77 protein-coding genes are annotated in these 115,343 nt (G+C 47.9%); 46 read left to right on the top strand and 31 right to left on the bottom strand.

The window, feature by feature from the left end; translation table 11 throughout:
* Positions 1-98: 98 nt before the first annotated feature.
* Positions 99-2,744, bottom strand: coding sequence for a protein kinase domain-containing protein (locus BUB18_RS10705; RefSeq protein WP_073080623.1), 2,646 nt, complete (start codon positions 2,742-2,744; stop codon positions 99-101).
* 53 nt (positions 2,745-2,797) lie between these two features.
* Positions 2,798-3,037, bottom strand: a complete 240-nt coding sequence (locus BUB18_RS10700; RefSeq protein ID WP_073080621.1) for a hypothetical protein — start codon at positions 3,035-3,037, stop codon at positions 2,798-2,800.
* Positions 3,038-3,304: 267 nt separating this feature from the next.
* Here BUB18_RS10700 and BUB18_RS10695 point away from each other — a divergent pair, with 267 nt between their 5' ends.
* The 5 genes from BUB18_RS10695 (at position 3,305) to BUB18_RS10675 (ending at position 13,731) form a co-directional block, all read left to right on the top strand.
* Positions 3,305-6,433 (top strand): SusC/RagA family TonB-linked outer membrane protein, encoded by a 3,129-nt coding sequence (locus BUB18_RS10695; protein WP_073080620.1) that lies wholly within the window; start codon positions 3,305-3,307, stop codon positions 6,431-6,433.
* A gap of 24 nt (positions 6,434-6,457) precedes the next feature.
* Positions 6,458-7,870 carry a RagB/SusD family nutrient uptake outer membrane protein gene (locus tag BUB18_RS10690; protein WP_073080618.1) on the top strand — a complete coding sequence of 471 codons (1,413 nt, stop codon included), beginning with the start codon at positions 6,458-6,460 and terminating at the stop codon, positions 7,868-7,870.
* A gap of 31 nt (positions 7,871-7,901) precedes the next feature.
* Entirely contained in the window at positions 7,902-10,571 is a 2,670-nt protein-coding gene (locus BUB18_RS10685) for a glycoside hydrolase family 2 protein (protein WP_073080616.1), read from the top strand.
* 747 nt (positions 10,572-11,318) lie between these two features.
* On the top strand, positions 11,319-11,606 hold the full coding sequence (locus BUB18_RS10680; RefSeq protein ID WP_073080614.1) for a hypothetical protein: 288 nt from the start codon (positions 11,319-11,321) through the stop codon (positions 11,604-11,606).
* 1,627 nt (positions 11,607-13,233) lie between these two features.
* A complete protein-coding gene (locus BUB18_RS10675; RefSeq protein ID WP_073080612.1) occupies positions 13,234-13,731 on the top strand; it encodes an anthrone oxygenase family protein in 498 nt (165 codons plus the stop codon).
* Positions 13,732-13,733: 2 nt separating this feature from the next.
* Here BUB18_RS10675 and BUB18_RS10670 read toward each other — a convergent pair whose 3' ends face one another.
* Positions 13,734-14,723, bottom strand: coding sequence for a GlxA family transcriptional regulator (locus tag BUB18_RS10670; RefSeq protein ID WP_073080610.1), 990 nt, complete (start codon positions 14,721-14,723; stop codon positions 13,734-13,736).
* Between the two features lie 111 nt (positions 14,724-14,834).
* Here BUB18_RS10670 and BUB18_RS10665 point away from each other — a divergent pair, with 111 nt between their 5' ends.
* The 9 genes from BUB18_RS10665 to BUB18_RS10625 all read left to right on the top strand — a co-directional run bounded on the left by BUB18_RS10665 (position 14,835) and on the right by BUB18_RS10625 (position 26,303).
* The gene (locus tag BUB18_RS10665) at positions 14,835-15,425 is read left to right on the top strand and encodes a dihydrofolate reductase family protein (protein ID WP_073080608.1); all 591 of its coding nucleotides are present in this window, start codon (positions 14,835-14,837) and stop codon (positions 15,423-15,425) included.
* An 86-nt stretch (positions 15,426-15,511) separates the two neighbouring features.
* Positions 15,512-16,579: a serine hydrolase domain-containing protein gene (locus BUB18_RS10660; protein WP_073080607.1), complete on the top strand. Its 1,068-nt coding sequence runs from the start codon at positions 15,512-15,514 to the stop codon at positions 16,577-16,579.
* 335 nt (positions 16,580-16,914) lie between these two features.
* Positions 16,915-17,916 (top strand): GlxA family transcriptional regulator, encoded by a 1,002-nt coding sequence (locus BUB18_RS10655; RefSeq protein WP_073081315.1) that lies wholly within the window; start codon positions 16,915-16,917, stop codon positions 17,914-17,916.
* A gap of 24 nt (positions 17,917-17,940) precedes the next feature.
* Positions 17,941-18,921, top strand: a complete 981-nt coding sequence (gene gap, locus BUB18_RS10650) for a type I glyceraldehyde-3-phosphate dehydrogenase (protein WP_073080605.1) — start codon at positions 17,941-17,943, stop codon at positions 18,919-18,921.
* A 209-nt stretch (positions 18,922-19,130) separates the two neighbouring features.
* Complete coding sequence (locus tag BUB18_RS10645; protein ID WP_073080603.1) at positions 19,131-20,036, top strand: hypothetical protein; 906 nt, start codon at positions 19,131-19,133, stop codon at positions 20,034-20,036.
* Positions 20,037-20,236: 200 nt separating this feature from the next.
* Complete coding sequence (locus BUB18_RS10640) at positions 20,237-21,112, top strand: LytTR family DNA-binding domain-containing protein (RefSeq protein ID WP_073080602.1); 876 nt, start codon at positions 20,237-20,239, stop codon at positions 21,110-21,112.
* Positions 21,113-21,221: 109 nt separating this feature from the next.
* Complete coding sequence (locus BUB18_RS10635) at positions 21,222-23,966, top strand: TonB-dependent receptor (RefSeq protein WP_083549749.1); 2,745 nt, start codon at positions 21,222-21,224, stop codon at positions 23,964-23,966.
* A gap of 12 nt (positions 23,967-23,978) precedes the next feature.
* On the top strand, positions 23,979-25,253 hold the full coding sequence (locus BUB18_RS10630) for a parallel beta-helix domain-containing protein (RefSeq protein ID WP_073080598.1): 1,275 nt from the start codon (positions 23,979-23,981) through the stop codon (positions 25,251-25,253).
* A gap of 12 nt (positions 25,254-25,265) precedes the next feature.
* Positions 25,266-26,303 (top strand): SO2930 family diheme c-type cytochrome, encoded by a 1,038-nt coding sequence (locus BUB18_RS10625; protein WP_083549743.1) that lies wholly within the window; start codon positions 25,266-25,268, stop codon positions 26,301-26,303.
* Positions 26,304-26,461: 158 nt separating this feature from the next.
* Here BUB18_RS10625 and BUB18_RS10620 read toward each other — a convergent pair whose 3' ends face one another.
* A complete protein-coding gene (locus tag BUB18_RS10620; RefSeq protein WP_143159902.1) occupies positions 26,462-27,058 on the bottom strand; it encodes a hypothetical protein in 597 nt (198 codons plus the stop codon).
* 19 nt (positions 27,059-27,077) lie between these two features.
* Here BUB18_RS10620 and BUB18_RS10615 point away from each other — a divergent pair, with 19 nt between their 5' ends.
* Entirely contained in the window at positions 27,078-28,475 is a 1,398-nt protein-coding gene (locus tag BUB18_RS10615) for a DEAD/DEAH box helicase (RefSeq protein ID WP_262487677.1), read from the top strand.
* A 91-nt stretch (positions 28,476-28,566) separates the two neighbouring features.
* Here BUB18_RS10615 and pepE read toward each other — a convergent pair whose 3' ends face one another.
* Positions 28,567-29,277 carry a dipeptidase PepE gene (gene pepE / locus BUB18_RS10610; protein WP_245805649.1) on the bottom strand — a complete coding sequence of 237 codons (711 nt, stop codon included), beginning with the start codon at positions 29,275-29,277 and terminating at the stop codon, positions 28,567-28,569.
* A gap of 826 nt (positions 29,278-30,103) precedes the next feature.
* Here pepE and BUB18_RS10605 point away from each other — a divergent pair.
* The 13 genes from BUB18_RS10605 to BUB18_RS10545 all read left to right on the top strand — a co-directional run bounded on the left by BUB18_RS10605 (position 30,104) and on the right by BUB18_RS10545 (position 51,665).
* A complete protein-coding gene (locus BUB18_RS10605) occupies positions 30,104-33,148 on the top strand; it encodes a SusC/RagA family TonB-linked outer membrane protein (RefSeq protein WP_083549739.1) in 3,045 nt (1,014 codons plus the stop codon).
* An 11-nt stretch (positions 33,149-33,159) separates the two neighbouring features.
* Positions 33,160-34,698, top strand: a complete 1,539-nt coding sequence (locus BUB18_RS10600) for a RagB/SusD family nutrient uptake outer membrane protein (protein ID WP_073080590.1) — start codon at positions 33,160-33,162, stop codon at positions 34,696-34,698.
* Between the two features lie 8 nt (positions 34,699-34,706).
* Positions 34,707-35,375: a hypothetical protein gene (locus BUB18_RS10595; RefSeq protein WP_073080589.1), complete on the top strand. Its 669-nt coding sequence runs from the start codon at positions 34,707-34,709 to the stop codon at positions 35,373-35,375.
* A gap of 34 nt (positions 35,376-35,409) precedes the next feature.
* Positions 35,410-36,444, top strand: a complete 1,035-nt coding sequence (locus BUB18_RS10590; RefSeq protein ID WP_083549737.1) for a DUF5007 domain-containing protein — start codon at positions 35,410-35,412, stop codon at positions 36,442-36,444.
* Positions 36,445-36,494: 50 nt separating this feature from the next.
* A complete protein-coding gene (locus BUB18_RS10585; protein WP_083549734.1) occupies positions 36,495-39,671 on the top strand; it encodes a SusC/RagA family TonB-linked outer membrane protein in 3,177 nt (1,058 codons plus the stop codon).
* A gap of 36 nt (positions 39,672-39,707) precedes the next feature.
* A complete protein-coding gene (locus BUB18_RS10580; RefSeq protein WP_073080586.1) occupies positions 39,708-41,219 on the top strand; it encodes a RagB/SusD family nutrient uptake outer membrane protein in 1,512 nt (503 codons plus the stop codon).
* An 18-nt stretch (positions 41,220-41,237) separates the two neighbouring features.
* Positions 41,238-41,945, top strand: coding sequence for a fasciclin domain-containing protein (locus BUB18_RS10575; RefSeq protein ID WP_178372118.1), 708 nt, complete (start codon positions 41,238-41,240; stop codon positions 41,943-41,945).
* Positions 41,946-41,965: 20 nt separating this feature from the next.
* Entirely contained in the window at positions 41,966-43,606 is a 1,641-nt protein-coding gene (locus BUB18_RS10570) for a DUF5008 domain-containing protein (RefSeq protein ID WP_073080582.1), read from the top strand.
* A 29-nt stretch (positions 43,607-43,635) separates the two neighbouring features.
* On the top strand, positions 43,636-45,384 hold the full coding sequence (locus BUB18_RS10565; RefSeq protein ID WP_073080580.1) for a LamG-like jellyroll fold domain-containing protein: 1,749 nt from the start codon (positions 43,636-43,638) through the stop codon (positions 45,382-45,384).
* 29 nt (positions 45,385-45,413) lie between these two features.
* Positions 45,414-46,883, top strand: a complete 1,470-nt coding sequence (locus tag BUB18_RS10560; protein WP_073080579.1) for a M60 family metallopeptidase — start codon at positions 45,414-45,416, stop codon at positions 46,881-46,883.
* A 35-nt stretch (positions 46,884-46,918) separates the two neighbouring features.
* Positions 46,919-48,595, top strand: a complete 1,677-nt coding sequence (locus tag BUB18_RS10555) for a LamG-like jellyroll fold domain-containing protein (RefSeq protein WP_073080577.1) — start codon at positions 46,919-46,921, stop codon at positions 48,593-48,595.
* A gap of 31 nt (positions 48,596-48,626) precedes the next feature.
* Positions 48,627-50,360, top strand: a complete 1,734-nt coding sequence (locus BUB18_RS10550; protein ID WP_178372117.1) for an alkaline phosphatase family protein — start codon at positions 48,627-48,629, stop codon at positions 50,358-50,360.
* 135 nt (positions 50,361-50,495) lie between these two features.
* Entirely contained in the window at positions 50,496-51,665 is a 1,170-nt protein-coding gene (locus BUB18_RS10545) for an acyltransferase family protein (RefSeq protein WP_073080573.1), read from the top strand.
* On the opposite strand, the gene BUB18_RS10540 is transcribed toward BUB18_RS10545, so the two are convergent.
* Together BUB18_RS10540 and rsgA are read right to left on the bottom strand one after the other, a co-directional pair.
* The gene (locus tag BUB18_RS10540) at positions 51,647-52,621 is read right to left on the bottom strand and encodes an alpha/beta hydrolase (protein WP_143159901.1); all 975 of its coding nucleotides are present in this window, start codon (positions 52,619-52,621) and stop codon (positions 51,647-51,649) included. The two genes, BUB18_RS10545 and BUB18_RS10540, sit on opposite strands and share 19 nt — an antisense overlap.
* A gap of 173 nt (positions 52,622-52,794) precedes the next feature.
* A complete protein-coding gene (gene rsgA / locus BUB18_RS10535; RefSeq protein WP_073080571.1) occupies positions 52,795-53,862 on the bottom strand; it encodes a ribosome small subunit-dependent GTPase A in 1,068 nt (355 codons plus the stop codon).
* 359 nt (positions 53,863-54,221) lie between these two features.
* Between rsgA and BUB18_RS10530 the strand changes: the two genes are divergently transcribed.
* Positions 54,222-55,373, top strand: coding sequence for an aldose epimerase family protein (locus BUB18_RS10530; RefSeq protein ID WP_073080570.1), 1,152 nt, complete (start codon positions 54,222-54,224; stop codon positions 55,371-55,373).
* 211 nt (positions 55,374-55,584) lie between these two features.
* On the opposite strand, the gene BUB18_RS10525 is transcribed toward BUB18_RS10530, so the two are convergent.
* A complete protein-coding gene (locus BUB18_RS10525) occupies positions 55,585-56,205 on the bottom strand; it encodes a DUF4159 domain-containing protein (RefSeq protein WP_073080568.1) in 621 nt (206 codons plus the stop codon).
* A gap of 160 nt (positions 56,206-56,365) precedes the next feature.
* Between BUB18_RS10525 and BUB18_RS10520 the strand changes: the two genes are divergently transcribed.
* The 9 genes from BUB18_RS10520 (at position 56,366) to BUB18_RS10480 (ending at position 69,174) form a co-directional block, all read left to right on the top strand.
* Positions 56,366-57,367 (top strand): AAA family ATPase, encoded by a 1,002-nt coding sequence (locus tag BUB18_RS10520; RefSeq protein WP_073080566.1) that lies wholly within the window; start codon positions 56,366-56,368, stop codon positions 57,365-57,367.
* A gap of 4 nt (positions 57,368-57,371) precedes the next feature.
* On the top strand, positions 57,372-58,259 hold the full coding sequence (locus BUB18_RS10515; RefSeq protein WP_073080564.1) for a DUF58 domain-containing protein: 888 nt from the start codon (positions 57,372-57,374) through the stop codon (positions 58,257-58,259).
* 2 nt (positions 58,260-58,261) lie between these two features.
* Complete coding sequence (locus tag BUB18_RS10510) at positions 58,262-59,593, top strand: BatA domain-containing protein (RefSeq protein WP_143159900.1); 1,332 nt, start codon at positions 58,262-58,264, stop codon at positions 59,591-59,593.
* The gene (locus BUB18_RS10505; protein WP_073080560.1) at positions 59,574-61,658 is read left to right on the top strand and encodes a hypothetical protein; all 2,085 of its coding nucleotides are present in this window, start codon (positions 59,574-59,576) and stop codon (positions 61,656-61,658) included. Before BUB18_RS10510 ends, BUB18_RS10505 begins: the two co-directional genes overlap by 20 nt.
* On the top strand, positions 61,655-63,028 hold the full coding sequence (locus BUB18_RS10500) for a hypothetical protein (protein WP_073080559.1): 1,374 nt from the start codon (positions 61,655-61,657) through the stop codon (positions 63,026-63,028). The genes BUB18_RS10505 and BUB18_RS10500 overlap by 4 nt, the downstream gene beginning before the upstream one ends.
* Before the next feature lie 163 nt (positions 63,029-63,191).
* Positions 63,192-64,826, top strand: a complete 1,635-nt coding sequence (locus BUB18_RS10495) for a TldD/PmbA family protein (protein ID WP_073080557.1) — start codon at positions 63,192-63,194, stop codon at positions 64,824-64,826.
* A gap of 9 nt (positions 64,827-64,835) precedes the next feature.
* A complete protein-coding gene (locus tag BUB18_RS10490) occupies positions 64,836-66,170 on the top strand; it encodes a TldD/PmbA family protein (RefSeq protein WP_073080555.1) in 1,335 nt (444 codons plus the stop codon).
* Between the two features lie 29 nt (positions 66,171-66,199).
* Positions 66,200-67,834 carry a TldD/PmbA family protein gene (locus BUB18_RS10485; RefSeq protein WP_073080553.1) on the top strand — a complete coding sequence of 545 codons (1,635 nt, stop codon included), beginning with the start codon at positions 66,200-66,202 and terminating at the stop codon, positions 67,832-67,834.
* Positions 67,835-67,836: 2 nt separating this feature from the next.
* Positions 67,837-69,174 carry a TldD/PmbA family protein gene (locus BUB18_RS10480; protein ID WP_073080552.1) on the top strand — a complete coding sequence of 446 codons (1,338 nt, stop codon included), beginning with the start codon at positions 67,837-67,839 and terminating at the stop codon, positions 69,172-69,174.
* A 40-nt stretch (positions 69,175-69,214) separates the two neighbouring features.
* Here the strand turns inward: BUB18_RS10480 and BUB18_RS10475 are convergent, their stop codons facing one another.
* The 5 genes from BUB18_RS10475 to BUB18_RS10455 form a co-directional block, all read right to left on the bottom strand.
* Positions 69,215-70,999: a RagB/SusD family nutrient uptake outer membrane protein gene (locus BUB18_RS10475; RefSeq protein ID WP_073080550.1), complete on the bottom strand. Its 1,785-nt coding sequence runs from the start codon at positions 70,997-70,999 to the stop codon at positions 69,215-69,217.
* An 18-nt stretch (positions 71,000-71,017) separates the two neighbouring features.
* Positions 71,018-74,470 (bottom strand): TonB-dependent receptor, encoded by a 3,453-nt coding sequence (locus BUB18_RS10470; protein ID WP_178372116.1) that lies wholly within the window; start codon positions 74,468-74,470, stop codon positions 71,018-71,020.
* A gap of 138 nt (positions 74,471-74,608) precedes the next feature.
* Positions 74,609-75,775, bottom strand: coding sequence for a FecR family protein (locus tag BUB18_RS10465; RefSeq protein ID WP_073080547.1), 1,167 nt, complete (start codon positions 75,773-75,775; stop codon positions 74,609-74,611).
* A gap of 75 nt (positions 75,776-75,850) precedes the next feature.
* Positions 75,851-76,429 carry an RNA polymerase sigma factor gene (locus tag BUB18_RS10460; RefSeq protein ID WP_178372115.1) on the bottom strand — a complete coding sequence of 193 codons (579 nt, stop codon included), beginning with the start codon at positions 76,427-76,429 and terminating at the stop codon, positions 75,851-75,853.
* Between the two features lie 110 nt (positions 76,430-76,539).
* Positions 76,540-76,959 (bottom strand): hypothetical protein, encoded by a 420-nt coding sequence (locus BUB18_RS10455; protein ID WP_245805648.1) that lies wholly within the window; start codon positions 76,957-76,959, stop codon positions 76,540-76,542.
* A gap of 91 nt (positions 76,960-77,050) precedes the next feature.
* On the opposite strand from BUB18_RS10455, the gene BUB18_RS10450 reads away from it, so the two are divergent.
* Positions 77,051-77,881 carry an alpha/beta hydrolase gene (locus tag BUB18_RS10450; protein ID WP_073080545.1) on the top strand — a complete coding sequence of 277 codons (831 nt, stop codon included), beginning with the start codon at positions 77,051-77,053 and terminating at the stop codon, positions 77,879-77,881.
* 165 nt (positions 77,882-78,046) lie between these two features.
* A complete protein-coding gene (locus BUB18_RS10445) occupies positions 78,047-79,471 on the top strand; it encodes an MFS transporter (protein ID WP_073080544.1) in 1,425 nt (474 codons plus the stop codon).
* 8 nt (positions 79,472-79,479) lie between these two features.
* Here BUB18_RS10445 and BUB18_RS10440 read toward each other — a convergent pair whose 3' ends face one another.
* Positions 79,480-80,196, bottom strand: a complete 717-nt coding sequence (locus BUB18_RS10440) for a 3-ketoacyl-ACP reductase (protein ID WP_073080543.1) — start codon at positions 80,194-80,196, stop codon at positions 79,480-79,482.
* Between the two features lie 96 nt (positions 80,197-80,292).
* Between BUB18_RS10440 and BUB18_RS10435 the strand changes: the two genes are divergently transcribed.
* The gene (locus BUB18_RS10435) at positions 80,293-81,162 is read left to right on the top strand and encodes an aldose 1-epimerase family protein (protein WP_073080542.1); all 870 of its coding nucleotides are present in this window, start codon (positions 80,293-80,295) and stop codon (positions 81,160-81,162) included.
* Positions 81,163-81,253: 91 nt separating this feature from the next.
* Here BUB18_RS10435 and BUB18_RS10430 read toward each other — a convergent pair whose 3' ends face one another.
* The 11 genes from BUB18_RS10430 to BUB18_RS10380 form a co-directional block, all read right to left on the bottom strand.
* Entirely contained in the window at positions 81,254-81,772 is a 519-nt protein-coding gene (locus BUB18_RS10430; RefSeq protein ID WP_073080541.1) for a hypothetical protein, read from the bottom strand.
* A 77-nt stretch (positions 81,773-81,849) separates the two neighbouring features.
* On the bottom strand, positions 81,850-84,948 hold the full coding sequence (locus tag BUB18_RS10425; protein ID WP_073080540.1) for an efflux RND transporter permease subunit: 3,099 nt from the start codon (positions 84,946-84,948) through the stop codon (positions 81,850-81,852).
* A 9-nt stretch (positions 84,949-84,957) separates the two neighbouring features.
* Positions 84,958-86,004 (bottom strand): efflux RND transporter periplasmic adaptor subunit, encoded by a 1,047-nt coding sequence (locus BUB18_RS10420; RefSeq protein ID WP_073080539.1) that lies wholly within the window; start codon positions 86,002-86,004, stop codon positions 84,958-84,960.
* A 14-nt stretch (positions 86,005-86,018) separates the two neighbouring features.
* Positions 86,019-87,383, bottom strand: coding sequence for a TolC family protein (locus BUB18_RS10415; protein ID WP_073080538.1), 1,365 nt, complete (start codon positions 87,381-87,383; stop codon positions 86,019-86,021).
* Positions 87,384-87,500: 117 nt separating this feature from the next.
* Positions 87,501-88,115 carry a TetR/AcrR family transcriptional regulator gene (locus BUB18_RS10410; RefSeq protein ID WP_073080537.1) on the bottom strand — a complete coding sequence of 205 codons (615 nt, stop codon included), beginning with the start codon at positions 88,113-88,115 and terminating at the stop codon, positions 87,501-87,503.
* A 490-nt stretch (positions 88,116-88,605) separates the two neighbouring features.
* Entirely contained in the window at positions 88,606-90,846 is a 2,241-nt protein-coding gene (locus BUB18_RS10405) for a DUF4838 domain-containing protein (protein WP_178372114.1), read from the bottom strand.
* Positions 90,847-90,858: 12 nt separating this feature from the next.
* Positions 90,859-93,747, bottom strand: coding sequence for a tetratricopeptide repeat protein (locus BUB18_RS10400; RefSeq protein WP_073080534.1), 2,889 nt, complete (start codon positions 93,745-93,747; stop codon positions 90,859-90,861).
* A 4-nt stretch (positions 93,748-93,751) separates the two neighbouring features.
* A complete protein-coding gene (locus BUB18_RS10395) occupies positions 93,752-95,236 on the bottom strand; it encodes a glycosyltransferase family 2 protein (RefSeq protein WP_073080533.1) in 1,485 nt (494 codons plus the stop codon).
* Between the two features lie 15 nt (positions 95,237-95,251).
* Positions 95,252-96,691 (bottom strand): glycosyltransferase family 2 protein, encoded by a 1,440-nt coding sequence (locus tag BUB18_RS10390; protein ID WP_073080531.1) that lies wholly within the window; start codon positions 96,689-96,691, stop codon positions 95,252-95,254.
* Positions 96,691-97,842 (bottom strand): HEAT repeat domain-containing protein, encoded by a 1,152-nt coding sequence (locus tag BUB18_RS10385; RefSeq protein ID WP_073080529.1) that lies wholly within the window; start codon positions 97,840-97,842, stop codon positions 96,691-96,693. Before BUB18_RS10385 ends, BUB18_RS10390 begins: the two co-directional genes overlap by 1 nt.
* Before the next feature lie 9 nt (positions 97,843-97,851).
* Entirely contained in the window at positions 97,852-98,226 is a 375-nt protein-coding gene (locus tag BUB18_RS10380; protein WP_073080528.1) for a response regulator, read from the bottom strand.
* 428 nt (positions 98,227-98,654) lie between these two features.
* On the opposite strand from BUB18_RS10380, the gene BUB18_RS10375 reads away from it, so the two are divergent.
* From BUB18_RS10375 to BUB18_RS10360, 4 genes are read left to right on the top strand one after another with little or no spacing between them, the layout of a single operon-like run.
* Positions 98,655-102,044 (top strand): response regulator, encoded by a 3,390-nt coding sequence (locus BUB18_RS10375; RefSeq protein ID WP_073080526.1) that lies wholly within the window; start codon positions 98,655-98,657, stop codon positions 102,042-102,044.
* 7 nt (positions 102,045-102,051) lie between these two features.
* Positions 102,052-102,873, top strand: a complete 822-nt coding sequence (locus tag BUB18_RS10370) for a CheR family methyltransferase (protein ID WP_073080524.1) — start codon at positions 102,052-102,054, stop codon at positions 102,871-102,873.
* A gap of 3 nt (positions 102,874-102,876) precedes the next feature.
* Positions 102,877-103,452, top strand: a complete 576-nt coding sequence (locus tag BUB18_RS10365; protein ID WP_245805647.1) for a chemotaxis protein CheB — start codon at positions 102,877-102,879, stop codon at positions 103,450-103,452.
* A gap of 12 nt (positions 103,453-103,464) precedes the next feature.
* Entirely contained in the window at positions 103,465-104,562 is a 1,098-nt protein-coding gene (locus BUB18_RS10360; protein WP_073080523.1) for a hybrid sensor histidine kinase/response regulator, read from the top strand.
* A 13-nt stretch (positions 104,563-104,575) separates the two neighbouring features.
* On the opposite strand, the gene BUB18_RS10355 is transcribed toward BUB18_RS10360, so the two are convergent.
* Together BUB18_RS10355 and BUB18_RS10350 are read right to left on the bottom strand one after the other, a co-directional pair.
* Complete coding sequence (locus tag BUB18_RS10355; RefSeq protein ID WP_073080521.1) at positions 104,576-105,424, bottom strand: hypothetical protein; 849 nt, start codon at positions 105,422-105,424, stop codon at positions 104,576-104,578.
* Positions 105,425-105,452: 28 nt separating this feature from the next.
* Entirely contained in the window at positions 105,453-106,253 is an 801-nt protein-coding gene (locus BUB18_RS10350) for an alpha/beta fold hydrolase (protein WP_073080520.1), read from the bottom strand.
* Positions 106,254-106,449: 196 nt separating this feature from the next.
* Between BUB18_RS10350 and BUB18_RS10345 the strand changes: the two genes are divergently transcribed.
* The gene (locus BUB18_RS10345) at positions 106,450-107,097 is read left to right on the top strand and encodes an HAD family hydrolase (protein WP_073080518.1); all 648 of its coding nucleotides are present in this window, start codon (positions 106,450-106,452) and stop codon (positions 107,095-107,097) included.
* Between the two features lie 133 nt (positions 107,098-107,230).
* Here the strand turns inward: BUB18_RS10345 and BUB18_RS10340 are convergent, their stop codons facing one another.
* The 4 genes from BUB18_RS10340 to BUB18_RS10325 all read right to left on the bottom strand — a co-directional run bounded on the left by BUB18_RS10340 (position 107,231) and on the right by BUB18_RS10325 (position 115,076).
* Entirely contained in the window at positions 107,231-109,069 is a 1,839-nt protein-coding gene (locus tag BUB18_RS10340; RefSeq protein WP_073080516.1) for an alkaline phosphatase, read from the bottom strand.
* A 113-nt stretch (positions 109,070-109,182) separates the two neighbouring features.
* A complete protein-coding gene (locus tag BUB18_RS10335) occupies positions 109,183-110,697 on the bottom strand; it encodes a RagB/SusD family nutrient uptake outer membrane protein (RefSeq protein ID WP_073080514.1) in 1,515 nt (504 codons plus the stop codon).
* A gap of 17 nt (positions 110,698-110,714) precedes the next feature.
* Positions 110,715-114,116, bottom strand: coding sequence for a SusC/RagA family TonB-linked outer membrane protein (locus tag BUB18_RS10330; protein ID WP_083549721.1), 3,402 nt, complete (start codon positions 114,114-114,116; stop codon positions 110,715-110,717).
* A gap of 33 nt (positions 114,117-114,149) precedes the next feature.
* Entirely contained in the window at positions 114,150-115,076 is a 927-nt protein-coding gene (locus BUB18_RS10325; protein WP_073080510.1) for a FecR family protein, read from the bottom strand.
* Between the last annotated feature and the right edge of the window lie 267 nt (positions 115,077-115,343).

The following is a 115,343-nucleotide window of genomic DNA, read 5'->3' as shown; positions in this document are numbered from 1 at the left end:
TAATTAGTATAGTTTAAATTCTAAATTTATTAAAGTTACAACCCGATTATGCGGTGGTCATGCAGTAAACAAACTAATTTCTTATTTATTTTTTTCTACTAAAATAGCGGGTCATTAATTTCCTTGTAAGTAAAACAACGATGTAAAAATAATAGTATACCACAGCTGCCATGGAATAATCCAGGAGACAATGATCTGCTTACATCACTATTCCAAGTTATAATCTGATGGTTTTTGAGAAGCTTATAGTTATTGAGATAGGATGCGATTATAAATGCTTTTTCTTTATAGTTGTCGTTATTCAGAACTTTTGCTGCCTCTAAAAGAACGTACCCTATACCTGGTAATCCTGTAGCAAAGGTGAAATTTTCTCGTATACGGTTAATATTAATCTTATTAATTAGTTTTTCCGCAAATATTTTGTATTTTTTCAATTGAAAAACTTCATAGGCTTTTATAAAAATATAAGCAACTCCAGCGGTTCCAAATAAGAATGAGTGATTATTATCATTATACATGTTCTGTATTATTCCATTGAGTGACTTATGTATACAGTCATCCATACTTGAGTCTTTGGTATCCACCTTATATAATAGAAGATACAATAGGATACCGGAATTCCCAGACGCTAAATTGATCGCTGAATAAGACTTGTTATTATGATTTTTTGTCCACAATCCGTTGGCTTGCTGAGATGTTAGCAAGATATCATTAACTTCACTCAACAGTTCCTTATAGTTGTGGATTTGAAGTTCATTATAGCTCTTAAGGATGAAGAGTCCTTTTCCGCTGATACCTTCCCATAAATTGAGGATTAGGGGTTTCGTATTTAATAACTTAATTGTGTTATTAATCATATTTTCGTTTACTGTTAGAATGCCTCTGTTAATGCATTTTGCAATTATCAGCCCAATGCCATACCTTCCTGTCATTAAACCGACTGGCCCGTTTACATTTGTATTGTAAAAGTTTATAATAAAACCGATGTTTTTATTTAGGATAGTATTTTCAAATTCACCATTCTTAATCTCTGGTCTTAATGAATTCATAGCTAGGAGAGTATGAATGGTGCCGCTTATCCCAGTGTAAAATCCTGGTTCTACACTTAATCGTTCATCGTGATGCCTCTCTCTCGAATCATCTGCAGTAGGATAGATCCAATAGTTGTTCGCGTCTGTGTATAACTTGCTACATATAGCCTTCGAACCAAAGGTTACTGAATCTTTAAACATATTTATTCCGGAAATTGTGAATGGTATGGTATCATTAAGTAACTTACCATATATATTCTTAATATATGAGAGTATTTCTTCCAGAATCGGTCTACGGGTTCTGTCTGAATTGAGACATTTACAAATTAATTCTGCTATCTCCTCACTTCCGATCAAAGATTTAAGTTGTATAAACAAGTTTTCACTATTTTCAAAGTCAAGAAACGCAGGATTTGATCCTGTAAAGATAAATGATAGAACAGCACCAATAGAAAATATATCCTCTTGAGTGTCTGGTATATAATTGTCGCTGTCTTTTCGATAAATATCAGAATAGCCAATTGTAAAGCCTTGAAATATTGGATTTTTGTTGTCACTTTGTATTTGGTAACTTAATCCAAAATCCAATATCTTTAGTTTCTTGTCTGGAGTATAGATTAAGTTTGAGGGATTTACATCTCGATGAATTATTCCCTTATCATGTATTTTCTTGATTAATTCCAAGAAATGGAGAGATATTTGAATAACTTTATTTTTTTGTTCGTCTTTCAATGCTCTCCACCCTCCTATACTGTATATGTTAAATAGTAGATTACCTAAGTTATTTCCTTTTATGTATTGCATTACTATGGCCATTTCATTTTCTTCTTTTACTAGGTCATATGGTAATGCTGTAACTTCAGAGTGTTTAAGTTCAGAGTGTATTTTGTATTGCCAAGTAATATTATCTGCCGCGTCAATTCCTCTTTCGTTTAATAACTCATTTTTTTTTCCGGTTTTAATTACGCACTTAAGTGGTTGATACCATTTTGGAAAGAAAATTCCTTTGTGAACTGTTCCTTTAGAATCAATTCTAATTAAGCTAGTTTTTACAGTCTTATTACCCACTACAGAGGATAACTTCGGGTTTTTAAGCGACCTAATATCTTCAAATATCCATTGTATATTTTTGGGGTGCTTGTATATTGGGTTCAATGGATTTGGGATATAACTTCCATTTGTGAGAATTGCAACTCTTTGTTTTTTACCTTCGACACTATTAATCGTAATGCAATTCGTGTAGTCGTACCTTACATGAATTCCTTGAAGTAAATGATAACTCCCTTGGATAATAGGATGAACGTTGTTAGATGTGTATTGAATAAGCTTTTTTACTATTATTTTTGCGTCAATTTCCGATTTGGGAAAAATAAGTATTAATCTGTTTTGTATATCCGGTCCGAAATGTCCGAATAATATTTTAACATAAAATTCCTTATTTATCGGGAGCTGAAAAGAAATATTGTTAATCGTTAGGTATTCTATAATCCTAGGAAGGATTTCATCGATTTTAAAAATAGTTGCGGACAATTCGATGATCCATCCTTTTTCATGTTTACGACTGCCAATAGTTAAATATGGGAATTCTATTTCAATGGGAATATTATTTGCCTTAATGAATTGTTTACATTCATTTGAAGGTAGAAGTTCAATTTTATCATATTTATTATCAATGTTCCCGCCCGATAGAATATAACTTTGTTGTTGGTTCATCCTTGTCCATTTTTATCGAAAACTTAATGTCTTAAATTTTATATATTTCCCCGTTACTCATACCCTACACAAAATTCAGCACATGAATCTATTGTTTCTTGCCTAGCAATTTCATAAGCGTCGCCAAGTGTATAGTCAGTAGTTGTGAGGAATAAATAGGTGGTAATATAGCACGGTCCTCCATGGATTGTGGGAGCATAGAAAGTGCTTATTCCTCTTGCCTTATTAGCGATAGCTACAGAGACAGTTACAAGTAGGCCAGTAATTAAAAGAATTATTTTAGCTTTTTTCATTATATGGCAGTTTTTATTTTGTTCGGGTTGCTGTTTTTTTAAGTTTGAATGAATACTATCCAAGCCATTAAAAGTGTTTATCTATCCTAAAATTAATCCATCACACTGCTATTAAATATACATTCAAACTCAGCCTTAAACTTTGTTATTCATTAGTTAATTTCTCAGTACTGTTTTGCAATTTCGACCTCTATCCTCCTTTAAGGATAGTTTTAATTGTATACCAATTGATTCAATTTATCTTATCCCCTAGCAAAGACTATATATATGAAAAATATTTACAGTGTTTTCCTTCTGTATACTTTTGTGACCTCCCTGGTATTGGGTGCTAGTGCTACTGCTACTGTTAGGACGCACACAAGTACATATAGAAATCAAACTACATATGATTCTTTGCCTGTTGACTTTTTAAAAGGAAGGGTACAGGACATAAACGGGAATTTATTAGCAGGAGTTAGTATAGGTATACGTGGTACCAAAGCAGGTACTGTAACAGATAATCAAGGGAATTTTTATTTTAAGCATATTAAATCTTCCGCAATATTGGTATTCAGTTATGTTGGATTTAAACAGCAAATTTTAAATGTACCAACAAGTCGTATGATGGTGGTTTTGATGGAGCAATCTGACAACCAACTTGATGAGGCAGTAGTTTTAGCGTATGGAGCTACTACTCGCCGTTTTAGTACCTCAAATATAGGGACAGTTAAGGCTGCGGATATTGCGGTGCAACCAGTAACAAATCCATTACTAGCCTTGCAAGGTAGGGTGCCAGGAGTAGTTATTTCACCCAGCACTGGAATGAATAATGCTGGTGTAAAAGTAACAATTCAAGGTAGTACAAGTCTCGCTCCAACAATTGGTAATGATCCATTATATGTAATTGATGGAGTTCCTTATACCTCTCAGCTAATGACTAATAACCAAGGTGGCTTTTTGGGAGCTTCTGGTACCTTAACTACACAAGGAACTAATGGAAGTCCAATGAGCTTTATTAATCCATCAGATATTGAAAGGATAGATATACTAAAAGACGCTGACGCAACCGCAATTTATGGTAGCAGGGCTGCTAATGGTGCTATTCTAATAACAACAAAGAAAGGGAGAGGCGGAAAAATGTCGATAGATATTAATGCCAATTCTGGTTTTTCTAAACTTATTAAATTTGCAGACCTCTTAAATACTCCAGAGTATATTACAATTAGGAAGGAAGCATTTGCAAATTTCGGTTTAACTCCAAGTGCACAGCCCAATTCACCAACATATGCAGCTGATCTGATGCTATGGGATACGGTACGGTACACGGATTGGCAAAAAGAATTATTAGGAAAAAGTATTCCATTTTCGAACATTGAGGCGGCTGTGACAGGTGGTGGAAATAATATTTATTATCGCATTTCTGGAACATATTCTTCCCGAGGAACTATGTTTCCATCTGCTTACGGATTTGATCATGATCGTAGAGGAGCCATGAATGCTAATTTAAGTGCGAACAGCCCCAATAATAGATTAAAAATGGAATTCATTGTTAGATATTTATATGACGTAAATAAAATGCCCAATCTAGACCCCACAACTATTGCTTATAGATTATCCCCTAATGCACCGGCTTTATATAATAGCGATGGTTCACTTAATTGGGCTCCCGACATTAATGGAAATAGTTCTTGGACTAATCCATTATCGTATGAATACTCAGGATATGCCAACCGAACCGGAAATCTTGGCACTTCATTGAACTTAAATTATAGTTTACTAAATGGGGTGCAGTTTAAAACTTTGCTAGGTTATAATAATATTCAAACTGATGATTATAGTTTCACAAGCAAGTCATCTTTTGCTCCAGAAAGAAGAGCCACTCAAAATTCTTCTGCAAATAAAGGCACTTTCAATATTAATAACTGGGTAATAGAGCCACAAGTCTCTTATGTAAAGGATTTAGGTCATGGAAAATTAGATTTCTTAGTTGGAATGAGTATTCAGCAAGAAAATAGAAAGGGCCTAGGTTTGAGTGCTAGTAACTTTGCATCGGATTTGAGCATTTTTGATATCAAGCAAGCGTCTAATCCGATTGTTGTAGGGATTAATGATATAATTGAATATAAGTACAATGCCTTGTTCTCGCGTTTAAACTATAATTTTTTAGAAAAGTATATTATCAATTTAGCTTTCCGAAGGGATGGTAGTTCCAGGTTTGGTGTTGAAAATAGATTCCATAATTTTTGGAGTATAGGTGGGGCGTGGATAATCTCGCAGGAGAATTGGTTTAAAAGCGCCGGTAATCTAATTAATTATCTTAAACTTCGATCTTCCTATGGACTTACAGGTAACGACCAAATTGGTGACTATACATTTTATAACCTTTACAATGTGCAATCTGCACCTAATCCCTATCAGGGTATAATATCAATATCAACAAGTGGGCTTCCTAATCCATACTTGCAATGGGAGGAAACTAAAAAATTTGATGTCGGACTGGAGGTTTCCATGTTAAAGAATAGAATTATGGCGAATTTGGGATACATAAAGAATAGGTCAGGAAATCAAATAGTACAATATGTTTTGCCTTCTACCACCGGAGCAACCTCTATTCTCAAGAACTTCCCTGGTTTGATACAGAATACAGCTTTTGAGGCGACCCTAAGTACGAATAATATTAGGAAGAAAGATTTTTCATGGGTATCGAGTATTAATATTACAATACCAAGAAATAAGCTCATTAAGTTTGATAATTTAAAATCCTCAAGTTACGCTAATAAGTATAAAATTGGTGAACCAATTACTGTGGCCAAGCTTTTTAGATACGCTGGTGTAAATACTGAAACAGGATTGTACGAATTTTATGCAGCTGATGGTACAAGAACTTCAGCTCCTAAAACAAATATAGATGATGAGATCTACCAGAATATTGCTCCAACTCTTATGGGGGGAATTCAAAATACTTTGAATCTAAAAGGTTTTCAATTGGACTTTTTCTTCCAGTACACCGAACAAGTAAAGATGGATCAGGCGAGAGTAGGTGGAGGGGCCTTACCTGGAAGTATGTCGAATGTTTTACAGATGATAATGGACCGTTGGCAGAAAAAAGGAGATATAACCGATGTGCAAAAAGTTGCCAGCTCTGGCCAATTATTAACGCAGATTTTAGCAGCAACAAACTCGGATTTAGTTTATACTGATGCGTCTTTTCTAAGGTTAAAAAATGTAAATATTTCTTATTCTCTGCCTACGGAATTAATAAATAGAATTAATATCAAGCAAGCCAGAGTATATGTACAGGCCCAGAATATATGGACTTGGAGTGGATTCAAAGGTTTAGATCCGGATCTAGGCAATGGTGGACTCTCGATGCCATCGTTGTTTACAATTGTAGGTGGTGTTAATCTTTCATTTTAACTCTATTAATAAATTTAATTGAAGATGAAGTATCTTATTCAATTGATTTTGATCAGCTTGGTTTGCTGTGCCTTGTCCTGTGAGAAATTGGTAAAAGTATCTCCTCCAGTAACAAGAACTAATGGTGATAACTTATTTTACTATGACCCTGTAGTTATTTCTGCTGTAACCGGAATTTATGTAAGTATGTCCACCGCTGGATTTGGTACTGCAGGTGATATTAGGGCTCTAAATGCATGTGCAAGTTTGTATTCGGATGAGTTGACTTTATTTTCAGGTCCAAATGTTTCGCGAGTATATCAGGATTATTATAATAATGCGTTGTCAGGACAAACTAATGGTACAGGTGGAAATTTTTGGAATACAATGTATACCACAATTTACAAATGTAATTCAATTATTCAAGGGTTAAGTAGTCCGAATAGTATATCAACTGCAGTATCTAAACAGTTGATGGGAGAGATGCTATTTACGAGGGCACTATGCTATTATTACTTAGTTAATTTATATGGTGATGTTGCCTGGATAGATGGAATTGACTATACTATAAATTCCGTGGCAAAGCGGACGTCAAGTGGTGAAGTTCTCAAATATCTCGTAGATGATTTAAAACTGGCAAAAGATTTATTGAGTATTAATTTTTTAGACGCCAGTCTAATAAAAGGATCTAATTTTAGATATAGGCCTACTACCTATGCGGCTTCCGCATTATTGACAAAAATTTTCTTATTACTGCAGGATTGGGGGCAGGCTGAAGATGAAGCCAGTCGTGTGATAGCTAATTCTCAGTTGTTTTCATTAGACTCGTTAAGTTCTGTGTTTCTAGTGACTAGTAAAGAAGCGATTTGGCAATTGCAGGTTGTGTCTTCAAATGCAGCTACTGAGGAAGGAAATAAGTTTATATTGCCATCCACTGGTGCTAGCGAATCATTTCCGTTTTTTCTTAGTGGCAGACAGATAGCGGCATTTGAGAAGAATGATAGGAGGAAGCAAATATGGGTAGGAACGTCACGAACCTACAATTATCCGTACAAATATAAAGTTGCGACTGCGACTGGTACTCCTACAGAAGCACTGACTATGCTCAGATTGGCAGATATCTATTTAAATAGGGCGGAGGCGAGAGCCCGTGCTAACAAACTTAGTCTCGCGACTGATGATATTAATCTAGTTAGGACACGTGCATGGTTACCCAAAATTGTAGGTGTAGACGCAAATAAGCTTTTGGATACTATCTTGCACGAACGACAAGTGGAGATGTTCACTGAATTTGGTAATCGGTTTATAGATTTGAAAAGATTCCAGAAAATTGATAAAGTTATGCCTGCTGTATGTGCAGAAAAGGGTACAACGTGGAAATCAAGCTATTCCTTATTTCCTTTTTCTGCTTCCGAGTTGCAAGCAAATCCAAACCTCCAACAAAATCCAGGCTACTAACTATTTAAACCAATTTTAATTTCATAAGCAAATGTTTAAGAAAACTCTTGTTCTCTTGTATGCTTGTCATTGCACCATTACAGTGTTTGGACAGGCCACAGATTTAGAACATCGAATCGCAAATGCAAGAATGATTACCACTCCATATGCAGTGGGTGTGATGGATGAGTGGGGAGAATACCCCAGGCCTAATTTGGTAAGAACTAACTGGATTAATCTGAATGGAGACTGGAAATATCAGATTACAGATATCAATAAATTTGAGTATTTAGGTTTCAAAGATGCAATTAAGGTTCCATATCCAATCGAGTCAAAATTATCAGGTGTTCAGAAACCATTGTTGCCAACTCAAACATTATGGTATTTTAAAGAGATTAAATCACCTTCTTTATCAAAGAATAGTAGGTTTATACTCAATTTTGGTGCAGTTGATTGGCAAACAGAAGTTTTCGTAAATGGTAAGTCGGTTGGAAAACATACAGGCGGATATGATGCATTTTCGTTTGATATAACCGATTATCTCCACGGTAAAGGAATTGATAGTGTAGTTGTAGCTGTGGTGGATCCTACCGATAAAGGTATAAATCCTCATGGGAAGCAGGTGTTAAATCCAGGTAACATTTATTATACACCGACATCTGGTATTTGGCAGACGGTGTGGTTAGAAAAAGTGCCTGTTACCAGAATTGAAAATATTAAGGTGACGCCAGATATTGATAATTCTTCTGTAATCTTTGTGTCCAGCACTGCGGGAAACAATTTACAAAAAGGAAAAGTTAAAGTGACGGTATTAGCAAATGGTCGTGCAATCGCTGATGGAACTGGCAATGTTAATTCAGGTATTAAGATACCCTTAATTAAACCAAGATTATGGTCCCCTGAAGATCCCTTTTTGTATGATGTTAAAGTACAGCTGATAGATGGAAGCAGGGTACTTGATGAGGTTGGCAGCTATTTTGGTATGCGTAAAATTAGTGTGGCAAAGGACCGTGAAGGGCATCAAAGAATTCAGTTAAATAATAAAACGATTTTTAACCTGGGAGTACTTGACCAGGGATTTTGGCCGGATGGTCTGTATGCGGCTCCTTCATCGCATGCCTTGGAATTTGATATTGCTACGATCAAGGCTATGGGATTCAATACGATAAGGAAGCATATTAAAGTGGAACCACAGTTGTGGTATTATTATGCAGATAAATTGGGTATGTTGGTATGGCAGGACTTTGTGAATCCGCCGCATGGCCTGCCTGAGGGTGCTAAAGCTGAGTTTGAAAAGGAGCTAAAAGTTACCTTACAGCAACTACAAAATCACCCATCTATTATATCCTGGGTGGTGTTTAACGAGGGTTGGGGAGCATTTGACCAGGAGCGAATGACGAAACTGGTTAAGGAGGAAGATCCTACCAGGTTGGTGAATGGCCACTCTGGTCAGTTACTCTATGTAAATAATCGTTTGAGAAATGATATTAAGACACCGTGGGTGGCTAGTGATATTGCTGATATTCATTCCTATCCATTTCCCCGCCCATTAAAGGACGATTTTGGAAAGGTGCAGGCGGTGGGTGAGTTTGGAGGGATTACGGTGTCTGTGCCATATCATACCTGGAATGATTTACAAACCTGGGGATATGATACTAAGAAGCCGGCCGAGTTCAGAGCTATATACCGACAAATGATAGACTCAATTGCTGTTTTAGAAAAACAGGGTTTAAGTGCCGCCATTTATACCCAACCATTCGATGTGGAAACGGAGGAGAATGGATTTATTTCTTATGACAGAATGGTGCTTAAAATTCCGTTTGACACTTTAAGAGCAATTAATACTGTTTTGTCAGGTGTAAATATTAATCAACCAGTTGAGAGGAGATTATTGACAGCTTTTAGATTAATAAACGAAGCTGATACTGACGATAAATACGCACAATATTTAAAATCAATTCGGGGAGGGACAGGCGATTCCGCGTTAATACGGAGGATGATCCTACTTTCGATGAAGAAAAAAGATACAAGTAATACCAGGTATCTAACCTCTGTTTTCCTTAAGAAGGTAAACAACCAGTTAAATTATGATAATGTGTCTTTACTGACATATGTGGCTGCTTCTCCTGATGATCCGGGTTACTCCGTATTGCTCCGTGATAGTACAGGCTCCGCTCAGGCAATAGGCGAACAGGCATATCAGAGATGGCGGAAGAAGGTCATCACCAATAGGTTCATTAAGCCTATGTTAGCTTCGAAAGGGGATGTAGACTGGGAAAAGATTGAATCAGAAGTTACACAAGTTTATGGTCCATCAGGTCAGGAATATATCTGGGGTGCGGCAATGATGCAGAACTTCAACAGTAAAGACTGGAACGACTTCGGTAAGTATTACCGTAAGTATTTTGAGGTAGCCAAGGAGCATAGTGAATATCATATTAATAATATGACTTGGAAAATTTTTGAAAATATTTCGGATACCTCTTTACTCCGGTTTGCTAAAGATGTAAGTGCGTATAACGTGAAAGAGAAAGATAACTCAGCAGAAGCAATCGATACTTACGCCAATCTCATGTACAAACTCGGCGAAAAAGATAAAGCCATCGAATGGGAGAAAAAAGCTGTCGCTGCGCGCCCTGACATCAAGGAGCTCGCCGACAACCTCGACAAAATGCTCCGTGGCGTCCCCACCTGGCCGGTCGACTCTACCAAACGTAATTAAACTCGGTTTTCCGTTGTAGGAAAGAATATGTAGATCGAATAACTTCCAAGTCGCATTGTAGTTTCTTTCTACATAATATGGTGTCCTTAACAAGAGAGGGGCACCTGGTGTCAAGGACCGGGATTCTTCCCGGTTCAATATTCTGAAATTTTGGTTGTTCAATATAGAAGTTAAACTATTGTGTTGTACATCTGTCTTTCTCTGATGTCAGATAAAGTACAGTAACTTAAGGTAAGGAGCCGGGACTCTTCCTGGCTCCCTTCTTAAAAAAGTGTACGATGATAATAGGATTATCTTTTGCGAGTGTAGAGGTGGGAGGGTAGTGAGTTTGATGATTATAATTAAAAAACATTACAAAAAAACACAAAAAATATTTGGATAGAATGAAAAGGTGTTATAATTTTAATCATCGATCAGTGAAAGAGAAAAGTGCAACAAATCCTTTGATAAATTATTCCTAACTAATAAACGAGCTCTTTATGCCTCGGTTGATCCCGCTGAATATGGATCTACATCAGGCAGATGACCCCAAAAGAGGAAAGTGAGAGTGAGCTTTCTTCGCGAGATCGACAGTTTATCTCGAATAACCATAAATCTTTGGATTCTTCCCGGGATAAATTTTTTTAGCATTTAGAAATCCAAACGGTCATTTTATTCGTTTATGTAGGAAACCTAACCAAATCAATCTTATAATTCCTTCTAGCATATTTTATTTTTTCAATAACTCCTAAAAATCAAGATGCCCGCATGAAAAAGATATTCATGAATGAGCGGAAACTAATCCAGATGTTTTTAGAGGTGGAAGCCGGCAGACCAGCAATTGAATTGATGCGTATCCTGGCGATTGATGAAGACAAGATCGAGGAAGTGAGAAACGCTCCCAAAGGTGTGTTAACTGCAGAAGACAAACATTTCAGCGAGTGGGTAGAAACCCAGTTCCATAAGCAGGAAATGTATAGCGAATCCGACATGGATTTCAATATTACCGAGAATATCTTCATCATCATGCGTCCTCCTTTTGAGAGTGATAATTGAGACTTTGCTCATAGTGTGACAAATAAACATTATCAAAATAAATATTTGAAAAAAGTGGGAAAAAACATAGTACCATTTCCATGTTTTAGATGTCATATAGATGAAAGCACACTAAACAGGTTTTTTTACAAAGGTAGATGATACTGTTTTCTGCTTATTAGACCTTGCTCTTTGATAGATTGGATGTTAGCAAACTTTAGTAGATGACTCATTAGTCATCGAAAAAAAATCAACTTTTTTCAAAAAAGTTGATTTTGGACAAGTACCTTTTTTTATTTTCTCTCGTTATATAAATATGAATAGCACGCGCCATCATCAACAGAAAGGATTTTTCAAAAAAAGTTGATTTTGACATAGTACCTTTTTTATTTTCTGACGTTATATAAATATGAATAGCACGCGCCAATATCAACCGAAAATATTTTCAAAAAAAAGTTGATTTTGACATAGTACCTTTTTCATTTTCTGACGTTATATAGTGATGAAGGAACTATTATTGAAATAGTGCAGAGAAAGCAGATGTCGCATCAGTAAGGATTGTATCGGGCATTATTGAGAATCCATGCACCTTACTCATTCACACATCGGTTTTGAAAATGTGGATAAATAAAGTTCGTTTTGACATAGTACCTTTTACTGGTTACTGATGTTATATAACTGAAAGAAAAAGCTCTTTGAATAATTTAATCCTTAAAACGGATCACAATACTTGTCTCAGCCAAATGCAGACGTGTTGCTGAAAATTGGTGGATATTACTCCTACTTTTATCCATCTATCTTTCTGAGAAGAAAGATACGGGTGATGTCTATCTCCCGTAGTTTTGTGTCGAGGTTTACCATAAAGTGTCGTGAGGGCCCCTTATAAGATATGGCTTAAGGTGTTCTGCACAGGCCCCGAAAGGGGCCTCCCTACCAAGGGACACTCAACGGTAATCAATTATATTGCAATTCTGAAAATGAGGGGATGCTGGGTACCCCACCAGCTCCCCAATTTCAGCTGCGCAACATCTTAGGTCAACTTGTAACGATGTACTTCCGAATCGGGAGCACCACTCTCCGAGCCTTCCTGGACGTCCTTCAGTAAGATTTGTACCGCGAAGTGATTGTGAAAAGGTAACTCCCGGTGAAGAAGTCCTTACAACGCGCCCGAAAATAGTTATCGTCCTCCCGTGTTGAGGGTATAGGAGGTACCTTAACGATCCAATAGCAGGTTTTAACAAAACCTGCTTTTAATAAAAAAAGTTCTTTTCTGCATAATAGTTTCCGTTTAAAACTTTAAGGCCACAACCCTTAAACTCTCTACCAACACAGGTGCGCCCCAACGCGTACTTTTGCCAAAAAGAAAATGGGAGGGAACTCTTTCCCACCTGCTATTTTATATGGTTGCTGAAAAATTATTTACATATCCGGCGAAAGCCGTTTTATGTATCCGTGATAGCTTCACGGAAAAGTTGGGTTAACAAACAAATTAAAAATGATAGAGCTGGATTCTTCCAGCTTTGGTTATTCCGACCCATAGTGTGTAACAGCACTATGGGTCATTTTTTAATAGTTTTATTTTTCTTTAATGTTCTTAGGAAATAATTACCAACTTTTCTTACCTTAACTACCTATCCAACACACTAACATGAAATCGAACCGCGCTATGATCACCCTCCTCTTATCACTGCTCTTCCTCGGCCTCATGGCCGGCCTGTTCTACTCCTGGTCAGTTTCAGTGATGCCTGGCATCACCAAACTAAACGACATCCAATTCCTCTCCGCCATGCAAGCCATGAACAGAGCCATCCTCAACCCACTCTTCCTCATCCCATTCATCGGCACCGTTTTTCTCCTCCCATTTGCTACCTGGCAACAAGCCAGTCAACCCGCCTTCTACTACCTGCTCGCCGCATCAGTACTCTATATCGCAGGGGTGTTCGGCGTTACCATCACCGGCAACGTACCTCTCAACGATTCTCTCGATAAATTCAACCTGGTAAACGCTACAGCCGAAGCATTGGCCGCGCAAAGAAGATTATTTGAAACACCCTGGGTTAACCTCCACACCATCCGCACCATCTGCGGCATACTGGCATTCGCCTGCGGCCTGATAGGGCTATACCAGGCCGCCGCAAATAAATAATATTATACCGCCGCTGCAGCCGCAGTCTTGTTGTACTTGTTACGATACTCAATAGGAGAGAGCCCCGTCACCTTACGGAATATAGTACGGAAAGCCTTGATGTCGGCATACCCCACGTCATACATCACCTCGCTGATGTTCTTCCGGCTGCTCTCAAAACTCTTCTTCGCTACCTCTATCTTCACCCGCTGAATATATTCAGTAACCGTATTGCTGGTAGCCTTCTTAAACCGGCGCTCCAAACTACGACGGCCCAATGCCAGCATGTTCGCCAGCTGATCCACCGTCACCCGATCAGAAAAGTTTTGCTCAATAAACTCCTGCGCCTTTTTTACCGGCTCGTCCTCATGGGCCTTCTGCCCCTGGAACATAATAAAGGGCGACTGACTATCCCTGTCAATATCAATCATGAAAGTTTTTGCCACCACAATCGCCACTTCCCTGCCTGCATATTTCTCTACCAGGTACAACAACAGATTTAAATAGGAATACGCACCGCCACTGGTATATATACCTTCTTCCTCCGTTAAAATACGCTCGTCCACCACATCCACATTCGGATACATCATCCTGAAATCCCCTACGGACGCCCAGTGCGTAGCACAACGCCTGCCATCCAGCAAACCCGTGCCGGCAAGGAAAAATGCACCAATGCAATAACTGATGATCTCCGCACCCTTCGCATATTGATCTTTAATCCATGGAATAAATTTCTGATTCAGCCGTAACGCCTCCTGCGGATCCTGATGCATCGCAGGTATAACAATCATATCGGTTTTCCTGACCTGATGTACCAATGAGTCAGGCTGAATGGTGAACACACCATTACGCTGCGTTGATAAATTCGATATCCCTACAAAGTGTACATCAAAAATAGGATCGCGATCCATGCGCTTTAAGATGGTGTTCACTTCTGTTAAAATATGCCAGGTGCCTTCGATATTCGATAAACTGCTGGCACCAAAAGGGATCAAGATGGATACGTGTTTCATACGCTAAAGTTAGGAAAATATTTTGTCGGGATCAACCCACAGGATTGTCGCAAATCCGCCCTAATTGTAAGTTATAACATCTTTAAATTTGCATTGACTAATACTTTATTCATGCGAAAAGTTGTAGCGCTGGCATTTGTGACCCTGGATGGTTTTACCACCGGCCCCAATGGTGAAACCGATTGGCAGCTGCATAACTTCAATGAAGAAATGGGAGAGTTTATCTTTGAATCTTATGAAGATGCGGATTTACTCTTACTCGGCAGATACACCTACCAACAGTTCGCCGCATACTGGCACCACCAGTACAATAAAAATCCGGAAGCAGCCCGCATGAATAACACACACAAAATTGTGTTTTCCACCACGCTAACGGAAGCTACCTGGCATAATACCCGCCTCATCGCCTCCAACATTACCCAGGAAGTAAATGCACTCAAACGCCAGCGTGGCAAAAACATCGCCATCGTAGGCAGCACCGGCCTGATCCAAAGTTTTACCAACCTCGGCCTCATCGATGAATACCGGCTGCTAATTTACCCGGTACTGCTGGGCAAAGGCCGCCGCCTGCTACATAACATCCAGGATACCCAACAACTTACGTTTATACGTTCCCGTATCTTCAGCAACGGTGTTATGCTGGCGGTATACCAGCCGGTAAAGCAGGCATGTATCTTTAACATCCTCTCCGCAGCCTTATAAAAGACCACCGCCTGTTTAGGCATGATCGGAAATCATCCTAAAAAAGTGAACAAAAGTTCTCACCTTGCAGCTGCTTTTATTTTTTTATGAAGATATTAATCCTGCTGCTTACCATAGCAACGTCCCTGCCGGCATTTGCACAACGCCATGCACACCTGGCCGACAGTATCCGTACCGCTGCCAACATCCCCGAACTGAGCTACGCCGTTATATCCGATAATGATATGATAGAGGTGTACTATGCCGGCACCAGAAAAGCAGGCACCAATATGCCAGCCCGCAGCACCGACCGCTTCCGCATCGGCTCCAACACCAAAGCCATCACTGCATTTATGATGGACCGCCTCCTGCAGGCAAAAGGGATTTCGTGGCAAACCGAACTACACGAGCTTTTACCGGAGCTTAAAGGGCAAATGAACCCAGCCTACACCCACATCTCCCTGGAAAACCTCCTCAGCCTCCGTGCACCCCTGCCTGCATATACCTACACCAACACCACCCCGGATAGCAGCTATTTTACTGGCAACTCCGCCGAACAGCGCCGCCAGTTCGCCACCTGGTTGCTGCAACAGCCACCCATCACCGCCGAAGGCCCGCTGTTCTATACCAATGCCGGGTACATAGTAGCTGGCTTATGCATGGAACACCTTAGCGGCAAAACCTATGAAGAAAACCTCGCCGACCTCAACAGACTCCTGCATACCCGTTTCAGTACCGGCAGCCCCAACACCGCCGATAACACACAAACCTGGGGACATAACGCTAACGCACAACCGGTGCCGCCCCCGGATAATTATAAACTCAACTGGCTCATGGCCGCCGGTAATATCAATACTACCCTCACCGACTATACGAAATTTATACAACTGCAACTAAAAGCCTTTAAAGGGAATTCCAGTATCCTTACAATCATTACCGCCAACTACCTGCTGTTTGGTTTCGACACCTTCGCCATGGGGTGGTTCTGGGAACGCAATGCCAATCAACATAAAGAAGCACACAACCTCGGGAATCCGGGCGACCTCCTTACGGCTGTACACATCATACCGGCAGTTAACCGCGGCTATATCGTATTTGCCAATTGCCAGACGGATGCAGCCACGGAGGCTATTAACTACCTGATTAGTGTGCTGAAAAAAGATTACGGAGAATAATATCCCTTGTGACCGAAGGTCACAAGGGAAAGGTGCGTCCGCCGCCAGCGGACGCACACCACCTCCAAAGACCAGGCACCGGCCTTAACTGCTTTGGTGCACCTAAGTTTGCAACAAACAACAAAACACAATTCTTTGCTGCTTACCTGCTTTGCTGCTTTGCGTGCAAAAAAGACCGCGCCCTGGCGCCGAAGGCGCCTAAAAGGCCAATAAGTTTTTGCGAGCTAATTGCAAACTCCCGCGAGAAGCATACCGCTTGGCAGAAACTGTATAATTTTTGTCATTGCAGACATACCGGCCAGTTAGTACTTTTGAAGTATCAAACAAAGCCGCATATGACACAGCATCGGAAATTAGTTGTTTTAGTGGTACTTCCCGACAGCCGCCTCCTCACCATGGCAGGCCCCGCAGATGTCTTTTCCTTCGCACAATCCATGCTGGCAGCACAGAAAGGTCCTAATTTCCAGTCGTATGAGCTCGTGGTGGCAAGCGCACTGCCAGGTAATCATATTCGCATGAACAGCGCCGCCGACCTGCTGGTCACCACATCTCTCCTGGATATAAAAAGACCCATAGATACCCTGATCATTACCGGGCATAACCTGCCAAAGAATGATCCGGACACCGACCGCTTTTACCGCTGGCTGCAGCGCAAAGCACCCTCCATCCGCAGAGTAGCCAGCGTATGCGTTGCCACCTACGTGCTGGCAAGGGCAGGACTGCTGCATAACAAGTGCGCCACCACCCACTGGGAACGCTACGAACACTTCCAGCAAACTTTCCCGGATGTAAAAGTGGACACCACACCCTTCTTTATAAAAGACGGAAATATTTATACCGCCGGCGGCGTCACCTCCGGCCTGGACCTTGCGCTGGCCATGGTAGAAGAAGATTATGGCCGCGACCTCGCCCTGCAGATCGCCCGCAAACTGGTGATCCACCTCAAACGCCCCGGCAATCAAAAACAGTTTGGAAGTCTATTGCCCGACTATGAACTCAACAGCAACCTGGTGCTGCAACTGCGCCCATGGATTATGGAACATATAGCGGAAGACCTCCCGGTTGACCGCCTCGCCACCCAGGTGCACATGAGCGCCCGCAACTTTGCCCGGGTATTCCTGAAGGAAACAGGCATTACGCCCGCTAAATTCATCGAAAAGATACGGGTGGAACTGGCCAGGAACTACCTGGAAAACAGCAGCCTGGCACTGGAAGAAATAGCGCTGAAATGCGGCCTCGGCGGCCTCGTATCCATGCGCCGCACCTTCCTCCGCCACCTGGAGATGTCGCCCGGTACCTACCGCAGCACTTTCCGAACAGTTTTAGCGACTGACTGATTTATAACTTATAAACGATAGATTATGAAAATAGCCATCAATGGATTCGGCCGCATTGGAAGAATGACCATGAGAGCCCTGCTTGCCCAACCGGGAGCAGAAGTAGTAGCCATCAACGACCTGGCAGATATCGAAACCCTTGCCCACCTCTTTAAATTCGACTCCGCCCATGGCAAGTTTGCCGGCACCGTTACCACCAGCGGTAACAACCTCGTGATCAACGGACAAACCATCCGCCTGCTCAACGAAAGAAACCCCGAAAACCTGCCCTGGAAAGAATTGGATGTATATGTAGTGATAGAGTCTACCGGCCGCTTTACCGCCCGTGACCAGGCCGCCGCTCACCTTGCCGCCGGCGCTAAAAAAGTACTGATCACCGCACCGGCATCCGGTGGCGTTAAAACCATTGTAGATGGTGTAAATAATGACATCATCACACCGGAAGATACTATCCTGTCCACCGCCTCCTGCACCACCAACTGCATCGCCCCAGTGCTGCATGTACTGGATAAAACCTACGGTATTGAATCGGGCTATATGTCTACCATACACGCCTATACGATGGATCAGATGCTGCAGGATGGCCCGCACCGCGACCTTCGCCGCGCCCGCGCCGCCGCACAGTCCATCATCCCTACCACTACCGGCGCCGCTAAAGCCATAGGAGAGGTGCTGCCCAATCTGAAAGGCCGCCTGGACGGACACTCCTTCCGCGTACCGGTGATCGACGGCTCCATCGCCGAACTCACCGTGAACCTGCGCCAAACTGCCACCGTGGAAGAAATCAATGCACTCCTGCAACAGCACGCCGAAGGCGACCTGAAAGGAGTACTGGAATATACGACGGAACCATTGGTATCAGCAGATATCATCGGCAATACCCATTCCTCCATTGTGGATAGTCAGCTCACCCGCGTGATTGGCAATACCGCCAAAGTAGTGGCGTGGTATGATAATGAAGTGGGAATTTCCAACAGAATTGCTGCACTGGTTACCTCCCTGTAATAAACATTAAAAGGGCCTGCGGCCCTTTTAATGCCATAAGGCCCACCGGCGGTGGGCCTTATGGCATTAAAATAAACACTTACCGTTTGATGTGCCTTTCTCAGAAAAAAATTGTGCTATAATAAAATCCCGGCCAGCTGCGTTTTACATAATAATTTTTACTATTTGTTATATATTTGCATATCTAATCCGACAAACTCTTGTTATCCATGAAGATAATTTCCCGATACCTGGTGATATGCCTGGCCATCCTATGCTGGGGCTGTAGTGCAGAAATGGTGAGAGATGGCAGCTTCACGCTGAACCCAAATGAGTACCAGAATGCCAGTGGTACGCTCAAAGGCAGTGATAACCAATGTTTACAAACCGCTATTACAGGAACCTTTGCCACCAAAGATGCACAAACAGGTGCAGCGTTTGTTGTTGCCAACGTAAACGTGCTGGTGCCAGGTACCTACGCGATTTCTACCGACAAACAAAATGGCGTAACCTTCGCAGCCACCGGCAAGTTTACCGCTACCGGTATCCAACAGATCAAATTAATGCCGGTTGGTATTTTTGAACAGGCAGTTATTACAAACTATACCCTTTCATTCGGTAACAGCAGTTGCCCCCTGGCAATTAATGTAACGGAAGGTACAGGCGCAGGTAATCCTGGAACGGGCAATCCTGGAACAGGTAATCCGGGTACCGGTAACCCTGGTACCGCCACCGGATCTTACAGCCTGACGATTAACGGAAAAACCTATACGTCGCAACTGGCCATTTACCAGATTAATACAGCCGGCGATTTGGTAAGTATAACAGGAGTGGGTATGCAAAGCGGTACAACTAATGCTTACACGCTGGAACTTAGCCTGCCATTGACTAATGGTACCGTTGCAGTCCAGACTTATAAATCCACAGATTATGGGCCACGGTGTGCTTTTTCCTATTCCCTGGCTACCACTGGCGATGTCGCTTACCAAACGCAGGCATCCAATGGTGCAATTACCACTTACCAGGTAACTGCTTATGCTAATAATACACTAAACATTACGATAAGCGGACAAACAGTAGCTGCTGATGGCACCAAGGTAAATATCTCCGGAACAATTTCAGCGAAAGGCGTTTAATAATAACGACACTAAAATATTAAACAGGTGACACCAAAACGTGTCACCTGTTTTTTTACAGGGGAGGGGACGCCACCGGCGTCCCCTCCCCGTTGTTTTACCGGCACCGCAGTTGCCGGTAAAACAACGGGCTAAACAAAATTTAAGGCTGCCACCGAATTACAACTATTTTCTTTATCTTAAATCAAACTTCCTATGTTATGAAGACTTTGAGAGGCATTTTCCTGCTTCAGGAAGAGATGAAGCGGCCATTCACACTGCTGGATAATGCTGCCAACCGCATCGCGTTTATTGGCTTCAGCGCCGTGTTTTCTTTTTGCTTCATGTATATCTTCCTGCCATTTAACATCAATACCTGGTACGAAGGGCAGCGACTCTCTCTCATCGCCATCCTGGGAATTTTTACGCTTTGCGGCAGCAGTGCCATGATCTGTACACAGTTCGTGCTCTTCCGGCTCAAATGGCGCCGCCATATCAGCAACGCCGGCTACCTGCTGTGGGTACTTGCGGAAGTGGCGCTGATAGGTATGGTAGTAACCATTGTCAACTCTGCCATTAATACCAATATCTTCCTCACCTTCGCTGAATTTTGCTCCACCCTCCCTTACATAGCGCTGATCATTGCCATCCCATACTGTCTTTCCCTGTTATGGTTTTATACCCGCCAGAAAATCCAGGAAGTAAAAACGCTGGAACATACCAGGCAGCAGGTAATACCTGCCGATCATACCGTACAGATCCGGGATGAACATGATAAGCCGGTGCTGAGCATTCACCCGGAAAAGCTGCTGATGGTAAAAGCAGAAGATAATTATGTGCATGTTTTTTACCTCGCCGGCGCCACCATGAAAAAAGAACTGATCCGCACCTCCCTTAAAAAAGTGGAAGCTGCCATTACACCTTTTGGATTTAACAGAAGTCACCGTTCCTATATTATCAATACCTCGCGGGTAGTTTTATTCCGCAAACAAAACAAAGGCTACATCCTCCACCTCGATGGCCTCGATGATGTGGAAGTGCCAGTGTCGGGGTCCTACCTGTCATTTTTCACCGAGCGCTTTTCCCCTGCCTGCTGATTCACCCCGTATAGCACTAATTTCGCCCCAAACCCGCTGTAGTAAGCGCTTTTGATGTTGGTTTTTGAGTAATATCGCTGCAACGCCAAAATCAAAAACTACGCTCCCCATGTTAAAAGTCGCACAGTGGATTACGATGATGTTGCTGTTCAGCGCACCGCTGATGGCCCAGCAAATAATTTCCGGAAATGTCCGTAACCGGGATACTAAAGAAGTGATTCCTGCAGTTTCTGTCAGGCAGATAGATGGTAACGCGGGCGACTATACCAACGGCCAGGGTAATTTCCGTTTCACAGCACGCACGAAATTTCCGGTGCAACTGGTATTTTCCTGCATCGGTTACGAAACCCTTACCATGGAAGTCACCTCCGCCACTGCCCTCCAGGTAGTACTGGCCCCTGCCTCCGTGCTGGGGAAGGAAGTGGTAGTAAACGCCAGCCGTAATGTACAGAAGAAAATAGAGTCTCCCGTAACTATTGAAAGTATTGGTAACCGGGAAATTATCAACTCCCCGCAACCCAGCTACTACAACATGCTCCAGGGCCTCAAAGGAGTGGACATCACCACGTCCAGCCTCACTTTTACCACTGTTACCACCCGCGGGTTTAATACCAGCGGTAACACCAACTTCACCCAGGTAGTGGATGGTATGGATAACCAGGCCCCCGGACTCAACTTCGCACTGGGTGCCGCCATTGGCCTCACCGAGCTGGATGTGGACAACCTGGAGGTGCTCTCCGGCGCCTCCTCCGCGCTCTATGGCAGCCGCGGCCTCAATGGTACCATGGTGATGACGGGCAAAGACCCGTTCAAATACCAGGGACTGAGCTTCCAGGTAACCCAGGGCGTGAACCATATACAGAAAGGAAAATCCAATGACCCGCTGGGCCCTTCTCCCTATTACGACTACACGCTGCGCTGGGCTAAAAAGGTGAGCGAACGCTTTGCCTTTAAAGTAAATGTGCAATACATCAAGGCCCGCGACTGGGTGGCCGCCGATACCACCAATACCAATAGTCAGCGCTCCCGCTACCAGGACCCGAATTACAACGGGGTGAATTTATATGGCAGCAAAACCTCCGTGGATATCAACCCTTTTCTGGAAGGCGCCATGGCCATGATCCCGGACCTCGCACCGCTGATTACGCCCATGCTCGATACCGCTAACTATGTAGCCCGCACGGGTTACCCGGAATACGATTACCTCAGCTCCGATGCCAAACTGTTTAAAGGCAACATAGAGCTCCGCTATAAATTAAAACCTAAGCTGGAAGCCATTGCCAGCGCCACCTATGGCCAGGGCAATGCCGTATACAGCAACGATACCCGATATGCCCTCACCGGCTACCATTTATCCCAATACCGGTTAGAGGTGAAGTCGCCACAATGGTTTGTGCGTGCCTACACCACCATTGAAAATTCCGGTAACACCGTTATTGCCAGTCCTACTGCACAACTGATCAACGAAGCCTGGAAGCCCAGCTACAACGCCAACACCGGCGATGGCTGGTACCCGCAGTATACCAGCGCCCTGCTGGAAGCGATGGCAAGTGGAAAAAGCTATGAAGATGCCAGCTGGATGGCCCGTCAGTTTGCTGACCAGGGTCGTCCGGCCGCAGGTAGTGCGTATTTTAATCACCTGAAAGACAGCATTGCCGGGCTGCCTACCCGCGAAGGCGGCACCCTGTTTCAGGACCGTAGCCGCCTCTTCAACACCGAAGCGCAGTATAATTTCAGTAAGCTGATACCGTTTGCCACCATCATCGCAGGGCTCAACTACCGCCTCTATATGCTGGATTCCAAAGGCACGCTGTTTCCGGATGACGATGGTCCCATCCATGTAGCAGAATACAGTGCTTACCTGCAAGGCACTAAAAAAGTGATACATGATAAATTGAGTCTGAGTCTGGCTTTCCGGGTAGATAAAAATACCCTCTTCGAAAAGCCACGCGTTACCACCCGGGCATCCTCGGTATTTGAACTGGCAAAGGAAAGCTTCCTGCGTTTTTCGTACCAGAATGCGTATAGCTTCCCATCCAATATACAGGCGCTGCAATCCACCCCGGTGGACTATAACAGCTTCGCCTCCGGCGGCTCCACCAGGCTGCTCAACGGCGTATACCAGTTTGATAAATATCCGGCCTATACCCTCAGCAGCGTACAGGCTTACCAGAAATCAGAAAACCCGGATTCGCTGGTGAAGTTTATACCAAAAGACATCATGCCGCAGTCCGTAGATGCGTTTGAGTTAGGCTGGTCATCGCTCATAGGTGGTTGTGTGCTGGTAGACGTGCTGGGATATTATTCCACCTGGACTAACTTCATCGGTTACACGAATGTGGCTAACACACCCGGCACTGATGATCCGAATGCTTTTAAAGACCACAGCACCTACGTACAGTATAACATCGCTTACAACGGCGCAGAAAAAGTTAATACCTATGGCTACGCTGCCAGCGTAAGCGTGGATCTCTCCCATAATTTCCTGGCAAAAGCCAACTTTAGCTCGGATTTCCTGAAAAACCGGAACAACAGTCAGATCAATAATTTCAACACACCCAACTATAAATTCAATATCGATTTTGGCAATGAAGGCTTTGGAAAGAAACAACGGTATGCATTCAGTACCACTTTCCGTTACCGCCCGGCATATTTCTATCAGATAGGTTTCGCCAGTGGTACGGTAAATGCCAGTGCCGTGCTGGATGCACAGATCAGTTATAAATTACTGCAGGCACATTCCCGCATCAAACTGGGGGCTACCAACCTTACGAACACCTATTATCGCACCGGCTTTGGTAGCCCGGCCATCGGCGGGATGTACTATGTTTCCTTTGCTTATAATGTATTCTAAAAACTCTGCATCATGCGTATATACAATGTAATACTGGCTGGTATGGTAGCGGCTTCGCTGCATGCCTGTACCAACGGGCCCACTAACAGTGACGGCTATATCAATCACCTCAGCTTCGGCCCCGGTGAGGAAACTAAAATTGCCGAAGCGCTGCTGACCCTGAAAGATTCCAGTAAAGTGGAACTGAAAGAGGGAACCTATCATTTTGATAACCTCAGCATCGCACAGCTGAAACACATCCTCATCAAAGGTGCCGGCGCGGAAAAAACAATCCTCGACTTCTCGGCCCAGAGTCAGGGTGGGGAAGGGCTGCGCGTAACAGACGTGTTGGGCTTCACCATCGATGGGCTTACCCTGCAGGAATCAAAAGGCGACCTGATTAAAATTAATAAGAGCGAAGATGTGGTGGTATCAAATGTAAGAGCCATCTGGCAAAAGGCAGATAGTGCCAGCGGAGGCTATGCCATTTACCCGGTGTTGTGTAAACGCGTGCTGGTCGAAAACTGCTATGCACAAGGCGCTTCGGATGCAGGTATTTACGTGGGGCAGTCGGACAGCGCCATCGTGCGTAACTGCAAAGCCTATAAAAACGTAGCCGGTTGCGAAATTGAAAACACCAGCAACGCTAAAGTATACGACAACGAGTTTTGGGGTAATACCGCCGGCTTCCTGATCTTCGACCTGCCGGACCTGAGCAAACGCGGTGGCCATGTGGAAGCATATAACAACTACATGCATGATAACAACGAGCGCAATTTCGCCAAATCAGGCAGCTTCGGCAGCACCTGGGGCGTGGGCAACGCCGCTCCCGGCAGTGGCATTATTGTGCTGGCAGCCTCTGATATCAACCTGCATCACAATAAAATCATCAATAATAATTCCGCCGCTATTGCGGTGGTGTCTGGATTTTTTATCGATGAAAAGGCAGCGGAAAAAATGAACGATCATTATTTCCCGATTCCACGCAACATCAAAATACATGATAATGAAATGCAGGTGGCCGACAGCTTTCCTACAGCGGTATATGCCCACCATACGGGCAAAGTGCTCGTAGGCATTGAGCAGATGCTGAATGCACAGGACCCTTCCCGTAAAAATGCGCGGCTGCCATTTATCACCTGGGACGGGATTACAACGAATATACTTACCGGAGGAAAAGGGGTGAACCCGGATTCATTGTGCATCAGCCAGCAGCAGCCTAACCTGTTTGTAAACGCAGATGCTTTAAACATAGGCAAGCCAAGCTGGAAGCCTACTACGGATGTGACGCCTTATGTGTGTAAATAAATTTTATTGCTTATGAGAATGTGTTATGTGATGGCTGTAATGCTATTGGCGTGTATAAGCTGCAATAATGGGGCGCAGCAAAAAAAGGGACCTTTCCAGTTCCTGGACAGGTTGTCGGATTACCATTTTTTTGAAGGTGATCTGAAATTATTACAGCCACGTAAGGGAGTAACCAGTTATGAACTGGCCACTCCCTTATTTACTGACTATGCGGTGAAGGACCGGTTTATTGTACTGCCCGAAGACAGTGTGCTAACCTATGCCGGCGACGGACTGCCGCAGTTTCCTGATGCCACTTTCATCATCAAAAATTTTGCATATACGGATACACTGCATCAAAAGGTGATGATTGAAACCCGGCTGCTGTACAAGGACCCGTACGATCATGGCTGGAAGGTGATGAACTACCTATGGAACAAGGAGCAAACGGAGGCGGAGCGCTGGCTGCTGGGCAAGCGCATCCCCATTACCCTGCTGGATGATAACGGGGAGGCACATACTACCCTTTACCAGATGCCTAACACGAATGATTGTAAACGTTGTCATATAAATAACAGTACGCTCACGCCTATTGGCCCTAAGTGGCGGAACCTGAACTTCACGCGGGCGGGGCATTCCCAGAACCAGCTACAGGCATGGGCAGGTATGGGCCTGATCAAAAATTTGCCTGATCTGAAGCAGGTGGCAGCCTTACCGGTATGGACGGATAGTGTACACCACTCCGTGAATGATCGTGCCCGTGCTTACCTGGATGTAAACTGCGCGCATTGTCATATCAGGGGAGGAGATGCATTTAATACAGGGTTGTTCCTGGATTATGAAAGTACCGCGAAGGTGCCCGGTGTGCTGAAATCTCCTGTGTCTGCCGGTGGTGGCGCCGGTGGGCTGGATTACGATGTGGTGCCGGGGGATGCAGCCAACAGTATTTTGCATTACCGCATGAACAGTGTGGAACCTGGTACAGCCATGCCGGAGCTGGCGCGCACACTGGTGCATAAGGAAGGAGTGGCGCTGATAGCGGCATGGATCAATGAGATGCCGAAGCGGTAGACGCGATCTTTTTTGCACGCAAAGCAGCAAGGCAGGTAAGCAGCAAAGGATTTTGTATTGTTGTTAAAAATCGTTTAGAGGTCCGCCTTCGGCGGACCTCTAAACGATTTTGGGGGAGACCGAAGGTCTCTCCCAAAATCAAACAAACTTATTTGGATCTAAAATTTCATTTCTTTCTTCTCCTGTGTGAAGCTCTCATCACTCAAATCTTCTTCCCAGCGGTATACTTTTCCATCTTCCTTAAATACCCTTGCCTGCATGGCGGAGTCGGTGAGAGGGTCGCAGCCGGTGGGAATTAATATAGGAGAGAACAGCTGTTTCCATTCAGTACCATTAAAGGACCAGGTGGTGCAATGGAAGGTGCAGCCATGGAGTGGTTCATTGAATATGGAGATTTCATCACGACCGTCCCCATTGAGGTCCCCTTCATTCTGAACGGTGATGCCACCGTAAAAAACGCGAAGGGAAGGAATGCCGCTGCTAAAGGAAACGATGTATTTATCCTGTGCTTCAGCATCCTCCTGAACCTCCAGAGAGTCAGGGGTGATCATGGTGATAAATGCGGTGTCATGGATGCTGGCGCCGGAAAATCGGCCGGCGATGGTGTCATGTGACGCTGGTGCCAGCGGCACAATGGTAGCAGTATTAGTGGTAACCACCGTATCGGTTACCAACGTGGAGTCCTGTGTGGAATCATTATTCTTAAAGTTACAGGCACAAATCATTAAAGCGGCGATAGGAATCAGATTTTTCATAGCTGGCTAAAATACAAAAATGTACCTGGAATGGCAAAACCTACTGATACTCAGCGGCAGGCGCTTTGGCGGAAATACCCTACCTTTGCGGCAAATGCAAAAAGAAATAATATCGGCAATACTTGCCAATTTGAAGATAGCGGCGCTGAATGACATGCAGCTGGCATCCCTGGAGGCAAACAGGACGCATAAAGACGTAATCCTGTTATCGGCTACCGGTTCCGGCAAAACGCTGGCATTCCTGCTGCCTGTACTGGAGCGTTTGGAACAGGGCGTAAAAACTACCCAGGCACTGATCGTAGTGCCTTCCCGTGAGTTGGCCCTGCAAATTGAGAAGGTGTTCCGCCAGATGGGCACCGGCTACAAGATCACCGCCTGCTATGGTGGTCACCTCCGCGAAACAGAAGAAAACAACCTGATAGAAGCACCAGCGGTGATCGTGGGTACTCCCGGCCGCCTGGGAGATCATATCCGCCGTGGAAATATTACCGTTGACAGTATCGACACACTGGTGCTGGATGAGTTTGATAAAACCCTGGAATTAGGTTTCCAGGAAGAAGTTAGTTTTATCGTAGCTTCATTGCCTAACGTAAAACGCCACCAGCTTACTTCTGCAACGGAAGCAGTGGAAATTCCTGACTTTGTGGTACTGGACAACCCGGAAAAGCTCAACTTCCTCCCCGAAGGCGGAGCACCGGCGGAACGGCTGGACATAAAACAGGTATTATCTCCCGAAGCTGATAAAGTGGACACGCTATTCCGACTGATCTGTTACCTCGGGAACCGCTCTACCATTGTATTCTGCAACCACCGCGAGGCAGTGGAGCGCACGAGCAACCTGCTTTCTGAAAAAGGAATCATTAATACTTTTTACCATGGTGCCATGGAGCAGCAAGAGCGCGACAGCGCCCTCTGCAAGTTCAGGAATGGTACAGTGAACGTGCTGGTGACTACGGACCTGGCTGCACGTGGCCTGGATATCCCGCATATCCGCTACATCGTACACTATCACCTGCCACATACCGAGGATAGCTTTGTGCACCGGAATGGTCGTACTGCCCGTATGGAAGCCAGCGGTACCGCCATCATCCTACTCGGACCTGACGAAAAGCTGATGCCTTACGTATCACCTGACATTGAAACGATAGAGCTGCCGGAAAAGGCAGTACTGCCTGAAAAACCGAAATGGGTAACGCTGTTTATCGCTGCCGGTAAAAAGGATAAAGTGAATAAGATTGATATCGTGGGTTTCCTGGGTAATAAAGGCCGCCTGAAAAAAGAAGATATCGGGCTGATAGAAGTGAAAGACTTTTTCTCCTTCGTAGCAGTCGTGCGATCTAAAGTAGGGCACACACTGGAAGTGATTAAAGGAGAGAAGATCAAGAATAAGAAAGTGAAAATAGAACTTGCCAGGTAATAAGCAGCCGGCAAACTATTGATATTTAAAAAGGCCCCGACCATCGGTCGGGGCCTTTTATTTTCCGGGCCGAAGGCCCGGAAAATAAAAGTTATTGTAAGAAGTTCAGAGAACTTCCTGTTTCCACCTCATACGCTTCTTTCCCTTGTTCAAAAATCCTCGCTGTTAGCTTCCCTTCCAAAGTAATCTCGTTGCCCTTCACCCGGATCCAGCTACCCTCACGCAGGCCTATCACCGGCGTATTGTTTTGTGTATGAAACTCACGGATACGTGTTTCCCTGGTTTCTCCCATATGCTGATTGCCAGGGATCGGATCAAGATAATGCGGATTGATATTGAAAGGTACCATGCCGGAGGTTACAAAACTTGACGGATATACGATCGGCATATCATTGGTGGTTTGCATGCTAACGCCGCCAATGTTGGTACCAGCGCTGCAACCCATATAAGGAGTACCTTTATCGGTCACTGTTTTCAGCAACGGCATCAAACCTTTTTCATGTAATGTTTTTACCAGCAGGAAGGTATTGCCACCGCCGGTGAATATACCCTGTGCACTTTCAAGTGCAGCAGCAGGGTTGTCGAAAGTATGTAATCCTTTTACGGTAATGCCCAGTTCTTTAAATCCATCGGCAGCTCTGGCAGTATAGTCATCATGCGAAATGCCTCCCGGCCGCGCATAGGGGATGAAGATAATTTCACGGATGCCGGCAAATAAATCCTTCATGGTTGGCTGTAAATAAGCCAGGTATGTTTCCCCAAACAAAGTAGAGGTGCTCGCCAATACGATCTGTCTCGTCAAAAAAATATTTCTGCAAATTTAAGAACCACATTGAAAAAAATATATCTTTACGAAGAGCAACATATTAAATGTCAAGTGTTCTTTAATACAGCGCGATAATTTAGCATCATTCTATGTCATGCCTATGTCCTGAAAGTATCAGTGAACCGGCGAACGTTAAAAAAGCTTTGTCATAGAATTTTCACTTTTTTAACAGAGATTATAAGGTAACAATTACGCTTATTACTTTGTGAGAAGATATAGTGCTGTACGTGAACAATGAAGTATCAACCAAATAAATTGTATTAGTCGTAGCCGTAATCAAAACTCGATCATGTAACACACCCTGAGTACAAAATGCCCGACGAAAAAAACCGGGAGTTTGTAACGTTAATTCCGTGCGATAGAACTAGTGCCTATAAAAGCAAAGCGCTTGCTATGCTTCCCTGTATGAACCACGTGAATCACGTCGACCTCATTTTGTATGCTTTTTGACAGCAATGACCTTGCTGAATGGGGCAACCAGTGCTTAGCCGTAGCGCTACAATGCTTGCGGACCCTTGTGCTGGTCTTGCTTTTCCGCTGGAGTACCGGCATTTTCCAAGGTGAGTCACAAGCAATGGAACGCTACCAGGTTTAAAAAAAATTATGAACAATGAATAAATGCTACTATTCTCCAAAGGCATCCTGCATGCGTAATCTCCGCGTGCCCGAATATCCTTTTTACAGGCATTTGAACGCTTAACATATCGCTGAATAACAGCGGTGTTCCGCTTGTGCACAGGTGTTGAAAAACACCTGATAGGAACGCTGTTGCCTTAATAATCCAATTAAACCTTTTTTACCAATGAGAGATCATCTATCCATGCGGTTGTCTGACAGAAAGCGTCGCTGGGTGCAGTCGCTGGTGGCCGCCTGTTGTACGCTCAATGTAGCCCTGTGTATGAACCCACACGGCGCCATGGCAGCAGGTTTAAATCTCCCGTTACCTGCAAGGGATACTTTACCTCCGGTTGATAAGGACTCCTTACCTGCCGCTGCCGACAGCACCGTGACCAATGAAGTGGTAAGGGTCTTTGATAAACGTCAATCCCCCGCAGCATTTACCAACGCCGATACCCTGAATGTGAAACAGGTAGCCCTCTATCCCTACACCTCCCTGCAACAGATGGTGAAAGGAAATATCAGAGGACTCTACACGCAGGAGCCCAGCGGAGAACCGGGAACCGAACAGTTTATGTATATCCGCGGACTCGCCATGCCACTGCTTTCCAAACAGGATGTATACCAGGTGCAACCCGCCGTATACCTCAACGGTATCCCCCTGATCCAGGATAACGCCATGGTGTTTGATGTGCAGGTAAATGATAAAAACCGCCTCGGCCCTGCGATCAATTTCCTCAATATCATCAACCTCGATAACATACAGTCCATCGACGTATATAAAGATGCCGCCGCCATTGGCCTGTTCGGACCCCGCGCCGCCAACGGTGTCATCAACATCATCACCAAAACGCCCACCTTCGGCAAACGTAAGATCAGTATAAATAGCTACTTCGGCGTAAACCTCTACGATCCGGTGTTTACCACCAATGGTCAGTATGAAAACCGCGCCCGTAAACCTTATTACGAAAAGTATGCTACCACGGCCGATTCACTGGCATTCCCGCCATACCTGCGCGACTCCTCCAACGCCGCCTACTATGGTAATGCCAACTGGACGGATCTCTACTTTCAAAACACCACCAGCCACGGCATCAACGCCGCCATCTCCGGTGGGTCGGAAAGAGCTAACTTCCGCTTCTTCGCAGATAAAACTTCCGCTAACGGTATCGCCGATAATACCCGCCTGGATAAATACAACGCTAACTTCCTCGTAAACATGGCGCCGAAAGAATGGCTTATGGGCTCTGCGCTTATCAACGCCACCCGGCTTGACAGGAACCGGAATACGAGTATGGTTGACCGTTATATCGAAACAGCCTACGTCCCGGATATCACCAGTCCGCTCGCTCCCAATAAACAGGCCTACGGACTCTATCTGCGCGAACTCGATAAAGGCTTCGATAAAAATCATATGAACAGCATCCAGGGTAGCTTTTCGCTGATGTTCCACGTAAAGAACCTGCGCTATACCACCCGCCTGCTCTTTGATTACAACGAAAGCGACCGCGATATCTTTTACCCGTCCACCCTTATGGATGGCGCTAACTACGTATCCAACTACTATGGTAATAACCAGCGTGTAGGCTTCCAGAATACGGTGGATTACGACTGGCAACCTGCTGCACAGCATAAGTTCAGCTTCGAGGTAGGACAGCTGTACCAGTCAGACATTTTCCGGTACAACTACCAGCGCGCTTACAACGGGGCCAGCGACCGTATTAAAGTAAACGTAGTGCAATCCAACCCGGATGCAGGCAACTACCTGGCACCACTTTACTACGCCAACCAGCTGGTATACCGCTTCATCGACGCACAAAAAACCAGGCTGCTGTCCTTCCACGGAAATGTAAAGTATGTATATAATAACTACCTGCGCCTCTCCCTCACCCTGCGCAACGATGGTTCTTCCCTGATCAACCCGGCGCACCGCTGGTTGCTTTCCCCTTCAGCAGGACTGGAATGGGATGTTAAAGAACACCTGCTGCCGGCACTCACCCGCGTGTCTGACCTCACACTGCATACCAGTTATGGCCGCATCGGTCGCCTTCCCGGCGATGAACGCTTTGCCGCCGGCCCGCAGTATAAAGTGGATATGGGCTGGACCGGTAACCGCAATGCCGCCTCGTATGCGGGCGTAGCGGGTCTTTCCAGGCCTTACTCCTTCGGTTGGGTAGGTGAGAACATACCGTGGGCAACGACAGACATCTTCACCCTCGGCGCTAATTTCTCCCTATATGAACACCGGGTACGCATCAACGGTGATTACTACAATAAAAATGACCGCAATATGCTGGCGCCTATGCCTGCAGTTGCGGAAAGCGGTTATGGCAGCATTTACGAAAATGGTATGCTGGTTAACAACAGTGGGGTAGAAGCCACGCTGGCAGTGGATCTGGTACGCACCAAAAAATTTACCTGGACCCCGGAAATCACCACCTCCTATAATGTAAACACACTTAAAGCCCTCCCCGGTGGTGCTAAATCACTCACCATTGGCGATCGTCATTTTGAAGTAGGACAGGCAGTAGATATGTTCTGGCTCTACCAGAATGAAGGGATTTACAATACCAATGCCGAAGTGCCGGTAAACAGCAAAACCGGTGCTCCGCTGAGCTTTAAAGGCACTGCCTTCGAAGCCGGCGATGCAAAATGGAAAGATGTAAACGGCGACTTCACTGTAGACGATAAGGATAAAGTGTTGCAGGGCCATAGCATGCCTACCCTGTTCGGTAACTTCTCCAATACCCTGCGTTATGGTAAGCTGGACTTCTCCTTTAGTTTTTATTATGCACTGGGACAATCGATTCTTAATACTAAAACAGCTACCCGACTGGACTTTGCTAACCATGACGGACAAACGGACCTCGGCTCAGTAAAAGACATCACCTACTGGCAGCGTAATGAGGATATGAAAACCTATCCGCTTTACAATCCATGGAGTGCTACCATTCCGTTTCGCGCCGATCAGAACCTGTTCCTGGAAAAAGCCAGTTTCGTAAAACTCCGTACCGTGAGCCTGGGCTATGATTTTGCCGGCACCAAACTGCTGAAGCGCTTGGCGCCCACCATCACCCGTTGCTACTTCTACGCAACTGCCAATAACATCCTCACTTTCACCGGCTACACTGGCGGCGATCCGGAACTGACCTACTACAATGGTTACGATAACGGATATACGATTCCGGTACCTAAAACATATACCGTAGGATTGAAACTGGATTTATAATCAATACTAGTATGAAAAAAATATATCGCTCCATAAAAGCAGCAATGGTAGTACTCGGCCTCGCGGCCATGGCAGCCAGCTGCAACAAATCACTGGATGTACCGTCGAGCAGGCTGGTGGGTGAAAAAGACTACTGGAATAATGTGGAAGATGCACGTAGCGCCCTGATGGGTGTATACGGGCTTTCCCGGGCTGCACTCACGGATAATGCCGCTTTCTGGATGTATGGGGAATTCCGTAAAGGTGATTTCACCGCCATCACCCGCACTGACCTGAAAGCCATCGTAAACAACGATCTGAATGTATCGTTGCCCATGCTGCAGAGTCTTAAAAACTGGCGCCGCTTTTATGCCGCCATCAACGCAGCCAACCTGTTTATCGAACGTTCAGGAGAGATCATTAAAAAAGATCCTTACTATCCTGCCAGCACTAATAATGTAGACATCGCACAGGTAAGGGCACTGCGCGCCTTCCTGTACTTCTATATGGTGCGCATCTGGGGAGATGTGCCGCTGGTGGTAAGCTCCTTCGACGGTAAGTTTCCGCAACTGGAAAGAACGCCGCAGCAACAGGTACTGGCCTTCGCAGAAAAAGAGCTGATAGAAGCATCGAAGAACCTGCCGGTGATTTATAGTAACACGGATCCTTTGTTAGGCGGCCTGTATTATAACAGAAGTTACAGTTTCTGGAAAGGCAGCCTGCTCAACAAGATCAGCGCATACGCAGTACTGGCGCACATCGCAGCCTGGCAGCAGCGCTATAACGATGTAATGAGCTACACCCAGTTCATTATGGATAACTATAAAACTGCGGATATCTCCTTTACCAACAATACGGAATTACTGTGTGAGAGCGATAGCGGATTCTTCTACCGGATGGGACCCAGCCAGATGCTCAACTTCTCCTTTGATTATAACAACGGCGAAGGTATTACTGCCGGCCACCTGGAAGATTATGTGCTGGCCAAACCTATTACCAGCAAACTGATGCCGGACCTGTTTGTACAGAAAGATACCATCATCAAAATGTTTAACTGGACAGGGGATGAGCGTTTCAGCATCGACCTGGCTACCGGCTATCCTAAAACGGAATATTACTTCGTGAACTATAACACCAATACACCGGTGTTCTCTAAAATTAAAGTATTGCAGGATGGTAAGCTGGACAAGGGAACCTTCCGCATGTTTAACGCTACCATGATGTTTACCCGCATGGAAGAGCTGGCGCTGCTCCGTGCAGAAGCGGCTATGGTCACCAATAACACGCCGGAAGCGGTCAACTGGTTACGGCAGGTAATGGTGAGTCGCGGTATCCCCAGTCCCACCTTCAATGGGGTGGATATCCTGGATGAAATTTTTAGGGAGAGAAGAAGAGAGCTCATGGGAGAAGGCTGGCGTTGGTATGACCAGGTGCGCTATGCACGCCTGCGTCCGGCCGCTAATCCTGCCTTCACAGCAATGATTCAGAATGGTGCTATCTACTGGCCGGTTGCGGAAGAAGTAATGGCGGCCAATCCTAAGCTTACACAAAATTCTTACTGGAATAAATAATCAGTGCCATGCAGAAAAGAAATCAAATATTTCAACAACTGGGTTTGCTGCTGCTGGCAGTAGTGCTGGTGGCCAGCTGCCAGAAAGACGGGGGCTATATCAACTACGTAAAACAACCCCCGCAGATCGATGCTAACGTATACGACTATCTGCAAAGTAAGCCGGGGGTATATGACTCCATGGTGCTGGTGATCGACCGTGTGGGATTAAAGCGCATCCTTAGCAGCACAAAAGTAACCGTGTTTGCACTCACCAATGCCAGCTATACGGCGGCGTTGCGCAACTTAAACATCCTGCGCCAGAAACAGGGGAAAGCCCCGGTGAGCCTTAGCTCACTGGACCAGCAGCACCTCGACACGCTGATGTGCCGCTACATTGTACCGGGATTTTTTACTACGGACAGCCTCGTGGCTTTCCCGGATGGTTTTACCACCACTTCCCTGAAATACGGCGGTGGCGCCAATATGCAGCTGTTTACCGAAACAGCTTCGGGGATGGCCGCGGGAGGTCCCAAGTATATTATTTACAGCGATACCAAAGGTTCATTCTATATCAACAAGTGGGTAAGAGCCAACACCATGTCGATGGATACTTACCTGCGCAATGGCGTGGTGCACGTGCTAAGCGGTGATCATGAATTTGGCTTTAATGAATTCATCACCCGCTTCAATAAATAAACCCTATTGCTGACCGCTCATAAATGATGTAACAATGAAGAAATTACTTTTAGCAATGACGACGATGGGCCTGCTGCATGCATGTGTGAAACTGCCTGCGGATGCCGATTATCTCAGCAGGGGAGCAGGGTATACCCAATCCAACTTCCAGCCGATCCTGGGCCGCACGACCGTAATGCCTAACGATCCGTTTGCAACTATTTTCAATGCCGATCACTCCACCCTGCCCCTGACGTTTAAAATGCTCAGTGTCAGAGATGCTGAAACAGGCGATACGGTGGATATCTTTAATAAAACCTTTGATGTGCTGGTATGGAAAGAAGCCTATACCGGCCTGGAGAAAACCCGCGAAGAAGTAGAAAAGAAACGGGTGATAGAAAAGCACCACCTGTTTGAAGTGCGGGAACATTCCGGTCAGCTGGTATTCTGGACACCGCAGGATCTGCAATACCTCAACGCCGTAAAAGTGCAGCCCCACAAAGGCTATAAGTTTGATATTGAAGTGTCTAATTCCGGCGGCTCCAAAGTAATTCATAACCTGGAGCTGCAACCGCTGCGCCAGCAACCTTTTGAGCCTTCCAACATCGATCCGGTGACGGGTAACTCCTATGGTACCCTGCGGCCGTCTACGGTGAGTGGTATCAAAAACTATAACGACGACAGCTACCTGAGCTCTTCTGATGTACAAATGGTGTTTTATAAAGACTTAAAAAGCACTGAGAATACACTCACGTTTGAGTTCCGCGATTCCGCCTATGCACCGATTGACCCGAAAAAGTTCAACAGCACCCAGTGGGAAAAAGTATGTCACCACTTCGGTGAACCGGTGTTCACCAGCGAAGGTGTGACCTACCAGGTAGCTTATCCGATTCCGCTGGCAGGCATCACCACACAGTACACCACTATCAACGGTATTGCTGCACAGAGTCTGTTCAGCTTTAACCGCATCGGAACAGGCGGCATACGCCAGGACTGTGTGATCGGCACGCAATTCAAAATCTACGAACCCGGTGCCTGGAAAATTATCTTCTGGTTTTACAGAGGTAACCCTGACTTCCGCAACAACTAAACTGCGGTGAACACTGAACCAAAATTATCAATGATAAAAATCAAACCTTAATGTATAAGTCTGCAATTATACCAGGGAAGATAAAACAACTCTTAACGGTACTAACCTTACTGTGGAGCGTTTGCGCGGTGGCACAAACGAATATGGTAACCGTACGGGGGATTGTTTACGAGAAGGGCGCCAATACCGGCGTTCCGGGTGTGCCCATTCTGGTAGGTAAGCCACCGAAAGGGGTAGGTACTACCAATGGCGATGGTAGCTTCGTGGTGGTAGTACCGGAAGGCTCCGAATTAACTTTTCAATCCATGGGCTATAACCCCATGAAAGTAAAAGCCAAACCGGGAGAGTTAATGCGTATATACCTGCTCGTGAAAGAAAATAAACTGAATGAACAGGTGGTAATCGGTTACCAGCGTAAATCCCGTGAAACGGTAACCGGTTCTACGGTGCTGATCTCCGGTAAAGAGCTGCAAAACGCACCGGTAGCCAACGTGATGGAACTGCTGCAAGGTAAAGTGGCTGGTTTGAACATCCAGAATAACACCGGTGCACCTGGTTATGCCGGTACCATCCAGATGCGTGGTTTGAGCACTATGACCATCAGCGGCTCAGGTGACAATGCATTTTTAACACCTACTTCTCCATTGTTTGTAATCGACGGGGTGCCGGTAGATCCCAACACTAACTTCGAATACGGCTTTAACCAGGCAGGCCCCGGTTTGAACCCACTCTCCCTCATTCCGCAGGAAGATATCGAAAGCGTGCAAATCCTCAAAGATGCGCAGGCTACTGCCTTGTACGGCTCCAGGGGTGCATACGGTGTAATGATCATCAATACCAAAAGAGGTAAATCGAAAGTACCTATCGTGTCCTATACCGGTAACTTCTTCGTGAGCATTCCACCTACCCTTCGTAAGGTGATCGGCGGTAACGAAGAACGCCAGATGCGCATCAACCAAATTCTGAACTATACGGATACTCTGGCATGGGCAAAGGAACTGATCAACAGAACACCGTTCCTGGCCGATTCCCTGAACCCGTACTACAACAACTCTACGGACTGGCAGGGTCTGTTCTACAAATACACCTACAATACCACGCATAATATGAGTGTTTCTGGTGGTGACGATCGCTTTAACTACAAAGTGAACCTCGGCTACTACAAGGAAAGCGGTATCCTGAAAAATACGGACTTCAACCGCTACAACATGAACACCAACATGCAGTACCGCCCTACCAACCGCCTGAAGGTATATGCTTCCATACAGGCTGCCATGGGGCAAAACAGCAAGGGTAGCGGTAACGGTATCACCCAGTCAGACGTAGGTAAGGCAGGTAACCAGTCGTCGCTGCTGCCGGCGCCTTCCTTCTACTCCGCTTCTGCCAATGCAGTAGCTGCGTTGCGTAATGATAACATCAACAAAACGGCGAATATCCTCAGCAGTGTGGACGTGGACTATGAAGTAATCCCCGGCCTGCATGCCACTACCAACTTCAGCTATAACTACACCGGCGAAACGGAAGATAACTTTATCCCTGCCGCCATCAACAACAACTTCGATGAGGTAACAGCGTATAATGGTCGCCGTCATACCCTGTACAGTCGCAGCGGTTTGAACTATTTCAAAACCCTGAATGAAAAGCATAACCTGAGTTTTTACTTCTTCAATGAGCTCAGGAAATCAGGTGCACAGGCCAGTAAGCTGCGCCTGCGCGGTACGGCCAGCGATGAGCTGAAAGGACCGCTGGGCTCCTCTTCCAGCTTCAGCAGCGGTGGTGTGCTGGATAATGCGGCAGACGAAAGGGATATGGGCCTGGCAGGTAGCGCTACCTACAGCTTCATGAATAAATACATCCTCGATGTTTCTTTCCGCAGAGATGCCTCCTCGAAGCTGGGTCGTAAAACACCGTTTTCCAACAACCCTTCTTTCGGTTTCAAATGGAATATCAACCGGGAAAATTATTTCAAGGATAAAACCTGGCTCGACTACGCAGACATCCGCCTCACCTGGGGACGTAACGTAGTGCCACAGGGTAACATCTTCTATGCATACGGTACGTATGACGACCGCAACGGCGGCCGCTATAACGACAAGCCTATGAGCGGTATCGACTACAGCCTGCTGCCTAACAACCACCTCCGCGCACTCTCCACCACACAGTTTAACAGTGGTATCGATATCGGCTTGTGGAACGGTAAATTCAACGTAATGCTGGATGCCTACCTGAAGTATGTAGATAATAGTCTCATTAAGGTTGACCTGCCAAACACGAGTGGTTTCAAGGAAACCTGGAGTGACGATGCAGGCTTAATGGACGTGGGCTTTGAGTGGGATTTCACTTACCGTCCTCTCCCCAAAACCAGTAAACTACAGTGGACTATAGGATTTAACGGAGCCATTAACAAGGACTATGTCCGATATCTCCCTAATGGTGCCCGTGAAATGCTGGAATACGATAGTACTAACCGGCAAAGCATCCTGCGCCGTGTAGGCCGTAATACCTTCACCAACGTATTGCTCAATACCCGCGGTGCTTATTCCACCATGGCGGATGTGCAGGTGGACCCTGCTACCGGCCGCCCTATTATGGTGATGAATTATGCCGGTAATGCTTTTATGCTGGGCCGTCCCGGTGATCCGATATGGACAGACCTGAACGGGGACTACATCATCAACGAACTGGATTACATCTATGCAGGGAATAGTCAGCCGCTGATCACCGGTGGTTTAACCTCCTACCTCACCTATGGCTCCTGGTCCATGAACATCACGGCCAGCTACACGGCCATCAGGTCTATCCTGAACAACGCCGTGCAATACCGATTTGAAGGATATTCCAATCCTACCAATACCAACATGGCGCTGGTGCCACTGGATGATTACATCTACTGGAGCAAGAATGGGGATAAGGCGAAATATCCGAATCCGTTTGATTATGTACGCCAGGGACAAGTGCGGCCTTACCGCGTGGACCAGACGTTGTTTGAAGAGGATGGCTCTTATTTCAAGATACAGACCATCACGCTGTCGTACACTATTCCGCGCGACAGAACTATCCGTTGGGGCGTCACTTCCTGCCGGTCTTATTTAACTGTTACCAATCCGTTCATCTTCTCCAAATACAGTGGTCCTAACCCGGAAGCAGTATCTGCGCTGGGCCGCGACCAGAAAGATGGCTACCCGGTTCGTAAAACAGTGACCGTAGGTCTTAACGTACAGTTCTAATCTTAACCTTAACGAAAAGCAATAAAACCCAGATATATGAAGCGTTTACTAATCGGGATAGGAATGGCAGTATTGCTCTGCACCAGCCAGTCGGGCTGTAAAAAATTCCTGGACGCGGAAAGTCCTGTGAAGGAGTCCGGTGCTAGTTTCTGGAAAACGAGAGATGACGTAGAGCGTTTTACCAATAACCTTTACGGGGAGATTGCAGATATCCTGCTGAATAACTCCTTTTTTCTGGCGGCAGAATTCCGCTGCGGTGTGTACCGGCAAACAGCGAAATCAGTGGCTACCTGGAGAACCAGGTATTACTACGATTACCTCGTGTATAATGATATGCGTTCACTCAATGTGCACGACTACTGGAACCAGTTTTTCCACTTTGATGATATCCGCAAATGGGCCCCTTACTTTAAGGTAATTCAGGCGGCCGGCATCCTCCAGGATAACGTAATGGATATCTCCACTGCGGAACTATCGGATGCGGATAAACGCCGTTACCGCGCAGAAGGCGTATGGGTGCGTTGCTTCCTCTATTTTATCATGGTTCGTTTATACGGCGACGTGCCTTATTACAATGAACCGTACTTCGATAAAATTATTGGCCGTACCAAATTTGTGGACGTACTCAATGCCTGTATTGCTGACCTGGCATCCGTAAAAGACGATCTGCCATGGGCGTACACCAATACGAAAATGAAGGCCGTGCGTCCTACCCGCGGTGCCGCACTGGACCTGATGATGCACATGAACATGTGGAACGCCGGTTTCGATGAAGTAAACAAGGATAAGTACTATAAAGCCACCGTGGACCTGGGTAAGGAGCTGCTGGAGCAAAACAACGGGGCGTATCGCCTGTTGACCATCTCCGAATTTAAAACCCTGTTCAGAGGCGGTAGTGAAGAAGGATTATTTGAATTCACTCAAAACGTGAACTATGGTGAGGTACGTGGTTTAGGTTACCAGTACCTGAATGATAACGTGCTGGAACACGGCGCCGGTAGTGGTTATGCTTACGTGGCCCCTGTGGCAGCTTCTATGAAGAAGATGTATCCGCTGGGCATCGCCGACAAGAGAAGGGATATGTGGTTTGATGTAAACACCATGTATACCAATGGCAACCTGGTAGAGTTCCGCAAGTTTGCCGCTAACGCAGGCAGTAACATTGCTTTTGATGGTAACCTCATCTTTTTCCGTTTGTCAGATGCTATTCTGCTCGCTGCAGAAGCCAATGCGGAACTGGGCAGTGCCACTGAGCCGGAAGCCATCCGCCTCATGAACCTGGTACGCGCCAGGGCGGAAACACCCCTGTATGTAGGTGCCGGCGGAGATATGCTGAAGGATGCCATCTTCTGGGAGCGCGCAAAAGAACTGATGGGAGAGGGGCACGCCTACTACGACCTCGTACGTACGCATCGTGTCCTGAACTCAGAATACTGCACCGCACCGATCAGCCAGTCGGCCTTCCTGCGCGGCGCCTGGACCTGGCCCATCGATGAAAGTGCACTCGACAATAACCCATTAATGACACTCAACGAATACTGGCGCTAACCCTTAACACAGATGAAAATGAAAAAACAACTCTTCTCAATCGTGATCGGTGTGGCAGCAGTAGTGATGCTGTTGAGTGCCTGTAAGAAGGATTACTACCAGGATACCGGCCTGGCAAAAGGACAGTATGATGGTACCATTATGCAGTACCTGGAAGCACGTAGCGACTACTTCACCAAACTGGTGAAAGTGATTAAGCTCGCTAAGCTGGAAGATGTGCTGAGCAAAGAACAGGTGACTTTCTTCGCTCCCAACGACATGTCTATCGACAGCACCATCCACGAAACCAACGCGTTTTTATACCAATCCGGCAAAGACACCATTAAAACACTGGAACAGGTGCCGGCAGCTGTATGGCGCGAAATGCTGGGGAAATATATTTTCCGCGGAAAGTATAAGCTCAATGATTTTCCGCAGGTGGACTGGGCATTTTTCAGCACTTACCCGGGCGTGTACATGAAATCCTATGATGATGTGATCATGCATATCGGTGTGGTGTACCACGATGAAGGTTCCGCAAAATACGTGGGATACAGGCAGCTGTTTCTTTCCTACGTACCTACGCCGCAGCAAACGGGCATCTTCATGAGCTCCGCGGTAGCATCAGTGAATATTGAACCTACCAACGGCGTAGTACATGCGTTGGCAACGGCCACGCACGACTTCGGATTTTCGGTGTTTGATTTTTACAATCGCTGCCTGTTTTATGGATACACCGGTAAGTAGTCACACTTCAAATTACAAACATGACAGTATCACTGAGAAATAAAATAATGTTCATCACACTGGCAGCCGGCCTGGTAGCAGGTTGCCAGAAAGATAATGACAAATTCTTCCCTGACCCTTACGCTGGTGGTAAACCACAGCTGGGTGTAAAGTTCAGTGAAGCCCTGCCTACCCCTTCCTCCGGTGCGCCAGGTGAAAAAATTACCTATAGGGTAACGGGTTTAATGGCGTATAAAGACTCCATTCGTTTTTACCAGAACGGGGAGTTAGCTACCATCACTAATATCACGGATTCCACCCTTACCATTACGGTGCCGGCAACGGCCAACTCTGGTACAGGCTGGGCGGCTATTGGCGCGCAGATATTTCCTGCGCCGCTGTTTCGTGTAAACGGTAAGGCAAAGCTGGATAATACGTTCAAATCGGGCAGTGGTACGGATGCTCCCATCTACCAGATAATTCCTACTTCCGATAATCGTTTCCTGCTCACAGGTGCCTTCCGCCTGTACAACAGTAACGGACAGGGTAACTGGCTCAATGGCATCGCTAAAATCGAAAAGCACGGGCAGTATGTAACGGATATGAATACCGACTCCGCTGCCGGACGCACAGGACGCATCTACTCCGCTGCTGAAATGGACGATGGACGCTTTATTGTAGCTGGTTCATTTAACTCCTATGGCTACAAAAAGGGCCTCTTTAATTTCGCACGCGTTAATATCTCCGGAAAAATAGATACCACCGTACAAACAGTGATCCCGGAAGAATACAATTATGATCCGGATGCCGGCCTGCCGGATATGACCGAGGCATTGTCGAAAGATACAGTATCCTCCTTCAACGGTGGTACCAGTTCTGCTCCCACAAAAATATTTGAGCAAAACGGTCGCGTAATTGCATTTGGAGGCATGGGTCTCTATCAGCAGATATATTACAAATCCAGTACCCGCACAGCCAGGGTAACGGATATGCGTAGAATTCATACCGTAATGGCGATGGACCTCGATGGTAACCTCGATTCCACCTATCACTACGATCTCAGCAACCATGAAGGCCTGCCCGGTGCAGATGGCTTTGTATCTGATGCCGTGCTGATGGACGACGGTAAGCTGGTGATAGTGGGTAAATTTCCCCGCTTTGATGGGGTGGCTGCCGGCAACATTGTACGCCTGGATGCCAACGGCCGGGTAGATAATACTTTTAAGGCAGGCGCCGGTGCCAATGGCGATGTATTCTCCATCACCTTCAATAAAGCTACCCGCAAGTTTGCGATCACTGGTAACTTCACCAGCTTCAACGGACAGGCCTGTCATGGACTGATCCTGCTGAACGAAGACGGTTCCCCGGTGACCAACTTCCAGACGGATGTATTTGTGAATGGCTATCCTTTATACGCCCTGCAGCTGAAAAGCGGCATGGTAGTGACCAGCGGCTCCTTTGAAAAATATGGTACCCGCAGCAAAAAAGGCCTGGTCATACTCAATGCAGATGGTTCCTATGCAACCGCCTACAACAATACCGGCGATCTGACCGGTGTGGTGTATGGTATGCTGGAAACCACTTCGGCAGAAGGAGAAACGGCAGTAATGATCCACGGATTCATTCCTTCATTTGATAACACCAATGTTGGGAACATCTTCCGTTTGGTACTGGCTAAATAATATCTGTAACACCACAATCATTCAATCATATGAAAAAGATCATTTCATTGCTGGGAATGGCCGCCATCATCACCACGGTATCCTGTAACAAGGATAAATCCGATATGCTGTCCGGCACCGATTATAAAAATGATCCTGCACTGACCACCGGAGAACGAAAAGTACTGTTTGTTGTGCTGGATGGGGTAAGAGGCAATACCGTACGATCACTCCAGCCTGCTGTGCTATGGGGCATGCGCGACAGCGCCGTGTACACCTGGGCAGGCGTGTCCGATGCATCCGGTACCAACGGCGCCAACTGGGCATCCATGCTTACAGGCGTGTTGCCTGCTAAAAATGGGGTGACAGACGAAGATCTTTCCAAAGCTAACCTTACCGACTACCCGCTGTTTACCAAACGCCTCAAAGATGCCGGTATAATTCAGTCCAGTGCGGCCTTCTGCGCCTCCGCAGCACTGAGCCAGCAACTGATTGGTAATAATATGGACGTTAATAAAGTACTGGCCACGGATGAGGAAGTAACCGCCAATACAGTGGCAGAACTGGCCAAAGACGAAGCCGACGTTATTTTCGCAGAATATAATGATGTAGATGAGGTAGGCAAACAATACGGCTACGACGAATCTATCCCTGAATATGTAGCCGCTATTCAACAGGCCGATCAGCAGGTAGGTAAACTCCTCACCGCACTCCGTGCCCGTAAGAACTATGCAAAGGAAGACTGGCTGGTCATTGTTTCTTCCAACAAAGGCGGTAAATGGACACTGCCTGCAGGGGAGGATGATGGTACGGTATTCAGTATGCCGGAGCTTAACAGCTTCACTTTCTTTTATAACCCGCGCTTTGTGGCAGCCCCTATCGCCAGGCCGGAAAAAATCCGTGTGGCTTACGAAGGAAGAGCCGTGCGTATGCAGGGCGATCCTAAAACCACAGGTGCCTTCAATCGCGCAGAGCTCAATGATGCCGGTGCATTTAATATCACTACCAAAGAGATGACTTTTGAGTGTAAAATAAAGATGCTCAAAAATGCTTCCGGAAACTATAGTTATGGCCACCCGCCATTTTTCGGTAAAACAAGTGCCAGGTCAGGCTCTACTGCAGGCTGGGCATTCTTCCGTAATGGGAACAAGTTTGCTTTTTATGTAGCAGATGGTTCCGTGAAATCAGAACTCCCTTCTGATCCCGACTACCCGGATGGTAACTGGCATGCACTCACCGGTGTAGTACGCCCGAGTGGTACCAGTTTGATGACCTCCTTTTACGTAGATGGTAAGCTGGTGAAAAGCGGCTCTATTGCCAACGCCAAATTCGCGAGCATTACCTCCACTGCCAATACCATTATTGGCCCGTTCCCGGAAGTTTTCAGCACCACCTGGCTCAATGCTTACATCACGGATGTACGTATCTGGAACGCTGCACTACCAGAGGAAGTGATCAAAACCTGGGCGGAAAGAACGTCTATAAATAAATCACACCCTTATTACAGTAAGCTGATTGGCTACTGGTCCTGTATGGAAGGCAGCGGCAAACAGTTTGTAGATCTCTCCCCATTCAAACGTAATTACAACCTGGTAGGTACCTATACCTGGGATGAATTTGCGGACCCAAGTGGTTACCTGTATCCGGCTATTCCCAATTTCGAAAGATATGTACCTAACCCGGTAGATATCCCGATGGTAATATACAACTGGATGAAACAGCCGGTGAGCCTGGACTGGAAGCTGGATGGTAAAACATGGCCTGCCACTTACCGCGATTTCCCGCAGATCAACCAGTAATGTTCCTTTATTAACTAAAATAATCGCACATGAAAATATTCGATATAAAACCTTTGGCGGGCGTACTGGTGCTGGGAAGCTTGCTTGTGGCCTGTACAAAGGAATATAATTATGAAGACGGGTATGATAAGCCGCTGGTGGAAGACACCACCGGCATCGGCAGTATCGATACCAGCTTATCACGCATCGACAGCAGCGGTTTTCCGGATGCCCGTAAATTTCCGGGCCTGGTATCTGTGGTGGAGCCGCGACTGATGGATGCTTCCGTTACCATCGACCTCAACTACAAGCTGGTGTCGCCGCAGCTCCGCATTGCTTCCCCTCCGGGTAACTGGTTCAGTACCGGCTTTTATGCCGGCCCCGGTGAGCTGATTAAGATAGTGGTGCCACAGGGTACTGAAGGGATGACTGTACAGGTAGGTGCACATACGGATAATATCAATGGTAAAATGCCACAGCTGCGTGCAGGCGTCATCGTTACCCGTAAAACCGTGCTGCCGGGCGTGAACTATATCCGTAATATCTACGGCGGTCCTATTTACCTTATTCCTACGGGTCCCGCACCCAAAAAGGTAACCGTTACCTTCAGTAATGTGTGTAAATCCCCTGATTTTATTTTGGGAGAAACTACAGACGCTGATTGGAAAGACGCCGTCCGTAAGTCGCAGGTGCCAGTGGTGGAGCTGCGCGGTAAACGTTTCATCATTACCATGTACCGTAAGGTGCTGGTGGGACTGCTCAATACTTTCAACGCCGAAGCAGTGATGAAAAAGTGGGACGACGTGATTGAAAAGGATTACAACGACTGGTATGGCCTTTCTGATAACCCGGCTGACCCAATTGATCAGGCACCAGGCACGCCGCACCGCTTTGTGCTGGATATCCAGATATCTTTGGGTAGCGGCCATAGCGGCTATCCTTGTATGGCATACCTGGACTGGCATTCCGACTTTCTCGATACGGCGGTGATCAGTCGCGGCGCCAGCTGGGGCCCCTGCCATGAAATCGGCCACAACTACCAGATGATCAACACCTGGAGCTGGGGTGGTGCAGATGCGCTCACAGAAACCTCTAACAACCTGTTTGTATTTAAGATCGCTAATCGCTTTGGTACCAAACCACCACGCATATACGATGCAGAGCAAAACTTCGTGCAGCCGGCGCTCGACTTCGCGAAGAAGGATAGTACCGGGAAAACGTTTGTAACGGTAACAGATGTATTTCAGCGTCTTGTACCGTTTGTACAGCTGTTTCAGAAATATGGTTATGGCATGATGGGGTATATCTGCCGCGAAGCGCGCCATACCGAACGTGAGATTTATATCGATGTGGTGAAGAAAGATTTCTTCTACGTGGCTGCCAGCAAGTATGCTAAAAAAGACCTTTATCCGTTTTTCCGCTACTGGGGCATCAACGTATCGCCCACCGCGAGGGGTGAAGTCCTGGGACTAGGCCTTCCGTTGCTGACCGAACAGATATGGCTAAACGATATACGCTAATCCTGCTGCGTTAACATCTACCTAAAAAAGAAAGCATGAAAAAAGTGAAATATATCCTGGGTTGCGCCGCTACCATTGCTATGCTGGCAACAGCCTGCTCTAAAATAGAAGAGGTGCCGGGCGATACGGCGGACAAACCTAAGTTTACTGATAAAAGTAAAGTGCTGGTGATTGTGGTGGACGGCCTGGCCGGCAAACAGGTGAAAGCCGTGGCGCCACCGGTGATTACACAAATGCTGGCACACAGTACTTACAGCTACGATACCAGGGCCGATACGGTTACTACAGATGGTGCTTCACTGGCGACCCTGTACACCGGCGTACCTTATGCAAAAAATGAAATCCGTGACAGCTCGCTGGTGGCCAGGTCTACCAGCGGTGCCAGGTATGCCCCTTTCCTGAGCCTCATTAAAAAAACCGGCAAGCGTGCGCTGAAAACCATTTCCGTAACAGCATGGGATGCAGTAAATAAAACGCTGCTGGCTGATGCCACTACAAAAGTTACTACGAAGGATGATGATAAAGCCGTCCTGGATTCAGCGGTGAACCGCCTCAAAAATGACAGTCTTGACCTGATGTTTGTACAGTTCAACGGTATCAACAAAGCAGGCAAACAATACGGTTACTATAGCTACATCCCTGAATATGCGGCCGCCATCAACCAGGTGGATGCCTATATCGGGGAACTGCTGAAAACGATTAACAGTCGCCCTGATTACCAGAACGAAAACTGGCTGGTGATAGTGCAGTCCACCCACGGTGGCCTGGATAAATCCTACGGTTCCGACAGCGATGCCGAAATGAACAGCTTTTCCCTCTACTATTGCCCTGACCTGTTCCGCTACCAGATTGATCAGCCGCAGACCATTCCGGCCAGTATCAAGTTCAATGAGCAGAATGAAAAAACGGTAAACGCCGTGCTGAATGATGCCACAGCTTACAACTTCGGTGCTCCTTCCTCCGCTAACCAGTTTACCGTGGAGTGTAAGGTGAAAACACCAAAGGGCAGTAATCCAACCTATCCGGGATTTTTATCCAAGCGCGCCAGCTTTGCAGCCGGGCAGGTGGGATGGACGTTTTTCCAGGAAGGCAGCTACTGGATGATTAACCTTTCCGGTACAGGTGCTACTAAAAATTTACAGGCTAAGGGGGCGGATATCAATGATGGTAACTGGCACCACCTGACCTGCGTATTTGCCACCAAAGCAAATAATGTAAGAGTATGTTCAACCTATACTGATGGTAAATATAACAATGCTGTCACCGTAACCGAGTTCGGTAACCTGAACAGCACTGCACCGCTTACCATAGGCTTTATTCCTGGTTCCATCAATACACCGGTTACGATCTATATGGCTGATGTGCGTATCTGGAATGATACGCTGCCTGCCGCTACCATCGCTGCTTTTAGCTGCACGAATGTGTTGGACCAGCATCCTTACCTCTCCAAGCTCGTTGGCTGGTGGCCAGTAAACGAACGTAAGGGGAATGTACTCAGGAATGCGGTGCCTGCTGCTGCCGGAAAGGATTTTAAAGTAAACGGCACCTTCACCTGGGAAGCGATGAACTATGTGCTGCCATGTGCAGGTAATGCGGATAAACAGAACCCGCCAAACAACACTGATCTGTGCTATCAGATTGCTTACTGGCTCAATCTGGATCTCAATCCTGACTGGGAAATCGGAGGTCGCCTGTGGCTTAAATTCTTTTAACCGTTTGTTTCATTCTTAACGAATGTATCTTATGCAGAAATTAGCAACAAATTATATAAAATACGGACTGGCAGGCATATTAGCCGTAGTGATGGGAATGACGGCCTGCACCAGGGAAACAGTGGCGCCGGTTCGTTACGATACGGATACTTCCGCGCAACTCATTGGTAGTCCTTCCCTGAAGGAAAGGAAAGTACTGCTCATCGGTATTGATGGCGCAGTGGCGCGACTGGTGGATACTTACAAGCCACCGGTAATAGCGGGTTTGCTGCCGAAGAGCGTGTATACTTTTTCCGGAATGAATGATACCATCAATACCGCAGGTTCTACCTGGTCTTCTTTGATGACAGGGTTTCCGGTGCAGTCGCACAAAGTGGTGGACAGTACGCTGATACCGCGTTCTGTGGAAGGTAGTCACGATCCTATCAAATACTACAATAGCTTTTTGTATTATATTAAGGAAGATGATAACCGCGCCAAAATCACCAGTATCTCGCAATGGGCTGACCTCAACTATTTCACGATGAACGTGGCCGACAAGATCGTTAACGTAGATCCTGCCAAAGGAGATAAAGGGGTAGCGGATGAAGCGATCAAAGAATTGTCAGCTGCTGATCCCAACATCGTAATTGTGAATTTTAATGGGCCTGCAGTTACCGGTAAAAAGACGGGTTTTATGGACAATGCGGAATATCGCCAATCCATTATGGATGTGGATGCCCGTATCGGCGAGGTGATCAAGGCTTTACAGGCAAGGAAAGACAGTGCGAAGGAAGAATGGCTGGTAGTGATCCAGAATACTACCGGTGGCTATCTCAACATGATGGGAGGCGCCTCGCACTACGAAAGGGATAATATGACGATTTATTACAGTCCTGTAATTACACCGGGTCGTGTGGATGGCCCCGGCTACCATGCTTCAGCTATTCGTTATACCGGCGGAGCCGGTAATTACATCCGCGCAGAAAACAATGATGGCGGGATTTATAACCTGGGCGACAAGGAAATGACCATTGAGGCGAAAGTGCGTTTCAACAAAGGGCCACGTGGTAACTATACCTACAGTTATCCGCCGTTTCTGAGTAAAATTGATTCACTGGATGGTACGATTGCCGGATGGGGTTTTTACAGAGATGGTACCAGCATTGCGTTCGCTTACCAGGATGGGAAAAATGCCAATGAAGTACGCCCCGGCGTAGGCATCAGTGATGGCAACTGGCATACGATCACGGCTACACTGAAACATACCTATGATGCTACTAACGGGCATACCTATACGGCCAGCGCGTATATTGACGGTACTGCCAAAGGTACTACCACCATCAAAAAAGGAGAGGCTAAAATAGAATCGCAGGCACCGTTGATTATCGGTTACCGCCCCGTGATCTATAACGACAATAACGAAATCGACATGTACCTGATAGACCTGCATATTTACAATACTGTATTATCAGATGCGGCCATTCTGGCCAATGCAAAGATATATGGTGTAGATCCTGCCAGTCCGTATGCGGCTAATGTGATTGGTAACTGGTCTGGTAATGAGGAGTCGGGCAATGTGCTGTACGACAAAAGCAGCAGCAGGCAGAATTTTACTGTGGTGGGTAAATACCGCTGGGATGCGATGAATGTGCTGATGGGTACAACACCAGGGCCTAACAACCTGGATGTGGCGGCAAGTATACTGGATTGGATTGGGATTACGCTGCCGGCAACTACCAAGCCGCCGGGGGTGAGCTGGATTAAGGTGATAGGAGCGAAGTAAGTAATACACGATGAAGCAGAGCAGGAAGGCACCGCCTCCCTGCTCTGCTTCTTTTTAGGGAAGAATAATTGTTAGGGCAGCTGCAGTCAGTTTTCAGATATTGCTGGCTTATCGTCTACCCCTAATACCTTGCGTATGTCCCCTGTTAGTCTGCTCCCTGTTGTGCCTATCCTTTTACTGGTGCTGGTTGTGATTACACTGGTCAGTAAGCTGTTACATATCACTCCGCAGGAAGGCCGCTATAAATCCATTGACGGTTTGCGAGGATATCTTGCATTTTTTGTATTTCTCCATCATGCTGTGATCTGGTATTTTTTCTTACAGGGGAGAGGGTGGACGGCGCCGCCATCCCAGGTATATAGTCACTTCGGGCCTACCAGCGTATCGCTATTTTTCATGATCACGGCTTTTCTATTCTTTTCTAAATTAATGGCAGCAAAGCAAAAAGGATTGGATTGGCTGAAATTGTATGTTTCCCGGTTAACAAGGATACTGCCCCTTTATGGCTTTATGCTGTTACTCCTGCTGCTGATGGTAGGGATATTATCGAAGTGGATGTTAAAGGAGCCGTTACCTGACTTACTGCTGCATATAGGAGGCTGGCTATTATTTATGGAGCCTGCCATCAACCGGATGGGTGGTACCCGTTTTATAGTGGCAGGCGTGGTGTGGAGCCTGGCTTTCGAATGGCTGTTTTATTTTTCACTGCCTTTCTGGGGTTGGCTGCTTTTTCGCCTGAAGGCCACAGCAGTTACATACCTGTTCGCCGGGTTGATGTTGCTGATTTTTATCTGGGTGATTCAATATTTTTATCCCTATAATGCACTGGCCAGGATGAGTGTTTTTGCCGGTGGTATGGTTCCGGCATTTATTGCAGGAAAACCGCAGGTGCAGCGTATTGCGGCGCATTGGCTAACCTCTGTGGCTATTCTTCTATTGTTGTGTTTTACGGTGTTGTTTTTCCCGCATGTATTTGCGCCGGTACCCTATGTTTGCCTTACCCTTTGTTTTATTGCGATTGCCTGTGGCAATACTTTGTTTGGTATACTCACGCACCAGGCATCCTGCCTGCTGGGCCAGATATCCTACAGCATTTATCTGATACACGGAGTATTGCTGTTTGTGGTATTTTATCTGTGCATTGGCAAGGCGCTTACGCCACAAATACACTGGCTGATGGTTACATTATGCAGTGTAGTGTTGATGGTTGTTTGTAGCCTTACCTATCGCTTCATTGAGCGTCCGGGCATAGATGCAACGGATACGGTTAAACGAACAGTTATGCATTACCTGGAGGACGAGTAATCTTTTTGCTGTTTCGGTTGCCAGTCGCCTTCTTTGATCCAGGAGATACAGGGGTCTATCCACTGCGCTCCTGCGGTAGTATTATTAATGCCGAAGCCATGGCCTCCTTTGGTGTATACAAAAAATCTGACAGGTACCTGCTGTTGCTCCAATGCAGCCACGAAATAGAGGCTGTTGCCTACTTTAACAATATTATCGTCCACTGCGTGTACGATAAACGTTGGCGGTGTGTTGGCAGTTACCTGCAGTTCATTGGAGTACTCCGTAATTTTTTCAGAAGTGATGGCTGGTCCAATGAGATTTTGGCGGGATAGTTCGTGGGTCAGGCTGTCGGTAAAGCTGATAACCGGGTATACGAGCACCATGAAATCCGGCCGCAGATTAATTTTACGGGGATTGTCGATATAAGTTTTGTTGAAATGTGTGCCTGCTGTGGATACGAGGTGGCCTCCGGCTGAAAAGCCCATGATGCCTACCTTATCCGCCTGTATGTTATATTGTTGCGCATGTTCGCGTACATACTGTATTGCCCGTTGTGCATCTTGCACAGGGCCTGTTTCCTTGTTTACCATCAGGTCGGGGCGGGGGACCCTGTAGTGTAACAGAAATGCAGTGATGCCGGCTGCTGCCAGCTTTTCTGCGGCGGGTATGCCTTCTACCCGGTCCGCCACATTGCGGTAGGAGCCACCGGAGCAAACAATAACAGCGATGCCGCTGGCCTTACCAGGTGGCGGTGCGTATACGGTAAGTGTGGGCATAATCGTTTTTGCCCGCAGGATGGTGGTGTCTGCACCTGTTAACCAGCTTTTGCCGCGTAGGGTATCCATATCCGAATTGCCGGTGATGGCATTGGGCACCTTGCCATTTTCGTATAAGGGTATTGGCGTTTGTGCCGAAGTAGTCAGCGCCGGCAGCATGACAGCTGCGAACATCAGCAACCTGGTAGTAAGGAGCATGATCAAACAGGTTTGATAGTCAATAATTTTCAGTAGGAAAGGCTTTCACCAGCCGTACCCAATATTAAATGAATAAATCAAATAAAAAGTACTTCCCTGCCTGCTTCGTTTGTTGCATAACATCTGCTTAACAAAGAAGGCGGTATCCATGAAGGATACCGCCCTTTTGGCCATTAATGTTTTGAAATATTCTTTGCCTCTTCTACCATCCTGGAAAGGGATTTTTCCCATTTCTTTTTCTCCTGTTTCGAGGCGGAGTAATGCCAGGCTTCGCGGCGTAGCTTCAGGTAGCTCTCATAAACTTTCGGGTCTAAGTTGCCATCCTGTACAGCTGCGATCACCGCGCATCCGGCCTCGTTGATATGCTGGCAGTCCCGGAAGCGACAGGCAGCTGCATAATCGGAAATTTCCAGTGCCTGTTCCAGCAAATCGGGATTGTCCAGCACGAGGCCAAACTCCCTGACGCCGGGTGTGTCAATCAGCACGCCTGCACCCTCCATCAGTACCATTTCCCGGCGGGTGGACGTATGCCGCCCTTTGCCGGTGGACTCACTGATATGCGAGGTGAGTAATGCCTGCTGATCACACAGTGCGTTCACCAGCGAGCTTTTGCCCACGCCTGACGAGCCTGTGAATACCACTGTTTCACCTGCTGCAATAGACGCCTTTAGCGCCAGGAGTGTTTCCGGCTGATGTATGCTGGTGAAAAATACCGGCATCTGGTGGCGCAGGTGTTGAATGGCGGCGGTAACAGCGGCACTGTCAAATGCTAGATCGGCTTTGTTGAGCACTAGCACGGGCTGGATCTTTTCTTCCAGGATCTGCACCATAAAGCGCTCCGCCCTGCGGACGTTGAAATTATCGTCCAGACTTTGTACAATAAAGGCTTTGTCGACATACGCGGCAATGGCTTGTTTATCAGCTACCGTACCGCTTTTCCGGCGGTACAGGGTCCGTTCCCGCGGCAGCATATCCACAATGATCCCCTTGTCTTCGTCCAGCGGCTGGAACAGCACCCAGTCGCCCGTACACGGCAGTTCCGCTGCTGATTTGCCATACAGCATATTACCGGTTAATTCACACTGAAATAATCCGTTTTCGGAGATGATATCGTAGCAGGTGCGGTGCACCACCGTTACGCGGCCATAGGGTAATGTTTTATGAATAGATGCCTGTTGCAGTTGGCGTAATGAATTATTCCAACCATAACGGGTCATATCGGTTTTGTTTTCGTTACACATTTTCTTAATGTATGGGCATACACATGAAGGCATGATCATGCTTTCGTCATGGTACGCAGGTTAAAATTGTAAATACACAGAAATTATCCCCGGGAAGAATGATCCGGGAAAAACGAAGTAACAATCTGTTTTAATGCGACAGATTGTTTACAAAACAATATCCGATATGGAATAAGTGGTAAACATACAGCTGCAAATATACGCAAAAATCCCGAATGGACGGCCATTTGCAAACGAACCCACCCGCAAGTGCATAACAACTGTTTAACAAACGGGGCTGGACAGTACAGTTTGCATTTCAAAGTTTAATCACGATATTTAGAAATTGTTATTCTTACACTTAATAACCAGAATACGTTATGAAACTGACTTACAAACCCTTATGTACCCTTTTTATGGCAGGTAGCTTGCTGGCAGCCTGTAATAACAATACAACCGGCAACAAGGAAGAAAAAGCTAAACAAGATACTATGGCGTTAACACAACAGGCACGCCCTTTCGGGACATCCGACGGGCAGGAGGTATTGCAGTATACCCTTCGCAATGCCAACGGAATGGAAGTGAAAATATTAAATTACGGCGGTACCGTGACGGATATCATTACGCCGGATAAACAAGGTACTTCCGGTAATGTGGTATTATCGTACGACTCCCTCGCTGGTTACCAGCAGAAAGGCCAGCCTTATTTCGGCGCACTGATTGGCCGCTACGCCAACCGCATCGCCAACGCTAAATTTACCCTCGATGGCAAGGAATATACCCTCGCAGCTAACGACCACGGCAACACGCTGCACGGTGGCTTGAAAGGCTTCGATAAAGTGGTATGGACCGGCACCCAGCAGGGCGACAGCGCACTGCAGCTGACCTACAGCAGTAAAGACGGAGAAGAAGGCTACCCTGGCAATCTCACCGCCACGGTGGTGTATACCCTCACGCCCGACAATGCACTGCGCATTGACTACAAAGCTACTACCGACAAAGCAACGCCGGTGAACCTCACCAATCACGCTTACTTTAACCTTTCCGCCGGGAAAGACAGCACCATCCTGAACCATGAGCTGTCCCTCAAGGCATCCAAATACACCCCGGTAAATGATAAACTCATCCCTACCGGCAAGCTGGCAGAGGTGAAAGGCACGCCAATGGATTTTATCGCGCCTAAGAAAATTGGAAAGGATATTGCCGCCGTAAAAGGTGGCTTCGATCATAACTGGGTACTCGATAAGAATGCGGGTCAGCTCGAAACCATCGCTACCCTTTACGATCCAACTTCCGGCAGGTACATGGAAGTAGCTACCACCGAGCCCGGCATGCAGTTCTATTCCGGTAACTTCCTGGATGGTACGCTGCAATACACCGCTCAGGGCAGGAAATATCCGCAGCATGCGGCGCTCTGCCTGGAAGCACAGCATTTCCCCAACTCGCCTAATGAAGCATCCTTCCCGAATGTGATCCTGAAACCAGGGGAAACCTACACCCAAACGACGATTTATAAATTTGGCGTAAAATAATCTTCACCTCTTTGTATTATAAGGGCCGCAGGCCCTTATAATACAAAGAGGTGTTTGTCCAGGCCGCCGGCCTGGACAAACACCTCTCAAAAAAAACAAAACAAAATCCTTAGCTGCTTACCTGCTTATGCTGCTTTGCGAGCAAAAAAGATCGCTCTCCCGGCGCCGAAGGCGCCCAAACAAAACAAACCCTTTGCGAGAAACAAACCCCTCACTGTAACGCATACACGATAATATTCACCCCAAACTTCGTATTATCCTCCGCCAAAAAACGCTTATTCCTGAAATCATAATCCCACTCACACCCATAGTCCTTATTGCTGTATAAAACCCCGATTCTGCCATTCACGCTAATCGCTTTGAGGTATTCATGTATGAGGTCGTCCCCCCAGCCATTGAGTTCAAAAGAAGTGTTAGGAGGTCCATTTTCAAAAGAAAAGAAACTGCGGTACAGGGGATGCGTATTCGGAATCTTCTGTAAAGCTGCCGGGCCAAACAGGCTCACCATCTGCTTTTCAAACGAACGGGCAAACAGCCCGTCGATGTCGTGGTTGCAGTCGTCCACAAATACAAACCCGCCATTCTGGACATATTGCCTGAAATTCGCCGCCTCCTGCTTGTCGAACTGCACCAGCTTATGCCCGCTGAGGTAACAAAATGGATATTGAAAGAGTTCCGGACTGCCGAGGTCTATCACTTTTTCCTGCATGGCTACGGGAATAGTAGTGTATTCAATCAGCGAATTGAGCAAGTTGGATGGCATGCGCTGATCCGTATCCCAATCGCCCGATTTATACCGTAGCCTTACAAATGTGAATGTATTTCCCTTCATGAGTGCCGTTTGCGTAATAATACAAAATGCATTTTTTGTGGGAGAAAAAAATTATTCTTCCAGCATAACGGTTCATTTTCTTGATGACCGGTTATTAATTTAAGGTGATTGTTATTACATTAGTACCTACACACAACCATTTTCTTCGCTAAACGATGGTATGATGCTTAATGAGAATATGTTGCAACAACTGCTGCAAAAGCTTCCTGTGCTCCGCCAGGAAATAAAAAAGGTAATAGTTGGACAGGAAACGGTGCTCGACGAAGTACTGGTTGCCATGCTGGCCGGAGGCCACTGCCTGCTCGAAGGTGTGCCGGGACTTGCCAAAACACTGCTGGTACGTACGCTGGCACAGGCACTGGACCTGCCTTTCCGCCGCATACAATTTACGCCGGACCTCATGCCCACCGATATCATCGGCACGGAAGTGCTGGAAGAAGATCATGCCACCGGCAAGCGCTTCTTTAAGTTTAATAAAGGCCCGCTCTTCGCCAATATCATCCTGGCAGATGAAATCAACCGTACGCCTCCCAAAACACAGTCGGCCCTGCTAGAAGCCATGCAGGAGTTTGAAGTCACCTACGCAGGGCAAACCTATCCGCTGGACAGGCCCTTCTTTATATTAGCCACACAAAACCCAATCGAGCAATCCGGTACGTATCCGCTGCCGGAGGCCCAGCTGGACCGCTTTCTGCTGTATATCCGCATCGGATACCCCGGCGAACAGGAAGAAACGGCTATCCTCGCCGGCACCACCGGCACAGGCAAAGCTAATATCCAGCCTGTCCTCAACGCTACCGACATTATTCAGTTGCAGCAACTGGTAAGAGAAGTAGCCATCGATCCGGAACTGATCGGCTATGTAAGCCGGCTGGTACGCGCTACCCGCCCGCTCACCACCACCATAGAGGCGGTGAAGGAGCTGGTACGCTGGGGCGCCGGGCCACGAGCCGGTCAGGCACTCATACTCACCGCTAAAGCCTTTGCACTGCTCAACGGACGCTTTGCGGTAAACATGGAGGATATACGCACCATGGCCCTTCCCGTACTGCGACACCGCGTGCTCATGAGCTTTAAAGCGGAAGCCGAAGGAGTACAGCCGGATGATGTCACTAACATCTTACTTAAAAATATTACCAGAACCGCCACCAGCATAGCCTGATCACATGAGTAAACTGCTATCACCCGCTACCATCCTTGCCATCAGGGACCTGCAACTGGCTGCCAGAACAGTGGTAGACGGTTTCCTGACCGGCATGCATGCCAGCAGGATGAAAGGAGTGGGGCTGGAGTTCAGCCAGTACCGCAGCTATCAGCCGAGTGACGACCTGCGATGGCTCGACTGGAAAATGTACGCCCGGTCCGACCGTTACTATGTACGCCAGTCGGAAATAGAAACCAGTATCGACATCCAGGTGGTGATAGATGCCAGTAACTCCATGCTGCACACAGAGGAAGGCATTTCGAAAATCGATTATGCCCGCTACCTGGCGGCATCGCTCGGTTATTTAACCCATCTGCAAGGCGATGCCACGGCGTTAAGCGCCATCAGCAACGGAGATATCACCACCCTGGCCGCCCGCCGCGAAGCCCGGCACATGGCCCGCTTCTACTACCAGCTGGAACAACTCCACGCCGGTGGCAGACTACCGGAGCAGGCCAATATCACCAGCTTCACTACGGGGCCGCATAAACGAAGACTAATGGTGTTTATCACTGACTTCTATGAGCACAACGCCGAAGTTATGCGACTGCTCGATGCCTTTGCCGCCATGGGCCATGAGGTGATCGCATTTCATCTTACAGGGCAGCAGGAGCAAAGTGCCCGCTTCAGCGGCTACCAGGCCGTGGAAGACCTGGAAACAGGAGAGGTGCTGCAGCTGGACGGTAACGTGGATGCCACGCAGTATACACAGGCCTGGCAGGCGTTTACGGTAAATATTCACCGCCACCTGATGGAAAATAATATTCATTACAGGATGTTAAGCCTGCAGGCGCCCATGGATATGGCGCTGCGCGACTTCCTCCTCCATTACAGTAAAATACGACGATAGCCTTGCTGCAACTACTTCAACCCATATGGATGTTGTTAAGTGCCGCCATCATTGCGCCGGTGCTGATACACCTGTGGAACCGCAAGCCGGGAAGAATACTGAAAGTTGGAAGTATTCAACTGCTGAAAACTGCCACGGTAAGGCATGCACGTAGTCTGCGGATTGCTGACTGGCTGCTGTTGCTACTGCGCTGCCTGTTCATCTTATTGCTGGCGGTGTTATTAGCACATCCCTTGTGGCAGCGCACCCTCACCCGCGAACAACGCGGCTGGATCATCCTCGAAGACGGAGCCTACCCGCACTTTAAATCGGAGATCGACTCACTCGTGGAATCCGGCTGCCAGCTGCGCCGCTTCGATGCTGCCTTTTCTCACATCAACGTCAAACACCTGCCCACCGGGGATACCATCACAGCCAGCTACTGGCAGTTGCTCCGGTCCCTGGAAACACAGCTGCCGGCTGATTTTCCGCTATATGTTTACAGCGGCAATCAACAGCGCCGCTTCTATGGCCCCCGCCCGGAACTGCACCTGGATATACACTGGAAGGTATACACTGCTTTCGATAGCACTCATAACTGGAACGCCTATACGTATACATTAACCGGCGGGGATAACATGGTGATCACCGGCCATTCCAGTGCCCACTATACTTATTACACCAAACAAACTGAATCCGCTACAGGCAATGAACCACTAAGGGTCTGTGTGTATACCGATCAGTATAAACAAGATGCTGCCGCATTGATGTATGCGCTGCAAACAGTGCAACAATACACCGGCATAAAAATGACGATCACCACTACCCGTCCGGCAAATGAAAAATACGACTGGGTATACTGGTTAACTGATTCGGAGATACCAGATACGCCGAATGGGAAAGTGCTGAAATATGCTTCCGGTAAGGCATTGCAAACAAATGCCACCCTGGGAACGGTGAAGATTTTCAAATATATTCCGGCTGTCACGAGCGATAGTGTTGTATTATTTGACAGCTATCATCATCCTTTAATCACTTATAACGATAACGTATATACGCTGTATACACGTATCAACCGCGAATGGTGCACGCTGCCAGATGACGGCGTTTTTCCGGTAACACTGCTGAAAAAACTCCTGCCGGTACCCGCTGCCGGCCAACATGATTTGCGTGCCGTAGATGCCGCACAACTACTGGCGCCGGTACATTCGGCCCCTCATAACACTATGCCTGCTAACGAAACTACAGACCTGAGACAGCTTTGCTGGATAATGATTTTCCTCGTTTTTGCTTTGGAGAGATACCTCGCTTTAAGAACCCCTAAATCAACAGGATATGGTAAAGCGGGGATATAACATATTAACTGCCTGGCGCAACCGCTGGATCATACTGCGTATAGCCGCCATCGTGATACAGGCCATGGCGGTAGCGCTGACTGGCTGCGCCCTCTGGGGTAAACCCGGCATCTTCGCCGGCGTAGCCTATCTCGGGATCTTCCTGATTAATTTTCTCCTGCATCTCCCCGATAAAACTGAAATGGCTACCTGGCTCAATCAGCAGTTTCCTGAGCTGGAAGACAGTGCAGGCCTTTTTCTGAAAGATCCGCAACAGTTGAACCTCCTGGAATCCCTGCAGGTACAAAAGATTTCGGCGCGACTCGCCCTCCTGAATCTGCCCCTCTCTTTTTATAAACCGGTGTGGAATAGCCTGGTGATGTGGCTCATCGCCGGCGCGCTGAGCTATATCATCTATTCCCGCGCCGGCAACCTCAGGCCAGATAAGCCCATCGCTAAAATGCAGGTGGAGAAGGTATTGCCAGGTATACTGCGTTCAACCATTACTGTTACACCGCCTGCTTATACGGGTAAGCAGGTGCGAAAGCAGGCTGCTTTTAACTTGTTGGTAGAAGATAGTGCCGCAGTAGCCTGGGAAATCATGACTAAAACACCGGTAAGTAAAGTGAATCTGCTCTTCAGCGACAGCTCGGTGCTGGCCCTGAAACCCGGCACCGACAGCACTTCATGGTTCGGAACCAAACACATCCTCCATCCGGGATTTTACCAGGTGCAGCTGGATACACTGCTGTCCGGCTACTACCAGCTACAACTGATACCTGACCACCCGCCACTGGTGAAGGTAAACAGTCCGCAACCCAACACCACCATCGATTTTGGCCGCCCACCGCTGGTGCGTATTGATGCACGCCTAACCGACGATTACGCGATCAAAAACGCCCATATAGCCGCCACCATTGCCAGCGGCACCGGCGAAGGCGTGAAGTTCCGGGAACAGCAGTTTAATTTTGAACAGTCCTTTACCGCCCGCCCGAACGCTATCACTGCCACCAAAACTTTGAACTTAAACAGCCTGGGCATGAAGCCCGGCGATGAAATTTATTTTCATATAGCCGTTACCGATAGTCGAAGCCAGCAAACGTTATCCGATGTGTTCATCGTGACAATGCCGGATACCGCGGCGCTTTTCAGCATGGACGGAATGGTTACCGCCCTCAACATTAAACCGGAATACTTCCGCAGTCAGCGTCAGATTATTATTGAAACGGAAGCACTGATCCGGGATAAGGACAGCCTGGGCGTGGCGAAGTTTAATAGTCGCAGTAACGAACTGGGTACCGATCAAAAGCTGCTGCGCCTGCGCTATGGCAAGTTCCTGGGCGAGGAGTCGGAAACAAACATTGGCGTAGGGCAACATGATCATGACGATCATGATGACCATGATCACGCTAAGGAGCCTGCATTCGGGGATGCGGATGCACTCATGGACCAGTTTGCCCATAAGCACGACAATGCGGAAGATGCCACCTTCTTTGACCCGGAAATCAAAAAGCAACTAAAGGCTACGCTAACGGAAATGTGGAAGGCAGAATTACAATTGCGCTTATATAAGCCACAGGAGGCGTTGCCGTATGAATACAAAGCCCTGCGCCTGCTCAAGGATTTGCAGCAAAAATCGAGAGCGTTTGTAGCCAAAACGGGCACTAAAACCACGCCACTGAAGCCGGAGAAACGCCTTAGTGGTGAGCAGGATAAGATCAGCCCTGCCATCATGAAACAGGCCTTTGCCTATAATGATCCCGACGCGGTGGTGCGGGCAGCCCTTTCTATACTGGATAATCCGGGTATTTTGCCTTCGGCAGATGTCAGAGTCGCGGAGCTCATCCGCCAGGCCCTGGGCAGGCTGACCACGGCTGCTGCACGCGAACCCGGAAAATACCTGGCCTCCATGGAGGCATTGCCAAAGATACAGGAAGGAAAAGCCGGTACATCGGATTACAACATCGCCCGCCAGGGTTTGTATCACCTGTTGCAACCCCGTACTTTACCCCAACCAGGTGTACGGCCGCAAAGCAAACTGGAAGAAACCTATTTCAAAAATCTTAAAAAATCCGGTAGTCAATGATGCAGCAATGGACCTCCCTCGCCATCGGTGCCGGCGTAATACTGCTGGGTGTACTGCTGTGGCAGGAATATAAGCGTGCCAGCAAACACTGGCTGGCAGCACGGCTCCTGGCCACAACGCTGGCCGTGGTGAGTCTCGTGGCTTTAGGTATACGCCATAGCTCCACCGCGCCAACATCTCCCGGAAATAAAAGAGATACCACTACCACCAGTAAACCCGTATTTACCAGTGGGTATTGGGAGAAGACATTGCCGTACCTGGCACCGATGCGTTTCCAGGGGAAATACCACAATACTACGGACACGACTATACGCCTCCACCTAACGTATGCCGGCATTGGCCTCGACAGCACTACGGTGGCCGCCGGGAGCGATACTACCGTGAACCTGCAAACAGTGCCGCCATTTTTAGGGTCCGGTATGTTGCAGCTGCTGGCCATCAGCAATAAAGACACCACCGTGTATCCGTTGCCGGTAGAAGTGATGCCGGAAAAGCGTATATCCGTGTTGTTTATAGCCGGCAGCCCCGGCTTTGAAAACCGCTTTCTGGCTGACTGGCTGGCCACGCAGGGCATGCCGGTGGCCATGAGGAGCCGCGTTGCCACCAGCAAATACGTAACCCGCTTTAACAATATGAACCCGGTACCGCTCGATGCCATCAGCACCAAACTGCTGGAACAATTTGATGTGGTAATGGCCGACCCTGAAGCCCTTACCGCTTCGGAGAAAAATCTGTTGCAAGCCACCATCAGCACTGCTTATAAAGGCCTGGTGTACCTGGCAGATAGTACCCATGGGCCGCTGAAGGGAACGGTGCTGCTGAAAGATAGCCTGGGTAAGCCTTCGGTAACAATTACCCCGCAGGGTATGGGCCGCCTGCTGCAACTGGGCAGCAGTAATACCTTTGCCTGGAAGCTGCAGGGCGACACCCTGGCATACGGGCATTATTGGGCAACCGTGCTGAGCGCGGCCGCGGGCAATACGGGCGTAACAACAGCCTTGCAATTGCTCCCTTTCTTTGCCACCATCAACAACAACATTACCATCTCCCTGAAAAATACCGGGAAACAAACTGACAGTGTACTACTGGCAGGCCAGGTACGCTTACCACTGGCCCAGGATGCGCTGCTGGAAGATCATTATACCGCCACCTGGTGGCCATCAAAAACAGGCTGGCATACGTTCAGGTGGGGAACGGAAACTTATCATGGTTATATTTTTGCACCGGGAGAATGGGCGGAATTAAGAGAAGAAATTCCGGCCGGGGTAGTGCCAGCCAGCCAGGATAAAGGAAAGGGGCCGATTAACTGGTACTGGATACTGCCTCTGCTGGCGTCCTGTATTTTTTTATGGCTCGAAAAGAAATTGTGACCAACGGTTATAAATTACACGAAAAAAAAATTAGCTTAGGCTTCCGATAATATCAGGATGGTTTTGTAGTTATGAGAAAACAGCACACGGGTGTGCCGTGTGTGCTTATGTACAAGCCTGTCGACCAACGAATCTAAATCTAACCAAATCAACAGAACTGCTCTTGAAACGTAAAGACTTTATCCAGCTCTCTGCTATGGGACTGGGCGCCCTCGTTCTGCCGAAGTTCGCATTCGGTAATCCTGTTGATCCATCTCGGTTTCTGAATGATGGTATCGACGTTAAAATCAAGAAAGAACTGGCTGATGTGGCCCTCAACGCTGCCAAAGCCAAAGGAGCTACCTATGCTGACGTACGTATCGGCCGCTATCTCAACCAGATAGTGATGACACGCGAAACCCGTGTGCAAAACATCGCCAATACGGAATCTTTCGGTGTAGGCATCCGCGTTATTGCCAATGGGTGCTGGGGCTTTGCCGCTACCAACAACGTTACCCGCGAAGAAGTGGCCAAGGCCGCCGAACGCGCCGTAGCCGTAGCTAAAGCTAACAGCCGCGTAAAAGCAGAACCGGTAAGGCTCGCACCGCAAAAAGGCTATGGCGAGGTAAACTGGAAAACGCCCATCGAAATCAACACTTTCACCGTACCGGTGAAAGATAAGGTAGACCTGCTCCTTTCTGTCAACGATGCAGCCCTTAAAGGTGGTGCCAACTTCGTGAACTCCGCCATCATGGCGATTAACGAACAAAAGTATTTTGCCTCTACGGACGGTTCCTACATTGATCAGGATATCCACCGCCTGTTCCCGACCTTCACGGTTACAAAAATAGACCGGGCCAGCGGAAAATTTGAAACACGCAAATCACTCAGCTCACCAGTAGGCATGGGGTACGAATACCTCAAAGCCCGCCCGGAAGATAAGGTAAGTGGCATCGTTACCCGCTACCGCGGCCGCTATGATATGCTGGAAGATGTACAGAATGCCACCCGCGATGTAGAACAGAAACTGAAAGCCACTTCCGTACAACCCGGTAAGTACGACCTGATTCTGGACCCGTCTCACCTCTGGCTCACCATCCACGAATCCGTAGCGCATCCGACCGAACTGGATCGTGTACTGGGCTACGAAGCCAACTACGCCGGTACCAGCTTCCTTACACTGGATAAATGGAAATCCGGCAATTTTAACTTCGGCAGCAAAATCGTAAACGTGGTGGCAGATAAACTGCAACCCGGCTCCCTCGGCGCCGTAGGCTACGATGATGAAGGAGTGAAATGCGGACAGTGGGACCTCATCAAAGATGGTATCCTCGTAAACTACCAGGCCATCCGCGATCAGGCACACATCATCGGTCTTGATCACTCGCAGGGCTGCTGCTACGCCCAAAGCTGGGCGGACGTGCAGTTCCAGCGTATGCCTAACGTATCCTTACAGCCAGGCAAAACGCCGCTGAGCGTAAACGAGATGATTAAAAATGTAGAGAAAGGTATCTACATCATCGGGGATGGATCATTCAGTATTGATCAGCAACGTTACAACTTCCAGTTTGGCGGACAAACCTTCTACGAAGTGAAAAACGGTCAGATCACCGGCATGCTCAAAGATGTGGCCTACCAGGCAAACACCCGCGAGTTCTGGAACAGCTGTACCGCCATCGCGGATAAAAGCGACTACCGCCTGGGCGGCGCCTTCAACGATGGTAAAGGCCAGCCCGGACAATCCAATGCGGTATCGCATGGTAGCTCCACTACCCGCTTTAATGGTGTAAACGTGATTAATACTGCCCGCAAAATCTAAACGACAACAATGGCAATTTTAAATAAAGAAGCAACCAAAGCCCTCCTGCAGAAAGTACTGTCTTTCTCCAAGGCCGACGAATGTGAGGTGAGTCTGCGCGGCACTGAAGGCGGTAACATCCGCTACGCCCGCAACGCCATCAGCACTGCCGGCGATATCAGCACCCTTACGCTCAGCGTAACATCCAGTTTCGGCAAGCGCTCCGGCACCGCCACCATCAACGAGTTTACAGATGAGGCCCTCAAACGCGTGGTAGCCCGTGCCGAAGAGCTGGCAAAGCTGGCGCCGGAAAACCCGGAATACATGCCGCTCCGCGGCCCCGCTGAGTTTAAAGATGCCCCCGGTTATGTGGACGCCACCGCGAATATGACACCGGACGACCGCGCCGAAGCCGTGGCAAAAAGTATCAACGTAGCAAAAGAAGCGAAGCTGGAAGCAGCCGGCTTCATCGAAAATACGACCGGCTTCAACGCCATCATGAACTCCAAAGGCCTGTTTGCCTACGATACCGATACCAACGTAGTGTTTACCATCACTACACGCAACAGCGCCGGTACTGGTTCCGGCTTTGCCGGCAGGGGCTTCAACGATTTCCGTAAACTGGATACCCACGAAGCTACCCGCATAGCCGCCATGAAAGCCAACAGCAGCGCGGAAGCCAAAGCCATCGAGCCGGGAAAATACACCGTTATCCTCGAGCCGATTGCCGCCACGTATATGCTGGAAAATATGTTCCGTGGCCTGGACGCACGTAATGCGGACGAAGGCCGCAGCTTCATGAGCAAACCCGGTGGCGGCAACCGCATCGGGGAGCAACTGATGGACGAAAAAGTAACCATCTATTCCGATCCTTTCTACCCGGAACTACCAGGTGCTACCTGGAACAGAGATGGTTTACCACTGGAAAAAACTACCTGGATTGATAAAGGCGTCGTGAAAAACCTTGCCTACTCGCCATTCTGGGCACAGAAAAAAGGCGTACAGCCGGTACCGATGCCTTCCAATATTATCATGGAAGGTGGTTCAGCTTCGCTGGAAGAGCTGATTAAATCCACAGAAAAAGGTATCCTCGTTTCCCGCCTCTGGTATATCCGCATGGTAGATGCACAAACGCTGCTGCTCACCGGCCTTACCCGCGACGGAACTTTCTATATCGAAAATGGTGAAATTAAATATCCGGTAAAAAACCTTCGGTTTAACGAGAGCCCGGTGATTATGCTGAATAATGTGGAGGCACTCGGCAAAACGGAGCGTAGCGTGAGTATCGAATCCTACAGAAGTTATATGATCCCACCTATGAAGGTGCGCGACTTTACCTTTACTTCCCTTTCGGATGCAGTTTAACAATTCGTCATTCACATAAAACTTAACCCATGAAAAGAAGAGATTTTCTACATCTCACCGGCATGGGGATCGGAGCGGGGATCTTATCACAGATCCCCGTTCTTGGTAAAGCGATCCCCCTTGAAACGCCGTGGCATACAGTAGACGTGGCCAAAAAGAAAGTTATGGCCGACATCGCACTGGACGCCGCCAGGAGTAAAGGAGCCACCTATACGGACGTACGCATCGGTCGTTACCTCAATCAGTTTGTTATCACCCGGGAAGACAAAGTGCAGAATGTTGTGAACACAGAATCCTTCGGTATTGGCATCCGCGTACTGGCCAACGGTTGCTGGGGCTTTGCCAGTACCGACGACCTGACCCCTGACAGCATCGCCCGCACCGCCGCACTGGCCGTTGCTATCGCTAAAGAAAACTCCCGTTTGATCACCACCCCGGTAGAACTGGCTCCGCAGAAAGGAGTAGGAGAGGTAAGCTGGAAAGCACCGATCCAACGCAACGCCTTTGACGTACCTATCAAAGAAAAAGCTGACCTGCTGTTGTCTGTCAACGATGCTGCACTGAAAGGTGGCGCCAACTACATCGGCTCTTACCTCTTCCTGGTAAATGAGCAGAAGTATTTCGCCAGCTCCGACGGCTCTTACATCGATCAGGACATCCACCGCATCTGGCCTACGTTCGACATCACCAAAATCGACAGTGCCACTGGTAAGTTCGAACGACGCGCAGCACTCAGCGCCCCACGCGGTATGGGCTATGAATACCTCATGCCCAATGAAGCGGAAAAAATTCATGGCGTAACTACGTTGTACCGTAACCGTTACGACATGCTGGAAGATGCCCGCCAGGGCGCCGCACAGCTGGCACAGAAAATGAAAGCAAAATCTGTGGAGCCGGGCAAATACGACCTGGTACTGGACCCGTCGCACCTCTGGCTCACCATCCACGAATCAGTTGGGCATCCTACCGAGCTGGACAGAGTACTGGGCTACGAAGCCAACTTCGCCGGCACCAGCTTCCTTACGCTGGATAAGTGGGAGTCGAAGAACTTTAATTTCGGCAGCCCTATTGTCAACATCAAGGCAGATAAGAAACAACCCGGTTCCCTCGGTGCGGTAGGCTACGACGATGAAGGCGTGCCTACGCAGGAGTGGGATATTATCAGGGATGGTAAGCTGGTAAACTACCAGGCCATCCGCGACCAGGCACATGTGATCGGCCTTGATCACTCACAGGGATGCTGCTACTCCCAGAGCTGGAGCGATGTACAGTTCCAGCGTATGCCTAACGTAAGTCTGCAGCCGGGCAGGCAACGCCTGTCGCCGCAGGACATCATTAAAAACGTAGAACGCGGCATCTTCATCGCAGGAGATGGCTCCTTCTCCATTGATCAGCAACGCTACAACTTCCAGTTTGGCGGTCAGTTATTTTACGAAATTAAAAACGGCGAAATCGTAGGCATGCTCAAAGATGTAGCCTACCAGAGCAATACACAGGAGTTCTGGAATTCCTGCAAAGCCATTGCCGACGAAAGGGATTACCGCCTCGGCGGCTCCTTCTTCGATGGTAAGGGACAGCCGGAGCAGGTGAGCGCCGTGAGTCACGGTTCCACCACTTCCCGTTTTAATGGAGTAAACGTTATTAACACAGCAAGAAAAATTTAACTATGCCTATCCTTACAAAAGAAGATGCGCAACAGTTACTGAAAAAAGTACTTGCTTTTTCAAAAGCTGATCAATGCGAAGTAAACATATTCGGCAGCAATAGCGGTAATGTGCGCTATGCCCGCAATGCGGTATCTACCAGTGGTGGTAATACCCTGAGCCAGCTGGTTGTATCATCGGCCTTTGGCAAACGCCTCGGCGTAGCCACCATCAATGAATATGATGATGCCTCGCTGGAAAAAGTGGTAAGGCGCTCCGAGGAGCTGGCAAAGCTGGCCCCGGAAAACCCTGAATTCATGCCTTTCCTGGAGCCACAGCAGTATGGCCCTGAAACACCTTCCTATGTGGAAGCAACCGCCGCGATGGACCCTAAAAAGCGTGCGGATATGGTAGCTGCTTCGCTGGACGTAGCCCGCAAAAACGGCCTGGTAGCCGCAGGCTTCCTGGAAAACACCGCCGCTTTCAGCGCGATGATGAACTCCAAAGGACTGTTTGCCTACCATACCAGCACCAACGTACGATTCACAGCCACCCTGCGCAGTGAAGACGGTACCGGTTCCGGCTATATTTCCAAAGGCGTAAACGACATTCGTAAATTAGATACAGGTGCCGGCACCACCATTGCCGCTAAGAAAGCCCTGGGCTCTAAAGGCGCCAAAGCCCTGGAACCCGGCAAATACACGGTGATACTTGAACCTGCGGCAGGCATCGTATTGCTGGAAAACATGTTCTATAACATGGACGCCCGCAGTGCCGATGAAGGCCGCAGCTTCCTCAGCAAGCCGGGAGGTAAAACCAAAGTAGGGGAAAAACTGGTGGACGAACGGGTGACCATTTACTCGGACCCCTGGCATCCGGAATTACCTACATCTCCCTACAGTAATGATGGCAGACCCATGGAAAAAATTACCTGGATAGAAAAAGGCGTGATGAAAAATGTGTTTTATTCCAGGTATTGGGCCGAAAAACAAAAAGCCAAACCTGTGCCCGGCCCTGATGGCGCTATCATGCTGGGTGGTACAAAAACGCTGGATGAGCTGATCAAAGAAACCGAAAAGGGCATCCTCGTAACCCGCCTCTGGTACATCCGCGAAGTAGACCCGCAAACGTTGCTATATACCGGCCTAACCCGCGACGGAACCTTCTACATCGAAAACGGTGAAATCAAATACCCGGTTAAAAACTTCCGCTTTAACGAAAGTCCGATCATTATGCTCAACAACCTAGAAGAACTGGGCATCTCCGAACGTACCATCAGTGGCGAAAGTAACCAGGAAGCAATGATTCCTCCGATGAAAATACGCGACTTTACTTTTACTTCCTTATCGGATGCTATTTAATCCGGAAACAAAAAAGGACGCCGTGCGGCGTCCTTTTTTGTTAATTCCAACCCGTCGTTTGTGCGAGATTGTTATTCAACTGAATTTCTTCCAGCGGTACAGGTTCGTTATAATATTTGTCGAGCCAGCCGGTAGGTACGGGGTAAAATACAACATACCCGTTGCTGTTCAGTGTAATCGGTGTGCCGGCGCCATAGTCGCTCACTTTCACCTTTGCACCGAGTAGCTGCTTGTTAAAATATTCTCCCTTTTTCCAGCGTTTCAGGTCATTGAAACGGAAGCCATCGCCCATCAGCTCTACCCGGCGTTCTCTTCTGATTTCCCATAACACGGGGTTCACACCCGGATCTCTTTTACTATCGAACGCCGCATCAATACTGGCTACGGTCATTGCCGGCAATCCCGCTCTGGGGCGCAGTTTATTGATGGTGATATCCGCAATGCCCTGGCTGAATGCACCCAGCTCCCACATCACCTCTGCGTAGTTGAGCATCACTTCTTCAATCCTGAATACAGGGAAGTCGGTAGTGGCTACACCGGTAGTACTTACGTCCGTAAAAGTGTTATAGGGTTTATAGTAATAATACCCGGTAGCGGTGTTCATAAAGCCCTGTGAGCCGGTAGTTTTATCGTTCAGGAAATGCGGGGCCCTGTACAGGTAATAGCCTGCCCAGTTCACCACCGGCAGCCTTTTTCTATTGACATCGTTACCTGGAAGGGTAGCCATAAAATCGATGTACTCATAATCGGAAGGCACACTGGTACGGGTAAACGAAGTTACCTGCCCGGAGGCGATTACTCTATATGGAGGCAGTACCGTGAAATACAACCTGCGGTCTCTTTTCCTGAATTCGGCATTCATGGTTGAATCGCTGTAGCCGGTAGTGGTAGTGCTTACCGGGCGGCCATCGGTACAGAGGTAGCTTTCCACCGCGTCTTTCGACAGGTCAGTACCCCAGGAGGAAGTACGGACAAAGCGCGTAGCGTTATGTCCTGTTTGCCCCGTGATGTATTGCCTTGCCAGGATGATGCCGGCCTTGCCTGTCAGGTCTTCGGAATTAAACACATCATCGTAACTGCTCATCACCGCCGGGAAGGAAGTAAGCAGTTTTTCAGAATAGGTTTTGCAGGCATTCAGGTAGGCATCAGCACCGGCCAGATTATGGTATTTACGCCAGGTGCCTTCAAATAAACCAAAGCGCGAAAGCAGCGCACGCACTACATGTACGTTCACCGTATTGGCGCCATCGCCATCCGGTTTGATGTGCGATTCTGCCCATACCAGGTTGTCGAGTATGTTTTTCGCCACTTCGTCGCGGGGGGTTCTCGGGCCATACAGTACGCTGGCAGAAGTGTCCGTAACTTTATGTTCAATCCATGGAATATCGCCATAGGCTGCTAATAAATCATAGTACCGGTAAGCCCGGAAAAAATAACCCACACTGCGGTAATGGTCTTTATCTGCCTGACTCATCGACGACTGGTCGATGTTATCCAGCATCACGTTCACCCTTCTGATAAAAGTAAAATCCCACTGGGAGCTGGAGGTATTGGTAGGAATGATTTTCAGCTGAAATGCATAGGGCGATTTATTGGCAACGTTGTACCCGTTTACCATATTGTCGGAGTTCAGTTCGCCGGAAGGCGCATCTGTGCCATAGGCTGGCAGCACGTCGTAGCAGCCCCACAGGTAAGTTTTGAAGTTGTCCGCTGTTTTAAAGGCAGTGGCTTCTGTTAACTGATCCAGTGGCAGTTTATTGAGATAATCTTTATTACAACTGCCGGCTGCAAACAAAGCCAGTAATAGGAATATATTCTTTTTCATTGCACGCATTTTAAATCATTAAAGAGAAGCATTTACCCCAAAGGAGAACATGCGCATAATCGGGTAGTTAATACCATAACCTTTATCCTCTGTAGAGGTAGGATCCATGCCTTTAGGCATTTTGCTGAAAGTAAAGAGGTTTTCCCCACTGAAAAATACCTGTAACCGGGTAAAGGAGATGCGTTTCAATAATGTTTCCGGCACGGAATAGGACAAGCTCAGGTTTTTAATGCGGAGATAGGCGGCATTGGTGAGATACCTGGTTTGTACCAGCTTGTTGATAGCAGAGTTACCGGCAGCTTTTGCATAGATACGGGCAAAGTGCGCGTTGGTATTAGTAGGTGTCCAGTAATCCAGCTGGTTATCGTAAATAGTACCAAACTCATAGTTGTACGGGAAAGTCAGGTTGTTACTGATCCAAAGATCGCGCTTACCTACGCCGGCAATGGCGAAGGAAAAATTCCAGTTCTTATAACCTACGCCACCGTTGATGCCGTATTGCATCGCCAGTCGTGTATTACCTATTACGGAGAGATCGCCGGGTGCGCTTACGGTATTTTGCCCGTTGGTGATCACCCCGTCTCCATCAAAATCTCTAAACAGCACATCACCGGGATTAGGGGTAACCAGGGCGGTACCATTCCGGATCTGTTTGGGAATACCGGCTTTAATGACGCCGTTTTCAAAGTCTGTTTCCTGATACAGCCTGTCGGTAGTATAACCCCACAGCTCAGTCATATCTTTTCCTACATAGTAGGTGCTGAGCGAGCCGGCTTTGTTGTTATCGAATTTGGTGATTTTGGATTTGAAGTCGTAGAGGTTAGCATTTACGTAGTAGTTAAAGTCACCTACTTTATCCCGCCATTCCACGGCAATTTCGTATCCCTGTGATTGCAGGTTGGCAGCGTTTTGCAGCGGGGCTCCTGTACCTAATACAGCAGGCAGCTGAATGGCATTGGTGAGCATGTTTAACGTCTGGCGTTTATACCAGTCGGCAGTGAGGTTAATGCGATTATCATATAAACCAATGTTCACGCCGTAGTTAATGGTTCTTACGGTTTCCCAGGTGAAGTTAGGGCTGACCAGGCCCGGAGTGCCAAGTGTAGTGGGCCTTGCGCCACCGGTTAACCAGCTGGCCAGGTACGGCTGCATCGCATCGAGGAAGCGGTACGGCTTAATATCCTGGTTGCCCACCTCTCCCAGGGATATACGCAATTTTAAATCGGACAGTATCGGTTTCAGTGATTGCATGAAAGGCTCTTCTGATACTCTCCATCCGGCGGAACCAGAAGGGAAGTAGCCCCAGCGGTGGTTTTCAGGGAATTTCGAAGACCCGTCTGTACGGCCGTTAATCTCCAACAGGTATTTCCCTTTATAGTCGTAGTTGAAACGTCCGAAAAATCCGAGTACACTCCATTCCTCATAGCCATCGTTGGCGGTGAGGTTACCTATCGCTGTAGCAATGGAAGGCAGGTCCACAGAAATCATCTGTGTTTTGTTGGCCCAGAGGTTTTCCAGGAACTGATCGTCCTGGTTGAAACCCGCCATAATGGTGAAGTTGTGATTTTTGAACGATTTGTTATAATTCGCATAGATGTTGAGCGTACGCCTGTCTGTATTCGAGTTGAATTTATAGAATGCTGCATTATTTGCCGGTACGGTAGTTTTTACCACAAATTCGCTGATGTCGGCATAGTTAAATGATTTATTATAGCTGGTAATAGCCCGGCGGAGATTTTCAAACAGGTATTCACCGGTAATGGTTAATCCTTTTACAGGTTTAGCGATTACTTTTCCCATCAGGCGGATATCATCATACCTGTCTTTGGAGGGCACACTGTTAAGCAACAGGTTTTTGGGTGTACCCGTAGGATACAACACGCCGTTGATGGTCATGGTATCCACGAGTGGGGTATAGGAGGGGCTGTTGCTGGCGATGTTCCAGAGCCAGGAGCTGTTAGGGTCCGACTTGGTAGAGGTGTAATAACTCACATCTCCCTGGAGGGTGAGCCATTTGGTGACATCGGAGCTGATGTATGATTTTACGTTGTAGCGCTGGTAGGAATCTGCGCTACTGGTCATGATACCATCCTCCTGCACTGTTCCGATGGAGAGGCGGTAGGCGGTTTTTTCCGTGCCACCGCTCACGGCGAAGTCATGCATTTTCTGCACGCCGGCATTGTCAAACAGCTGCTTAATCACATCAGCAGGTGCCAGCTGGTAGCGGATGCCGGCATCCATCGTATAGCCATTAGGGTATTTGGATGGATCGGCATTGTAATCCTGGATGAACTGCAACCACTTGTCCACGTTTTGGCCGGTCCAGTAGGCGGCATAGCCCATGTCTTTATACGCCTGCACGGTCGCCAGCGGACTGGCTTTTTTAGGAATGGAGCTCGGCGTGGAGAAAGTGAAGTTGTTGCTATAGTCAAATCGTACTTTATTGTTTTTACTGCCTTTCTTCGTTGTGATCAGGATGACCCCGAAGGCAGCGCGGGCGCCGTAGATGGCGGCGGAGCCGGCATCTTTCAGTACTGTTACCGTTTCAATATCATTGGGGTTCAGCATGTTCATAGGCGCGCTGAAAGGGATATTGTCCACCAGGATGAGTGGTCCGCCGCCGTTGATACTGGTAGTACCTCTGATATTAAAGTTAAAGCCGCCGCCTGGTTCGCCGGTGGTGGAGGTTACTTCCAGCCCGGGCACCACGCTTTGCAGGAGGGCACCGGTAGTGCTGGTGGGGCGGTTACCTGCCAGTTCCTCCATTTTAACGGTGTTAACAGCGCTGGTAAGGTTTGATTTTTTCTGTGTACCGTAACCGACGATTACCACCTCATCGATTTTCTTATCGGCCGGTTTCAGGATGATGTCGATTTTTCCTGATTGCGACACGGGTACCTCCGCAGGTTCATAACCCATGAAAGTGATGACCAGCGTGCCACCTTTCTGGGGCACGTTCAGGGAAAAGTTCCCGTTTACATCCGCGGCGGTACCTAGGCTGGTGCCTTTCAGTGCCACGCTGGCACCGGGGAGGGGCTGGCCTTTCTCGTCCGTAATGCGGCCCCGCACTACGAGGTCGGCTACAGACAATACTGCCGGCAGGATATTCTTCTTTTCTTTGATAACAATCGTTTTGTCGACCACACTGTAATCGAATGGCTGGCCTATAAAGCACAATCCCAGCGCCTTTTCCACCGGCATATCACTGATATGGAGGTTTACAGGGTTGGCATGGTCGAGCAGGCGGCTGTCGAACCAGAACTCATACCCCGTTTGCTTTGTGATGGTACGCAGCACCTTTTCCAGCGATGACTTATCAGCCCTGATAGTCACATTTTGCCCGTTTGTTTTGGCGGACAATTGCAGGCAAACAGATAAAAGAAATAACATCGTCGTTTTCATGATCAATAGCTTCTTTAAGAAAGTCCATTGGTGGAATCCCCGTTGAGCCGGGGAATGGAGGAAATTCATACATTTGTTTTTAGGCGTGGACAATAATGGCTTCTTCCCGGAGCCGTGTTTACGATGTGAATTTTTGTGCATGCCTGATCCTGCCGGAGGCCGTCCCATGGCTTCCGGTATTTATTACAGGGCATGCAGCCCTAATAATTATGGCAGTACAATCAGTCTTTTCCCCTCCAGTCTGAAGCGTATCCCATTTAGCTCCATGAGGGTGAGGATGGTGGCAAGACTCTTGTCGCGCGAGATGCTGACCGTAAAGTACCTTGGTGGAATAGTACCTTCATATACGATCTCAACATTGTACCATCTGGCCAGTTGTTTTAATACAGACTTCAGCTCCTCGTGATTGAACCGGAATTGCTGATGTTGCCAGGCAAGTGCTTCCTCGAGGTCGGCATCTTCCTGTACCTGAATTTTATTATCACTGGCGATGGCTTGCTGACCGGCGGTCAGCATTTTCATTGTTCCTGAATTATTTTGGCTGACTTGTATTTTCCCTGTTACGAGGGTTGTTTTTGTGGTTGACTCATCTTCATATGATTTGATATTAAATGCTGTTCCTAACACTGTAATCTGCTGTCCTTTAGCTGTTTTTACTATAAATGGCCTGGTGGAGGGCACTACGTCAAAATAGGCTTCGCCGCTGATGTTGACGAGCCTTTCGTTGTTGGTAAAGGGCACCATAAACGTAACGGTGGTGGCTACGTTAACGGTAAGGCCGGACCCATCCGGCAGGGTAACCCGTAAGGGGCGGCTACCTCTGGGAACCGTGATGGTGGCTGGCTCTGGTTGTTTGGTGTGGTTATCCTGGTATACGATGCTGTCGTCGCCCAGTTTTTTGCCGGTACCGATGCCGGTACCTGTTTGTATGCTGTCAATATAAACACGTTTACCATTGCTGAGAGTAATATAGGCCTGTGTTCCTGCAGGGGAGGGGATATCGGCTGTCAGCTTGCCGGTTTGGTAGGGAGCTGTTACCGTAACCTCCGGCTGCTGGTAGCGGTAATACCCGAAACCACCGGCGATCAGTAGTCCTGCTACGGCCGCAGCATACCAATATTTCCTGGCATAACTGATTTGTTTCACCGGGGTGGTGGTTTGCGCCTGCACCTGTTCCCAGATGCTGTTTCTGGCGTCGAGGATGCGCAGCAGCTCCGTTTTTACCTGCTCCTCATCGGAGAATTCGGCCAGCAGGCGTTGGTTAGCTTCGCTGGCACCAGCCCAAAGCTGCAGCTGCTGCTGTTCTTCAGCAGTGAGTTCACCTGACAGGTATTTTAAAATTAATGTGACTATTTCATCGTTCTTCAATTGCATCGACGGCATTTTACGCGGCTCTATGCTATAAACACCGCCAGTTGGTAATTGTCCCGGAAAAAATTCAACTTTTTTTTAACGCGCCAGGAGAATGAGCAAATACAGTAACTCCTGCTTCAATAATTTGGTACGGAGCTGCTTGATAGCTTCCGTTTTCAGATTTCGGACGGTCTTTTCAGCAATGCCTGTCTGTTCCGCGATTTCGGTGTTTTTAAGCCCTTTAAGGCTCAGTTGCATGATCTGTGGCATCTTACCCGGCAGCAAAGCTATCTCCTGGTAAAGCCGGTTGTAAATCTCTGTTCTGATGGTGGTAACGTCCCCTGAAGGAGCTGGTGTTGTTTCCAGCAAGGCCAGTTCCTGGTGGCGGCGTTGCAGTCGTGCTTCATCCCGCAGGTGATTCAGGCAGGCATTCCTAGCAATGGTGAATAAAAGCCCGCGTACATTGGAACCGGGGGCAATAGTGCTCCGTTTGTTCCAGAGCTTTACAAATGTTTCAATGGTAATATCTTCTGCTGCCTGCCTGTTTTCGAGGTACTTCATGGAGAAGTTGATCACCTCGGGGAAGTAATAGTTATACAGCTCTTCAAAAGCGCTCCGGTCGTTGTCTGCCAGTCGCTCCAGTATCAGCATGTCAGTTGGTAGGTAGTCAGGCATCAGCATTCATCAGCTATCCGCTGCAAAATAAGAAAAGGAGGCGTACCCCGCAATTATTCTTTTCATGTAGGAGAGTGGCCCGGCTATTGTTTTTTAGGGAGATGTAAGGGCTATCCTTCTACAATCTCCTCGTCCTCCTCCTTGTGGGTAGGGTGGTAATACCCGTAATAAAACGCCAGCACCAGCACGCCCAGTGTAAACGGGACCATCGCCAGGTGTTTAAACGTTACTGCACCAAAAACGATTTTTTCATCAAAATGCAGAAACTCGCTGATCATCCAGTAGGAGTTGGCGCTGATCCAGAAGGTGATGGCCAGGTTATGCGTCAGCTCCGCCATGTATTGGCGGGTACGCCAGGCGATGATGATCGAAATAATCAGGGTGGGAAAAATCATGGCTATCCCCAGTGGCTTCCATACCATACACCAGCCGATATCTTTTAACAGCCAGAAAACGATGTGCAGGTTCTCCATTTTCCGGTAGCGCAGCGGAATACTATACACCGGTGAGCCGGTATTCTCTTTACTCATGTTTGGTTGTATTGCAGATTTTGGGCTTAAAGATATTGTTTATCTTCGTTTTACGCCATAACTGTTATCTCTCAAAAGAAAATTCATCTGCATGACAGGCAACGAATTCTACTGGACAGCCCGCAATACCCGCTTTCACGGAATACAATGGGTACCCGAACAATACAGCCATGTGATGATCATTGTGCATGGAATAGGGGAGCATATAGGCCGCTACGATGCGGTGGCTGCCTACTTCGCTGATAAAGGCTATGCCGTTACGGGGATCGACCACTACGGACACGGCGGCACCGACGGCCTGCGGGGAGCCACCAGGGGGCTGGATTTTACTATGGACTACCTCAATGATTTTCTCTGGCATGTGCAGGACCTGTATAACAAGCCGGTAGTTATGTACGGCCATAGTATGGGCGGGGGCATGCTCACAGGCTTCCTGCTGCGCAAACAACCCAATATTGAGGCCGCCGTTATTTCAGCACCGGCGCTGATCGTGGCCAGGCGCCCGGGGCCGCTGCTGAGAGCCTTCCTGCGTGTAGCCGCCACTATCCTGCCCAACCTGCGAATCAGCCAGGGGCTCGATATCACAAAAATTTCCCATGATGTGCAGCAGGTGGAAAAATTCAGGGCGGACCCGCAACGGCACGACAGAATGAGCCTGCGCCTGGCAAACGATATGATTGTAAATGGACTGTGGTGCCTGCATCATGCTAAAAACCTGCAGGTGCCCAGCCTGCTGATTCACGGTAGCGCCGATGAACTCACGGCCGTGGAGGGCTCCCGCCTCTTCGCGGAAAGAGCGCCGCAAAACCTGATCACCTATAAGGAATGGCCGGGGGATTATCATGAACTGCACAATGAGGTGAATAGCAAAGATGTACTGTTCTATATCAATAAATGGTTAACGCATCACCTGGAATTATAACGGTAACGGATCGACTATCCGTCACCGCTCTGATATCTCCCGAAGGAAAAAAAGGAACTAATATTAACACAGCTGGTTTAAAAAAATAGTTGTTAAGTTTTCGGTTGTAGCCAGGTTGATACCGAGCTACTTTTGCTGCATTACTTCAGCAATTTTATTTTATTTATGAAAGCTACTGTTAATAAGTGGTTAGCACTTGTTGTGGTGCTTACTGCGCCCTTATTGTATGTGATTGATATTTTTGTGATTAATATCGCCATACCCACCATTAAACGCCAACTTCACGCATCTGATGGAGAAATACAACTGGTGATAGCGGCCTACTTGTTAGGAAGTGCCTGCTTCCTGATTATCGGAGGACGGGCAGGTGATTTCTTAGGTAAAAAGAAAGTTTTCTTTTGGGGAATGTTCGCTTTTACTATTACCTCCTGCATTTGTGGATTGAGCCAAAATGCAACACAGCTAAATATAGCCCGTTTCCTTCAGGGAGTGAGTTCCGCATTTATGGTGACGCAATCTATTTCACTTATCCAGCTTTTATTCACGGAGAGTAAAGAAAGAGCAGCCGCTATCGGTTGGTACGGCATAACATTAAGTATTGCGGCAATTATCGGACAGGTGTTGGGCGGATACCTGGCAGAAACCCATTTAGTGATAGCAGGTTGGCGTTTGATATTTTTTATCAATCTTCCTGTCGGTATTTTATCGCTTTTTGCCATTCATTTTTACCTGGCAGAAACCCCAAGACTGGAAGGAATAAAATTTGATTATAAAGGAGCAGTGGTGTTAACGATTGGCCTCGCCTGCCTGATATACGCGTTGACCGAAGGTCGGGATAGTGGCTTTCCTTCCTGGTTTTTTTGGTTATTGCTTGCGTCAGTATTATTACTCCTTTACTTTGTTGCCATTCAAAAAAGAAAACTGGCAAACCGGGAGTTCCCACTGATAGATGTGTTGCTTTTCAAATTAATGGATTTTAGGATCGGGTTATTTGCAGTCCTATTCCATTTCATGTTTCATACGGCCTACCTGTTAATTATTGCAGTGTATTTACAAAGTGGCCTGGGAGTAGATGCGGTCGCCTGTGGAATGTATTTTGTACCGCATGCCATTTTCTTCATGATCTCATCTATGATTGCCGGTAAACTGCTTCCAAGGTATGGGAAATCAATATTACAGCTCGGCCTGGGGATTATCTTACTATCATTTTTGTTACAGATTTTCTTTTTCACAGCTTACGACAGGCCGTTGGTATCCATGTTGTTTTTAGCCATATACGGCTTGGGTAATGGTTTTGTATTACCCTTTTTACTGAACGTGGTGTTAAACAATATTAGTCAGGAAGATGCCGGCGCAGCTTCGGGAATATTTTCAACTTTTCAACAAACAGCATCTGCATTAGGCATTAGTATCATTGGTGGTATCTTTTATGCAGTGCTGGACACTCATACAAACAACAATAACTATCTGCCGGCATTACAAATGGGACTGGCAGCAGGTATTGTTTGCTTATTAGTCGTTTGGAGAATGTTGTCGATACTTCCGGATACAGGTAAGCCTGTACATGAAGCTGCGCACGGTATTGATTAAATTACAAATTAAGGATTGGTAGAAAACAGGGTCGCTGATTTCAGCAGTACTCTTCTGTTCAGCTTCAGCTGCGCCACTACTACTTCTGCCAGGTCTTCCGGCTGCATTACCTTCTCCGGATTGCCATCCGTCAGGTTCAGTTCTTTAGCCATATCGGTAGCGATGGTGCTGGGAGTTAAAGCACTCACGCGGATATTATGTTTGCGTACTTCCAGCATCAGCGACTCCGTCATGCCCAGCAGGCCAAACTTGGAAGCGCTGTAGGCGCTGGTGGCAGGCGCACCTTTCTGGCCGGCAGTAGAAGAAATATTGATGATGTCACCTGTTTTTCTGTCGATCATTGATGGCAGCACCGCGCGGGTAACATAATATGCCCCGAGCAGGTTTACCTGGATGATCTCTTCCCATCTTTCAGGAGTGAGGTCCATAAAGCCACCGAAGGAGGATATGCCGGCATTATTTACCAGGATGTCGATTTGGCCCAGCTCGGCCGTAAGACTGGCAACGGCTGCATTAACTTCGTCGATTTTTGCCACATCGCCGGTGGCCACCGCTGCTTTTACGCCCTGCTGGCGTACTGCTGCTGCTACTTCTTCCAATGGCCCTGCTGAGCGGCCCATCAGGGCAATATCCACGCCTTCTGCCGCCAGTGCTATCGCAATGGCACGGCCAATTCCTTTACCGGCGCCGGTGATGAGGGCTTTCTTACCTTTTAATGATTCCATATACACTATTTTATTTTTTGCACTTGTTTCGGATTCATGCTTACCGGTTTGCAATTTACAGATTATCTTCGTGGCTTAGCATTAAATAACTGTGTCATGATTCGGCTTTCCAATGAAAAACTAACGGTTACTATCGCAGAAAAAGGAGCGGAAATTCAAAGCATCCTCCGCAATGATACCAACCAGGAATATATGTGGAGCGGTAATCCCGATTTCTGGGGAAAGAAAAGCCCCGTGCTGTTTCCCATCGTCGGCGGACTCCTCGGTAATAAATATTCTTATAACGGTAACGAATACTCACTGGGCAGGCACGGGTTCGCAAGGGATATGAACTTTGTAGTCACAGAACAAGGCCCCGATAGTGTGCTCTTCTCCCTGATAGACAATGAAGACACCCTAAAGGTTTACCCTTTTCATTTTATTTTCAGTATTCGCTATGTGCTGGAAGAAAATACACTCTCCGTTACCTATCATGTAAAAAATACCGGAGAGGATATGATGTATTTCTCTGTTGGGGCACACCCGGCTTTCCGTGTGCCGCTGGCAGACGGGTCAGCATTCACCGATTATTATTTGGAGTTTAGTCAGCCGGAAAGTGCCGGTAAATGGCCACTCTCCCCGGGTGGACAAATAGAAACCACCCCTGTGCCGTTTCTGCAGGGCACCACAAAGCTGCCGCTCACCAAACCCATGTTTTATGAGGATGCGCTGGTGTTTAAAAACCTCGCCTCCAATAAAATCTCCATTAAAAGTGATCTGACTGTTTATGGCCTCACTGTGCAGTTCGACGGGTTCCCCTATATGGGCATCTGGTCCGCTAAAGATGCGGACTTCGTGTGTATAGAGCCCTGGTGCGGTATTGCAGACAGTGTGAATACAACCGGGCAATTGCCGGACAAGGAAGGCATTAATGCCTTGCACCCGGGGCAGCTGTTTGACAGAACCTGGTCGGTAACGGTATATTAAACTGGTTATTTATCACGGACTTCCGGTTCTGATATAAAAGAAAACACCCCATCGCGTACAGCGATGGGGTGTTTTCTTTATGAATGGGAAATTAGAAATTATATCCTGCTTTCAGCCCCCAGAATCCACGGGTAGCATCTTTAAACCAGGCTTCATACTTACCTTCCACATCCAGGCCTAATACACGGATACCAACGCCTGGCGCAACCAGACCACCAATACCGTTGTAATCACCACCTGCATATTGTACGGTACCACCTTCTAATTTAACATAGAGAATGGAGATTAAATTATATCTTAATCCCAGGCGGATTGGAATAGCTTTTACGTCAGCCCAGTCAAAACTGTTACCGTTCGGACCTGTATAAGATTTGCCACCGAAATAAAAATAGCTCACAGAACCCACAGCAGTCAATCCAGCCACCAGTTTAATGTCGGCACCTATGCCAATGCCATAACCGGTTTTATTGGTTTCACTGAAATCTCCGGTGGGGAACCCGGCTTCTACAAACGGACCAATGCTAAATCTTTTTAATTGTGCCTGCGATGATTGTGCAGTCATGCAGATCACTAACAGGAAGGCAGCAACTGCCTGGAAGATTTTTTTCATAAGATCTAATTTTCAAGGAATTTGGTGATGTGCCAATTATCTGTAAATGTACATATTCCCTGATAATTTCCAATTATTTACACTTCTTCCAATTCCATCATCCTTGGTGCCGACTGCTGCCTGCCCGCCGCTGGTTCCACCTCAATTTTAGGTGGGATCAGCTTGTACACCACCGGCGTCACAATCCTCGACAGCAGGGTAGAGCTGATCAGGCCACCTATCAATACAATCGCCAGCGGTGCAATCAGCGGGTTGGTGCTGATCGCAATCGGAATCAGTCCACCAATGGCAGTTAAGGAAGTTAGCACAATAGGCAGGAAGCGTACTTCCCCTGCCTCACGGATCGCTGCTTCCAGCGTGTGCCCCTGCCGGCGCAGCTGGTTGGTAAAGTCCACCAGCAGGATGGTATTTTTCACTTCTATTCCCGCCAGTGCAATCAGGCCGATGATCGCAACAAACGAGAGGGAATTGCCGGTCATCCATAGCCCCAGCGCCGCCCCCACAATACCCAGTGGTATTACCGACAATACAATCAACGTGCTCTTAAACGTTTTGAACTCCAGTATCAGCACCGCCACAAACATAAACACGGTCACAATGATGATAGTCAGGAATCCGCCGAAAGAATCTTTTCTGCTCTCTACCTCACCGCCCATCTCATAGCTGTAACCTGCCGGCAGCTTCATTTTATCCATCTGTCCGATCACATCGTTGATCACCTTATCTGCCAGCATACCTTTTTTCACGAAGGCTGTAATCACCACCATCCTGTTCTTTTCATGATGGCGTATTACCAGTGGCGATGTTTCCATTTCCAGCGTAGCTACCTGTGATAAAGGAATGGCTACACCCTGGTTATTGTTCACAAACAGGTCCCGAAATACATCCAGTGTAGGCTTGCCCGTTTTTTCCCTCGTCAGCAAAATATCGTAGTCGTTATCGTTTTTATCATTGTAACGCCCGAGGTTGATACCTGCTACTGCCAGTCGCACCGTTCTGTCGATGCTGGCTGTTGGAATGCCCAGCTGTTGTGCCTTTTCCCGGTTGATCTTCACCCGGATGTCGGATTTCAGATGGGTTACCTGGTTGTTGATATAAAGTGTACCGTTCGTTTTTTCCAGCATCTTTTCCACCTTCTCCGCCAGGGTACGCAGCGTGTCCAGGTTATCACCGGATACCCTTACTTCCACCGGCGCGGCCATTGGTGGCCCCTGTTCAAAATTCTTCACTTCAATTTTGGCTCCCGGAAAAGGTGTCCACTGTTTGCGGAGCTTTTCGATCAGCTCCAGCTTGGCGGCAGGACTGGTATGCGGGTCGAGCTGTACAAACAGCTGCGCATAATCGCTGCGTTCATTTTCCGGCACCTCATTGTAATAAATCCTGGGGTTGCCCTTGCCGATATTGCTGGCTACATATTTCACGGCGCTTTCCTGGTGGAGTACTGCTTCCAGCTTACGGGCAATGCTGTCTGTATACTCCAGGCTGCTTTGTGGCGGCGCAATCACATTCACCAGGAACTGTGGTTTTTCAGAAGAAGGGAACAGGCTGAAACCCACTATTTGTAATACCCCAATAGACCCCGCAAAAATTACCAGTGATACAATTACCGTCAGCACCGGACGATGCAGCGCTTTATCCAGCAAACGCGCATAGCTGCCATGGATCATCCGCTTCAGGGCGCGCATGAAGATATTTCCTTCCGGATTAGCATGCTGCTTCAATAACCGGCTCGCCAAAAATGGAATAATGGTAAGCGAAACAGCCATAGAGGCAAGTACGCTGAAAATCACTGCCAGCGGTAATCCCCGGATAAAATCTCCGGCGCCTTCCGGCATAAATACAATCGGCATAAATGCAATGATGAGTGTGGCGGTGCAGCCTACTACTGCCAGGCCTATCTGAGAGGTGGCTTTCAGTGTGGCTTCCATGCGACTATGCCCTTCCAGCATCCAGCGTTCAATATTTTCAATCACCACAATGCTGTCATCCACGAGCAGTCCCAATGCCACCACCAGGCCTACAATGCTGAGCTGGTTCAGGTTGTAACCGAAGAGTTGCAGCAGTACTATGCCTATGCTCAGCGACAGTGGAATGGAAATCATCACGATGATAGCCGGCCGTTGGCCCAGTGGTAATAACGTTATCGCCACGAGTAGTATAGCGATGAGGAAGTCCTTGCCAAGCCCTGCCAGCCGGGAGTTTACGGCGTCAGCCTGGTTGAAGTAGGTAACTAAATCAATATTGGCCGGCAATGTTTTTTTGAAGGCAGCAATCACCGGTTCATAATCCAGCTTTGTTTTGCTGATGTTTTCCCCGGTTTTCTGAGCGGCGGATACTACCACGCTGCGATGCCCGTTTAGGCGCACAAAGTATTTTTCATCATCGAAACCATAGTATACATGCGCAACATCTTTCAGGAAGATGTTTTTGCCGCCGGCCGCGGCTACAATGGTGTTGGCTATTTCTTTCAGGTCGTTGTAGTTGCCGCTGGTTTTAATGTTGAAGCTTTTTTCACCGGCATCAATACTGCCTCCGGGGATGTTGGCCATTTCACTCTGTACCGCGCCCATAACGGCATCTACGGGAATGTGCAGCTGCGCCATTTTATCCAGCTGTAATTCAATGCGTACCTGTTGATCAGGCAGGCCATGAATTTTTACATTCTTCAGCGCCGGTACTTTTTCCAGGTTTTCCTGCAGCTTGTCCGCATAAAAGCGAAGCTGATCGCGGGAGGCGCTCTCTGATATCAGTGCTGTTTGCAGGATGTTTACATCCGAGGGCTCCTGTTTTTTCACTTCTATGCTGAAAATGTCCGCGGGCAGCTGGCTCCGCATGCTGTTTACCTCGCGTACCAGCTCCTGGTATTTCTGCTCTACATCAGAGTTGTATTTGTAATCTACCTGGAGGATAGCCACCCCATCGTTGATGGTGGTGCGCAGGCGTTTGATGTTTTCCAGGCTGTAGATATTTTTCTCCAGCGGATCTACTACGAGGTCCTCCATGTCTTTAGGACTGGTGCCCGGGTAAATCACTACCACAGAGAATTGCGGGGATTTCATCTCCGGGTCTTCGGAGCGCGACATGTTCATGATGGTACTGATGCCCAGTACAATGATCATGATGAATATCACCAGGGTGAACTGGTAATTTTTTACGGCGTATTTAGAGATTTTCATGCGTGCGGATTATTGGATGATGCGGATGGGTGACTGGTCTTTGAGATACGCGCTACCGGAGATGATCAGTTTAGCTGCTGTTTCAATGCCGCCGCTGATGAGCACCTGGTCTTTTTCCATACCGGCCACTGTTACCGGTACTTTATGGGCCGTTTTGTTATCGTTGGTAACAAATACAAATCCACTGCTGCCGTTGCCATCCAGCAGGGCGGCGTAGGGGATTCGCCACAGGCCGGAGGTATCGGCGGCAGCTGTTTGTATGGTACATCTGCCAAACATGCCGGCCGCAATGGCAGTAGGTTTGGCGCCGGTCAACTGCACATCAATGGTGAAAGTGCCGCTTTGTGGATCAATACCTTCCGATTTACGTACTACCGTAGCCGGCAGGGAATTGCCTTTTGCTGATTCAGTTGCAATGGTAGCAGGATCACCTTTTTTAACGCTGGCCCATTCCGCATCGCTGACGCCTATACGAAGTATCCAGTGTGCGTTTTGTGCGCCGTTGATTTGCAGTACGGGCGTACCCGGACTAATCACCTGCCCGGTGTTGGCGAGTTTATGCAGTACAAAACCATCCTGGGTGGCGTGAATGGCAGAGTAGGAGAGATTGAATTTTGCAGATGCCAGTTGCTGCTGTGCCAGGTCCAGCGCAGTTTTGGTGTTCTGCAGCTGTTCCAGGGTGGCAACGCTGTCTTTATACAGGTTATTGGTTCGCTGGTAGTCCCTTTGTGCTTTTTCAAAAGCGAGGGAGGCCTGTTGCACCTGTGCATTTACCTCGGTGAGATTGAGGGTGGCGAGTAGTTGTCCGCGGCGAACGGGGTCGCCTTCTTTTACCAGTATACTGTTGATGATACCGCCGGTTTTAAAGGAGAGATATACCTCATCGTCCGTGGTGAACTGCCCGGAAGCGTGAATGGTTTGCATTCCTCCATGCTGTTGAAGGGCCATTGTTTTTACCGGGATGATGCTGGTACTGTCCTGCTGCGTTACTTCGGGTTTAGTGCCGCAGGCAGCCAAGAATGCGGATATAGCTATAGCGATTGGAAATTGTTTCATGGGAGTACGATTTATTATTTGTTGTTATTGATTGGGTAAGACGCCTGTGCTCTTTCTACACCGGCGAAGGCTGTTTGTACGGCGGCTTGCGTAACAGAAGTTTGTAAGCGGGCCTGTGTCAGCTGGTTTTGTGCATCCAGCAGTTCGAGGTAGAGCAGCTGCCCTTCCTTGTAAATTTTCAGCTGGTCGCGGTAGTAGCGTTCTGCAAAATCGAGTTGACTTTTAGCGCTGTTATAATTTCGTATAGCCGTGCCGTAGTTATTGCGGGCTTGTTGCAGTTGGAGCCGGAGCTGGTCTTCGGTTTGGGAAGCCATCATGGATACCGACTGCATATTGGTTTCCGCTTGTTTTATGCGGTAGCGGCTTTTATGAAAATTGAAGATGTTCCATTCCAGGTTTACGCCGAAGAAGTAGTAGCGGGTGGTGTTGTCGAAGCGTTCGGGTGCGCCCTGGTTTCCCAGGTCCAGGAAGGTGTTGAGTTTAGGAACGAGGTAGCTGCGTTGCAGTTTGGTGTTAAGCTGTAAGGCGCTAACCGCGTGTTTGTATTGTTGCAGCTCTTCCCTGCCATTTATATCTGCTGAGTATACCTGTTCTGCAGGTACTTCCAGCAGGTTGCTGTCCAGCTGAATACTGTCCTGCAGGCTTCTGTTCAGCAAAAAGTTGAAGTAAGCTTTCGCATTTTCCCTGGTGTTGGTAGCCTCGTTGATGGAGGCTTCTGTTTTCTCTTTTTCCGTGCGGGAGCGGTACAGTGCGGTGTTGTTGCGCACGCCGTTGCGTACCAGGCTTTCGTTGATGCGGATGTTTTCGTTGATAAGCAACAGGGCGCTGTGATAAATCGCTACCGCCTGGGTGGCCTGGTAGTATTGAAAGTAGGCGGCTTTCACATCCTGTACCAGCTGTCGTTTGAATACGTTTACTGCGGCTTGTTGCTGGCTGAGCTGTTCGCGTTTGATCTGTTGGTTGTAATAGATTTCAGCGTTGATCAGCGGCATGCTGGTGCGGAGTTTTGTGTCGAGAAAGTTGTCGGGGTTGAGTTGAAACTTTTCGTTGTTGAGTTGCTGGAAGTTGTGACTGTTCGTCAGCTGGTTAAGGGTGGAGTACACCGGGTTCATCATATCGCCCAGCGGGAGGTCTATTGTTCGGCCGCCGCCTGACTTAACGTAGCTGCTGAGCAGGGATACATCCGGACTAAACAGGGCTTTCGCTTCTTTGAGTGCATACAGGGATTTGTCGAGCTGTATGTATTGATCTTTTAGTCCTTTGTTGGAGTTAAAGGCTTCCTGGATGTAGTTGTCCAGCACTGATTGTTGTGCCTGAGCGCCGATGCTGAAGATAATAGCGCTTATTAACAATGCTCCTTTTGTTATTAATGTTGACATTATAAACAGTGTTTATTAATGTTGTTAAAAAAAATAGCCATGCGGCTATAGTTATCGATGTTGATATACTGAACGATGTTTAATACTAGTCTTTAAAAAAAGCCCGGAGGCTTTTTGTTATACTTTGATGGTGTCAAGGTAGTGCTGGACGGCGTTTCGCATCATGATAGGGATGTTTGCTTCGTCCAGTTCCGCTATCTTGATCCGGCAGCGCAGGTTGAGGCTGAGGAAGCCATGGGCAAAGGCCCAAACGCTTAAGGTAGCAATCATCGGATCGGTGAAGCGGATGAGTCCTTTTGCTACGCAGGCGCTTACGTTATCGCGTAGCTGGCTGAAGGCATCCTGGCCATTCTCCCACTCAGCGTCATTTTCCACGGAGTTCATCGGTGCTTTGATGATGAACATCAGGTCATACAGTTCTTCATATTCACGGGCAAAATCCAGGTACGACATCACCAGCTGCTGCAGTCTTTCCAGCGGATCATCAGACGTGATATGTGCCCTGAAATGATCTGCCAGCTTCTGAAATGCTTCGGCCTGTACATCGTACAGCAATTCATCCTTATCTTTGTAGTAGAGATAAATGGTGGCCGGGCTGTATTCTATTTTATCAGCGATGTTCCGGATCGATACTTTTTCATATCCCTCCGCTACGAACATATCTATTGCCGCATCCACAATACGCCGCCGCATTTCTGCCTTCTCTCTCTCTTTTCTTTCTGTAATGCCCATTGAAAATGTTTACAGTGCAAATATAATGAACACTGTTTATTAATTCCAAATTAATTTTCAGATTTTTTTGAAAGATTTGAATGTCAGCTATTTGTAGAGGCTGCAGCCACAAGGCGGCATCAATGGGGAGACCGTCACGCGGTAATGCATAGCGGTATTAAACCTTTCGGACTGTAGAGCCACCAAGCATGGCGGCTATCAAAACACCATCTTCGCTAAAAACAATATAACATTTGTGGGTATACGAAATGAATTTTTGCGGAGATTGAAGCGGAGAATTACCCGGATAGACGCCTGCGAGGCGTCTCTACACATTTATTGCATAATTGTGTCATGAAGTAGAGACGCCTCGCAGGCGTCTATCAAACGCAATCTTCGCGAAAAAAATAACGTATATGAGTATACGAATTATAATTATCGTGAAGATCAAATCGAAGATTTCGCAATGAATCACCACCCGGCTCCCATATCGCCAAACCGCCACATACCACTACAGCACCACCACCTCATCACAGCAAACCGCCGGCAATTTATTCGGAATCGCCCGCCATTCCGGCATGCTGGCCGCACAGGTAGCGGTGACCCTGATATACCGGGCAGGCTTCCTATTATTTTTAAACTGGTAATGCTGAATCGCCACCGCGTAATCCTCTTCCTTAGGAAGTCCGCCCGCCTGCTCGCCTATTTTCGTATAGGCCTTACCATCTCCCGAAATTTCAATTATTATTTTTACTGGCAGGAAGATATTATGACGCGCATCCTGAAGGAAATTTAACTGCACGCTGCTCACAGCTTTGCTTCCCCCTAAATCAACGGTGGCAATCATATCCTTGCCATACGTAAACAGCCAGTTGTAGCTGAAATCTTTATCACCAGTGAGCCCGTCCGTCAGGGTTTTTTCCTTCATAGGACTATATTCCGGCGTATAAGGGTTTACCAGCGTCACCGGTGCCCTGAAAGCCAGTCCACCCACCCAGGGCCGCTGTAGTAGCAACTGCCATTGCTGCTGGTACGCCTCTGGTGATAACCCGCCTTCCGACAGCTCGGTCACGCCTGCCGCTTTTGCCTGCGCGGTAAACCGCTGTACCCTCGCCGGCCATTTAGGATTTACCGTATAGGCATTACCGTTACCCGGCACGAGGTAGCCAAATTTTTCAGTGCCGTATACCCGCGATTGCTGCAATACGGTATACTCCAGCGGTAAGCGCGCCCGGTACACCCGCTGCAGCGCCGCGGTATCCTTCTCCGCCGCCGCTTCCGCCTGATCCAGTATGTTGGAGTACTTATCCAGGTTGGCAGGGGAGAGGTAATCCCTCCCGCTGTAAATCGGACTGCCGTAGATATCCAGCACGGCGTTGGTCGATTTCACCGCAGCTGTTAATGCCTGCACATATTGCTGCATAGGGCCGCCCGCTGCCTTATAATAGCTTTTCATAAAGTCGGCACTCACCGCTGCAGCATCCGCCTTGGTATTCCACAGCAGCGCCGCCTGCAAATAGCTGTTGTATTCCGCCATATCACCATAAGTATCCCCGCTACCCTGACTAAACACTCCTCTCACACCATGCGCGGCAAAATACTGCAGGTTTGCAGCCAGGTTATTGTAGTCCGGAAAAGGACAGAGGTAATTGGTAAACTGCGTCGTGTAATCCCAGATGAATAAGTGCCCCCCCGTTTTTTCCCAGGTTTCCAGGTTTTTCCTAAACCCGGCTGCGGACGGTGCCTCCTGCAAAGGTGTTTGCCGGTAGGCATCAATGGTACTCAGCAATACATAAACATTGTCCGCCGGCCTGGTTTTACCCGGCGCCTTGCTCGTATAGCCATACGCCAGCGTTGTAAAACGCTGCGCCGGAAAGACTGCCGCCACCCGGTTCACAAACCTGATCAGCGAGCCGGACTGACTCCCTTCCTCCGCATCTGCTTTCTTACACTGATCGCAGGTGCAGCCACCAGGGCCATCTTCAGGGGATATGGACCAGTAGATAGCATCCGGATTATCCGCAATGGCCTGCTTAAAAAAGGCTACGGTAAGCTTAAATACTTCCTCATTGCTCAAACATAACTGCAAAGGTTGCCGCTTCCCATTCACCATGGAATAGTACTCCGGATGTGTAGCAAAGTATGATTTAGGTGGAAGAATTTTGAAATAAGAATGCCCCCAAAGGCCCCACAGATCCTCGAAGCGCTGCAATCCATGCCATTCCAGGTACAGCGGGTCCGCCGACGCGGGATAATAACTCTCTCTATAAATAAAATCCGGCTCACTGAGATCCTTCATGCCGGCAGGGACCTTTATATCCCTGCTTGCTGGAACAACGGGCTGTACACCCGGCAGCTTACGGCAATGCATATACGCTTCCGCAAAATGGTAGGCGCCGTATATCACGCCTTTACCACTACCACCGCGGATGTAAAGCGACTGCTCCGCTACCCCGGTATAATACCCGTCATCTTTGATGCTGACCGGACCACTGGTATGTTTTGTGTTGCCCACATAAATGGCCTGCCTGCCATCAAAATTGCTCTCCTGCATAATCGGCAGCTTCGCCCCGGATACCTGCAGGATGTATTCCTGAACAATCCCCGCGGCCTTGCTTTCCGCCTTGCTGGGACTCACAGGTGTAACAATCGTATACGCACTTTTGCCCGCAGTCACCAGCGGAACATCGCCGCTGTTGCTGCTGCAACCGGCACTCACCATCATCATCACTGAAAGGAATAGACTGCTCATTGTATACATCAGTTAGAATTTACGCATAAACAGCAGGTAAATATCGTACTGGTTGTTGTATTGGTTATCCGCCACTTTTGAATTAATCCAGGTGCCATATAAACCCAGGGTAGTCCTGTATTTGATCACCTTCTGGTAACCGGCAGCCACACTGTGCGTGAGCAAACCCGAGAGCTGCGGTAAATTGATCAAACGGCTGCGGTCATCCGGAGAAGTACCCAGGCCGGCAATCACAGACACAAAATCCTGTCGCTTTGCATCGGTATAATACCGCGTAGTAAGGTTGAAGGAAGTGTATAGGTCCGACTCCTCACTGATCACATAAGCTCTCAAATTCACCCAGAAATCACCAAATGGCTTTGCAATACTCACCACACCGGAAATACTGGTAATGCTGTCCAGATTTAAATAACGCACACCCAGCTCTCCCTCGATTTCCTTACCAAAGGTTTTGAACAACGAATAGGAAGCACGCAATTGCGGAAACACTACCTTATTCGAATAAGTCAGCAATCCATAGCTGTACATTTTTGGATTATGTACGTAGTACATTTCCGCCTCTCCCTGCAACCCATTACCATCCTTGCGGCCGGCATAATCCAGCCGGAATGCATACGATCCGCCGCGCTTCATAAACCGCCGGTACTCCACCGTTGCAATGTTGTATTTATTGGACGTATAGTCGTAGCTGCTGTTCAGGTAATACAGTGCAAACTGATTCCGCAGCGTTTTGCTGTACAGCAGGTCGTAATAATCTTTATTGGCAGCGGTAGGGTATTTGCGTGCCAGTGTGTCCGCTGCCAGCGCTGCACCGGTGAAGTCTTTTTTATTTTCCAGCGTTACCGCCCGCTTCAGCAGCAGCCCTTCATTTTCAGGATAATAGCGCAATCCTTCATTAACATATGCCAGCGCACTGTCGTACCGCTGCTGTGCATTCAGCAGGTTAATACTGCTTTGCAAAGCCAGCGAATCTTTCGGATTCAATGCCAGCACCTGTTGAAACATATACAGCGCACTATCCGCCTGCTGTGCTTTCTGGTAATCACTGGCAGCCGCCAGCAAGGAAGTTGTATAGGCGTCCCGGTATTTGGAGGTATATGGATACCGTGCCATCAGATCGGCTGCAATAGCCGCTGCTTCTCTGTTTTGGCCAAGCTGCTGCAATGCACCTGCTTTCTTTAGCAAAATGTCTTTATCGTTGGGATAATACACCAGCGCGTTATTGGCATAATAGATGGCGCTATCCGCCTTACCGGTAGCACTCTGCATATTAATCATATAATCCAGCGCATCCCGGTTATCCGGTTGCGCTTCCAGCACCGCTGCAAACTGCTGCTTGGCAGCCTCATATTCTTCTGCACGCATCAGATTACGCCCCATGCTGAGTCGTAAATCCACCAGGGTATTTTTAAATCCTTCATCACCAGGATGACTGGCACTCAACCTGCCCAGCAACTGCGCTGCTTCCTCATACTTCCCGGAAGCCTCCAGCACACTGGCTTTTCGTACCAGGAACTTTTCGTTGTCCGGATAATAGGAGAGGGCATTGTCGATCGATTTCAAAGCCCCTTTATTATCCTTCATCAGCAGGTAAGTGTTGGTTACCAACGATAATAAGTTTGTATCATTTGGAGCTATTTTTAAGCCCGACTGAAATGCTGCCATTGCCAGGTCATACTGCTCTTCCTTTAAATACTCCCTGCCGGCACGCAACTGTAAATCTGTTAACCGCTCTTTCAGGTCGGCCGTAGGGGTGCGCTGGTAAAGTATTTCAGCAATGGCGGCAGCAGCGCTGTATTTTTGGTCGCTTTCCAGAATGTCCAGTTTTAGCCCTAAGAGGCGACTATCATTCGGGTTGGCACGCAAGCCCCGGTTGATCCAGGTGAGCGCTTCTATATAGGCGCCTCTCGTCATGGCGTAGCCAATTACTTTATCCAGTGCTTCCCTGTTGCCCGGATTTTTTTCCAGTACAGAAAGATATAGCATGTAAGGGTCCGTATTGGTATAATAAGCCGCTGCTTCCATACGTAGCGTGCTTTCTATACTTCGTGCCTTGGCATCGTTTGGATATTTACGGTAGATCTGTTGCAGCACGCTGAGTGCTTCTGCGTACTGATGCATATCCTGCAGCAGCCCCAGTTTCTTCATTAACAAATCATAGTTACCAGGTTGCTTCGCCAGTTCCCGGTCGATAATACTTAGGGCTTCCGTTCGGTTGCCACCGTTGAGTTCTGCGCCCAGCGTGGCCTCGCGGGCATCTTTGTTATTGGGGTCCACTGCCAGCACTTTATCGAAATTGGTGCGGGCCAGCGTAAAGTTGCCGTTCTTTTGATGATAATAGCCTGCTTCCAGGTAGTGATCAATATAAGCGCGGCGCACGATGGTATCTTCCGGGAAATTATCCATCAGCTCTTCTGCATAGCCATCTGCACGGCGAAGCTTGCCCTGTGCATCCAGGATATTGATTTTCCGGATCTTGAATTCCTTGTTGCCCGGGAAGTTCAGCAGGGCCTCATCTACATAGCACTCGGCTTCAGGATACCTGCCGGTAGTCATTTCCACATTGATGCCGTAGTAGTAGGCATCCTTATATTTTGGATTTTTATCGAGTACCTGCTTGATATATTTTCGGGAGAGATCATACTGCTTCGTAAGCATGTACAATCGTGCCAGCAGCAGCTCCTGGTCGATAAAGTCTGGCTCCGCCGCCAGCGCCTTCTTCGATAACTCGATGGCTTTGGCGTAGTGTTGCTGCTTTGTTTCGGCTACCGCCTGGTTGTAGTATTCTTCGGATTTATTTTTCTTCTTCCTGAGATTAATAATCTGCCCCTGCGCCTCCATGGCGAAGCACACCAACATCAACGGAATGATAAATTTGTATGGCATTACCTTCACATGCATTAATTTAATTTGGTTTTTTAGGCGCAAAGCCTTGTCGTTGCATATTTCCCCAGCTGGTTTTCTTCCCGATGAGGAAGAACCAGTATCCGCGAAGGGCATAAAAAACAATCAACGGATGATATATAAAAGGTTCCAGGAACGCCATCAGCGTTAGGCCGAACACCTCCCTGGTAGTTTTGTAATACGGATACGTAATCTGATCCCAGCACAAAGCGAGTGTGGTAATCATCACGGAATACAGGTATACGAATAATAACAGTATCCGTGCATAAGGCCAGTTAATCTGCCCTGTTAAGGCCAGCCAAATAATAGATACCAGTCCCAGCGCTTCAATGATAGGCGCCAGGAATTCGAACAACAGGTTATAAGGCAATACTACCAACCCCAGTTGCTTATAGCGGGGATTAAACAGCAGGTGCCTGTGAATGGTGATGATCTCCGCCAGCCCGCGTCCCCAGCGGGTCCGTTGCCTGCTGAATACTTTCATATTCGGTGGTCCTTCGGTCCAGCATTGCGTAGTTGGAATATACCGGATGGCATATTTCAGATTGTTGTCCAGCATATAACCGCACATACGGGTTACGATGTCCATGTCCTCCGCAAATGACTGATGGTCATACCCCCCGGCTTTGATTGCTATCTCTTTATCAAATAATCCCAACCCTCCGGAAACATTGGGCACAGCATTGATCATGCTCCAGCCCATTTTCCCCAGCACATAGGCGCGTATATACTCCATCTCCTGGAACCTTGGCAGGTAGCGGGACGGAGGCCTTACCCTTACCATCACCCCTTCGTCCACTTCACTGGAATTGGCAATACGCAGGGTAGCGCCGGAGGCAATTACACGGGTGCTGTCTTCCACAATATGTACATAGCCGCATTCCGGGCAGGGTTCTCCTACTTCTTTGGTTTTATTCTGGAATTCGTTGAGAAACGGGTGTATCATGCGGGATAAGGTATCCTTCTCGAGAATACAATCCACATCTGTACAGAGGAAGTAGTCAAAGGCCGCTGCATTGATGCCCGCATTGGACGCATCCGCCTTGCTCTTACCATTTACCTTGTCAATCACCAGCAGCTTGTCGTACGCACTGTTGGTGGACTTAAAAAACTTACGCACCGGGCGGGTAATGATACGCTCATTATAGGCGAAGTCCACTTCCACCATCTCAAACTCATCGATCAGTTTTTGCAGGGTGTCGTCCGTGCTGCCATCGTTGATGATGATTACTTCAAATCGTGTATAGTTCAGCGTTAGTAACGAGCGTACATTGGAAATGATCGTCACCCCTTCATTAAAAGCAGGGGCGATCACGGAAATGCCCGGTGTTAGCGGGGAATCCAGCAGTAGGGAATAGTCGGTATACTTACTGCGTTTTTTAAACAGGCGCACCCCAATGTTGCTCAGCAACGCCAGCAGGGCGTAGATGAACAACATGGCAAGGCCATATACGAACACAAAATTTTCAAATATAATACCGATCATGGACCAATAATTGGTTTAAGTGGTTGTCTTCGCTTTCTTGAAACCCTGTCGCTGCATATTCCCCCAGCTGCTCCGCCTGTTCGTCAGGAAGAAAAAATATCCTTTCAACGAGTAAAAGGTGATCAGCGGGTGGTACAGCAAAAATTCCAGAAAAGGCATGATGCACAAGGACAATACTTCTTTAAATGATTTATAATAATGGAAGCTCAGCTGATCCCATAATATCGACAACGTAGTGATCATAATCGCATACGTATATACGAAAATGAGCAGCAGTATAGCATACGGCCAGTTTACATTGTCAGTAAACGCCAGCCACAGGTATACGATCACTCCGGAAGCCTCCACGAGCGGCGCCAGCAACTCAAAGAAGAAGTTGTAGGGAAATACAACCAGTCCCAATCGCCCATAGCGGGGATTCAGGAACACGCCCCTGTGGGCAAACATGAGTTGCGCCAGCCCCCTGGCCCAGCGGGTTCTTTGTCTCCCAAAAACCTGCAGGGAAGCCGGTCCCTCCGTCCAGCACAAGGTTTTAGGGATGTAACGAACGGCATATTTGATCTTGTTATCCTCACAAAAACGACACATGCGCGTCAACAATTCCATATCTTCTCCAAAAGATTTATGGTCGTAACCGCCGCTCTTGATCACTATTTCCCGGTCAAACAATCCCAGACCACCGGAAACGTTTGGTACGCAGTTGAGCGCACTCCAACCCATCTTTCCCAGCACAAAGGAGCGAATATATTCCACCTCCTGGAAGCGCGGCAGCATGGCCTTAGGTGGGCGCATGCGCGTCATCACTCCTTCATCAAACTCACTGGAATTGGCAATGCGCAAAGTAGCTCCTATGGCAATCACCCGCTTGTCCCCATCCTGCATCACCGGTTTAATCAGCTCCAGCAGGGTGTCTTTATGCAGCACGCAGTCCACATCCGTGCATACAAAGTAATCGAATGCTGCGGCGTTAATGCCGGCATTTACCGCATCTGCCTTACTTTTTCCGTTGGCTTTGTCGATTACCAGCAGGTTGGAATAGGCGAGGTTGCGCGACTTATAAATATTTTTTACCGGTTTGGTCCTGATTTTTTCATTGTAGGCGAAATCCACCGCCACCATGTCAAACTCCCGAATCAGCTGTTCCAGACTATCATCCGTACTGCCATCGTTGATCAGCACAATTTCGAATTTCGGGTAGTTGAGCGTGAGCAGCGAGCGTACGTTGGCAATGATGGTAAGTCCTTCATTGTAAGCAGGCGCAAGGATGGATATGCCAGGCGCCAGCGGGGAGCTGACCAGGTTTTCCAGCTGACTGGGTTTGGTGGCATTCAGGTAACGCCTGATAGCGATGATGGACAGTAATGCCAGCAAACCATATACAATGATTAACGTTAACCCATACACAAAAATGGATGAGTCGTAAAATGCGGCTAATATTTCCTGTACACTGCTCATCAATATTTAATTAATGGGTTCATGCAATGTTTGAGGATGAGGAGGTTTTCACCTTTGGTGGTGGCCAGCAGCTCATCGATCACGCCCCGGGCTACGACTTCATTTTTCACGATGGCGCGGGCCGCAGCCTTGCGCAGGTCAAAGTCAGTGGAATGCAGGAATTCATTCCGCAGGAAGTCGATATGCCGTCCGCTTCTGATACGCCCCAGCGCCTTCAGGATAGCGATCTGGCAAAACAGCGGCTGGCTGGTATACAGGTGTACCAGCTTATCTTCCACTTCCGCAATTTTCAAACGGCCCAATGCCTCGATGGCATCGGCGCGCAGCAGGTGGTCCCTGTTTTCCAGCAGCTTCACGATGGCAGGCACGGCGGCGATCTGGTTATAATGTACCACCAGCTTCATACAGAACGACACTACACTTTTATTGGAGGAGTAGGTGATCCATCGGGCGAAATTGGGAATGGCAATATCTGTGGTGGTGGTGATAATGCGAAAGAGCTCCACCTGGTCCCAGGGCAGGAGCGGATCGGTAACGGAGTCGAAGAACTTAAACGGTTCGTTCTTACTCAGCTTGATGTACGCCTGCCTGGCAGCTGCTCTTAACTCACGGTTACGGCTATTGGCCAGCGGGAGGATCGTCACATCGGAAATCGGCATGTCCAGGAGTGTGAACTCGGTGAGCGCTTCTACTTTTCGGTTCCAGTGGCGCGACTTCAACTTACGCATGGCGTCTTTGTCGAGGTCCAGCTGCAGGTACAGGTTGCGCAGCAGGTCGCCGGCGCTGCCAGACACATTGTTGCGGTAATGGATAATGCGTGCCGTCAGCATTTGCCGGCCCCAGCGCCGGTGCAGCGGCAGGGCATCAAACGGCTCCAGGTCCAGCGCCACCTTCGAAGGCGCCACATCCTGTGGTATATTCGGATTGGTAATAATCTCGTTGATCAGCAGGTCGTCAATCTTGGGCAGCATTTTCTGCAAACGCCGGCGCTGCCGGAAGTTACGGTAACGACTTCTCAGCATGACCAGGTAGGCCAATACCGTGGCAGACACCGCTAAGAATATAAATATCATGGCTATTTTGATAGCCAACGGCGCATAATAGTATATAGAGCGGATTTCCTGCAGAATGTCGGATAGTGTAGTTTCCAATAGTAAATTTTATTTCTTCATTAATAAACGTTTTACCCTGATAATCAACTCAGCAGGGATAATAGGCTTTTTAAGGAAATCATCCACCCCCAGCTTAAAGCCTTCCATAATCATGTCTTCATTACCCGCGTTGGAAACAATAATAACTGGTATCGGATGCTCCTGGTCATGCGTTTTCACTTTACTGAGGATTTCAAATCCATTGGCATAAGGCATCATAATATCAGTAATGACCAGGTCATACTGATAATTATTGTCTTCCAGTTTCTGCATGGCCTCTTTGCCATTCACGGCAACATCCACCTGGTACTCAGGCTCCGGCAAAATACGTGCAATAATTTTCGGCATTACTTCATCATCCTCTACAAGCAGAATTCTATTCATTGTGTTGCTTTTGTCCGCTTATAACAACCATTAAAGGTCCTTGTTCAAAGCGGCTGGTTAGTATTAAATTATTTCGTACGGTCATTTGAGAGAGGTTTGGCATTTCAAAAGAGAATGATGTAAAACTTTGGCGAAGGATATTTCACAGACAGTAACTCACCGCGCATCGCGCAATTTCCACTCAAATGGCACCGAAGTTGTCATCTGAAAAATTTTGTACCGGAACTCCCGTCATCTTCGTATATATACTATGATAACTGGTTTTTAGTTTTTCCGTTAACAAATAAAAATATTTGGAACGCTCGATAATATTACTTGTCAAAATCATTGAATATGAACAAGTTTTGATATTTTTAACTAAATTATAGAATAAAATTGATTGCAGGTATTTCAGCCGCTTTTTTCGATCACATATTTTTAGTCAGACTATGAAGTTTTCATTGGTAAACCGGTTGTACGCGGGATTTGCTCTGGTCGTGATCCTGGTTGTACTGGGTGGCATCCTCACTATTAGGTCATTCCAGAAACAGAAGCACGAGTCTGCCTGGGTACAGCATACCTATAAAGTGTTGAACCAGCTGGAAAGGATAAACCGGCTGGTGGTAGATATGGAAGCCTCCCGGCGTGGATTCCGCGCCACATTCGAGCGCAAATATCTACAACCCTATGAGTTGAATCTCCCTAAAATTACACCGGCCGTAACCACGCTTCGCAGTATGGTGGCCGATAACCAAGCGGAAGAACGGCGGGTAGATAGTCTGGAAAACGCCATCAACGCCATTTTGAGCTACTGGAACGAAAATGATCACCGCATCTGGAAACAGACATTTGCAGAAAATGTGGAGCTGACAGATAGGGAAGTTGACCTGATGGATAAGATCCGCACTAATATTATTAATATACGTACAGAAGAACAGCGGCTGCTCGTACTGAGGGAAAATGAAAATGAGGAGTCGGCAGACAGGTCGATGGTGGTACTGATATGGAATAACTTCTTCATACTGGTAGTGGGTTTCATTCTTATTGTAGTTACCTATAAAGAGTTTAAACGCAGGTTGAGGGCGCAACGGATACTTAACGACAAGCTGGATGAGGTAGTGGAACTGAATAACCAGGCTAACCAACGAAACTGGAAACTGGTAGGGATGGATCAGATGAATGCCAGCCTGCAGGGGATCTTAAACGTTTCCTCGCTGTCACAAAAGTGCCTGAAGGAACTGGTGGAATATGGTAACTATGTAGCCGGCGCCTTTTATATTACAGATGAAAATAAGGGAAATCTTCGTTTAGCCGCCGGCGTTGCAGTGCCTGCCGGTATACCGCAAACGCTTGTGCCCGGTGAGGGCCTCACCGGCCAGGCCGCCCTGGAAAAAAAGATAAAAGTGATTGAAGATATCCCGGGCCACTACTGGAAAATCAAATCTGCCACCGGTGAAACCTCTCCGGCGCAATTGATCCTGGTGCCATTGTGGATGGACAGCGAAATCGCCGGCGTGATAGAACTGGCATCTTTCCATAAAACCTCAAAGGTACAACTGGAACTACTGGAAACACAGGCGAAGGATATTGCTGTGGCCCTCAATGCCGCCAGCAGCCGGGATAAGGTAATGGAACTGCTCAAACAGGTGCAGGAACATAAGGAAATCCTCATCAACCAGCAGGAAGAACTCCGGCAGAGCAATGAAGAATTAAGCCGCCAGTCAGAGGTATTACAGGCTTCCGAAGAAGAACTCCGCGTACAGGAAGAAGAGCTGCGGCAGGTAAACGCGGAAATGACCGTGAAAAATAAAGCGCTGGAAGCCGCCAGGGAAGCACTTTCGCTAAAAGCCTCCGAACTGGAAGCCAGCAACCGTTATAAAACGGACTTCCTCGCCAATATGTCCCACGAACTCCGGACGCCACTCAACAGTGTGCTGATCCTGGCCAAAATGCTGGAAGAGAACAAGGATAACAACCTCACCGCGCGCCAACGGGAATACGCTACCATTATTCATCGCTCCGGTTCAGAACTGCTCACCCTCATCAATGATATCCTCGACCTGTCGAAAATTGAAGCGGGTAAAATCGATATCAATATAGATGAGGTGCGGGTGAAGGAAATGCAGAATGACATCGATGACCTGTTTAAAATAGTAGCACAACAAAAAAATATTCACTTCATACAGAATACCAGCGCCGATGTACCGGAAAAAGTGCCTACAGACAAGCAACGCCTGGAACAGGTGATCCGCAACCTCTTGTCCAATGCCTTTAAGTTTACACCAGAACATGGCACCGTAAAGGTGGAATGGTATATCAAAGAAGCGAGCCTTTGCGTGAGCGTGATTGACACAGGCATGGGGATTCCGGAAGATAAGCAGCAGCTGATCTTTGAAGCCTTTCAGCAAGCCGATAGCAGTACCAGCCGTAAGTTTGGTGGTACAGGGCTCGGGCTTTCCATCTCCCGCTATCTGATGAAAATGATGAACGGGCAAATACTCCTGGAAAGCAGCTCTCCCGAAGGAAGTACGTTTACCATCAGCATCCCGCTGGAACCAACTCACCAGCCATTCCGGCCCATTGTAGAAAGTATTCCCGCCAAAGAACAGGTGCAGGAGCCCGTGGATGCCACCCCGGACGACGATCGCGCCAACATTGGCCAACAAGATAAACTCATTCTCATCGTAGAAGACGATAAGTGGTTCGCGGATCTGTTAAAAGAGGTGTCGAGAAATAAAGGTTTTAAAACCATTGTAGCCCATAACGGGCAGGAAGGGCTCTACCTGGCCCGCAAGTTCAGGCCGGTAGCCATTATCCTGGATATGAACCTGCCGGTGATCGATGGAGAGAGTATACTGCAGATCATACGCAGCACGGATGATCTCAAAGATATACTCGTACATGTGGTAACCGCAGGGGAATTATCTCCTCATACCGCCAATAACGTAAATGGATACACGCAGAAACCCATTCAGCAGCCCGACATGGAAAAGATTTTTGGAGATATTAATGCCCAGCTCTATGAACGGCTGAAAAAAGTTCTGATCATTGCCGCAGGCCCACTGGCGGGAGATCCACACATCCGCTCCAAAACAGAAGAACGGCGGCTGGAAACGCAGTACGACCAGGTTAGCTCTATTGCGGAAGCCAGACCCTACCTCGCTGCCCAAAAATATGATGGGGTAATTGTGGAATTAGGGGGAGATACCAGCGCCGCCGTGGCAGAACTGCAAGACCTGGCCACACTTACCGCTGCCTCCAACACCCCGGTAATCGCCTACCTCGATAAGGATATCAGTCCTGCCGAAGAGGCGCAGCTGAAAAAGCACGCCTCCGCTATCGTGCGCAGCGCCGCCCTGGCAACAGACCGCCTCCTCGATGAATTGGAGTTGTTTTTGTATAAGCTGGAAAAAGTAGATCCTGCAAACGTGGAAACACTCAAAGAGCTGAAGGACACCGAAAACATCATGGAAGGCAAAACCATCCTGCTGGCAGATGATGATATGCGAAACGTGTTTTCCATCAGCGCACTCCTGGAAGCACAGGGCGTAAGCGTGCTGGCTGCCTCCGATGGCCAGGAAGCACTGGATGTACTCCGGCAACACCCCGATACCCACCTCGTGCTGATGGATATTATGATGCCGGGCATGAACGGCTACGAAGCCATGAAACAAATAAGACAGGATAAACGATTTACCCGGCTGCCGATTATCGCACTCACCGCCAAAGCAATGGCGGACGACCGGCAGAAATCAATAGACGCCGGGGCTTCTGATTATATTACCAAACCCGTGGATGGTAGTAAATTATTGTCGCTCATCCGGGTGTGGTTGTCATAAATAATATATGGTAGAAGAAATCAGTAATACAGAACTCCAGGAGCTGATCTATATCATCCAGCATCAGTACGGTTACGACTTCAATGACTACGCAAAGGCATCACTGAAGAGAAGATTCGTACGGTTTATGGGACATGCCAGCGTGGATACACTGGTGGAATTGAAGACGCGGCTGCAAACAGAACCGGCATTTTTTAAACGGATGGTGGAATACATTACCGTGAATGTGACGGAAATGTTTCGTGATCCGGGCTTTTATAAATTATTGAGAGAAGAAGTGTTACCCCGGCTGGCCACCTACCCGATCATTAAAATATGGCACGCAGGCTGCGCTACCGGTGAAGAAGTATACTCCATGGCCATACTGCTCCAGGAAGCAGGCTTGCTGGAACGCAGCCGTTTATACGCCACCGATATGAACGCCGCCAACCTCGAAAAAGCTAACACCGGCATCGTGCCCATGAAGTGGATGAAAGATTATACACACAATTATATTCAATCGGGAGGAAGGCATGACTTTTCCGATTATTATACTGCACGGTATGATAATGCGATCATTCATCCATCGCTGCGAAAAAACATCATCTTCTTTCAGCATAACCTGGTAACCGACCAGGTATTTAACGAGTTTCAGCTAATATGCTGCAGAAACGTATTTATCTATTTCAATCGCCCATTGCAGGAAAAAGTAGTGTCGCTGTTTTACGACAGCCTTGCCACCAGAGGCTACCTGGCACTGGGTATGAAAGAGTCCATGTTATTCAGCAAAGAGCGGAAGAAGTTTGAAGTAGTGAACGGTCCGTATAAAATTTTCAGACGTAAATTATAATACTTGAAGCCTGCAACCGGATTTGATATTATTGCCATTGGTGGCTCCGCCGGCAGCCTGCCCGTAATGGGCAGGCTGGTCAGGGAATTGCCGCGGGATATGAAAGTACCCGTTATACTGGTGTTGCATCGGCTCAAGAACGTACATAGTGAGTTAAACAAGCTGATGTCGACCGACAGGCCTATCATAGAGCCGGAAGACAAAGAGCAGGTGAAGCCAGGCTGTATTTACCTCGCACCGCAAAACTACCACCTGCTGGTAGAGCCGGATGGTACCTTTTCACTGGACTATTCCGAGCTGGTGCACTACAGCCGGCCGGCGATAGATGAAACATTTTTTAGTATAGCCGCCACCTATGGCAAACGCGCGCTGGGCATCCTCCTCAGTGGTGCCAACAGCGATGGTGCCGCCGGATTACTGCGCATCGTGAAAAACGGTGGTACCGGCATCGCCCAGGACCCGGAAGAAGCAGAATTCGATATTATGCCACTCGCAGCCATAGAACTTTCCAATAAGATAGACGTTATGCGGTCAGATGAAATGACAACCTATATAAGAACTACATACAACAACAAGTAAATTGACAACTAAATGTTAGAACCTTCCAAAAAAATGACGATCCTGCTCGTGGACGATAAACAGGAAAACCTGTTGTCGCTCGAAGACATGCTGCAGGCTCCCAACAGGGTATTTCTGAAGGCACTATCGGGCAATGAGGCACTTAAGCTTACCCTGAAAAACCCTGATATAGGGCTCATTATGCTGGATGTACAAATGGGAGATATGGATGGTTACGAAGTGGCACGGCTCCTGAAAAGCAACCCAAAAACCAAGGACATCTCCATCATTTTTGTAACCGCGATCAACAAGGAAGAGCAATATGTACTAAAAGGATTTGAAGAAGGTGCAGTGGATTACCTGGCCAAGCCACTGGACGTAGATATTACCCGGGCAAAAGTCAGCGTTTTTGAAAAACTGTACTTCTACCAGGAAGAGCTGAAAAATGCACTGGCGGATAAAGATAAAATCAATAAGCAGCTGGAACGCTTTATGTTTGTGGTGGCGCATGACCTGAAATCCCCGCTGAACGGGGCTATTGGCCTGCTCAATGTCATCGCGGAAGATGAGCGCATCAAGAATGAACCAGACCTGGGGGAATACATGCAGATCGTACTCACGGCTACCAACCACCTCACGGAAATGATTACCAGTGTGCTCGACTATACCCGCAAGATTGAGGAGGAACAACCCAAAGAGCCGGTAGAAGTAGGGCAGATGCTCCGTAATATGGTAAAACTCCTGTTCCTGCCGGCTAACGTATCGGTGGTATACGATACGGAGTTTCCTACCATTACCACTACGCGACTCAAACTGCAACAGGTATTTCAGAACCTGGTCACCAACGCAATAAAGCACAACGATAAAGCAAACGTAGACATTCATATTGGTGCGGCGGAATCAGAAAAAGAGGGGTATATACAGTTTTATGTACAGGACAACGGCCCTGGTGTGTCGCAGCGGGATACCGATCGTATTTTCCGTTTATTTGAAAAAGGTGATGGTGCTACAGGAACCGGTATCGGACTGAATATTTTCAAAATGCTGGTAGAGGAACAGGGAGGTAAGGTATGGGTAGAATCCAATCCTGGCGTGGGTAGTAAGTTCTTTTTTGAATGGAGTAGGCAATAGCAGGCACGCGCCGTTACACGGCTTCGAAAATCCATAATCTTCCGCTTACCTGCTGGGATGAAACAGGCATACAGATGACGTTGTATTTTTTTTCTGTTGGGTAATCGAACTTCCATTCCCAGTTGGTGATCACATTGGCTGGGGAGGAAAACAACTGCATGGCTTCCTGGTAAATTTCTTCCGCATTGGTGGCCCTGCTGCGCAGCTGCATCATGGCATCCGAAAGGATGGCGGGCAGCTGCTCGCCGGCACCGGAGAGCTCCAGCAGTTCAGCTGCCGGCTGATTTACCCATCCGGAATATCCATCATTGTTGATGAAAATAATGGCATGCGGCATTGCGTGCATGATCGCGGAAAAGCGGGCGGCTACACGCTGAAAGTGGCTGTGCTGCTGACTGTGGGTAATGATTTCCTTCAGGCGTATGCGCATCGTTTCAATGCATTCCTGGAAGGCGGCGGTCATTTCCACGGGTTCGCTCCATCCCAGCAGAATCATGCTGTTAGCAGGTTCTGTGTGAAGAGGAATAATGACGGAGGAGGAAAAAGCCTGCAGGAGGTCTTTCAGTACGTTGTGATTGGGTGGTGGAATGGCAGGCCAGTAAATCGTTTTAAAGGCATTGGAGTAGAGCATTTTTTTGATGGGCTCCGGGTCCAGCACCATGTCTTCCAGGTATTCCGGATAGGCATTTTTCACTCTGGCGGTAAACTCATCCTGGAATTCGATTTGCAGCGTAATATTGGCATGCAGCAATGTTCTCAGCAGGTTAATACTGAAGGTGAGAAATGATCCGATATGCTTCTCCTTATCCCAGCGGCTTGTTTGATTTATAAAACTCAGCGCTTTACTGTCCCAACTTGTCACACCTATAGGTTGAACGGGTGATAAATAATTATAAAAATGTTTTAATGGCACTGACCACCTCTTGTGGTGCGCTCATATGCGGGAAATGCCCGGTGGTTTGTACTTTGATCCTGGTACTATTAGGGATGCGGGCTTCCATATATTCGCTTACTGCTCCCGGAACGGCAATATCGTCAGCTGTCTGCAGGATCAGTACCGGGATTTTCACGTGTTGCAGGGCGTCTCGGTGATCCAGCTGAAAAATACTACGTGCTACAGCAATGGCAATATCTGCTCTGATAGCGGTAAGGCTGGCGGCAAATCCGGCTGCCAGTTCCGGCCGTTGGGGCTGATTCATGGCAAGGGCAGAAAATCCGCTGGCCCAGGCGTGGTAGTTTGACTCCATGGCCGCATATAGATCGTTGAGTGACTGCTGATTGAATCCGCCTATGTAGTCCTGCTCCTCATCATTGAGGTAGCGTGGACTGGAGCCGATCATGATCAGCCGCTCAAATATACCGGGATATTGCAGGCTGGTCAGCAGCCCGATCATGCCGCTTACACTGTGCCCTACAAAAGTAACGTTGGTAAGTCCCAGCTCCTGGATGATATCAGCTATGTCTTTCACATAGCCGTCTGTGGTGGCATACCGGTTAAAGCTAAATGCTGCGATGTCCGACTTGCCGCCACCAACATTATCATAAAGGACTATCTTATAATCATCTGTGAAGGCGGTAACTACCTCCTTAAAAGAAGTCTGGTCAATTCCGAATCCATGGCCGAAAACGAGTGTCTGTGGGGCGTCAGGATTTCCAATGATATGAATATTATTCTTCCGGGCGATGGCCATAATGATTATTTTTCGAGAGCCTTCCTTATAATCTGTCGTTCCAAATATAACGAATAAACGCTTACTTTGCGCCAGAAAAAAACCGCGCCTGTTGCAGCAGACACGGTCAAATGATTCATACAATTGCTTGTATGCATTTAGTTAACACTAAAATCAGTCTAATATACATTTTTTTATCGTAGAACACAACGGCAGCATGGCTTTTATTTTTGACATGAACGGAACCATGATCAATGACATGGAATACCACCTGGACGGCTGGTTTGATATGCTTAATAAACTGGGGGCTAACATGACCCGCGAGCAGGTGAGGGGGCATATGTACGGCAAAAATGAGGAACTCCTGGAAAGGATTTTCGGTAAAGGGCACTTCACCCCGGAGGAGATGGCAACTTATGCCCGCCGTAAGGAGGAGATTTACCAGGCGGCGTTCCGCCCTCACTTACAGCTGATTGCAGGCCTGCCGGCATTCCTGGAAAAGGCCACCGCGCAACAAATTCCCATGGCTATCGGCACCGCCGCTGATAAGTTTAATGTGGACTATGTACTGGATAACCTGGACCTGCGGCACTATTTCAAAGCCATCATCGGCGCTGAAGATGTAAGCAGCAGCAAACCCAATCCGGAAGTTTTCCTGAAAGCAGCGGAAGCACTGGGCGTGCCAGCTGCCAACTGCATTGTATTTGAGGATGCCCCTAAGGGCGTGGAAGCGGCTGCCAACGCGGGAATGAAGGCGGTGGCTATCACGAGCATGCATACACGTGATGAATTTGATCAATATGACAATATCATAGCGTTTGTGGACGATTATAATGATCCGGTACTGGCGCAGTTATTCAGCTAATAGCCCATGCAGGCCCCACCGCGCGCAGCGCGGAACCTACCCAATGACACCGAAGGTGTCATTCATGATCTTAGATGAATGATGCCTTCGGTATTAGGAGCGGGTTCCGTGCCGGGTGGGTAAATAACTACAGCTACAGCCTAAAACACTTCAATATCTTCCCAAAAACCTCCGTATTCTCATACACTCCGCCAAACAACCCCGAATTAGGCCCGTAGGCAAACACCATCACCGGAATACCCGTATGATCATTGGTGGCGAAATTACCCCGCAGCCAACCCTGCTTAATATCTCCATCCATCAGGGACAATCCCCCGGTTTCATGATCTGCGGTCACAATAACAGTAGTCTCTTTTTGCTGATCTGCAAATTGCAGGGCTTCACCCACCGCCTCATCAAAATCCAACATCTCGCGGACCAGGTATTCCAGGTTGTTATAATGGCCGCCATGGTCGATCCGGGAGCCCTCCACCATCAGGAAAAAGCCTTTTTTGTTTTGGCCAAGCTGCTGTAAAGTCTTTTTCAGGGCCACTTTGAGGTAATCCCCGCGGCCCTCCTGCATGGAGTTCACCACTTTATCCGACAGTATTACCAGCGTTCTGCCCTTGGTAAGTGGGTCCCACTGATCCAGCTGGTCAATAACCGTTACGCCGGCTTTGCTTAATTCCTGCTGTAAGCTGCTTCCCTGTATGGTTTCCAGGGCCTCCTTTCCGCCGCCTGCGGCCAGCTGTAATTTGCTGCCGATCAGTTGGTGCAGGAGCAGACGTGTGCTATCCCGGTCGGACGTATGACCATAGAAAGATGCGGGTGTAGCCCCGGTAATTTCCTCGGTTACCAGCACGCCACTCTGTATGCCGGCTTTCGCCAGCTTCTCAGGAAGAGAAGAGATCGCCACATAGGTATTGTCCATCCCTATCTCCCGGTTATTGGTTTTACTGCCTGTGGCCAGGGCAGTACCACCGGCAGCAGAATCAGTATGGTAGTTATCGGTGGACTGGGTTTTGGATAGGCCCAGTTGCTTCATCCGGAATATATTCAGGTCGCCGCGATTGGCTGTATAACCGGCGTATAGCTGCGCCAGCCCGGTACCATCGCCAATCATCAGGATCACATTTTTTGATTTCAATTTTGTGGCATCGGAAACATACGTAGGCGTATACACGCTGTGTACCGGAGTGTTTGCACTGTAGCTTTTGCTGGTATGCTGCATCACTTCATACAGTTCCACCGGGTGATCCGAGCCAATTACATCCACTCCCAGGTCCATCAGTTTATAATAGGTACTCTTACTACTGGCTGCCCCCCAGAACCGGAAAGGCTTGCCCATGGCATGTACAGCGGCAATCTGCTTTTCGATGGCTTTTTGCTCTGCAGGCACCAGGGTCCCCTTCCCGTTCCAGCGGGTAAATTTTCCCATGTCCGTACTGATAAGGGCTACCCGTTCCAGGGCCGCTGCATTGTAAGTGCTGTCGGGCCTGCCGTCAAAATAAAACAACGGATCATACTGCTGCCAGGTATCCGCTGCCGGTACATTTCCGGATAATATTATCTGAACCGCATTCGGGTTAATGCGACTGTCGAAGTATTTTTTATAAGGCTGTATCTCCTGCTGTAAAACAGCCAGGGTAGGGGCTCCTGCAGATTTCAGGTCTATCAGCAGGCGCATGGGCGCACCATCCGCATAGGGCTTGCCCCCGTTCAGCTCAAACTGCCGCGCGATCGGTTGCAGGTACAACGCTTCCAATGTGCGGGCTTCGCTGATATCTTTCTTGTCGTGGGCTACATATAAACGCCCGTTTTGCAAATGGACATCTGCTTCAATATAACCGAAACCTAAACTGGCAGCGGCGTAAAAGGGCATAGTTCGTTCGTAGTCGTTGTGGGAATGTGCCTGTGACATCGTATGCAGTTTCGTTTGTGCATAGAGGTTAGTAGCAATAATGCAGGCAGGCAGGAAGCAGAATTTTTTCATTGTGTTGAAATTACAAAATACCTTTTCAGGAGGAAGGGAGTGCCTTTGGCACTCCCTTCCTCCTTTCTTTTCTGTCGCCGTAGGCGACAGAAAAGAAAGGTCAATATCAAAAATTACCAGCCCTGGTTCTGGGTAATCACCCCACCGCTGGCATCAATTTCACGTTGCGGCACCGGCCATACGTGCATCACCGCCGGATCAAACTTACGGGCTGGCCATATCACCTTCACCGGATCTACGCCATGCAAAGGCTTTGCATAAGCCGCCTGTGCATCTCCCCAGCGTACCAAATCGAAATGACGATCCGCCCACTCACCGGCCAGCTCACATCTTCTTTCATGCTTCAGATTAGCCATGGTAGCACCGCTGATAGGTTTCAGCCCCGCTCTTTGACGTACGAGATTGATTTCATTATCGCCGCTCTTGCCCTGCATAATCATCGCTTCGGCTTTGATCAGCAGTATTTCCGCATAACGGAGCAGTGGCGGATTAAGCGCGGTAACGGGATGGTCGCCATTCGGGCTCAGGTAAGTGCCCACCGGGTTTTCGTAACCAAATGGTTCCATGTACTTGCGGAACTGGTAACCGCTGGTGCTGTTGGTGCTGCTATAGGTACGGGTTTCTCCAAAATACCTGAACTGATCACCAGGCTGCAGAATAGTAGCAGGCAAACGCAGGTCGCCCGCTTCATATTCCTCTACCAGCTCACGGGTAGGCATATAATACCCCCAGCCGTTGTACTTACCCCAGCCGGTATTTTCCAGCATTACGCCAGGAAGTATGCTTCCCCAGCCACTGGTGCCGGCAGGCGTGCTGTACGCACTCCAGATATATTCTCCTGTCCAGTTGTTGGCAATGGTAAATACATCCGCAAAATTTTTGAGCAGGGAGTGCTTGCCACTTAGTATCACTGAATCTGCGTAAGCAGCTGCATTCACATAATCTTTTTTATAGAGATATGTTTTTGCCAGGTAGGCCAGCGCCGCGGTTCGGTGTGCATGCCCGTAATCAGCAGCGGAGTAGGTGGAGAAATCCGGTAACAGCGCCGCAGCCTTTTTCAGATCGGAAATTACGGTATCATAATTTTCTGTTACGTTCTTCGCACGCGGTACCACCACACCGGGTGTAGGGTTGTACTTGCTGATGATTGGAACACCGGCGCGGTTATCACCGTAGAGATACGACAACTGGTAGTACATCAGTCCGCTGAGGAAGTAAGCCTCACCCAGGTAACGCTGCTTCAGCTTTTCGTCCATCGTGATAGCCGGCACTTTGCTGAGGATATCATTGGCACGTTTGATCACCAGGTAGCGGAGTGACCACTGACCTTCTGTATAACTACCGCCAATAAACGAAGAGTTGAAGTTCTTGATGTTTTCAGCTTCCGGCTTACCACGACCCACCACCATATCATCGGAGGCGTCAATAAACCAGAAGGCGCCACGGCCATAAAAGTTTTCATCGTCAAATGGTGCATACATGGCGTTCACACCACTGGTGGCATCCTTTGCCGTTTTCCAGAAGTTATTGAGCGAAGGAGAGCCTTCCGGTGCTACATCCAGCTTGCTGTTGCAGGCGCTGATGGCTAATCCTGCAAATATAGAGAAGGTATAAACTATCTTTTTCATCCTGTTTTGCTTAAGTATTAGAAATTCACACTGAGTCCTGCAATGAAGCCACGTGCCTGCGGATAGCGCCCCAGGTCAATGCCGTAGGTATCAGTGCCCACCTCAGGGTCCATGCCTGAATATTTGGTGAAAGTGAAGAGGTTGTTACCGGTCACGAATACACGCAGTTTACTGATATGCATCCTGCCTGCCATGTTTGCCGGCAGCGTATAACCGAGGGTTACACTTTTGATGCGCAGGTAAGAGCCGTCTTCCAGGTACCAGTCGGAAGTAGTACCGAAGTTGCCGTTAGGGTCAGAGATAGAGACTCTTGGAATATCCGTGTTAGTATTCGTTGGCGTCCAGGCATTTTTTACATCTGCCAGCAGGTTGTAACCCTGGCCGGTTACCAGTGGTGCAAGGCCGGTATACTTCAGTGCATTAAACACTTTGTTGCCCTGCACGCCCTGCAGGAACAGGTTGAAGTCAAATCCCCTGTAACTGCCGTTGAACGTAAAGCCGTAGGTGAACTTAGGATATGGTGTGCCCATAAACTGACGGTCGGAGTTGTTGATCTTACCGTCGTTGTTGGCATCAATAAATTTCATGTCACCTGGTTTTGCATTTGGCTGGATCTTGCTGGTAACGCCGGTTTTAGCATCCGTCCAGGTGTAGTTGTCGATTTCCTGCTGCGTCTGGAACAGGCCTGCACTTTTTACAAGGTAGTAGGAATACAGCGGGTGACCTACTTCTACACGGATAGGCGTGATAGAACTACGGATATTGATATCGGAAGTACTCAGTACCTGGTCGCCCATACCTAACGACAGCAGTTTGTTGTTAACGGTAGCCAGGTTCGCACCTATGCTATACTGGAAATCACTGCCTTCTTTACTGTTGAAAGTAATCCCCAGTTCAATACCGTTATCTCTTACATTACCCACATTCATCCAGGCACCATTTTGCACACCATCGGTACTCAGTGCCTGTTTCTGGCGGAGCATCTTGTTAGTTTTCTTGATGAAGTAATCCCCAATCAGGTAAATACGGTTATCGAGCAGGCCGAGGTCGATACCGATATTGGTTTGTTCTGATTCCGCCCAGGTAAGATCAGGATTGGCGATGGTTTGTTCGTAATACGCGCGGCCAATACCCGGTTTTGCTCCAAAGTATACGCTGGTACGGCCTAGCAGCGGGCTAACGGCGCCCACCGGCAGGGAGGATAAGTTACCCAGCAAACCATAGCTGCCTCTTAATTTCAGGTAGCTCAGTACATGGTCTATTTCCAGGTCTTTGATAAACTGTTCGCTGGTGAGTACATAGCCGGCAGATACTGAATAGTAATTCTGATAGCGGTGACTCGGCGCTACTAAGGAGCTGCCATCACGTCTCCCTAAAACAGAAAAAAGATATTTGGAATTATAGTCATAGTTGATACGACCAAAGAATGATTGTGTGGCTAGCAGATCCCTGCCACCATTGAAGCCATTCGGGTCCACTGCATCTCCGTTTTGCGGATAGCGGAACTCCGGACGCTCGTCGCCGTAGTTGTTGACCAGCAGGTTGAAATAATCCCGCTGGATGCGCTGGTAGCTGAAACCGCCCACCACGTTGAGGTGGTGCGCCTTCAACTGTTTGTTATAAGTCAGCGTTTGTTCTGCCAGCAGATCGTTGGAATTACTGTTGGATAAATACAGGTTGTTGAAGTCGAATTTCTTGCCGATTTCCAGTACGCGGCTAGTAAAGTTTTTCTCGTTGTCAAACACTTTGTTGATGGAGAGATTAGACCGGAAGGTCAGGTTAGCCGGCAGTTTTATCTCTACATACGGGTTGATCAGGAGAAAGCTTTTCGGGTGTTTCTGATCGAGGCGCTGGAGGTAGGCTACCGGGTTGATCACATCACCGTAACCACCGGCCCATTGGGCAGGCAGGCCGCTGAAACTGCCATCCGGCTGGTAAGGCGCAACGCTGGGGGTGTATTGTAACGCCGTCAGGATAGCGCCGGTATAGGCACTGGTGGTATTGGCACCATTACCATTCGTATAGGCGTAGCTGATATTTTCGCCTACCTTGAGCCAGTCGTTGAGCTGGTGGTCAGAGTTAAGGCGGAAGTTATAACGTTCGCTGAAAGTATTGATAAGAATCCCGTCCTGCTTGCGGTAACCGAAGCCCATAAAGTATTTCGACTTATCATTACCGCCGCTCATATCCAGGTTATATTCCTGCAGTTTGGCAGACCGGGTGATTTCGTCCATCCAGTTGGTGCGGGTGATGGCGCCATCCGGATTTTTGGTGGCATCGTAAGCGGGATTACGTGTTTTGCCTGCATTATCATATGCCTGGTTCATCACATCGTTGAACTCGGCCGCATTGAGCACATCCAGCGTTTTGTAGGCGCTTTGAACACCGAGTTTCGCATCCGCGTTTACGGACATCTTGCCGGATTTACCTTTCTTGGTAGTGATGAGGATCACCCCGCCGGAAGCGCGTGCGCCGTAAATAGCAGCGGCGGCATCTTTCAAAACAGAAATGGACTCGATGTCTGCCGGGTTCACCAGGCCATCATAGATGGTGCCATCCACTACGTACAGTGGGTTTTCACCGTTGATACCGCCGGTACCGCGGATATATACTTTAGGGGGCGACATCGGATCACCGCCCTGGTTTTGTACCTGTACGCCGGGCGCCTTGCCCTGCATGGCTTCTTCCACGCTGCTAACAGAGCGGGAACTCAGTTTATCCAGCTTTACATCTGTGATGGCGCCGGAAATCTTATTACGGGACTGGCTACCATATCCCACCACCAATACCTGCCCTAGTTCACGGCTGGTGGTGTTGAGCGTGATTTGCAGCGGAGTGCCGGTGAATACTATTTCCTGTTGTTTATAACCCACCATACTGATGGTAAGTACAGCTTCCCCGTTTACAGGGGCATTAAAGGAGAAGTTACCGTTAGCATCGGTAATGGCGCCTTTGTTGCTGCCTTTGAGCTGTACAACGGCGCCTGGCAATGGGCCGGAGGCATCCGTTACTTTGCCGCTGATCTTTTTTTCCTGTTGCAGGGCGCTGGTCATGCCGGGGTTGGCATTGGCCGGAAAGATGACAATGGTGTTTTGGCGTTCTTCGTACTTCAAACCAGTGCTGAGCAGCAGGTCGGAAAGTATAGCCGCCACCGTTTCGTTTTTCCAGGTATGTGGTGTTACCTGTAAGTTGGCCAGGGCGCGGTTATCATAGGAGATCCGCACGCCTGCTTTTTTTTCCAGGGATACAATGGCCTGGGTAAGAGAACCTTTTTTTACATCCATGCCCGGCACTACATGCTCTAATGCCTGGCTGAATGCGGAGAAGCTTTCTGTGAAAGGAACAGCGGCCAGCAGTAGTACAAGCAGGGGCTTCATCCTTCGCGGATGTTTCAGGTGATGTCGCAATGTTGGTTGCATAATGTATAGTGTTAAATATGAATGGTCTGATGATTACTGTACCACATACTTTTTATGGTCCGTGGTATTGAATTTTATTTTTGGTGAGATGATAATCCTGCTAATGATATCGAGCTTATTTTGCAGGGTCATGCTTTGGTTGAAGTTCACACTAAGCCGGCAGGCATCGATATTGGCTTTCGTTTCAAAGGCCACTCCATGGTAGTTCTCCAGTTCCCACAGTACCTGTTGCAGTGGTACGTCATGCATTACTAAATCGCCGCTGGTCCAGCTCTGGATGCTGGTACTGTCGATATAGCTCATCATGGCCATTTGCGGGGTTACAATGAGTTGCTGGGATGCCTGTAATATGCCCAGTACCTGTTCTTTTTCTGTTACCTGCACTTTACCCGTAGCTACGGCAATGCGTGCCGGCTGGCCTTTTACATGGGTTACGGCGAAGGCGGTGCCCAGTACTTTTACTTTTATATCTGCTGCTTCCACGAGGAAAGGCGACTGACTATTTTGTGCTACGTCGAAATAGCCATGGCCGGTGATCCGCACGGTGCGGTGGCTGTTAAAGTCGGCAGGGTATTCCAGTCTGGAAGATGCGTTTAGCCATACCTGTGAGCCATCTGGCAGTTTTACTTTTTTCACTTCCTGTTTTCGGGTGGAGATGCTATTCCAGGCGGTGGCAGTGGTGTTTACGTTCCCTGTTTTCCACCACCAGGCAACGGCAATCAGTGGCAGCAGCGCCGCTGCGGCTGCCCAGCGCTTCCAGTAAATGTTACGGGAAGCGGGCGCCTGATGTATGTTGTTAAGTATTTTTTGTTTGACGGTGGCCTGCATGTCTGCCGGTAAACCGGCCGATTGCTGCGTTTGCATACGGTCCAGCCATGCCATCAGCAGCAGCACCTCCTCCGGGGAGCATTTGCCGGCACGGTACCGGGCCATTAACTGGTAAATCTCTTCTCTTTCCAATTGAAACGATTTGTTAGTTCGTATATATGTCACATGTGGAAAGGGAAGTAACTATCGGGAGGCGGGGCTTAACAATTTGGTAATAATGGGCTTCTTTTCGCAGTAAAGCGTAAGGATGGTAAGCTGGTAATGCTAAGGCGCCTTCGGCACCAGTAGGGCGATCTTTTTTGCACGCAAAGATTCTGTGTTTATAAACAAGAATAAAATTATTAAATTTGTGTTTTAAGGCGGCATAAGCCAGCCTGCTTAGAGAGTTGTACTAGTACA

It is taken from the genome of Chitinophaga jiangningensis (assembly GCF_900142605.1).
GTDB classification, from domain to species: Bacteria; Bacteroidota; Bacteroidia; order Chitinophagales; family Chitinophagaceae; genus Chitinophaga; species Chitinophaga jiangningensis.
This window is presented reverse-complemented; position numbering and strand designations above follow the sequence as displayed.

What these genes read in the sequence shown, in the direction of transcription:
- BUB18_RS10415 (WP_073080538.1), bottom strand. Translation starts at nt 87,383, where the DNA reads ATGTCAACATTAATAACAAAAGGAGCATTGTTAATAAGCGCTATTATC.
- BUB18_RS10475 (WP_073080550.1), bottom strand. Translation starts at nt 70,999, where the DNA reads ATGAAAAAGAATATATTCCTATTACTGGCTTTGTTTGCAGCCGGCAGT.
- BUB18_RS10705 (WP_073080623.1), bottom strand. Translation starts at nt 2,744, where the DNA reads ATGAACCAACAACAAAGTTATATTCTATCGGGCGGGAACATTGATAAT.
- gap (WP_073080605.1), top strand. Translation starts at nt 17,941, where the DNA reads ATGAAAATAGCCATCAATGGATTCGGCCGCATTGGAAGAATGACCATG.
- BUB18_RS10680 (WP_073080614.1), top strand. Translation starts at nt 11,319, where the DNA reads ATGAAAAAGATATTCATGAATGAGCGGAAACTAATCCAGATGTTTTTA.
- BUB18_RS10645 (WP_073080603.1), top strand. Translation starts at nt 19,131, where the DNA reads ATGAAGATAATTTCCCGATACCTGGTGATATGCCTGGCCATCCTATGC.
- BUB18_RS10625 (WP_083549743.1), top strand. Translation starts at nt 25,266, where the DNA reads ATGAGAATGTGTTATGTGATGGCTGTAATGCTATTGGCGTGTATAAGC.
- BUB18_RS10545 (WP_073080573.1), top strand. Translation starts at nt 50,496, where the DNA reads ATGTCCCCTGTTAGTCTGCTCCCTGTTGTGCCTATCCTTTTACTGGTG.
- BUB18_RS10695 (WP_073080620.1), top strand. Translation starts at nt 3,305, where the DNA reads ATGAAAAATATTTACAGTGTTTTCCTTCTGTATACTTTTGTGACCTCC.
- BUB18_RS10585 (WP_083549734.1), top strand. Translation starts at nt 36,495, where the DNA reads ATGTATAAGTCTGCAATTATACCAGGGAAGATAAAACAACTCTTAACG.
- BUB18_RS10560 (WP_073080579.1), top strand. Translation starts at nt 45,414, where the DNA reads ATGAAAATATTCGATATAAAACCTTTGGCGGGCGTACTGGTGCTGGGA.
- BUB18_RS10685 (WP_073080616.1), top strand. Translation starts at nt 7,902, where the DNA reads ATGTTTAAGAAAACTCTTGTTCTCTTGTATGCTTGTCATTGCACCATT.
- BUB18_RS10465 (WP_073080547.1), bottom strand. Translation starts at nt 75,775, where the DNA reads ATGCAATTGAAGAACGATGAAATAGTCACATTAATTTTAAAATACCTG.
- BUB18_RS10655 (WP_073081315.1), top strand. Translation starts at nt 16,915, where the DNA reads ATGACACAGCATCGGAAATTAGTTGTTTTAGTGGTACTTCCCGACAGC.
- BUB18_RS10605 (WP_083549739.1), top strand. Translation starts at nt 30,104, where the DNA reads ATGAGAGATCATCTATCCATGCGGTTGTCTGACAGAAAGCGTCGCTGG.
- BUB18_RS10630 (WP_073080598.1), top strand. Translation starts at nt 23,979, where the DNA reads ATGCGTATATACAATGTAATACTGGCTGGTATGGTAGCGGCTTCGCTG.
- BUB18_RS10640 (WP_073080602.1), top strand. Translation starts at nt 20,237, where the DNA reads ATGAAGACTTTGAGAGGCATTTTCCTGCTTCAGGAAGAGATGAAGCGG.
- BUB18_RS10665 (WP_073080608.1), top strand. Translation starts at nt 14,835, where the DNA reads ATGCGAAAAGTTGTAGCGCTGGCATTTGTGACCCTGGATGGTTTTACC.
- BUB18_RS10500 (WP_073080559.1), top strand. Translation starts at nt 61,655, where the DNA reads ATGATGCAGCAATGGACCTCCCTCGCCATCGGTGCCGGCGTAATACTG.
- BUB18_RS10690 (WP_073080618.1), top strand. Translation starts at nt 6,458, where the DNA reads ATGAAGTATCTTATTCAATTGATTTTGATCAGCTTGGTTTGCTGTGCC.
- BUB18_RS10480 (WP_073080552.1), top strand. Translation starts at nt 67,837, where the DNA reads ATGCCTATCCTTACAAAAGAAGATGCGCAACAGTTACTGAAAAAAGTA.
- BUB18_RS10660 (WP_073080607.1), top strand. Translation starts at nt 15,512, where the DNA reads ATGAAGATATTAATCCTGCTGCTTACCATAGCAACGTCCCTGCCGGCA.
- BUB18_RS10380 (WP_073080528.1), bottom strand. Translation starts at nt 98,226, where the DNA reads ATGAATAGAATTCTGCTTGTAGAGGATGATGAAGTAATGCCGAAAATT.
- BUB18_RS10555 (WP_073080577.1), top strand. Translation starts at nt 46,919, where the DNA reads ATGAAAAAAGTGAAATATATCCTGGGTTGCGCCGCTACCATTGCTATG.
- BUB18_RS10420 (WP_073080539.1), bottom strand. Translation starts at nt 86,004, where the DNA reads ATGAAACAATTTCCAATCGCTATAGCTATATCCGCATTCTTGGCTGCC.
- BUB18_RS10570 (WP_073080582.1), top strand. Translation starts at nt 41,966, where the DNA reads ATGACAGTATCACTGAGAAATAAAATAATGTTCATCACACTGGCAGCC.
- BUB18_RS10405 (WP_178372114.1), bottom strand. Translation starts at nt 90,846, where the DNA reads ATGAGCAGTCTATTCCTTTCAGTGATGATGATGGTGAGTGCCGGTTGC.
- rsgA (WP_073080571.1), bottom strand. Translation starts at nt 53,862, where the DNA reads ATGTGTAACGAAAACAAAACCGATATGACCCGTTATGGTTGGAATAAT.
- BUB18_RS10675 (WP_073080612.1), top strand. Translation starts at nt 13,234, where the DNA reads ATGAAATCGAACCGCGCTATGATCACCCTCCTCTTATCACTGCTCTTC.
- BUB18_RS10485 (WP_073080553.1), top strand. Translation starts at nt 66,200, where the DNA reads ATGAAAAGAAGAGATTTTCTACATCTCACCGGCATGGGGATCGGAGCG.
- BUB18_RS10370 (WP_073080524.1), top strand. Translation starts at nt 102,052, where the DNA reads ATGGTAGAAGAAATCAGTAATACAGAACTCCAGGAGCTGATCTATATC.
- BUB18_RS10350 (WP_073080520.1), bottom strand. Translation starts at nt 106,253, where the DNA reads ATGGCCATCGCCCGGAAGAATAATATTCATATCATTGGAAATCCTGAC.
- BUB18_RS10345 (WP_073080518.1), top strand. Translation starts at nt 106,450, where the DNA reads ATGGCTTTTATTTTTGACATGAACGGAACCATGATCAATGACATGGAA.
- BUB18_RS10590 (WP_083549737.1), top strand. Translation starts at nt 35,410, where the DNA reads ATGAAGAAATTACTTTTAGCAATGACGACGATGGGCCTGCTGCATGCA.
- BUB18_RS10505 (WP_073080560.1), top strand. Translation starts at nt 59,574, where the DNA reads ATGGTAAAGCGGGGATATAACATATTAACTGCCTGGCGCAACCGCTGG.
- BUB18_RS10335 (WP_073080514.1), bottom strand. Translation starts at nt 110,697, where the DNA reads ATGAAAAAGATAGTTTATACCTTCTCTATATTTGCAGGATTAGCCATC.
- BUB18_RS10455 (WP_245805648.1), bottom strand. Translation starts at nt 76,959, where the DNA reads ATGAGTAAAGAGAATACCGGCTCACCGGTGTATAGTATTCCGCTGCGC.
- BUB18_RS10450 (WP_073080545.1), top strand. Translation starts at nt 77,051, where the DNA reads ATGACAGGCAACGAATTCTACTGGACAGCCCGCAATACCCGCTTTCAC.
- BUB18_RS10520 (WP_073080566.1), top strand. Translation starts at nt 56,366, where the DNA reads ATGATGCTTAATGAGAATATGTTGCAACAACTGCTGCAAAAGCTTCCT.
- BUB18_RS10470 (WP_178372116.1), bottom strand. Translation starts at nt 74,470, where the DNA reads ATGAATTTCCTCCATTCCCCGGCTCAACGGGGATTCCACCAATGGACT.
- BUB18_RS10340 (WP_073080516.1), bottom strand. Translation starts at nt 109,069, where the DNA reads ATGAAAAAATTCTGCTTCCTGCCTGCCTGCATTATTGCTACTAACCTC.
- BUB18_RS10330 (WP_083549721.1), bottom strand. Translation starts at nt 114,116, where the DNA reads ATGCAACCAACATTGCGACATCACCTGAAACATCCGCGAAGGATGAAG.
- BUB18_RS10440 (WP_073080543.1), bottom strand. Translation starts at nt 80,196, where the DNA reads ATGGAATCATTAAAAGGTAAGAAAGCCCTCATCACCGGCGCCGGTAAA.
- BUB18_RS10565 (WP_073080580.1), top strand. Translation starts at nt 43,636, where the DNA reads ATGAAAAAGATCATTTCATTGCTGGGAATGGCCGCCATCATCACCACG.
- BUB18_RS10390 (WP_073080531.1), bottom strand. Translation starts at nt 96,691, where the DNA reads ATGAGCAGTGTACAGGAAATATTAGCCGCATTTTACGACTCATCCATT.
- BUB18_RS10375 (WP_073080526.1), top strand. Translation starts at nt 98,655, where the DNA reads ATGAAGTTTTCATTGGTAAACCGGTTGTACGCGGGATTTGCTCTGGTC.
- BUB18_RS10595 (WP_073080589.1), top strand. Translation starts at nt 34,707, where the DNA reads ATGCAGAAAAGAAATCAAATATTTCAACAACTGGGTTTGCTGCTGCTG.
- BUB18_RS10400 (WP_073080534.1), bottom strand. Translation starts at nt 93,747, where the DNA reads ATGCATGTGAAGGTAATGCCATACAAATTTATCATTCCGTTGATGTTG.
- BUB18_RS10360 (WP_073080523.1), top strand. Translation starts at nt 103,465, where the DNA reads ATGTTAGAACCTTCCAAAAAAATGACGATCCTGCTCGTGGACGATAAA.
- BUB18_RS10410 (WP_073080537.1), bottom strand. Translation starts at nt 88,115, where the DNA reads ATGGGCATTACAGAAAGAAAAGAGAGAGAGAAGGCAGAAATGCGGCGG.
- BUB18_RS10550 (WP_178372117.1), top strand. Translation starts at nt 48,627, where the DNA reads ATGCAGAAATTAGCAACAAATTATATAAAATACGGACTGGCAGGCATA.
- BUB18_RS10540 (WP_143159901.1), bottom strand. Translation starts at nt 52,621, where the DNA reads ATGCTCCTTACTACCAGGTTGCTGATGTTCGCAGCTGTCATGCTGCCG.
- BUB18_RS10445 (WP_073080544.1), top strand. Translation starts at nt 78,047, where the DNA reads ATGAAAGCTACTGTTAATAAGTGGTTAGCACTTGTTGTGGTGCTTACT.
- BUB18_RS10435 (WP_073080542.1), top strand. Translation starts at nt 80,293, where the DNA reads ATGATTCGGCTTTCCAATGAAAAACTAACGGTTACTATCGCAGAAAAA.
- BUB18_RS10700 (WP_073080621.1), bottom strand. Translation starts at nt 3,037, where the DNA reads ATGAAAAAAGCTAAAATAATTCTTTTAATTACTGGCCTACTTGTAACT.
- BUB18_RS10600 (WP_073080590.1), top strand. Translation starts at nt 33,160, where the DNA reads ATGAAAAAAATATATCGCTCCATAAAAGCAGCAATGGTAGTACTCGGC.
- BUB18_RS10635 (WP_083549749.1), top strand. Translation starts at nt 21,222, where the DNA reads ATGTTAAAAGTCGCACAGTGGATTACGATGATGTTGCTGTTCAGCGCA.
- BUB18_RS10425 (WP_073080540.1), bottom strand. Translation starts at nt 84,948, where the DNA reads ATGAAAATCTCTAAATACGCCGTAAAAAATTACCAGTTCACCCTGGTG.
- BUB18_RS10515 (WP_073080564.1), top strand. Translation starts at nt 57,372, where the DNA reads ATGAGTAAACTGCTATCACCCGCTACCATCCTTGCCATCAGGGACCTG.
- BUB18_RS10670 (WP_073080610.1), bottom strand. Translation starts at nt 14,723, where the DNA reads ATGAAACACGTATCCATCTTGATCCCTTTTGGTGCCAGCAGTTTATCG.
- BUB18_RS10580 (WP_073080586.1), top strand. Translation starts at nt 39,708, where the DNA reads ATGAAGCGTTTACTAATCGGGATAGGAATGGCAGTATTGCTCTGCACC.
- BUB18_RS10620 (WP_143159902.1), bottom strand. Translation starts at nt 27,058, where the DNA reads ATGAAAAATCTGATTCCTATCGCCGCTTTAATGATTTGTGCCTGTAAC.
- BUB18_RS10490 (WP_073080555.1), top strand. Translation starts at nt 64,836, where the DNA reads ATGGCAATTTTAAATAAAGAAGCAACCAAAGCCCTCCTGCAGAAAGTA.
- BUB18_RS10395 (WP_073080533.1), bottom strand. Translation starts at nt 95,236, where the DNA reads ATGATCGGTATTATATTTGAAAATTTTGTGTTCGTATATGGCCTTGCC.
- BUB18_RS10525 (WP_073080568.1), bottom strand. Translation starts at nt 56,205, where the DNA reads ATGAAGGGAAATACATTCACATTTGTAAGGCTACGGTATAAATCGGGC.
- BUB18_RS10460 (WP_178372115.1), bottom strand. Translation starts at nt 76,429, where the DNA reads ATGCCTGACTACCTACCAACTGACATGCTGATACTGGAGCGACTGGCA.
- BUB18_RS10615 (WP_262487677.1), top strand. Translation starts at nt 27,078, where the DNA reads ATGTACCTGGAATGGCAAAACCTACTGATACTCAGCGGCAGGCGCTTT.
- BUB18_RS10575 (WP_178372118.1), top strand. Translation starts at nt 41,238, where the DNA reads ATGAAAAAACAACTCTTCTCAATCGTGATCGGTGTGGCAGCAGTAGTG.
- BUB18_RS10430 (WP_073080541.1), bottom strand. Translation starts at nt 81,772, where the DNA reads ATGAAAAAAATCTTCCAGGCAGTTGCTGCCTTCCTGTTAGTGATCTGC.
- BUB18_RS10530 (WP_073080570.1), top strand. Translation starts at nt 54,222, where the DNA reads ATGAAACTGACTTACAAACCCTTATGTACCCTTTTTATGGCAGGTAGC.